At 72.6% G+C, this 108,284-nt stretch carries 110 protein-coding genes and 1 pseudogene (1 of these 111 running past the window's edge); 69 read left to right on the top strand and 42 right to left on the bottom strand.

All coding sequences use genetic code 11. From position 1 onward, the window contains the following. Together GWK15_RS12495 and GWK15_RS12490 are read right to left on the bottom strand one after the other, a co-directional pair. A protein-coding gene (locus tag GWK15_RS12495) for an AzlD domain-containing protein (RefSeq protein ID WP_168041663.1) crosses the window boundary here: on the bottom strand, positions 1-136 show its beginning. The gene continues 185 nt to the left of window position 1, outside the view; the window shows 136 of its 321 coding nt (coding positions 1-136); the start codon lies at positions 134-136; its stop codon lies off the left edge, out of view. Continuing rightward, positions 123-815 (bottom strand): AzlC family ABC transporter permease, encoded by a 693-nt coding sequence (locus tag GWK15_RS12490; RefSeq protein WP_168041662.1) that lies wholly within the window; start codon positions 813-815, stop codon positions 123-125. Before GWK15_RS12490 ends, GWK15_RS12495 begins: the two co-directional genes overlap by 14 nt. 177 nt (positions 816-992) lie before the next feature. Between GWK15_RS12490 and hisA the strand changes: the two genes are divergently transcribed. Both hisA and GWK15_RS12480 read left to right on the top strand, forming a co-directional pair. Further along, entirely contained in the window at positions 993-1,721 is a 729-nt protein-coding gene (gene hisA, locus GWK15_RS12485; protein WP_168041661.1) for a 1-(5-phosphoribosyl)-5-[(5-phosphoribosylamino)methylideneamino]imidazole-4-carboxamide isomerase, read from the top strand. Positions 1,722-1,847: 126 nt separating this feature from the next. Beyond that, a complete protein-coding gene (locus GWK15_RS12480; RefSeq protein WP_168041660.1) occupies positions 1,848-2,267 on the top strand; it encodes a DoxX family protein in 420 nt (139 codons plus the stop codon). 10 nt (positions 2,268-2,277) lie between these two features. On the opposite strand, the gene GWK15_RS12475 is transcribed toward GWK15_RS12480, so the two are convergent. Further along, entirely contained in the window at positions 2,278-2,682 is a 405-nt protein-coding gene (locus tag GWK15_RS12475) for a hypothetical protein (RefSeq protein ID WP_168041487.1), read from the bottom strand. A 127-nt stretch (positions 2,683-2,809) separates the two neighbouring features. On the opposite strand from GWK15_RS12475, the gene hisF reads away from it, so the two are divergent. Both hisF and GWK15_RS12465 read left to right on the top strand, forming a co-directional pair. Beyond that, positions 2,810-3,586, top strand: a complete 777-nt coding sequence (hisF, locus tag GWK15_RS12470) for an imidazole glycerol phosphate synthase subunit HisF (RefSeq protein ID WP_168041659.1) — start codon at positions 2,810-2,812, stop codon at positions 3,584-3,586. A gap of 5 nt (positions 3,587-3,591) precedes the next feature. Further along, positions 3,592-4,161 carry a phosphoribosyl-ATP diphosphatase gene (locus GWK15_RS12465; RefSeq protein WP_168041658.1) on the top strand — a complete coding sequence of 190 codons (570 nt, stop codon included), beginning with the start codon at positions 3,592-3,594 and terminating at the stop codon, positions 4,159-4,161. 43 nt (positions 4,162-4,204) lie between these two features. Here the strand turns inward: GWK15_RS12465 and GWK15_RS12460 are convergent, their stop codons facing one another. Next, complete coding sequence (locus GWK15_RS12460) at positions 4,205-5,488, bottom strand: glycosyltransferase (RefSeq protein ID WP_168041657.1); 1,284 nt, start codon at positions 5,486-5,488, stop codon at positions 4,205-4,207. Further along, positions 5,481-6,095 carry a TetR/AcrR family transcriptional regulator gene (locus GWK15_RS12455; RefSeq protein WP_168041656.1) on the bottom strand — a complete coding sequence of 205 codons (615 nt, stop codon included), beginning with the start codon at positions 6,093-6,095 and terminating at the stop codon, positions 5,481-5,483. The genes GWK15_RS12460 and GWK15_RS12455 overlap by 8 nt, the downstream gene beginning before the upstream one ends. 134 nt (positions 6,096-6,229) lie before the next feature. Here GWK15_RS12455 and GWK15_RS12450 point away from each other — a divergent pair, with 134 nt between their 5' ends. Beyond that, entirely contained in the window at positions 6,230-6,616 is a 387-nt protein-coding gene (locus tag GWK15_RS12450; RefSeq protein ID WP_168042103.1) for a histidine triad nucleotide-binding protein, read from the top strand. A 140-nt stretch (positions 6,617-6,756) separates the two neighbouring features. On the opposite strand, the gene GWK15_RS12445 is transcribed toward GWK15_RS12450, so the two are convergent. From GWK15_RS12445 to GWK15_RS12420, 6 genes are all read right to left on the bottom strand, one after another. Continuing rightward, positions 6,757-7,614 (bottom strand): ParB/RepB/Spo0J family partition protein, encoded by an 858-nt coding sequence (locus GWK15_RS12445; protein ID WP_245211622.1) that lies wholly within the window; start codon positions 7,612-7,614, stop codon positions 6,757-6,759. Beyond that, entirely contained in the window at positions 7,611-8,417 is an 807-nt protein-coding gene (locus GWK15_RS12440; RefSeq protein ID WP_168041655.1) for an AAA family ATPase, read from the bottom strand. The genes GWK15_RS12445 and GWK15_RS12440 overlap by 4 nt, the downstream gene beginning before the upstream one ends. Continuing rightward, positions 8,410-9,018, bottom strand: a complete 609-nt coding sequence (gene rsmG / locus GWK15_RS12435; RefSeq protein ID WP_168041654.1) for a 16S rRNA (guanine(527)-N(7))-methyltransferase RsmG — start codon at positions 9,016-9,018, stop codon at positions 8,410-8,412. Before rsmG ends, GWK15_RS12440 begins: the two co-directional genes overlap by 8 nt. Beyond that, on the bottom strand, positions 9,015-10,883 hold the full coding sequence (gene mnmG / locus GWK15_RS12430; RefSeq protein WP_168041653.1) for a tRNA uridine-5-carboxymethylaminomethyl(34) synthesis enzyme MnmG: 1,869 nt from the start codon (positions 10,881-10,883) through the stop codon (positions 9,015-9,017). Before mnmG ends, rsmG begins: the two co-directional genes overlap by 4 nt. Before the next feature lie 71 nt (positions 10,884-10,954). Continuing rightward, positions 10,955-12,274 (bottom strand): tRNA uridine-5-carboxymethylaminomethyl(34) synthesis GTPase MnmE, encoded by a 1,320-nt coding sequence (gene mnmE / locus GWK15_RS12425; protein WP_168041652.1) that lies wholly within the window; start codon positions 12,272-12,274, stop codon positions 10,955-10,957. Between the two features lie 28 nt (positions 12,275-12,302). Next, positions 12,303-12,656, bottom strand: a complete 354-nt coding sequence (locus GWK15_RS12420) for a (2Fe-2S) ferredoxin domain-containing protein (RefSeq protein WP_168041651.1) — start codon at positions 12,654-12,656, stop codon at positions 12,303-12,305. Positions 12,657-12,774: 118 nt separating this feature from the next. Here GWK15_RS12420 and GWK15_RS12415 point away from each other — a divergent pair, with 118 nt between their 5' ends. Both GWK15_RS12415 and GWK15_RS12410 read left to right on the top strand, forming a co-directional pair. Continuing rightward, positions 12,775-13,287: a methylated-DNA--[protein]-cysteine S-methyltransferase gene (locus tag GWK15_RS12415; RefSeq protein ID WP_168041650.1), complete on the top strand. Its 513-nt coding sequence runs from the start codon at positions 12,775-12,777 to the stop codon at positions 13,285-13,287. After that, positions 13,284-14,258 (top strand): quinone oxidoreductase family protein, encoded by a 975-nt coding sequence (locus GWK15_RS12410; RefSeq protein ID WP_168041649.1) that lies wholly within the window; start codon positions 13,284-13,286, stop codon positions 14,256-14,258. Before GWK15_RS12415 ends, GWK15_RS12410 begins: the two co-directional genes overlap by 4 nt. 99 nt (positions 14,259-14,357) lie before the next feature. On the opposite strand, the gene GWK15_RS12405 is transcribed toward GWK15_RS12410, so the two are convergent. Beyond that, the gene (locus GWK15_RS12405; protein ID WP_168041648.1) at positions 14,358-14,774 is read right to left on the bottom strand and encodes a zinc-ribbon domain-containing protein; all 417 of its coding nucleotides are present in this window, start codon (positions 14,772-14,774) and stop codon (positions 14,358-14,360) included. A 69-nt stretch (positions 14,775-14,843) separates the two neighbouring features. Here GWK15_RS12405 and GWK15_RS12400 point away from each other — a divergent pair, with 69 nt between their 5' ends. From GWK15_RS12400 to GWK15_RS12385, 4 genes are read left to right on the top strand one after another with little or no spacing between them, the layout of a single operon-like run. After that, a complete protein-coding gene (locus tag GWK15_RS12400; RefSeq protein ID WP_168041647.1) occupies positions 14,844-15,518 on the top strand; it encodes a cell division ATP-binding protein FtsE in 675 nt (224 codons plus the stop codon). Further along, positions 15,511-16,368: a cell division protein FtsX gene (locus GWK15_RS12395; RefSeq protein WP_168041646.1), complete on the top strand. Its 858-nt coding sequence runs from the start codon at positions 15,511-15,513 to the stop codon at positions 16,366-16,368. The genes GWK15_RS12400 and GWK15_RS12395 overlap by 8 nt, the downstream gene beginning before the upstream one ends. Further along, positions 16,365-16,994: a YdcF family protein gene (locus tag GWK15_RS12390; protein ID WP_245211621.1), complete on the top strand. Its 630-nt coding sequence runs from the start codon at positions 16,365-16,367 to the stop codon at positions 16,992-16,994. The genes GWK15_RS12395 and GWK15_RS12390 overlap by 4 nt, the downstream gene beginning before the upstream one ends. Then, complete coding sequence (locus tag GWK15_RS12385; RefSeq protein WP_168041645.1) at positions 16,991-17,713, top strand: lysophospholipid acyltransferase family protein; 723 nt, start codon at positions 16,991-16,993, stop codon at positions 17,711-17,713. The genes GWK15_RS12390 and GWK15_RS12385 overlap by 4 nt, the downstream gene beginning before the upstream one ends. A gap of 140 nt (positions 17,714-17,853) precedes the next feature. Here GWK15_RS12385 and GWK15_RS12380 read toward each other — a convergent pair whose 3' ends face one another. Next, a complete protein-coding gene (locus tag GWK15_RS12380) occupies positions 17,854-18,429 on the bottom strand; it encodes a gamma-glutamylcyclotransferase (RefSeq protein WP_168041644.1) in 576 nt (191 codons plus the stop codon). A 71-nt stretch (positions 18,430-18,500) separates the two neighbouring features. Between GWK15_RS12380 and GWK15_RS12375 the strand changes: the two genes are divergently transcribed. After that, entirely contained in the window at positions 18,501-19,565 is a 1,065-nt protein-coding gene (locus GWK15_RS12375) for a DUF2125 domain-containing protein (protein WP_168041643.1), read from the top strand. A 257-nt stretch (positions 19,566-19,822) separates the two neighbouring features. Then, on the top strand, positions 19,823-20,038 hold the full coding sequence (locus tag GWK15_RS12370) for a hypothetical protein (RefSeq protein ID WP_168041642.1): 216 nt from the start codon (positions 19,823-19,825) through the stop codon (positions 20,036-20,038). Between the two features lie 10 nt (positions 20,039-20,048). Here the strand turns inward: GWK15_RS12370 and metW are convergent, their stop codons facing one another. Further along, the gene (gene metW / locus GWK15_RS12365) at positions 20,049-20,651 is read right to left on the bottom strand and encodes a methionine biosynthesis protein MetW (RefSeq protein ID WP_168042100.1); all 603 of its coding nucleotides are present in this window, start codon (positions 20,649-20,651) and stop codon (positions 20,049-20,051) included. Between the two features lie 44 nt (positions 20,652-20,695). Continuing rightward, positions 20,696-21,850, bottom strand: coding sequence for a homoserine O-acetyltransferase MetX (metX, locus tag GWK15_RS12360; RefSeq protein ID WP_168041641.1), 1,155 nt, complete (start codon positions 21,848-21,850; stop codon positions 20,696-20,698). 89 nt (positions 21,851-21,939) lie between these two features. Between metX and GWK15_RS12355 the strand changes: the two genes are divergently transcribed. Genes GWK15_RS12355 through GWK15_RS12345 form a run of 3 tightly spaced genes read left to right on the top strand, consistent with a single transcriptional unit; the run spans position 21,940 to position 24,744 of the window. After that, complete coding sequence (locus GWK15_RS12355; protein WP_168041640.1) at positions 21,940-22,785, top strand: chorismate mutase; 846 nt, start codon at positions 21,940-21,942, stop codon at positions 22,783-22,785. After that, positions 22,782-23,864, top strand: coding sequence for a histidinol-phosphate transaminase (hisC, locus tag GWK15_RS12350; protein ID WP_168041639.1), 1,083 nt, complete (start codon positions 22,782-22,784; stop codon positions 23,862-23,864). Before GWK15_RS12355 ends, hisC begins: the two co-directional genes overlap by 4 nt. Beyond that, on the top strand, positions 23,857-24,744 hold the full coding sequence (locus GWK15_RS12345) for a prephenate/arogenate dehydrogenase family protein (protein WP_168041638.1): 888 nt from the start codon (positions 23,857-23,859) through the stop codon (positions 24,742-24,744). The genes hisC and GWK15_RS12345 overlap by 8 nt, the downstream gene beginning before the upstream one ends. A 12-nt stretch (positions 24,745-24,756) precedes the next feature. Here the strand turns inward: GWK15_RS12345 and GWK15_RS12340 are convergent, their stop codons facing one another. After that, a complete protein-coding gene (locus GWK15_RS12340) occupies positions 24,757-25,794 on the bottom strand; it encodes a lipid A deacylase LpxR family protein (RefSeq protein ID WP_168041637.1) in 1,038 nt (345 codons plus the stop codon). 74 nt (positions 25,795-25,868) lie between these two features. Next, a complete protein-coding gene (locus GWK15_RS12335) occupies positions 25,869-26,324 on the bottom strand; it encodes a MarR family winged helix-turn-helix transcriptional regulator (RefSeq protein ID WP_168041636.1) in 456 nt (151 codons plus the stop codon). A gap of 70 nt (positions 26,325-26,394) precedes the next feature. Between GWK15_RS12335 and GWK15_RS12330 the strand changes: the two genes are divergently transcribed. Then, positions 26,395-26,793, top strand: coding sequence for a nuclear transport factor 2 family protein (locus GWK15_RS12330; protein ID WP_209442177.1), 399 nt, complete (start codon positions 26,395-26,397; stop codon positions 26,791-26,793). On the opposite strand, the gene GWK15_RS12325 is transcribed toward GWK15_RS12330, so the two are convergent. Further along, positions 26,790-28,154, bottom strand: a complete 1,365-nt coding sequence (locus tag GWK15_RS12325) for an MmgE/PrpD family protein (protein ID WP_168041634.1) — start codon at positions 28,152-28,154, stop codon at positions 26,790-26,792. The two genes, GWK15_RS12330 and GWK15_RS12325, sit on opposite strands and share 4 nt — an antisense overlap. A gap of 118 nt (positions 28,155-28,272) precedes the next feature. Between GWK15_RS12325 and GWK15_RS12320 the strand changes: the two genes are divergently transcribed. Next, on the top strand, positions 28,273-29,328 hold the full coding sequence (locus tag GWK15_RS12320) for an SDR family oxidoreductase (RefSeq protein WP_168041633.1): 1,056 nt from the start codon (positions 28,273-28,275) through the stop codon (positions 29,326-29,328). On the opposite strand, the gene GWK15_RS12315 is transcribed toward GWK15_RS12320, so the two are convergent. Further along, on the bottom strand, positions 29,325-30,182 hold the full coding sequence (locus GWK15_RS12315; protein WP_168041632.1) for an amidohydrolase family protein: 858 nt from the start codon (positions 30,180-30,182) through the stop codon (positions 29,325-29,327). The two genes, GWK15_RS12320 and GWK15_RS12315, sit on opposite strands and share 4 nt — an antisense overlap. Further along, positions 30,182-31,222 carry a 5-methyltetrahydropteroyltriglutamate--homocysteine methyltransferase gene (locus GWK15_RS12310; protein WP_168041631.1) on the bottom strand — a complete coding sequence of 347 codons (1,041 nt, stop codon included), beginning with the start codon at positions 31,220-31,222 and terminating at the stop codon, positions 30,182-30,184. The genes GWK15_RS12315 and GWK15_RS12310 overlap by 1 nt, the downstream gene beginning before the upstream one ends. A 200-nt stretch (positions 31,223-31,422) precedes the next feature. Between GWK15_RS12310 and GWK15_RS12305 the strand changes: the two genes are divergently transcribed. From GWK15_RS12305 to GWK15_RS12270, 8 genes are all read left to right on the top strand, one after another. Next, the gene (locus GWK15_RS12305) at positions 31,423-32,898 is read left to right on the top strand and encodes an NADH-ubiquinone oxidoreductase-F iron-sulfur binding region domain-containing protein (RefSeq protein WP_338147241.1); all 1,476 of its coding nucleotides are present in this window, start codon (positions 31,423-31,425) and stop codon (positions 32,896-32,898) included. Continuing rightward, positions 32,895-35,642 carry a formate dehydrogenase subunit alpha gene (gene fdhF, locus GWK15_RS12300; RefSeq protein WP_168041629.1) on the top strand — a complete coding sequence of 916 codons (2,748 nt, stop codon included), beginning with the start codon at positions 32,895-32,897 and terminating at the stop codon, positions 35,640-35,642. The genes GWK15_RS12305 and fdhF overlap by 4 nt, the downstream gene beginning before the upstream one ends. 36 nt (positions 35,643-35,678) lie before the next feature. Next, positions 35,679-37,343, top strand: coding sequence for a DEAD/DEAH box helicase (locus GWK15_RS12295; RefSeq protein ID WP_168041628.1), 1,665 nt, complete (start codon positions 35,679-35,681; stop codon positions 37,341-37,343). Between the two features lie 136 nt (positions 37,344-37,479). Further along, positions 37,480-38,112: a glutathione S-transferase family protein gene (locus tag GWK15_RS12290; RefSeq protein ID WP_168041627.1), complete on the top strand. Its 633-nt coding sequence runs from the start codon at positions 37,480-37,482 to the stop codon at positions 38,110-38,112. Continuing rightward, positions 38,109-38,552 carry a hypothetical protein gene (locus GWK15_RS12285; protein WP_168041626.1) on the top strand — a complete coding sequence of 148 codons (444 nt, stop codon included), beginning with the start codon at positions 38,109-38,111 and terminating at the stop codon, positions 38,550-38,552. The genes GWK15_RS12290 and GWK15_RS12285 overlap by 4 nt, the downstream gene beginning before the upstream one ends. A gap of 63 nt (positions 38,553-38,615) precedes the next feature. Further along, positions 38,616-40,040, top strand: coding sequence for a hypothetical protein (locus GWK15_RS12280; protein ID WP_168041625.1), 1,425 nt, complete (start codon positions 38,616-38,618; stop codon positions 40,038-40,040). After that, positions 40,021-41,400 carry a hypothetical protein gene (locus GWK15_RS12275; RefSeq protein WP_168041624.1) on the top strand — a complete coding sequence of 460 codons (1,380 nt, stop codon included), beginning with the start codon at positions 40,021-40,023 and terminating at the stop codon, positions 41,398-41,400. Before GWK15_RS12280 ends, GWK15_RS12275 begins: the two co-directional genes overlap by 20 nt. Before the next feature lies 1 nt (position 41,401). Further along, the gene (locus GWK15_RS12270) at positions 41,402-42,664 is read left to right on the top strand and encodes a hypothetical protein (protein WP_168041623.1); all 1,263 of its coding nucleotides are present in this window, start codon (positions 41,402-41,404) and stop codon (positions 42,662-42,664) included. A 146-nt stretch (positions 42,665-42,810) separates the two neighbouring features. Here the strand turns inward: GWK15_RS12270 and GWK15_RS12265 are convergent, their stop codons facing one another. The 3 genes from GWK15_RS12265 to GWK15_RS12255 are packed head-to-tail and all read right to left on the bottom strand — an operon-like array spanning position 42,811 to position 46,358. Further along, a complete protein-coding gene (locus GWK15_RS12265; protein ID WP_245211620.1) occupies positions 42,811-43,722 on the bottom strand; it encodes an ABC transporter permease in 912 nt (303 codons plus the stop codon). 13 nt (positions 43,723-43,735) lie between these two features. Beyond that, positions 43,736-44,689 carry an ABC transporter permease gene (locus tag GWK15_RS12260; RefSeq protein WP_168041622.1) on the bottom strand — a complete coding sequence of 318 codons (954 nt, stop codon included), beginning with the start codon at positions 44,687-44,689 and terminating at the stop codon, positions 43,736-43,738. Between the two features lie 49 nt (positions 44,690-44,738). Next, a complete protein-coding gene (locus tag GWK15_RS12255) occupies positions 44,739-46,358 on the bottom strand; it encodes an ABC transporter substrate-binding protein (protein WP_168041621.1) in 1,620 nt (539 codons plus the stop codon). Between the two features lie 238 nt (positions 46,359-46,596). On the opposite strand from GWK15_RS12255, the gene GWK15_RS12250 reads away from it, so the two are divergent. Beyond that, positions 46,597-47,343, top strand: a complete 747-nt coding sequence (locus tag GWK15_RS12250; RefSeq protein ID WP_168041620.1) for an aspartate/glutamate racemase family protein — start codon at positions 46,597-46,599, stop codon at positions 47,341-47,343. A 92-nt stretch (positions 47,344-47,435) separates the two neighbouring features. After that, on the top strand, positions 47,436-47,975 hold the full coding sequence (locus GWK15_RS12245; RefSeq protein WP_168041619.1) for a nucleotide exchange factor GrpE: 540 nt from the start codon (positions 47,436-47,438) through the stop codon (positions 47,973-47,975). An 877-nt stretch (positions 47,976-48,852) separates the two neighbouring features. Here the strand turns inward: GWK15_RS12245 and GWK15_RS12240 are convergent. Beyond that, positions 48,853-49,233 carry a hypothetical protein gene (locus tag GWK15_RS12240; protein ID WP_168041618.1) on the bottom strand — a complete coding sequence of 127 codons (381 nt, stop codon included), beginning with the start codon at positions 49,231-49,233 and terminating at the stop codon, positions 48,853-48,855. Positions 49,234-49,554: 321 nt separating this feature from the next. Here GWK15_RS12240 and GWK15_RS12235 point away from each other — a divergent pair, with 321 nt between their 5' ends. From GWK15_RS12235 to GWK15_RS12220, 4 genes are all read left to right on the top strand, one after another. Further along, positions 49,555-50,472: a bifunctional riboflavin kinase/FAD synthetase gene (locus GWK15_RS12235; RefSeq protein WP_209442176.1), complete on the top strand. Its 918-nt coding sequence runs from the start codon at positions 49,555-49,557 to the stop codon at positions 50,470-50,472. Positions 50,473-50,669: 197 nt separating this feature from the next. Then, positions 50,670-51,395 carry a hypothetical protein gene (locus GWK15_RS12230; protein ID WP_168041617.1) on the top strand — a complete coding sequence of 242 codons (726 nt, stop codon included), beginning with the start codon at positions 50,670-50,672 and terminating at the stop codon, positions 51,393-51,395. 31 nt (positions 51,396-51,426) lie between these two features. Next, a complete protein-coding gene (locus tag GWK15_RS12225; protein WP_168041616.1) occupies positions 51,427-51,615 on the top strand; it encodes a hypothetical protein in 189 nt (62 codons plus the stop codon). 32 nt (positions 51,616-51,647) lie between these two features. Next, positions 51,648-52,343: a hypothetical protein gene (locus tag GWK15_RS12220; RefSeq protein ID WP_168041615.1), complete on the top strand. Its 696-nt coding sequence runs from the start codon at positions 51,648-51,650 to the stop codon at positions 52,341-52,343. A 4-nt stretch (positions 52,344-52,347) separates the two neighbouring features. Here the strand turns inward: GWK15_RS12220 and GWK15_RS12215 are convergent, their stop codons facing one another. Beyond that, positions 52,348-53,367, bottom strand: coding sequence for a zinc-binding alcohol dehydrogenase family protein (locus GWK15_RS12215; RefSeq protein WP_168041614.1), 1,020 nt, complete (start codon positions 53,365-53,367; stop codon positions 52,348-52,350). Between the two features lie 120 nt (positions 53,368-53,487). Between GWK15_RS12215 and GWK15_RS12210 the strand changes: the two genes are divergently transcribed. The 6 genes from GWK15_RS12210 (at position 53,488) to GWK15_RS12185 (ending at position 60,808) form a co-directional block, all read left to right on the top strand. Next, entirely contained in the window at positions 53,488-53,865 is a 378-nt protein-coding gene (locus tag GWK15_RS12210) for a winged helix-turn-helix transcriptional regulator (protein WP_168041613.1), read from the top strand. A 168-nt stretch (positions 53,866-54,033) separates the two neighbouring features. Next, positions 54,034-56,841, top strand: a complete 2,808-nt coding sequence (gene ileS / locus GWK15_RS12205) for an isoleucine--tRNA ligase (RefSeq protein ID WP_168041612.1) — start codon at positions 54,034-54,036, stop codon at positions 56,839-56,841. A 204-nt stretch (positions 56,842-57,045) separates the two neighbouring features. Then, on the top strand, positions 57,046-57,543 hold the full coding sequence (lspA, locus tag GWK15_RS12200) for a signal peptidase II (protein WP_168041611.1): 498 nt from the start codon (positions 57,046-57,048) through the stop codon (positions 57,541-57,543). Further along, complete coding sequence (locus tag GWK15_RS12195) at positions 57,540-58,109, top strand: DUF3035 domain-containing protein (RefSeq protein ID WP_168041610.1); 570 nt, start codon at positions 57,540-57,542, stop codon at positions 58,107-58,109. The genes lspA and GWK15_RS12195 overlap by 4 nt, the downstream gene beginning before the upstream one ends. 64 nt (positions 58,110-58,173) lie before the next feature. Beyond that, positions 58,174-59,550 carry a M16 family metallopeptidase gene (locus GWK15_RS12190; protein WP_168041609.1) on the top strand — a complete coding sequence of 459 codons (1,377 nt, stop codon included), beginning with the start codon at positions 58,174-58,176 and terminating at the stop codon, positions 59,548-59,550. A 4-nt stretch (positions 59,551-59,554) separates the two neighbouring features. Continuing rightward, positions 59,555-60,808 carry a M16 family metallopeptidase gene (locus GWK15_RS12185; RefSeq protein ID WP_168041608.1) on the top strand — a complete coding sequence of 418 codons (1,254 nt, stop codon included), beginning with the start codon at positions 59,555-59,557 and terminating at the stop codon, positions 60,806-60,808. 108 nt (positions 60,809-60,916) lie between these two features. Here the strand turns inward: GWK15_RS12185 and GWK15_RS12180 are convergent, their stop codons facing one another. Further along, positions 60,917-62,149: a type VI secretion system contractile sheath domain-containing protein gene (locus GWK15_RS12180; protein WP_168041607.1), complete on the bottom strand. Its 1,233-nt coding sequence runs from the start codon at positions 62,147-62,149 to the stop codon at positions 60,917-60,919. A gap of 100 nt (positions 62,150-62,249) precedes the next feature. On the opposite strand from GWK15_RS12180, the gene GWK15_RS12175 reads away from it, so the two are divergent. Further along, complete coding sequence (locus GWK15_RS12175) at positions 62,250-63,401, top strand: MFS transporter (RefSeq protein WP_168041606.1); 1,152 nt, start codon at positions 62,250-62,252, stop codon at positions 63,399-63,401. Here the strand turns inward: GWK15_RS12175 and GWK15_RS12170 are convergent. Next, a complete protein-coding gene (locus tag GWK15_RS12170) occupies positions 63,323-64,096 on the bottom strand; it encodes a hypothetical protein (RefSeq protein ID WP_168041605.1) in 774 nt (257 codons plus the stop codon). The two genes, GWK15_RS12175 and GWK15_RS12170, sit on opposite strands and share 79 nt — an antisense overlap. A gap of 80 nt (positions 64,097-64,176) precedes the next feature. On the opposite strand from GWK15_RS12170, the gene GWK15_RS12165 reads away from it, so the two are divergent. Next, on the top strand, positions 64,177-65,526 hold the full coding sequence (locus tag GWK15_RS12165; protein WP_168041604.1) for a glycosyltransferase family 4 protein: 1,350 nt from the start codon (positions 64,177-64,179) through the stop codon (positions 65,524-65,526). Positions 65,527-65,664: 138 nt separating this feature from the next. Here the strand turns inward: GWK15_RS12165 and GWK15_RS12160 are convergent, their stop codons facing one another. Continuing rightward, positions 65,665-66,966, bottom strand: a complete 1,302-nt coding sequence (locus tag GWK15_RS12160) for a glycosyltransferase (RefSeq protein ID WP_168041603.1) — start codon at positions 66,964-66,966, stop codon at positions 65,665-65,667. 168 nt (positions 66,967-67,134) lie between these two features. Further along, the gene (locus GWK15_RS12155) at positions 67,135-67,353 is read right to left on the bottom strand and encodes a hypothetical protein (protein WP_168041602.1); all 219 of its coding nucleotides are present in this window, start codon (positions 67,351-67,353) and stop codon (positions 67,135-67,137) included. 163 nt (positions 67,354-67,516) lie between these two features. On the opposite strand from GWK15_RS12155, the gene GWK15_RS12150 reads away from it, so the two are divergent. From GWK15_RS12150 to GWK15_RS12135, 4 genes are all read left to right on the top strand, one after another. Continuing rightward, positions 67,517-68,626: a glycosyltransferase family 4 protein gene (locus GWK15_RS12150; RefSeq protein WP_168041601.1), complete on the top strand. Its 1,110-nt coding sequence runs from the start codon at positions 67,517-67,519 to the stop codon at positions 68,624-68,626. Beyond that, complete coding sequence (locus tag GWK15_RS12145) at positions 68,626-69,882, top strand: glycosyltransferase family 4 protein (protein ID WP_168041600.1); 1,257 nt, start codon at positions 68,626-68,628, stop codon at positions 69,880-69,882. Before GWK15_RS12150 ends, GWK15_RS12145 begins: the two co-directional genes overlap by 1 nt. A gap of 236 nt (positions 69,883-70,118) precedes the next feature. After that, positions 70,119-70,832: an FkbM family methyltransferase gene (locus GWK15_RS12140; protein WP_168041599.1), complete on the top strand. Its 714-nt coding sequence runs from the start codon at positions 70,119-70,121 to the stop codon at positions 70,830-70,832. 61 nt (positions 70,833-70,893) lie between these two features. Further along, positions 70,894-71,643, top strand: coding sequence for an SDR family NAD(P)-dependent oxidoreductase (locus GWK15_RS12135; protein WP_168041598.1), 750 nt, complete (start codon positions 70,894-70,896; stop codon positions 71,641-71,643). Positions 71,644-71,772: 129 nt separating this feature from the next. Here GWK15_RS12135 and GWK15_RS12130 read toward each other — a convergent pair whose 3' ends face one another. Then, positions 71,773-72,312: a YIP1 family protein gene (locus tag GWK15_RS12130; RefSeq protein WP_168041597.1), complete on the bottom strand. Its 540-nt coding sequence runs from the start codon at positions 72,310-72,312 to the stop codon at positions 71,773-71,775. A gap of 107 nt (positions 72,313-72,419) precedes the next feature. Between GWK15_RS12130 and GWK15_RS12125 the strand changes: the two genes are divergently transcribed. Beyond that, positions 72,420-73,685, top strand: a complete 1,266-nt coding sequence (locus GWK15_RS12125) for an AmpG family muropeptide MFS transporter (protein WP_168041596.1) — start codon at positions 72,420-72,422, stop codon at positions 73,683-73,685. Continuing rightward, complete coding sequence (locus GWK15_RS26570; RefSeq protein ID WP_168041595.1) at positions 73,682-75,706, top strand: FUSC family protein; 2,025 nt, start codon at positions 73,682-73,684, stop codon at positions 75,704-75,706. Before GWK15_RS12125 ends, GWK15_RS26570 begins: the two co-directional genes overlap by 4 nt. 5 nt (positions 75,707-75,711) lie before the next feature. Here the strand turns inward: GWK15_RS26570 and arsC are convergent, their stop codons facing one another. Continuing rightward, positions 75,712-76,062 (bottom strand): arsenate reductase (glutaredoxin), encoded by a 351-nt coding sequence (gene arsC / locus GWK15_RS12115; RefSeq protein WP_168041594.1) that lies wholly within the window; start codon positions 76,060-76,062, stop codon positions 75,712-75,714. 84 nt (positions 76,063-76,146) lie between these two features. Here arsC and GWK15_RS12110 point away from each other — a divergent pair, with 84 nt between their 5' ends. Further along, positions 76,147-76,491, top strand: a complete 345-nt coding sequence (locus tag GWK15_RS12110) for a DMT family protein (protein ID WP_211844005.1) — start codon at positions 76,147-76,149, stop codon at positions 76,489-76,491. 111 nt (positions 76,492-76,602) lie between these two features. Here GWK15_RS12110 and GWK15_RS12105 read toward each other — a convergent pair whose 3' ends face one another. Continuing rightward, complete coding sequence (locus GWK15_RS12105) at positions 76,603-77,694, bottom strand: acyltransferase family protein (RefSeq protein WP_168041593.1); 1,092 nt, start codon at positions 77,692-77,694, stop codon at positions 76,603-76,605. A 241-nt stretch (positions 77,695-77,935) separates the two neighbouring features. On the opposite strand from GWK15_RS12105, the gene GWK15_RS12100 reads away from it, so the two are divergent. Both GWK15_RS12100 and ald read left to right on the top strand, forming a co-directional pair. Then, positions 77,936-78,400 (top strand): hypothetical protein, encoded by a 465-nt coding sequence (locus GWK15_RS12100; RefSeq protein WP_168041592.1) that lies wholly within the window; start codon positions 77,936-77,938, stop codon positions 78,398-78,400. Positions 78,401-78,488: 88 nt separating this feature from the next. Further along, a complete protein-coding gene (gene ald / locus GWK15_RS12095; RefSeq protein WP_168041591.1) occupies positions 78,489-79,595 on the top strand; it encodes an alanine dehydrogenase in 1,107 nt (368 codons plus the stop codon). A 36-nt stretch (positions 79,596-79,631) separates the two neighbouring features. Here ald and GWK15_RS12090 read toward each other — a convergent pair whose 3' ends face one another. The 4 genes from GWK15_RS12090 to GWK15_RS12075 form a co-directional block, all read right to left on the bottom strand. Then, complete coding sequence (locus GWK15_RS12090; protein WP_168041590.1) at positions 79,632-80,186, bottom strand: DUF502 domain-containing protein; 555 nt, start codon at positions 80,184-80,186, stop codon at positions 79,632-79,634. 21 nt (positions 80,187-80,207) lie between these two features. Then, the gene (locus GWK15_RS12085; RefSeq protein ID WP_168041589.1) at positions 80,208-81,215 is read right to left on the bottom strand and encodes an HAD family hydrolase; all 1,008 of its coding nucleotides are present in this window, start codon (positions 81,213-81,215) and stop codon (positions 80,208-80,210) included. A gap of 147 nt (positions 81,216-81,362) precedes the next feature. Next, on the bottom strand, positions 81,363-83,111 hold the full coding sequence (locus GWK15_RS12080) for an arylsulfatase (protein WP_168041588.1): 1,749 nt from the start codon (positions 83,109-83,111) through the stop codon (positions 81,363-81,365). Beyond that, a complete protein-coding gene (locus GWK15_RS12075; protein ID WP_168041587.1) occupies positions 83,108-84,100 on the bottom strand; it encodes a formylglycine-generating enzyme family protein in 993 nt (330 codons plus the stop codon). The genes GWK15_RS12080 and GWK15_RS12075 overlap by 4 nt, the downstream gene beginning before the upstream one ends. A 100-nt stretch (positions 84,101-84,200) precedes the next feature. Between GWK15_RS12075 and GWK15_RS12070 the strand changes: the two genes are divergently transcribed. Further along, entirely contained in the window at positions 84,201-85,178 is a 978-nt protein-coding gene (locus GWK15_RS12070; RefSeq protein ID WP_168041586.1) for a LysR family transcriptional regulator, read from the top strand. Positions 85,179-85,456: 278 nt separating this feature from the next. On the opposite strand, the pseudogene rsmD reads toward GWK15_RS12070, so the two are convergent. The 3 genes and pseudogenes from rsmD to GWK15_RS12055 all read right to left on the bottom strand — a co-directional run. Next, positions 85,457-86,029, bottom strand: a pseudogene (gene rsmD / locus GWK15_RS12065) (16S rRNA (guanine(966)-N(2))-methyltransferase RsmD); the annotation flags it as partial. Between the two features lie 201 nt (positions 86,030-86,230). Beyond that, positions 86,231-87,115, bottom strand: coding sequence for a pseudouridine synthase (locus GWK15_RS12060; RefSeq protein ID WP_168041584.1), 885 nt, complete (start codon positions 87,113-87,115; stop codon positions 86,231-86,233). Beyond that, complete coding sequence (locus GWK15_RS12055; protein WP_168041583.1) at positions 87,112-87,822, bottom strand: gamma-glutamyl-gamma-aminobutyrate hydrolase family protein; 711 nt, start codon at positions 87,820-87,822, stop codon at positions 87,112-87,114. The genes GWK15_RS12060 and GWK15_RS12055 overlap by 4 nt, the downstream gene beginning before the upstream one ends. Positions 87,823-88,024: 202 nt before the next feature. On the opposite strand from GWK15_RS12055, the gene GWK15_RS12050 reads away from it, so the two are divergent. From GWK15_RS12050 to GWK15_RS12005, 10 genes are all read left to right on the top strand, one after another. Next, positions 88,025-88,657, top strand: a complete 633-nt coding sequence (locus GWK15_RS12050) for a TetR/AcrR family transcriptional regulator (RefSeq protein ID WP_168041582.1) — start codon at positions 88,025-88,027, stop codon at positions 88,655-88,657. Positions 88,658-88,764: 107 nt separating this feature from the next. Then, on the top strand, positions 88,765-89,256 hold the full coding sequence (locus GWK15_RS12045) for a DUF2852 domain-containing protein (RefSeq protein WP_168041581.1): 492 nt from the start codon (positions 88,765-88,767) through the stop codon (positions 89,254-89,256). A 142-nt stretch (positions 89,257-89,398) separates the two neighbouring features. Beyond that, the gene (locus GWK15_RS12040) at positions 89,399-90,514 is read left to right on the top strand and encodes a THUMP domain-containing class I SAM-dependent RNA methyltransferase (RefSeq protein WP_168041580.1); all 1,116 of its coding nucleotides are present in this window, start codon (positions 89,399-89,401) and stop codon (positions 90,512-90,514) included. 179 nt (positions 90,515-90,693) lie between these two features. Then, on the top strand, positions 90,694-90,963 hold the full coding sequence (locus tag GWK15_RS12035) for a BrnT family toxin (RefSeq protein WP_168041579.1): 270 nt from the start codon (positions 90,694-90,696) through the stop codon (positions 90,961-90,963). Further along, on the top strand, positions 90,926-91,267 hold the full coding sequence (locus GWK15_RS12030) for a BrnA antitoxin family protein (protein ID WP_168041578.1): 342 nt from the start codon (positions 90,926-90,928) through the stop codon (positions 91,265-91,267). Before GWK15_RS12035 ends, GWK15_RS12030 begins: the two co-directional genes overlap by 38 nt. Positions 91,268-91,342: 75 nt before the next feature. Then, complete coding sequence (locus GWK15_RS25660) at positions 91,343-91,534, top strand: hypothetical protein (protein WP_209442175.1); 192 nt, start codon at positions 91,343-91,345, stop codon at positions 91,532-91,534. Between the two features lie 880 nt (positions 91,535-92,414). Then, positions 92,415-92,969, top strand: a complete 555-nt coding sequence (locus GWK15_RS12020; RefSeq protein WP_209442174.1) for a hypothetical protein — start codon at positions 92,415-92,417, stop codon at positions 92,967-92,969. 95 nt (positions 92,970-93,064) lie between these two features. Further along, positions 93,065-93,646: a transposase gene (locus GWK15_RS26320; protein WP_168041577.1), complete on the top strand. Its 582-nt coding sequence runs from the start codon at positions 93,065-93,067 to the stop codon at positions 93,644-93,646. A gap of 107 nt (positions 93,647-93,753) precedes the next feature. Then, entirely contained in the window at positions 93,754-94,194 is a 441-nt protein-coding gene (locus GWK15_RS12010) for a nucleoside deaminase (RefSeq protein ID WP_209442173.1), read from the top strand. Between the two features lie 51 nt (positions 94,195-94,245). Continuing rightward, a complete protein-coding gene (locus GWK15_RS12005; RefSeq protein ID WP_168041576.1) occupies positions 94,246-94,731 on the top strand; it encodes a DUF4214 domain-containing protein in 486 nt (161 codons plus the stop codon). A 204-nt stretch (positions 94,732-94,935) separates the two neighbouring features. Here GWK15_RS12005 and GWK15_RS12000 read toward each other — a convergent pair whose 3' ends face one another. Beyond that, positions 94,936-96,519: a bifunctional metallophosphatase/5'-nucleotidase gene (locus tag GWK15_RS12000; protein ID WP_168041575.1), complete on the bottom strand. Its 1,584-nt coding sequence runs from the start codon at positions 96,517-96,519 to the stop codon at positions 94,936-94,938. Between the two features lie 157 nt (positions 96,520-96,676). On the opposite strand from GWK15_RS12000, the gene GWK15_RS11995 reads away from it, so the two are divergent. From GWK15_RS11995 to GWK15_RS11985, 3 genes are read left to right on the top strand one after another with little or no spacing between them, the layout of a single operon-like run. After that, a complete protein-coding gene (locus GWK15_RS11995) occupies positions 96,677-97,564 on the top strand; it encodes a sulfite exporter TauE/SafE family protein (protein WP_456306849.1) in 888 nt (295 codons plus the stop codon). Then, positions 97,561-98,313 (top strand): TIGR02186 family protein, encoded by a 753-nt coding sequence (locus GWK15_RS11990; protein ID WP_168041573.1) that lies wholly within the window; start codon positions 97,561-97,563, stop codon positions 98,311-98,313. The genes GWK15_RS11995 and GWK15_RS11990 overlap by 4 nt, the downstream gene beginning before the upstream one ends. A gap of 7 nt (positions 98,314-98,320) precedes the next feature. Further along, the gene (locus tag GWK15_RS11985) at positions 98,321-98,827 is read left to right on the top strand and encodes a universal stress protein (RefSeq protein WP_168041572.1); all 507 of its coding nucleotides are present in this window, start codon (positions 98,321-98,323) and stop codon (positions 98,825-98,827) included. Positions 98,828-98,947: 120 nt separating this feature from the next. Here the strand turns inward: GWK15_RS11985 and gshB are convergent, their stop codons facing one another. Continuing rightward, positions 98,948-99,904: a glutathione synthase gene (gene gshB / locus GWK15_RS11980; protein WP_168041571.1), complete on the bottom strand. Its 957-nt coding sequence runs from the start codon at positions 99,902-99,904 to the stop codon at positions 98,948-98,950. Positions 99,905-100,133: 229 nt separating this feature from the next. On the opposite strand from gshB, the gene GWK15_RS11975 reads away from it, so the two are divergent. Next, complete coding sequence (locus GWK15_RS11975) at positions 100,134-100,544, top strand: hypothetical protein (protein ID WP_168041570.1); 411 nt, start codon at positions 100,134-100,136, stop codon at positions 100,542-100,544. On the opposite strand, the gene GWK15_RS11970 is transcribed toward GWK15_RS11975, so the two are convergent. After that, positions 100,459-101,943, bottom strand: coding sequence for a helix-turn-helix domain-containing protein (locus tag GWK15_RS11970; protein ID WP_168041569.1), 1,485 nt, complete (start codon positions 101,941-101,943; stop codon positions 100,459-100,461). The two genes, GWK15_RS11975 and GWK15_RS11970, sit on opposite strands and share 86 nt — an antisense overlap. Before the next feature lie 150 nt (positions 101,944-102,093). Between GWK15_RS11970 and aceA the strand changes: the two genes are divergently transcribed. The 5 genes from aceA to GWK15_RS11945 all read left to right on the top strand — a co-directional run bounded on the left by aceA (position 102,094) and on the right by GWK15_RS11945 (position 108,192). Continuing rightward, positions 102,094-103,437 (top strand): isocitrate lyase, encoded by a 1,344-nt coding sequence (gene aceA, locus GWK15_RS11965; RefSeq protein WP_168041568.1) that lies wholly within the window; start codon positions 102,094-102,096, stop codon positions 103,435-103,437. 22 nt (positions 103,438-103,459) lie between these two features. Beyond that, a complete protein-coding gene (locus tag GWK15_RS11960; protein ID WP_168041567.1) occupies positions 103,460-103,636 on the top strand; it encodes a hypothetical protein in 177 nt (58 codons plus the stop codon). 164 nt (positions 103,637-103,800) lie between these two features. After that, positions 103,801-104,028: a hypothetical protein gene (locus GWK15_RS11955; protein ID WP_168041566.1), complete on the top strand. Its 228-nt coding sequence runs from the start codon at positions 103,801-103,803 to the stop codon at positions 104,026-104,028. A 126-nt stretch (positions 104,029-104,154) separates the two neighbouring features. Further along, positions 104,155-104,727 (top strand): cytochrome b, encoded by a 573-nt coding sequence (locus GWK15_RS11950; protein ID WP_168041565.1) that lies wholly within the window; start codon positions 104,155-104,157, stop codon positions 104,725-104,727. A 342-nt stretch (positions 104,728-105,069) separates the two neighbouring features. Continuing rightward, complete coding sequence (locus GWK15_RS11945; protein WP_168041564.1) at positions 105,070-108,192, top strand: autotransporter family protein; 3,123 nt, start codon at positions 105,070-105,072, stop codon at positions 108,190-108,192. Positions 108,193-108,284: the final 92 nt, after the last annotated feature.

Raw genomic sequence — 108,284 nt, 5'->3', positions numbered from 1 at the left:
TCGCCTGGGCCACCGCCGTCGCCCAGGCGATCAGCGGGTGATCCGCCGCGAGCCCGCCCGCCAGCCACACCCCCGCGAGCCGCAGCCCGAGGCAGGCGGCCGCCGTCAGCAGAAGCGCGAGGTCAGCCTCGGCCACGGCGCCGCCCCAGCAGGAAGGCCGCCGTCCCGCCGACCAGCCCAGCGGCGAGCAGCGCCATCGACGCCGGCAGCACCGCGGCGAGCGAGGCCGCAGCCGCGCCGCACAGCACCGCCCGGCGCGGCGCCGGCTTGTCGAGGTCTGCGGCCAGCAGCAGCGCGTAGTAGAGCGGGTTGACGAAGATCAGCGCGGCCCGCGCCTCGGGCCCCAGCGCCCCGGCGACATAGTAGCCGGACAGCGCCGCGAAGCCCGCCACGACCCAGGACGTCAGCCCAAAGCCGAGGAACCAGGCGACGCGGCCGGGCCGCTCGATGGCTGGCAGGGCGCGCATGGCCGCCGCCCAGGGGGTGATGGCGATGAAGGGCACGGCCGGCAGCAGCCGCAGCCGCGACCCGGGCGAGAGCACCGGCGCGATGGAGATCGCCATGGGCAGGAAGCGCGCATTCACCGCGACGGCACCCATCACTGCCGTCCCGACGCCCCCGGCCCAGCCGAGGGTGGCCGCCTGCACCAGGACCAGCTGCCCCGGCATGCCGTAGATCCCCCAGCAGGCGAGCACCGCCCAGCCCGGGGACAGGCCGGCTTCCCGCACCGCCGCGCCGAAGGCGAGGAAGGTCGCCGCCATGGCGACGCCAGCCGCGCCGAGCGCATCGCGCAGGCCGGGCAGGAAGGCCCTCATCGGCGTTGCACGACGGCACGGCCTTGATTGGCTGCACGACCCGCGGCACTCGGGCCGATCGAAGTTCGGGGAAGGCGACTCACGCGGCCATGCTGCCACGCCCGTCCCGGCGCGCCAGCCTTGACGCCGCCCCGTCCGGCGCGTTTCTGCCCCGCGCGCATCGAGGGACCACCGGCCGTGACACTGACGCTCTATCCCGCCATCGACCTCAAGGGCGGCCAGGTCGTGCGCCTCAAGCGGGGCGAGATGGATCAGGCGACCGTCTATGCCGACGATCCCGGCGCGCAGGCGCGGTCCTTCGTCGAGGCCGGCTTCGCCTGGGTGCATGTCGTCGACCTGGACGGCGCCTTCGCCGGCAAGCCCGCGAATGCGGAGGCGGTGCGCGGCATCCTCGCCGCCGTGCCCGGCGCGCGGGTGCAGCTCGGCGGCGGCATCCGCACCATGGCGGTGGCCGAGGCCTGGCTCGCCGCGGGCGTAAGCCGGATCATCCTCGGCAGCGCGGCAGTGAAGGACCCGGATTTCGCGCGCGCCGCCTGCAAGGCCTTTCCCGGCCGCGTGGCGCTCGGCATCGACGCGCGGGACGGCATGGTCGCGACCGAAGGCTGGGCCGAGACCAGCGACGTCAGCGCGACCGAGCTCGCGCAGCGCTTCGAGGGCGCCGGCGCCGCGGCGGTGATCTACACCGACATCGCGCGCGACGGGATGCTGGGGGGCGTGAACGTGGCCGCGACGGCCGCGCTCGCCCGCGCGGTGTCGTTGCCCATCATCGCCTCGGGCGGCGTCGCCGGCGTCGAGGACCTGGTGGCCCTGCGGGAAGCGAAGGCCGGCATCGAGGGCGCGATCATCGGGCGCGCGCTCTATGACGGGCGGATCGACCCGAAGGCGGCGTTGGCGGCGGCGGCCTGACCCCCCACTGGCGGAACGACCCGCCACATGGTTTGATTCGGCCCGCTCGCGCCGGGGTTCGCGGGCGGGCGGACAGTCTTCGGGCCCCCGCCCCGGGGAGGCGCCAGCGCCCAGCAAGGAGCGTCCATGTCCCGCCTCGCAGGCTTTTTCGGCTTCTTCCAGCCCATCATGCTCAGCCTGTTCCGCATCATGGTAGGGCTGGTCTTCCTGCAGTTCGGCCTCGGCAAGCTGACCGGCTTCCCCATGGCGGCGCCGAACCCCGTCTTCCCCGGCCAGATCCTGTTCTCCGGCATCGTCGAGACGGCGGGCGGCGTGCTGCTCGTCCTCGGCCTCTTCACCCGGCCGGCGGCCTTCATCCTCGCGGGCTACATGGCCGTCGCGGTCCTCTGGATCCACGTCCCGCGCGACATCCTGCCCGCGCGCAACGGCGGCAACCTCGCGGTGCTGTTCTGCTTCTGCTTCCTCTACCTCATGACCGCCGGCGCGGGGCCGCTCAGCATCGACCGCATCCTTGGCCTGGAGAAGCCCGACGCCGCCAAGGCCTGACTCGCGGCGGCTACTCCGAACTGCCCCCGCCGCTGTCGGAGGAACCGCCCCCGCTGTCCGAGGATCCGCTGCTGCTGCCGCTGTCGGACGATCCGCTCCCGCCGTCCGACCCGCCGCTGAACCAGGACGACCAGGAGGAGCCGCTTTCGGTCCGCTTCTCCTCCTGCGTCATGACGACATAGGCGGCCCCGGCCGCGGCCCCCGCGGACCCGCTGCTGCCCGAGGACGTGTCGCTCGACCCGCTGCTGTCCTCGCGGTCGTCGTCGCGCTCGTCCCGCCGGGACTGGCCGCGCCGGGCGAGCACCCGGTCATAGGCCGCGCGCTTGCGGGGGCCCCACCAGAAGCGGGGGCTGCCGCGAGCGATCTCCTCCTCGGTGAAGGTGAAGCCGTCCTCGACCACGCCATATCCGCGCATCTGACCTGCCCTCCGGGCACAAGGCTTTACTTGACCGGCGCATCATTCCGCCTCACTCGCTCCTGTTTCCAGTGTTGCGGCGCACATCGCGCCGAAGCGCGCACAAGCAGAAAGGTCATCCGGTCCGGTGCTCGCCCTCCGTGTCATCCCCTGCCTCGACGTGAAGGACGGCCGCGTCGTGAAGGGCGTGAACTTCGTCGAACTGCGCGACGCCGGGGACCCGGTGGAGCAGGCGCGCGCCTATGACGCCGAGGGCGCGGACGAGGTCACCTTCCTCGACATCACCGCCAGCCACGAGAACCGGGACACCATCCTCGACGTCGTCTCCCGCACGGCGGCCGAGGTCTTCATTCCGCTGACCGTCGGCGGCGGCGTGCGGAGCGTGGAGGATGCGCGGCGGCTGCTGCTGGCCGGCGCGGACAAGGTCTCGATCAATTCGGCCGCGGTCGCCGATCCCGACCTGGTGCGCCGCTGCGCCGAGGCCTTCGGCAGCCAGGCGATCGTCGTCGCCATCGACGCGCGGAGGAAGGCGAGCGGCGAGGGCTGGGAGGTCTTCACCCATGGCGGGCGCCGCGGCACCGGCATCGACGCGGTGGAATGGGCGAAGCAGGTGCAGGCGCTCGGCGCCGGTGAGATCCTGCTGACCTCGATGGACCGCGACGGCACCAAGCAGGGCTTCGACCTGCCGCTGACGCGCGCGGTCCGCGCCGCGATCCGCCTGCCCATCGTCGCCTCTGGCGGCGTGGGCGCACCGGAGCATTTCGTCGAAGGCGCGAAGGCCGGGGCGACCGGCCTGCTCGCCGCCAGCGTGTTCCACTACGGGGAATTCAGCATCGCCGACGCCAAGGCCGCGCTCGCCGCGGCGGGGCTGCCGGTGCGCCGCGCCCCGAAGGCCGGGGAGTAGGCTGCATGGCCAAGGCTACGAAGAAGAAGGTCACGAAGAAGGTCGCGCCCAAGAAGGCGGCGCCGAAGAAGAAGGTCGCGGCCAAGAAGAAGGTGAAGGTGCCGGTGCCCGCGGTGGTGCGCGCAACCAAGGCCGCGGCCAAGGCCAAGCTGCCCAAGCCGGTGAAGAAGGCCGACAAGCGCCTGCTCGCCCCGCTGATGCCCTCGATCGAAGGTGCGGACGCCGCGATCCTCGATCGCCTGTGGCAGGTGGTGGAGGACCGTCGGAACGCGGGCGACACCATGGCCTCGCATTCCGCCCGCCTGATCGCCCGCGGCACCGCCAAGGTCGCCCAGAAGCTCGGCGAGGAAGCGGTGGAATGCGTGATCGAGGCCGCGACCGGCAACCGCCCGGCCACGGTGCTCGAGAGCGCGGACCTGCTCTACCACCTGGTCGTCGTCTGGGTGGATGCGGGCATCCGCCCGCAGGAGGTCTGGGCCGAGCTCGCGCGGCGGCAGGGCATCTCGGGCATCGCCGAGAAGGCCGCGCGCCCGCAGGGCATCATCCGCGCGGCGGGCACCACCAAGCTGCCGTGACCGCCGCGCCGGGCGGCGCACCTTCGATACCCCTTCGGCCGCGTCACGCCGCGTGGCGGCAGGCCGGCCCGGCGACGAGTTCCTCCAGCGCCTCGACCAGCGCTTCCTCGCGCGTCGTCGCGGCAATGGCGGTGCCGAGGGCGGCGGCGGCGGCCGCATAGCAAGGGTCGGCCAGCAGCGTCGCGATCGCATCGCGCAGCGCCGCGGCATCCGCATCGGGCGCGAGGCGGATCCCCGCGCCGCGTGCGGCAACGCGCGCCGCATTGTCGTTCTGGTCGCGGCCCATCGGCAGGCACAGCATCGGCCGCCGATGCGCCAGCGCGCGCATCACCGTGCCATGCCCGCAATGCGTCACCACCAGCGCCGCCTCGCGCATCAGCGCGTCGTGGGAGGCGCTGGCGACGACATGCGCATTGCCCGGCACGCGCAGCGCAACGCCGTCCAGCGCCGGGCCGAGCGTGACGACCGCGCGCACGGCGAGGCTTTCCATCGCATCCAGCAGGCGCTGGATCGTCCCGACCTGGTCCTGGAAGGTCGTGCTCAGCGCGACCAGCACCAGCGGCCGCGCGTCCTGCGCATCCCAGGGCGACTCCCATGCCGCCGCCCAGTCCGGCGCGTCGAGCAGCGGCCCGACATAGCGCAGCCCGGGCGGGAGCGAGGTCGCGGGAAAGTCGAAGGCGGTGCTGGTGGCGAGGAGCGTCATCGCCGCGCGTCGCGGCTGCTCGATCGTCTCGGCGAGCGGGGCGAGCCCGACCGTTGCGCGCGCGGCGTTCAGCACCGGCAGGCGCTCGTCGAGCATCGTGTGGAACCACGCGGCGACGCCGGCGGCAAGCTCCCGTTCCGCCTCCGTCGCGGGCGGCGCCAGGCCCGGCCCGCGCGGAGGGATACCTTCGATCGGCACGACGGCGATATTGCTGGCGAAGGTCGCGAAGGGCACGCCGGCCGCCTCGGCGCCGATGGTCGGTCCGAACATCAGGTCGCTGCACACCAACGCATCGGCCGGCGCGCGGCGCAGCTCCGCCAGCGTGTCGGCGGCATGCGCGGCGGCCGGCCCGATGGTCATCCGGTCGAGCAGGCGCAGCAGGCCGCCGCCTGGCTCCGTCGCTGCCCAGTCCTCGAGCGGATCGCTCTCCGGCCGGCGGTCCGGCCGGCTCGGCGCCGTGGTCCAGGCGCGGAAGGATGCGCCGGCGGCCTCCGCCTCCTCGCGCAGCACCGCGTCGGAGAGGAGGCGCACGCGATGCCCGCGCGCGACCAGCCGGCGGATCATGCCGAGCACCGGCGGCACGTTGCCGCCGCCCTCGAAGGTCGTGACCAGGAATTCAGCCATGATGGGCACTCCATTCGGCCAGGATGGCCGCGATGAGGTCGGCGACGGCCGCTTCGGTGGCGGACCGGCTGCGGCCCATGTCGCGGCGGAGCAGCTTCCAGCTGTAGACGTCGGTGGCGAGGACGAGCCGGTCGACCAGCGCCTCCCGCGCCGCCTGCGGCGCGGCGGCGAGCGGTGCGGCGAAAACCTCCGTGACCCAGGCCCGGTGCCCGCGGCGGCCGCGCGCAAGGACGGTGCCGAGTGCCGGATGCCGGCCTTCCTGCGCCAGCAGCCGGGCGACCATGTCGCCGCTCGCTTCGTAGTCCTCGACGATCGCGCGCGCGATCGCCGGCGGCGTCGCAGCGCGCGGCAGGGCGCGGCGACGCGCTACCTCCTCGCTCATCCGTTCGGCCACGGCGGCGAGCAACCCGTCCTTGCCGCCGAACAGGCGGATCACGGTCTGGCGCGTGGTCCCGGCGGCGGCTGCGACGTCGTCCAGCGTGATCTCGTCCAGCCAGAGCCGTTCGAGCGCCGCCGCGAAGGCGGCGACGATGCGCCGGCGCGTCTCCTCGGTGGCGGCGGCGCGGGCGACCTGGCGATAGGGGCGGACCTGGGTGTCGGCGGACATTGGAGATACACGCTGTTATTCGAATAACGAAGAGTTATTCGAAAAGGCATCGCAGGCGCAAGCGGAATCGTCCTGGCCTTGCGCGACGGCCGCGGAGGCGGAGGATGCGGGCCTCGATGCCCAAGGAGACCGCCATGCCCGTGTCCGGCCTGCCCCCCTATGACGACGGCAACATCTTCGCCCGCATCCTTCGCGGGGAGATCCCGGCCAAGAAGGTGCATGAGGACGATCACGCGCTCGCCTTCCACGACATCGCGCCGCAGGCGCCGGTGCATGTGCTGGTGATCCCGAAGGGGCGCTACGTCTCGGTCGCCGACTTCGCGGCGCAGGCGAGCCCCGAGGAGATCGCCGGTTTCTGGCGCGCAGTGGCGAAGGTGGCGAAGGATCTCGGGCTCGAGGAGCCGGGCTACCGCGTACTGATGAACATGGGCGCGCATGGCGGGCAGGAAGTGCCCCACTACCACGTGCACCTGTTCGGCGGGCGGCCGCTGGGCCGGATGGTGCCGCGCGCGGGCGAATGAGGCGGGACCGAGAGGGGCGCCGCCCCTCTCGGGCTCACCCCGCCAAAGGCCCGGAGGCCTTTGGAAACCGATACCTGGTCGAAGGTCCAGGAAACTGAGTTTCCTGGCGGGGGAGTTCGAGGGGGCGGCGCCCCCTCGGCCTACGCCATGTCCGGATCGAGCAGCCTGAGCAACCCGTCGAGCTGATCGAGGTCGCGATAGGAAATCGTGAGGCTGCCGCCCTTCCCCGCCGCCTTGATCCCGACCTTGAGCCCAAGCCGTTCCGTCAGCCGCCGTTCCAGCGCGGCCGTGTCCGCATCCGGCTTCGCGCCGCGGCGGGCGGCGGGGTCGCGCGGGGCGGCGGCGGCGAGCGCCTCCGTTTGGCGGACCGAGAGGCCCTTCACCGCGACCAGGGCGGCGAGGCGCTCGGGGTCCTGCGCGCCGAGCAGCGCGCGGGCATGACCGGCCGAGAGCGTGCCGCCGCGCAGCATGTCGCGCACCTTGGGCGGCAGGTTCAGAAGGCGCAGCGTGTTCGCGACATGGCTGCGCGACTTGCCGACCGCCTGGCCGAGGCTCTCCTGCTTGAGGCCGAACTCGCCCATCAGGCGCTGGTAGCCCTCGGCTTCCTCGAGCGCGTTGAGGTCCTCGCGCTGGAGGTTCTCGACCAGGCCCGCGGCCATGGCCGCGCGGTCGTCGAGGTCGCGGATGACGACCGGGACGTCATGCAGCTTCGCCTGCTGTGCGGCGCGCCAGCGGCGTTCGCCGCCGAGGATCTGGAACTTGCCCGCGGTGCCGGGCTTGGGCCGCACCAGGATCGGCTGGAGGATGCCGTGTTCCTTGATCGAGGCGGCGAGCTCGGCAAGCGCGGAGGGATCGGGCGTCGAGCGGGCCTGGAAGGGGCTCGGTTCGAGGGATTCGACCGGCAGGGTGCGCGGCGCGCCGGAGGGTGCGGCGGGCGGGGCGGCGGCATCGCCCATCAGGGCGGAGAGCCCCATGCCGAGGCGCGCGGGCTTCTTCATGCGGCGGACTTCCTCGCCTTGCGTTCGCGCTTCAGGAGCTCGGCGGCGAGGCTGACATAGGCCTGCGCGCCGGCCGAGCGGTGATCGTAGAGGATGACCGGCAGACCGTGGGACGGCGCCTCGCTGATGCGGACATTGCGGGGGATGATGGTCGAATAGACCTTGTCCCCGAAGAAGGCGCGAACGTCGGCGGCGACGAGCTCGGACAGGTTGTTGCGCTTGTCGAACATCGTCAGGACGATGCCTTCGAGCTCGAGCGCCGGGTTGAGGCCGCGGCGGACGCGTTCGACCGTGCGGGTGATCTGGGAGACGCCTTCGAGGGCGAAGAATTCCGTCTGCAGTGGGACGAGCACCGAATGCGACGCGACGAGGGCGTTGAGCGTCAGCAGGCCGAGCGAGGGCGGGCAGTCGATCAGGATGATCTCGGTGCCGGCCAGCGCCTCGGCCTGGGCCTCGAGCGCATCCCGCAGCCGCCGTTCGCGGTTCTCGAGGCCGACGAGCTCGATCTCGGCGCCGGCGAGCTCGGGGTCGGCGGGCAGCAGGGTGAGATTCGGGATCTTGGTCGGGCGCAGCAGGTCGTGCAGGGGCTTCTCGCCGGTCAGCAGCGCGTAGGAGCCGGCGCCGCGGTCCTGGCGGGGCACGCCGAGGCCGGTCGAGGCGTTGCCCTGCGGGTCCATGTCGATCAGCAGCACCTTGCGCTTCGTTGCGAGGGCCGTGGCGAGGTTGATGGCGGTGGTGGTCTTGCCGACGCCGCCCTTCTGGTTGGCCAGGGCGATGATGCGGAGATGGGGACGGTCAGTCACCGGCACGGCGGATCTCGCTCAGGCGAAGGATGGTGGCCTCGGGGTCCGTGCGGCTCGTGAACCGCTCCGTCGTGAAGTGCCAGTGTGCGGACGCGCTCGTCAACTCCTGCTCGGCGGCGCGGCCCTTGGGGAAGACCGCGATGCCGCCGGGTGCGAGGAATCGCGCCGCATGGGCCAGCAGCGCATCGAGCGGGGCAAGCGCGCGGGCGGTGATGGCAGCGAGCGGCGGGAGGGTCGCGGCCTCGATTCGCGTGGCGTGGATCTTCACCTGCTTCAGGCCGAGCGTGCCGGCGGCCTCGATCAGGAAGGCGGCCTTGCGACGGTCGGATTCGACCAGGTGGATCTCGCGGTCCGGCAGGGCGGCGGCGATGACGATGCCGGGCAGTCCGCCGCCGGAACCAAGGTCGGCGATCGGGCCTTCCGTCGGCAGCAGCGGCACCAGTTGCAGGCTGTCGGCGATGTGGCGGCTGTCGACCTCGGTGGCGGTGCGGGCGCTGACCAGGTTGATGGTCGCGTTCCAGCGCAGCAGCAGGTCTCGATAGGCGGCGAGGCGGGCGTCCCGGTCGGGGTCGGCTGCGAGGGGCGGAACTGGATGTTTCACGTGGAACGTACCGCCTCGCGCCGGAGGGCGACGGCCAGCGCTGCGATGGCCGCCGGGGTGACGCCGGGCAGACGGCCAGCGGAACCGAGGGTGGCGGGGCGCGCGGCGGTCAGGCGCTGGCGCATCTCGGAGGACAGGCCCGGGACGGCGCCGAAGTCGAGGTCGTCGGGGATGCGAGTGCGCTCCTCGCGCTCCAGCAGGCGCATCTCGGCTTCCTGGCGGCGGAGATAAGGGGCGTAAAGGGCTTCGGCCTCGAGCTGCGCGCGGAGCGCGGGGGCAAGGTCGCGCAGCCAGGGAAAGGCGGCATCGATGCGGGCCGGGTCGGCGCCGGGCAGGGCCAGGACCTCCAGCACGTTGCGGCGGCGACCGTCCTGGTTCACGGCGACACCGGCGGCGGCCAGCGCCGACGGTGTCGCACCGTCATCGCGGGCACGGGCGAGGGCGTCCGCGAGGGAAGCCGCGAACGCGCGGTGGCGGGCGGCGCGCTCGGGGCCGACGCACCCCCAGGCGATGCCCTTCTCCGTCAGGCGCAGCCCGGCATTGTCGGCGCGCAGCACCAGGCGGTGCTCGGCGCGGGCGGTCAGCATGCGGTAGGGCTCGGACACGCCGTGCAGGACCAGGTCGTCCACCAGGACGCCGACATAAGCCTCGGAGCGCGTCAGCACGCGGTCCGGGGTCGCCCCGCCGGCCCGCGCGGCCGCATTGAGGCCGGCCATCAGCCCCTGGGCGGCGGCTTCCTCGTAGCCCGTGGTCCCGTTGATCTGGCCGGCGAGGAAGAGCCGCGGCACGGCCCGGACCTCGAGCGCCGGGGTCAACGCCCGCGGGTCGACATGGTCGTATTCGATGGCGTAGCCGGGGCGCAGGATCCGCGCCCGGCCCAGGCCCGGGATGGAGGCGATCATCACCGCCTGCACGTCCTCGGGCAGGCTGGTCGAGATGCCGTTCGGATAGACGGTGTCGTCATCCAGCCCCTCGGGCTCCAGGAAGATCTGGTGGCGCTCCCGCTCCGCGAACCGGACGACCTTGTCCTCGATGGACGGGCAGTAGCGCGGTCCGACCCCCTGGATGCGCCCGCCATACACGGCGCTCTGGTGCAGGTTCGCCCGGATCAGGGCGTGGGTCTCGGGCGTGGTGGCGGTGATGCCGCAGGCGACCTGGCGGTTGGTGATCCGCTCGGTCATCCAGGACATCGGCTCGGGGTCGTCGTCGCCGGGCTGGGCTTCGAGCGCGTCCCAGTCGATGGTCCGGCCGTCGAGGCGCGGCGGGGTCCCGGTCTTGAGCCGCGCGAGTGGCAGCCCCAGCCGTTCGAAGGCCAGCGCGAGGCCGATCGCGGGCGCGTCGCCGACCCGGCCGGCGGGGATGCGCTTCTCCCCGATATGGATCTCGCCGCGCAGGAAGGTGCCGGTCGTGACCACGACGGCGCCGCAGGCGAAGCGGCGGCCGTCGCCGGTCAGCACGGCGGCGATGCCGCCATCCGGGGCGGTCTCGAGGCCCTCGGCGGCGGCGGCGAGGATGGTCAGGCCGGGCTGGGCCTCCAGCAGGCCGCGGACGGCTTGGCGGTAGAGCGCGCGGTCGGCCTGGACCCGCGGACCACGCACGGCCGGGCCCTTCGACCGGTTCAGCATCTTCACATGGATGGCCGCCGCATCCGCCGCGCGGGCCATGATCCCGTCCAGGGCATCGACCTCCCGCACCAGATGGCCCTTGCCCACGCCGCCGATGGCTGGGTTGCAGGACATCTCGCCCAGCGTCTCGACCTTGTGCGTCAGCAGCAGGGTGCGCGCGCCGCAACGCGCGGCGGCAGCCGCGGCCTCGGCGCCGGCATGGCCGCCGCCGATGACGATGACGTCGAAAATCCCATCCATGGGCGGCGATATAGGGCAAGCCGGCAGCGCGGGGGAGGAGAACCTCCCCCGAACCCCCCTCCCTTCCCTGGTCACTTGCCGATGCAGAAGTCGCGGAAGACGACGTCGAGGATGTCCTCGACGCCGATGCGGCCGGTGAGGCGACCCAGGGAGCGCAGCGCGGCGCGCAACGCCTCGGAGACGAGCTCGGGGAGCGGAGCCGCCTCGGCCTCGGCCAGCCAGGCGACGGCGTCGTTCAATGCGGCGCGGTGGCGCGGGCGGGTCAGCAGGGCTGCATCGCCGGCACCTGCCAGGCGCGTCGCGGCCTCGGCCAGGCAGGCGCGCAGGGCCTCCAGCCCCTCCCCCGTCCGGGCCGAGACCGGCAGCGGCGCGACCCCGCCGATCACGTCCGGCGCCGCCGCCAGGTCCACCTTGTTGGCCAGCACCAGCACGCCCGGCCTCACCCAGGCGAGCGTCTCGGGATCCGGGGCGACATCGGTGGCGAAGACGGCGAGGACCAGGTCCGCTTCCTCCGCCCGCCGCCGGGCGCGGCGGATGCCCTCCTGCTCGATCTCGTCCGCCGCCTCCCGCAGCCCCGCGGTGTCGGCGAGGGTGACAGGGACGCCGGCGAGCGCGAGCCGCACCTCCACCACGTCCCGCGTCGTGCCGGCACGGGCCGAGACGATCGCCGCCTCCCTCCCCGCCAGCGCATTCAGGAGGGAGGACTTCCCGGCATTCGGGGCGCCGAGGATCGCGACCAGCAAGCCTTCGCGCAGCCGCTCCCCGCGCCCGCCATCGGCAAGGTGGGCGGCGATCTCGGCCCGCAACGCCTCGGCACCCGCCCGGGCCTGGTCGCCTAGGTCGGTGGGGAGGTCGTCCTCGGCGAATTCGATTGCCGCTTCCTGGTGGGCGAGCAACCGGGTCAGGCGCTCGACCCAGCCGCCATAGAGCCGCGCCAGCGCGCCGTCGGCCTGGCGCAGGGCCTGGCGGCGCTGGGCCTCGGTCTCGGCGTCGATCAGGTCGGCGATGCCCTCCGCGGCGGTCAGGTCCATCCGGCCGTTGAGGAAGGCGCGGCGGGTGAATTCACCGGGCTCCGCGGGGCGGGCTCCGAGCGAAGCCAATGCGGCACCCACTGCCGCGATGACGGCCGGACCGCCATGGAGGTGGAGCTCGGCGCTGTCCTCCCCGGTGTAGGAGCCGGGGCCGGGGAACCAGAGCACCAAAGCCTCGTCCAGGACCTCGCCGTCTGTGGGGCCGTGCAGGCGACGCAGGCTGGCGTGCCGCGGCCGGGGCAGCCCGCCGGCCAGCCGGGCGACGATCGCCCCGGTCCCCACCCCCGACAGCCGCAGCACCGCAATGGCGCCCCGCCCCGCACCGCTCGCCAGCGCGAAGATGGTATCGGTCGCCGTCACCGCCGATGTTCCACGTGAAACACCCGCCCTACGCCTTCGGCGGGGGCACGTCCTTCTCGGTCAGCATCAGCCGCCGGACGCGCCCGCCGCCGATGACGTGCACCTGCAGGATCTCCTCCACGTCCTCGACCGTGGTCGGGCGGTACCAGACGCCCTCGGGGTAGATCACCATGGCCGGGCCGAACTCGCAGCGCTCGAGGCAGCCGGCGGTGTTCACCCTGATGTCGGGGATCTTCAGCTCCTTCGCGCGCGCCTTCATGTAGTCGCGCAGCTTCTCGGATCCGCGGGCCGCGCAGCAGCCGCGCGGGTGGCCCTCGGGCCGGCGGTTGGTGCAGACGAAGATATGCGCCTGGTAGAAGGGCGGCGGGTCGGCGTCGGTCACGCGGGGGTGCTCCGGAGGAAGGGCGTGCGGGGGATGTAGAGCCGCCCGAGCGGACCTCCAACCCGTCCGGCGGGACGCTTGACGCCCCCTGCCCTGAGGGTGTCTGTCGGTGCCGGCCATGCCGCAACTCTCGCTCCATACCCCACTCGGGGAACTGACCGTGTCCGAGGAGGACGGCGCCATCGTCGCCCTCGACTGGGGGCGCGGGCGCGACCAGGCGGAGACCCCGCTGCTGAAGCGCGCGCGCGACCAGCTGCAGGACTATTTCGACGGCAAGCGGACCGACTTCGACCTGCCGCTCGCCCCGCACGGGACGGCCTTCCAGCGCAAGGTGTGGGACGCGCTCTGCACCATCCCCGCCGGGGAGACCCGGACCTATGCCGACATCGCCCGCCAGGTCGGCTGCCGCGCGGCGCGGGCCATCGGCCAGGCCAACGGGTCGAACCCGATTCCGATCCTCATTCCCTGCCATCGGGTGGTCGCGGCGGACGGGTCGCTGGGCGGCTATTCGGGGGGCGAGGGACCGGCTACCAAGCGCTATCTCCTGGACCTCGAGCGCGCCGCGCCGGGGCCCGCAACCCTGTTCACGGCCGGGACCCTGCCGGCCCAGCGACGGACACGTCCTTCATGACCCATGCCATCCGCATCCATGAGACCGGCGGCCCCGAGAAACTGGTCTGGGAGGCCGTGTCCCTCCCCGCGCCCAAGGCCGGCGAGGCGCTGGTCCGCCACAAGGCGGTCGGGCTCAACTTCATCGACGTCTATTTCCGCACGGGGCTCTACAAGGCCCCCTCCCTGCCCGCGATCATCGGCATGGAGGGCGCGGGCGTGGTCGAGGCGGTCGGCGAGGGCGTGACCGAGGTCGCGGTCGGCGACCGCGTCGCCTATGCCACCGCGCCGATCGGCGCCTATGCCGAGGCACGCTGCATCAAGGCCGATCGCCTGGTGAAGATGCCGGACGGGATCTCCTTCGAGCAGGCGGCCGGCATGATGCTGCAGGGCATGACCGCGGCCTTCCTGATCAAGAAGTGCTACCCGGTGCAGGCCGGCCAGACCGTGCTGGTCCATGCCGCGGCGGGCGGCGTCGGGCTGATCATGTGCCAGTGGCTGAAGCACCTGGGTGCGACGGTGATCGGCGTGGTCAGCACCGAGGAGAAGGCGGCGCTGGCGCGGGCCCATGGCGCGGCGCATGCGCTGCTGACGAAGGACGACGTGCCCGCGCGGGTGAAGGAGATCACCGGCGGGGCGATGCTGCCGGTGGTGTTCGACAGCGTGGGCCGGGACAGCTTCAACGTCTCGCTCGACTGCCTCGCACCCTTCGGGATGATGGTGTCCTACGGCAATGCGTCCGGCCCGGTGGCGATCCCGGATCTCGGCATCCTGGCGGCAAAGGGCTCGCTCTTCGTCACGCGCCCGACGCTCGCGACCTATACGGCGAAGCGCGAGGACCTGATCGGCCGCGCCCATGACCTGTTCGAGGTTGTGGGTTCGGGTGCCGTGAAGATCCGCGTCAACCAGACTTTCGCGCTCAAAGACGCCGCCGACGCGCATCGCGCGCTCGAGGCGCGCCAGACCACGGGAAGCACGGTCCTTCTCCCGTAATCGCGGGGTCCGGGGAACACGCCTGTTCCCCGGCGGGGGTCCGGGGGCGGCGCCCCCGGGGCACCCCAGCCACCTCTTCGTTGCTAATCAGAAATTAAATCAGGCGAGCCCCAGCGCGGTGAACAGCCGCGCCGCCGGCGGCCAGGCCGCGACGACCTCCGCGCGGAATACCACCAGCGCGAGCCCCGCCACCACCACTGCCGCCACCGACAGCACCCAGGCGCGCACCAGCCGCTCCGAGGGGTCGGCGAGGTCGTCCTCGGTGATGGGGGTGCGTTCGGGGACCGGCGGGGCCGGGGGCGGTTCGAACGCCGCGACGGGCGGCGGGGCCGCGGCGACGACCGCCGGAGGCGGTTCCTCGGCCGGTGGCGGTGGGTCCGGCGCGGCCGGGGCCGGCAGCGCGAACTCCGCCGCGCACCGGGAACAGCGCAGTTTCCGTGCCCCTCCGGCCAGCAGGCGTTCCGGCACCTCGTATTCCGCCGCGCAGGACGGACAGGCGATACGCATGCGTTCCATATCCCACCTCCGTCGCGCATACGGCAAGGAGCGGTTGAGGCGCAGCCCCGGCCCAGGCAAAACATGTCCATGGTCCGATTCAGCCGCGTGGCCCTGGCCTACCCGGATTCGCGCGGGCGCCCCGGAGCGGAGGTGTTGCGCGACATCTCGTTCACGCTCGGTGAAGGCTCCTTCACCTGGATCATCGGGCCGTCGGGCGCGGGGAAGACCTCGTTGCTGCGGCTGATGCACGCGGCGCTGCGGCCGACGGCGGGCGAGGTCGAGCTGCTGGGCATCCCGATCTCCCGCGCGCGGCGGTCGGACCTGCCGCCGCTGCGCCGGCGCGTCGGCGTGGTGCACCAGGAATTCCGGCTGCTGAACCACCTGTCCGCCTGGGACAACGTCGCCCTGCCGCTGCGCCTCGCCGGCATCGCGGAATCGACCATCCGGAGCGATGTCGCCGAACTGCTCGACTGGATCGGGTTGGACGACAAGGCGGAGCGGCGGCCGGAGGAACTGTCGGGCGGCGAACAGCAGCGGCTGACGCTGGCCCGCGCCATCGTCACCCGCCCTGCCCTGCTGGTGGCGGACGAGCCGACCTCGGAGCTCGACGCCCGCCAGGCCCGGCGCACCCTGGCGCTGCTGCTCGAGATGAACCGCCAGGGCACGACGGTGGTGGTGGCGACGCATTCCGAGGACCTGCCGGAGCGGCATCCGTCGCGGACGCTGGTGCTCGAGGGCGGGCGGATCATCTCCGATGGCTGAACCGCGCCGCCGCCTCGCCCGCGATCCGCTCGGGCTGCGCAAGGCGCTGGCCGACCGGCTGCTGCTGGGCCTGGTGGCGGCGATGGCGCTGCTCGCGGCGCTGGCGCTGGCAGGACGCGACGGCGCGGACCGGCTGGCGCAGCGCTGGCGGGAAGGCGCGCAGGCGGCGGTGACGGTGCAGGTGCCGCAGCCCGACCCGGCGCGGATGGCCAAGGCGCTGGCCGTCCTGCGCGACCTGCCGGAGGTCGCGGCGGCTGAGGCGGTCGATCCGGCGCGCATGGCGGAATTGCTGCGCCCCTGGCTCGGTGGGGCGCACAACGTGCCGCTGCCGGGGGTGATCGAGATCCACCTCGCCAACCTCTCGGCCGATCCGGTGCTGATCGGGGACCGCGTGGCGGCCGAGGTGCCCGGCGCGGTGACCGAGGCGCACGGCGTCTGGGTCGCGCATCTGGTAGCGCTGGCCGGCGCCGTGCAGGGCGTCGCCCTGGCGGTGGTGGCGCTGGTGGCCGGCGTCGCGGCGGCGGTGGTCGGCGTCGCCGTCCGCGCGGGGCTCTCGGCGCGGCGGGATGCGGTGCTGGTGCTGCACGGGCTGGGGGCGACGGATTCCGAGGTCGCCGGGCGCTTCGCCGCCCGGGTCGCCTGGCTGGCGGGGCTCGGCGCCGCGATCGGGACGGTCGCGGCGGTGCCGGCGCTGGCGGGGCTGGTGCGGATGGCCGGGCCGCTCGCCGGCGAGACCTCCTGGACCTCCCTGCCCTGGTTCGACCTGGCGGTGCTGCCGGTCGCGGCCGCCGCGGTCGGATGGCTCACCACCCAGGGCACCGTGCGCCGCTGGCTGAGGCGCCTGCCATGACCGAGGGAACCGCGCTGGCGCGCAAGCGGCGCATCGCCGCGCTGGTGCTGCTGCTGCCCGCGCTCGCCTTCATGGCGGGCTTCGTCGTCTATGTCGCCGGCGTGCTGGACGCGGCCGATCCGCCGGCCGGCGAGACCGACGGCATCGTGGTGCTGACCGGCGGCGGCGAGCGCGTGGCGACCGGCTTCCGCCTGCTGGGCGAAGGGCGGGCGCAGCGGATGCTGATCTCGGGCGCGCACCAGGCGGCGGGGCTGCAGGAGATCGCGACCGCCGCCGGCGTCGACGCGGCGACCGTGCAGGGGCGCGTGACGGTGGGCCATGCGGCGGCGTCCACCCGCGGCAACGCGGCCGAGACGGCGGCCTGGGCGCGGGCCCAGGACGTGAAGTCGATCCGCGTCGTCACCGCCGCCTACCACATGCCGCGCGCCATGCTGGAACTGCGCCGCGCCATGCCGGACCGCACCCTGGTGGCTCATCCGGTGGCGACGGGAACGCTGCGGGCGCCCGGTGCGCTGTGGCGGCCGGGATCCTGGGCGCTCCTCATCGGCGAGTATGCGCGCTACGTGGCGGCGCAGGCCGGGCTGTCCGGCCTCTTCGCCAATGGTCGGGAGCCCCGCGAGAGTTGATCCTGCTGCGTTCGGCGCTGTTCAACGCGCTCTTCCTCGGCGGGAGCGCGATGGCCGCGATCCTCGCCCTGCCGCTGCTCCTCGCGCCGCCGGCCGCGATGATCGCCTATGTCCGCACCTGGGCGCGCGCCGTGGTGGCGGCGCTGCGCATCCTCTGCGGCATCCGGCTCGAGGTCACGGGCCTCGAGAACCTGCCACCGGGCGGGGCGCTGATCGCGGCCAAGCACCAGTCGGCCTTCGACACGGTGGTCTGGCTGATGCTGCTGCGGGCGCCGGTCTACGTGCTGAAGAAGGAATTGCTGTCGATCCCGGTCTGGGGGCTGCTGGCCAGCAAGTGCGGGCATGTCCCGGTGGACCGGAAGGGCGGCGGCGCGGCGCTGAAGGCGATGGTGCGGGCGGCGCAGGCGGTGCTGGCGGCGGGCCGCCCGGTGGTGATCTTCCCCGAGGGCACGCGCACCGCGCCGGGCGAACGGGTGCCCTACCAGCCCGGGATCGTGGCACTCGCCGCGGCCACGGGCGCGCCGGTGGTACCGGTGGCGACCGACAGCGGCCTGGTCTGGGGGCGGCGGGCCTTCCACAAGCGCCCCGGGACGATCCATGTCGCCATCCTGCCGCCGCTGCCCAAGGGGCTGCCGCGACCCGCGCTGATGGCCGCGCTGGAACAGGCGATCGAGGGCGAGAGCGACCGCCTGGCGGGCCTGCCGAGGACATGTGGATAAGTCTGGGGAAGAGGAGTCCGGGGCAGTTCAGGCACCCCCTCAGATCAGGCATTCAAGTCATTGAAAAATCCTGATTCCGACCGTGCGGCCCGCACGTGTGGATAAGGGGATGAAAATCGGTCCCTGCGGGGGGTTCGCCCTCAGGTTGCGGGCAGCAGCTCCGCGATGCGGGCGAGCCCGGCGTCGCGCACCCCCATCTCCCGCAGGTGGCGCAGCGTGTTGAGCAGGTAGTCGCGGTTGGCGCCCATCTGGCCGTGGCCGCCCGCGATGGCCGCGGCAGCACGCTCGGGCGAGAGGCGCCCGACATAGAGCCGGCAGCCGCGGTTCGCGACATAGGCGACCGCGCGGACCATCCGCCCGGAATCCAGCAGCCGCAGCGGCAGCATGCGGCGGTGGTAGACGACCTCGGCCCCGTCGGGCAGCTCGCGGTCGTCGAGATAGGCGAGCACCTCCGCCGCCTCGGTCGCCGCGACACGGAAGGCGAGGCCGCGGCAGGCCCCGCCGCGATCCAGCCCGAGCACCAGGCCCGGCCGTTCCGGCGTGCCGCGGTAGCGGTGCGACCACAGGCAGAAGCGGCGGTGGAAGCCGCGCAGCAGCGCCGGATGCGCCGCCGCATGGGTGAAGCCCGGCCGCCAGATCAGCGATCCGTAGCCGAAGACATAGAGGTGGCCGTCGGCGTCGAGGACGTCGCGCAGCGCGGCCTGATCGTGATGCATGTCGAAGCCCGCGCCCGGCCAGCGGACCGGCGGCATCGCGGCGCGGCGGGCGCGGCGCTATACCTCCCCCCGTGACCCCCGCCAAGCCGACGCCCGCCCCGCCCCGCCGCCGGCGGCGCATCCTGTCCACGCTCATTGTCCTGCTGCTGTTGCTGGCCGGGGCCCATGGCCTCGCCTGGTGGCGCATCACCGGGATGATGGCGGCGGGCTTCGCCGACTGGACCGCGCTGCGCCGGGCCGAGGGCTGGACGGTGGAGCACGACCCGCCGCGCCCGGCGGGCTGGCCGCTGGCCGCCGAGCTGGTGGTGCCGAACCTGCGGGTGGAAGCGCGCGGGCGCGGCTTCGCCGAGGCTGTGGGGCATGAGTCCGGGCGGCTGGTGCTGCGCATCGCCCCGCCGCGGCTCGACCGGCTGGCGCTGCGCTGGGAGGGCCAGCAGGTGCTGCGCCTGGGCGCCGTCGCGGTGCCCTTCACGGCGGCGCGGCTCGAGGCCGATCTGCCGCTCGAGCCCATGCCGCCGCCGCGGGCGATGGAGGTGCTGGCCGAGGGCGTAGCGGCGGCGACGCCGGCCGGCCCGCTCGAGGCACGCCGGGTGCGGTTGCTGTTGAGCCCCGGTTCGGTGGGGGCGGAGCCGGCCCTCATGCTGGACCTGCGGGCCGAGGCGCTGCGCCTGCCGCCCGGGGCGATAGGACCCGGGGTCGCCGCCTTCGGGCGGGAGGTGGAATCCGCGAGCGTGGCCGCCACGCTGACCGGGCCGCCGCCCATGCCGCCCTCGGCGCAGCGGGCGCGGGCGTGGCGGGAGGCGGGCGGGGTGCTGGACCTGCAGAACCTGGCGCTGCGCTGGGGGCCGATCGCCGGGGAGGCGAGCCTGCGGGTCACGCTCGACCCGGCGCTGCAGCCGCAGGGGTCGGGCGGGGTGCGCCTCGCCGGGGCGCCGGCGGCGATCCAGGCGCTGGAGGGGGCGGGGCTGGTGCCGCGCGCCACGGCCCGGACGGCGCAGGGGGTGGTGGCGCTGCTGTCGCGGGTGCCGCCGGAGGGCGGGCCGCCGCGGGTCGAGGTTCCGGTCGCCCTCGAGCGGGGTCGCATAACCCTGGCGCGCATTCCGCTGGTGGAATTTCCACCGATGGTTTGGCCGTAATTCTGGACAACCTCCCGAGTCATCCGCATACGACTGCGTGAAAATGGAAGCGGTAGAACCACGACCGTTTAACGGTGCGTGATGAAGTCGGCCTGATTCCGGCCTTTCCCGCGAAGGCGCCGTGAATTCCACGTCAATGCCGGTGGGTGCCCCGTCATGGCTCTGTCGGCGCCCGCAAACGCAGCGTTAGATAGTCGTGCGTTCACCCCGGCGTGAAGGTCTGGTCTCACCGGGCGGGACGCAACGAGAGTACGGTCATGGATCACCCAGTTCTGTATCCGGAGCAGGATCACGAAGGCACCGATCGCAGTGCCATCCTGATGATGCTGGCCTATGTCGAGGCGGAATGCATGCGCATCGGCTCGCTCGACGCGGCGCGACATGCGGCGCAGGCGGCGACGCTGGTGCAGATGACCAAGGCCTCGGAGTGTTCGACCCAGGCCGGCGTGGTGCGCTGCCAGCCGCTCCACTGAGCGGCCGGCCCTACCCCGCGCGCCGGAGCAGGAACAGCGCCTGCTCCCCGAACAGGTTCGCCAGGCGCAGCGAACGCTTCCAGGGCGCCTTCAGACCGCGCTCATCCACCGCCAGCCAGCGTTCCACCCCATAGCCCTCCATGGCGCAGAGCGCCGTGAAGTCGAGGATGGTGCAGGGGTGGATGTTGGGCGTCTCGTACCAGGGACGGTTCCAGGTTTCGGTGTCCGGCATCCGCCCGTTCACCAGCAGCCGCCAGCGCAGCTGCCAATGGCCGAAATTCGGGAAGGAGACGATGGCGTGCCGCCCGATGCGCAGCATCTGGCGCAGCACCTCCCGCGGGCGTTCCACCGCCTGGAGGGTGCGGGAAAGCACGACGTAGTCGAAGCCCCCATCCGGATAGAAGGCGAGGTCGTTGTCGGCATCACCGTGGATGACCGCGAGGCCGGAGGAGACCGCCTTGGTCACCTCGGCCATGTCGATCTCGATCCCCCGCGCATCGGCCTGCTTCTCGCGCGTCAGGTGCTCGATCAGCGCGCCGTCGCCGCAGCCGATGTCGAGGACCTTGGCGCCATGCGGGATCATCTCCGCGATCAGGCGGAGGTCGAGGCGCATGTTCTTGGCGACGTAGCGGATGTCAGCGGGGGCTTCGGGCATGGTCACACCCCTGCCTTCTCGGCGGCGCCACGCAGGAACCCCCCCAGCGCCGCATGGAACTCCGGTTCCTCCAGCAGGAAGGCGTCGTGCCCCTTGTCGGACGCGATCTCGACGAAGGACACGCTCGCGCCCGCCATGTTCAGCGCCCGCACCACGTTGCGGCTCTCGGAGGTCGGGAACAGCCAGTCGCTGCTGAAACTCGCCAGGAAGAAGCGCGTCGCCGTGCCGCGGAAGGCGGCCGACAGGTCGCCCTCGTGCTCGGAGGCGAGGTCGAAGAAATCCATCGCCCGCGTGATGGTCAGGTAGGAATTCGCATCGAACCGGCGGACGAAGGTGCTGCCCTGGTGGCGCAGGTAGCTCTCCACCTCGAACACGTCCTCGAGGAAGGTCAGCGCCGAGGCGCCGCGCAGCCGCCGGCCGAACTTCCGGGTCAGCGCCTGTTCGGACAGGTAGGTGATGTGCGCGACCATGCGCGCCACCGCGAGCCCGCGCGCCGGGATGCGCCCGTCCTCCCAGTAGCGCCCGCCCTTCCAGTCGGGGTCGCCATGGATCGCCTGGCGGCCGACCTCGTGGAAGGCGATGTTCTGCGCCGAATGATGCGCTGCGCAGGCGATCGGCGCGGCGGCGAGGACGGCGTCCGGGTAGGTCGCCGCCCATTCCAGCACCTGCATCCCGCCCATCGACCCGCCGATGACGGCCAGCCATCGCGCGATGCCCATGTGGTCCATCAGCCGCTTCTGGGCGCGGACCATGTCGCGGATCGTCACCTGCGGGAAATCGGTGCCCCAGGGGCGGCCAAGACCCCGGCCCTCGGCGTCCGTCATCTCCGACCGCGGGCCGGAGGAGCCCATGCACCCGCCCAGCACGTTCACGCAGACCAGGAAGTAGCGGTCGGTGTCGAGCGGCTTGCCCGGGCCGACGATGCTCTCCCACCAGCCGGGCTTGCCGGTGACGGGGTGGGGTTCGGCCAGATACTGGTCGCCGGTCAGCGCATGGCAGACCAGCACCGCGTTCGTCTTCGCCGCGTTCAGCGTGCCGTAGGTGCGGTAGGCGACGGTCAGCGGCACGATCACGGCGCCGCAATCCAGCGGCAGGCCGTCGGCGAAGACGGCGTGCTGGTGCTCGACCTCCGGCAGGGGGGCGATCGCCTGGGACATGGGGGGCGATCCTTAGGGCCGCCGGGCCGCCGCCGCAACGGGCGGGACGCTTGGCGCGCCGGGCCGCGCCGTCTATTGCATCCATCCCCATGCCCGACAGTTCCCCGTCCGCCCCCGCCGAGGCCGAGATCGCCGCGCTGCGCGCCGAGATCGACGCGATCGACGACGCCATGCACGACCTGCTGATGCGGCGCGCGGCGGTGGTCGCGCGGATGGCCGGCAGCCGGGCCAAGGGCAACACCACGCCGTTGCGCGCGGGGCGGGAGGCGGCGGTGCTGCGCCGGCTGCTCGCCCGCCATGCCGGGCCGCTCGCACGGGCACGCATCGTGCGGATCTGGCGCGAGATCTTCATGGCGAGCACGGCGATCCAGGGCGGGTTTTCCGCCGCCGTCTTCGCGCCCGACCCGCAATCGGGCCACGCCCGCCTGGCGCGGCAGCATTTCGGCCCGCTGACGCCGACGCGCGTGCACCCCACGCCGGCGCGCGCGCTGGCCGCGGTGACCGGCGGGGAGGCCTCGGCCGCCGTGCTGCCGGCGCCGATCGATGGCGAACCCGCGGCGGATGCCTGGTGGGCGCGGCTCGACGTGCCGCGGCTGCAGGTGGTCGCGCGGCTGCCCTTCCTGGCCGGGCCGGCATCCGATCCCGGCGCCCTGGTCGTCGCCCCGGTCGCCCCCGACCCCTGCGGGGAGGACCGCAGCCTGCTGATGGTCGAGGCCGAGGCCGGCGCGCAGCGCGGGCGCATCGCCCAGGCGCTGTCCGGGGCAGGCTTCGCCGTGACCTCGCTGATCCTGTCGCGCGCGCCGGCGGCAACGCTCGCGCTCGCCGAGGTCGAAGGTTTCCTGCGCGCGGAGGACCCGCGCCTCGCGTCGCTGCCCTGGGCGCGGCGCATCATCCTCGGCGCCTATGCCGCGCCGGTTCCCGGAGACGCACCATGACCGTGATGCCCCGCCCCTCGATCCTGTCGGTCGAGCCCTATGTCGGCGGCGAGTCCAAGATCCCGGGCGTGAACCGGATCATCAAGCTGTCGTCGAACGAGGGCGCCTTCGGCCCCCCGCCCGGCGCGGTGGAGGCGATCCGCGCCACGGCCGCGGAGGCGCACCGCTATCCGGACGGCAATGCGAAGGCGATCCGCGAGGCGATCGGCGCGCGCTTCGGGCTCGACCCCGCGCGGATCGTGGTCGGCAACGGGTCCGACGAGCTGCTCGCGCTGCTGATCCTCGCCTATGGCGGCGAGGGCACCGAGTTGGTGATGAGCGCGCACGGCTTCATGATGTACGACATCACCGGGCGCTGGGCCGGCTGCCGCATCATCAAGGTGCCGGAGAAGAACCTGACCACCGACGTGGACGGGATGCTCGCGGCGGTGGGGCCGCGCACGCGGCTGATGTTCCTCGCCAACCCGAACAACCCGACCGGGTCGATCCTGCCGCAATCCGAGGTGGAGCGGCTGCGCGCAGGGCTGCGCGACGACGTGCTGCTGGTGCTCGACAGCGCCTATGCCGAATACGTCACGCGGCCGGACTACGACGCGGGCGCGAAGCTGGTGGATGCGTCCGGCACCACCGTGATGACCCGCACCTTCTCCAAGATCTTCGGCATGGGCGGGATGCGGCTCGGCTGGGCCTATGCGCCGGCGCCGATCGTCGACGTGCTGGGGCGCGTGCGCGGGCCGTTCAACGTGAATGCCTCGGCGATGGCCGCGGGCGTGGCGGCGCTGGCCGAGAAGGGCTGGGTCGAGCAGTCGGTCGCGCACAACACCGAATGGCGCGCGAAGGTCGCCGCCGCGCTGACCGCCGCGGGCATCAAGGTGTGGCCGAGCGAGGGCAACTTCGTGCTCGCCGATTTCGGCACCGCGGCGAAGGCCAAGGCGGCGGACGAGGCGATGAAGCAGCGTGGCCTCATCGTGCGGGCCATGGGCGGCTACGGCCTGCCGCAATGCCTGCGCATCACCATCGGCACCGCCGAGGAATGCACCATGGTGATCGACGCGCTGACGGCCTTCATGCATGGCTGAGCCCGTCTTCAACCGGCTCTGCCTGGTCGGCATCGGGCTGATCGGGTCGTCCATCGCGCGGGTGGCGAAGAAGCGCGGGGACATCGCGCGCACCGTGGTCGCGACGACGCGGCGGGCCGAGACGCTGGCGCGCGTGCGCGAGCTCGGCATCGTCGACGTGGTCGAGGACGACCTGGGCAAGGCGGTCGAGGGCTGCGATTGCGTCGTGCTCTGCGTGCCCGTCGGCGCCTATGCCGGGGTGATGGCGCAGATCGCGCCGCATCTCGCGCCGGGCTGCGTGCTGACGGATGTGGGGTCGACCAAGGGCAGCGTGGTGCGCGACCTGGGGCCGCTGGTCCCCGCCGGCGTCCAGCTGGTGCCGGCGCACCCCATGGCGGGGACCGAGTATTCCGGTCCCGATGCCGGCTTCGCCGAGTTGTTCGAAGGCCGCTACTGCATCCTGACCCCGCTGCCGGACAGCGACCCGGCGGCGGTGGAGAAGGTGCGGGAGATGTGGCGCCGCTGCGGCTCGATGATCGAGACGCTGGATCCCGCGACGCATGACAAGATCGTCGCGGTCGTCTCCCACCTGCCGCACCTGATCGCCTTCACCATCTGCGGCACGGCCGACGACCTCGCGGAGGAGACGAAGGAGGCGGTGCTGAAGTTCGCCGCCTCCGGCTTCCGCGACTTCACGCGCATCGCGGCGTCGGACATCGACATGTGGCGCGACATCTTCCTCAACAACCGCGAGGCGCTGCTCGAGATGCTGGCGCGGTTCAGCGAGGACGCGCACGCCCTGGGCCGCGCGGTGCGCTACGGCCAGGCGGAATTCATCGAGGACCGCATCAGGCGCGGCCGGAAGATCCGGCACGAGCTGATCGAGCGGAAGCAGGCCTAGCCCGCGCGCCGGTCAGAACCGGAAGGACACGCTCAGCGAGCCGAACTGCTGCATGCCGCCCCGCTGGCCGTAGAATTCCTCGGTGCGCCAGACCTGGGTGTAGGCGATGCGCACGCCGCGCCAGATGACGGCCACGCCCGCCTGCAGGTCGGCCACCAGCGGGCGGGAATCGACGCTGCGGCTGTCCGCCCAGGTGTTGCCGTCGAGGAAGATGTCGCGCGCGACCGCGCGACCTTCCACGCCGCCGAAGACGTACCAGCCGAAATCGTCGCCCCGCGGCTGGAAGAAGGCGCTGCCGGCGAGCGCCGGACGGATGCGCGGCGGCCCGAAATCCGCGGCGAGATTGCGGCCCACGCGCAGCACCGCGCCCGCCGCCGCATAGGTCTGCAGGTTGCCGATGCTGCCGCCGAGCGAGGGCAGCAGCTCGACGCCCAGCTGCTCGTCCCCCGCCAGCGGGACGCGCCACTTGCGTTCGAGGATCAGGGCCGCGACCGGTTCGTCCGAGAGCTGGTAGGCCCAGCCGCGCGCGGGCGCATCGCCGATCAGCGAATGGAAGCCGTTCTGCACGAACTTCCCGCCCGCGGAGGGCCCGACGATGCCGGCCTGGATCTCGAGCACGGATAGGCTCGTCGCCGTGACGCGCGACAGCGACAGCGCGCCGTACAGGTAGCCCGCATAAGGCCGGTCCGTCGGGTCCGGGTCGGTGAGCTGCGTGTTCTCGGGCGTGAAGATGGACTGGCCGATGGCGAGGCCCCAGCGCAGCTCGCCCGGCCCCTGGAGGAAGTCGAGCTGCCGGTTGAGCCAGTCGAGCGGCGCGGGAAGATCGGCCGAGGGCGAGCGCCAGGCGATCTGCAGCCCGTTCGTGTAGTAGCGGTCGGTGCCGCCGAGCACGTCGTTCTCGATGCCGAGGCTGAGCGTGCCGGCCGGGTCGGGCGGCGGCGGCGTGGCAACGCCGGGCGCCTGGGCGGAGGCGTGGCCCGCCGTCAGCGTCGCGCAGGCGAGCAGCGCGGACCCCAGGGCAAGCCATCGGTTCGGTGCGCGTGTGGTCATGGCGGACGGCGTCTCCGTGGCGCTGTTGCCACGGGAAACGCGCAGCGGCCGCCCGGGTTGCCCGGGCGGCGGGTTCAGCCGGTCCCGGCGCCGATCGCCTCCACCCATTCCTCGAGCGCGCGGCGCAGCTTCGCCGCGCGGCGCTTGCCGATCCGGTCGGCGACGCGGGCCTCGGCCTCGGCGCTGAGGTCGAGCAGCGCCTCGAGCACGCGGTCCCCCTTCGCCGTCAGCTGCACGATGCGCGCGCGCCCGTCATTGGGGTCGGGCGCGCTGCGCAGGTGCCCGGCTTCCTCCAGCCCATCCACCAGGTAGGCCATGGACTGCTTCGTCATGCCCGCCCGTTCGGCGAGCGCGGTCAGCCGCGCGCCGTCCGGGCCGATATGGCGGAAGACGGCCGAATGGGCGGGGCGGATCTCGGGGAAGCCGCGGGCGGCGAGGCCGCCATAGACCTCCCGCTGCAGGGCCTCGTAGGGCAGGCGGAGCAGGGCACCGAGGGTGCGGCGGCGCTCGGTCACGGGGCGGTTGTCCATGGGCCTAGTTGACAGGTCGTCAGATAGACTGTCTAGTGATCGTCAGATAGACTGACGAATGGAGAAAGCCATGGACGCCATTGCCCGGAACCTCGCCGTGGTCGATGCCCATATCCGCGACGAGGCGCGCGACCCCGCGGCCGTGATGGACCTCTATACCGACGACATCGTGCTCGAGATGCCGACGCGGAACCTCACGCTGACGGGCAAGGCGGCGATCGAGGCGAACTACCGCGCCATGTTCGGATCCATGGCCGAGGTCGAGATCATCCCCGGTACCCGCTTCGCGACGCCGGACCACGTGGTCGACGACTGCACCGCCCGCTTCCGCCTGACCGGGGACGGGGTGGTCAACGCGCCGCTGCCGGTCGGCAGCTGGGTCGAATTGCGGCTGATGCACCTCTTTGCGATGCGCGAGGGGCGCATCGCGAAGGAGACGGTCTACGAAGGCTGGCGCCGGATCGGCTAGCCGCCCGGCACCATGGCGGCCGAAAGCGCGCCGACCGGCCCGCCATCGGCCAGGCGCAGGATGGCGTCGCGCAGGCGGGTGGCCTGGGCGGCACCGAAGACAGGTTCGACATTGGTACGGAACTTGTCCTCGAGCTCCGCGTCGGAGAGCGGATTGCCGGGGTCGCCCTTGGGCAGCATCACGGTTTCCTGGAAGGACTGGCCGTCCTCCATGGTGATCGTCACCCGGGCGGGGAAGTTCGCCGGGTAGAGCGTGTTGAGCTGCGGATCGGCGATGACCTCGGTGCGGTCGAGCACGCGGCGGATCAGCGGATCATGGATGCGCGCCGCGGCGAACTGCGCCTGGGTGAGCACGCCGTCCACCGCCGCGGCCGCGATGCAGTAGGGCACCGAGACGCGCGCCGCCATGACCGTCGCCGCCTCCTTCGCCGAGAAATGCGACAGCACGGTGTTGTAGGTTTCGTTGGTGATGCGCGCGATGCGCGCGGGGTCGGGGCGATGCTTCGCCACGATGGCCAGCGTCGCCTGGATCGGCGAGTGGCTCGCAAGGATCGAGGGGAAGAACTTGAAACCGTTGTTCAGGATCTCCCATGTCGACCCCAGCCCCGCCGTCAGCGCGGCCGCCTTCGGTTCCAGCGAAAAGGCCGCGAGATAGCCCTTCGGGTGCTCGAGGATGCCGGGCGGCGAGGTCATGCCGAGGGCCGCGAGCTGCGCCGAGAGCACGCCGTTCATCGCCGCCTTGCCGGGATGCAGGCTCTTCGTCATGTCGCCGGATTCGAAGAAGGTGTTGAGCCCTGCCGCCTGCGTGCCGGCAAGGCCGAGCGCGCGTTGCGCACCATCCGCGTCGAGGCCCATGGCGTTCGCTGCGCTCGCCGCGCCGCCGAAGGTCCCATTGGTCGCGGTGGAATGCCAGAAGCGGTAATGCGTCGGCATCACCGCCATGCCCACGCGCACCGCGACCTCATAGCCCGCGACGACGGCGGCGAGCAGGCGGGGCCCGCTGAGGCCGCGCGCCTCGGCCAGTGCGAGGGCGGCCGGCACCACGCAGGACCCGACATGCAGCAGCGCGACCTTGTGCGTGTCGTCGTTGTCGGCGGCGTTCACGAGGATACCGTTGGCGAGCGCGGCGAAGGCCGGCTGGGCGGCGATGCCGCGCGCCCCGATCACGCCGGCGCCGGGGGAAGCCGGGTACATCGCCGCGATCTCCCGCGCGATGCGGGACTTCTCGGCGTCCTCGGTCCAGGCGGCGACGGCGCAGCCCACGGCGTCGAGCACCACGCGCGCGGCCTGCGCCGTCACCTCCTTCGGCAGGGTCTCGGGCTGCAGTCCGGCGACGAATTCCGCGAGCGCGCGCGTGGTCATGGGCATTCCTCCGGTGTCGTTGGCGCGGAGCGTGATCCGGCCCCGCGCGGCGTGCAACCCCGCCTCGGTTGACGAGCCCGCACGCGCGCGGCGAGCATCCGCCGAACGGAGGAACACCATGACCGCAATCAGCACCGTCCTCATCGCCGGCGCCAGCGGCGCCGCCGCGACGCGCGTGCTGGAACGCGCCTTGGCGACGCCGGACCTTGCCGTGGTCGGCCTGTCGCGCAACCGGCCCGAGGGTGCGGCGGATTGGATCACCGCGGACCTCAACGACACGCCCGGCCTGGCCGCGGCCCTGGCGACGCGGCCTGATGTCACGCACATCGTCTATGCCTCGCGCGCCCCGCATGGGGAAAGCGGCGTGGAGGACGTGCCGGCGAACGTCGCGATGCTGCGCAACCTGCTCGACGCGGCGGAGGCAGCGCTGCCGCGCTTCGCGCATATCCACATGATCCATGGCGGCAAGTGGTACGGGCTGCATATCGGGCCCTTCCGCACCCCGGCGCGGGAGGACGATCCGCGCCACATGCCGCCGAACTTCTACTACGACCAGCAGGACCTGGTCGCGGCGCGGCAGAAGGGCAAGGCGTGGTCGTGGTCCGCGAGCCGGCCGAACTTCGTGCTCGACGTCGCGCCCGGCCGCGCGCGGAACATGGTCTCGACGCTCGGCGCCTATGCGGCGATCTGCCGGGAACTGGGCGTGCCCTTCGACTTCCCGGGCAAGGCGGGCGTGTGGGAGAAGCTGCACGAGGTGACGGATGCCACGCTGCTGGCGGACGGCATCCTGTGGATGCTGCGGGAGCCGCGCTGCGCCAATCGCGCCTTCAACGTCACGAACGGCGACGCCTTCCGCTGGTGCGACCTGTGGCCCTACCTCGCGGATCTGTTCGGCCTGCCCTGCGGCCGGCCGCGGCCGATGCGCATGGCGCATTGGATGGCGGACAAGGGGCCGGTGTGGGAAGCGATCCGGGCGCGCCATTGCCTGGCGCTGCCCATCGCGCAGGTCGCGTCCTGGGAATTCGCGGACTTCTTCCTCAACATGGACTACGACGTGATTGCGTCCATGACGGCGGCGCGCGCGGCGGGCTTCACCGGCTTCGTCGATTCCTGGGCGATGTTCGCCGCCCAGGTGGAAGGCTACCGCGCGGCTCGGATCCTGCCGCCGCGCTAGAAGCCGTAGAGCGCGGCGGGATTGTCCACCAGCACCCGCTGCCGCTCCTTCGCCCCCGGCGCCCATTCGCCAAACCGGTCGAGCAGCATTCCGTCCTCCGGCATCCAGTCCGTGAGCGAGGGATGCGGCCAGTCGGTGCCCCACAGGCACCGGTCCGGCGCCGCATCCAGCAGCGCACGCGCGAACGGCGCGACATCGTGGAAAGGCGGGCCGGAGGAGGAGATGCGGTAGCCACACAGCTTCACCCAGGCGCGCCCGCTGTCCATCAGCCGCAGCAGCGCCTGGAATCCTGCGCCGTTCAGGCCATCCGCCGTGCGAACGCCGCCCATGTGGTCGATCACCACCTCGACCGGCAGGGCGGCGAGGCGCGGGCCGAGTTCGGCCAGCGATTCCCCCGTCGCGTAGATCTGGATGTGCCAGCCCAGCGGCGCAACGCGGCGGGCCAGCCCGTCGAGTTGCTCGATCGGCGCCCCGTTGCCCGAGACGGTGTTGAAGCGCACCCCGCGCGTCCCCTTGGCGTGCATCTCCCGCAGCGCGGCGTCGTCCACGCTGTCGTCCACCACCGCGACGACGCGCGCGCGGTCGAGGCCGAAGCGCGCCGCGGCATCCAGCGTGCAGGCATTGTCGGTGCCATAGACGGATGGCTGCACCACCACCATGCGCCCGATGCCGAGCGCCTCCGCCACGCGCAGATAGGCCGGGATCAGCGCCGCCGCGGGGTCGTAGTGCCGCCCGGGGTCGAGCGGGAAGCGGTCATAGGGGCCGAAGATGTGGAAATGGCAGTCGCAGGACAGCGGCGGCGCGCGCCAGGACGGCGCCGGCGTCACGTCCAGCGGCGGCAGGCAGGGCGTCATCACGCCGCCCCCGTCAGCTCGCGCCGCACGATCGCGGCCCCTTCGACCATCGCGCGCATCTTGCCGTCCGCGACCTCCCGCGAGAGGTACTTCATGCCGCAATCGGGGGCGACGATGACGCGTTCCGGGTTCACATGCGGCAGCGCGCGGCGGATGCGCGCGGCGACCGTCTCGGGCGATTCAACACGCTGGTCGTTGAGGTCGATGACGCCGAGGATGATGGTCTGGTCCGGCAGGTCCTTCAGCACGGAGGTGTCGAGGTTCGCCTGCGCCGTCTCGATCGAGATCTGGCGCACCTTGCAGCGGCAGAGCTCGGGCAGGAAGGAATAGCCGTTCGGCCGGTTGTGCTGGTGGGCGGCATAGCCGAAGCAGATGTGCAGCGCCGTCGTGCCGGTGATGCCCTCCAGCGCGCGGTTCACCGCCTCGAGCCCATACTCGCGCGCCTTCTCGGGGCGCGCCTGCATGTAGGGCTCGTCGACCTGGACGAAGTCGGCGCCGGCGGCAAACAGGTCCCGGATCTCCTCGTTCACCGCCGCCGCGTAGTCGAGCGCCATCTCGGCCTCGTCCTTGTAGAAGTCGTTCTGCGCCTGCTGGGCCATGGTGAAGGGGCCGGGCACGGTGATCTTGATCATCCGGTCGGTATTGGCGCGCAGGAAGGCGACGTCGCGCGCCTCCACCGCATGACGACGCCGGATGCGGCCGGTCACGCGCGGCACCGGGTTCGGCTTGCCGGTGCGGTCCATCGCGCTGCCGGGATTGTCGAGATCCACGCCCTCGAGCGCGGTGGCGAAGCGGTTGGAATAGGATTCGCGGCGCATCTCGCCATCGGTGATGATGTCGAGCCCCGCGCGTTCCTGCGCGCGGATGGCGAGCAGCGTCGCATCGTCCTGCGCCGCCTCCAGCCGCTCGGGCGCGATGCGCCACAATTCCGTCGCACGCACCCGCGGCGGCAGCCGGCTGTCGAGGCGCGACCGGTCGATCAGCCAGTCCGGTTGCGGATAGGAGCCGACCAGCGAGGTCGGCAGCAGCGTGTTCACCATGGCGTCCTTCTCCCCGGGGCGAGCCTATCGTCGCACCCTGCGCGCGGCCAGTGGCCCTCGCGTCGCATTCGCGGTCTAATGGCGATCGGGGAAACGGAGATCGCCACGGCATGGCAACGGGACAGCCGTCGGGCGCAAGGCAGCGGACACCGCGCGCCTTTCCGCGCGGGCGCAGCGCGGATGATGAAGCCCGCGCCGCGGTGCGCGCGGCGCTGGGCGCGATGCCGCTGCGGCGCGACATGCTCGTCGAACACCTTCATGCCTTGCAGGGACGCCACGGCGCGCTGTATCCCGCGCATCTCGTCGCACTGGCGGAGGCGTTGCGCCTCGCACCCGTCGAGGTGTTCGAGGTCGCGACCTTCTACGCGCATTTCGAGATGCTGGCCGATGGTGGGGCGCCGCCGCCGCCCGTGATCAATGTCTGCAGCGGACTTCCCTGCGCGATGCGGCCGCGGCCGGCATTGCCGCACGGTGCGCGCATCGTCGAGGCCCCCTGCATGGGTGCCTGCGACGAGGCGCCGGCCTGCTCCGCCCGGCCGCGCGACGTCGCCACGCCCGCGCCGCGGCCGATGCCGGTGCTCGATGCGCTGCGCGCGGGGCGGCTGACGCGCGACGCGATCCTCGACGCCCTGGACGTAGCGGGCTTGCGCGGCATGGGCGGCGCGGGCTTCCCGGTCGCGCGCAAGTGGCGCGCCGTGCTGGCGCAGCCTGGCCCGCGCCACCTGGTGGTGAATGCCGATGAGGGCGAGCCCGGCACCTTCAAGGATCGCTGGTGCCTGGAACGCGAACCGCATCGCGTGCTGGAAGGCGCACTGGTTGCCGCCGAAGCGATCGAGGCCGAGGCGATCTGGCTGTATGTCCGCGACGAGTATCCCGAGGCGCGGCGCATCCTCGCGGAGATGGCCCCCGCCCTGCCCGCCCGACGCCCGGTGCATCTGCGGCGCGGCGCAGGCGCCTATGTCTGCGGCGACGAGACGGCGCTGCTCGAAAGCCTCGAGGGCAAGCGCGGCTATCCGCGCCACAAGCCGCCCTTCCCCGGTGAGCGCGGCCTGTTTGGCCACCCGACGCTGATCCACAATGTCGAGACGCTATGGTGGCTGCCGGAACTGCTCGCGACGCCGGACGCGCCGGCGCGCTTCGCCGCTTCGGGCCGCAACGGGCACAAGGGCGAAAGGCTGTTCAGCCTGTCCGGCCGCGTGAAGCGCCCTGGCGTCTATCGCGCGCCGATCGGCATCACCGCGCGCGACCTCATCGAGACCCACGGCGGCGGGATGGAGGAGGGGCACGGCTTCGCCGCCTACCTGCCCGGCGGCGCCTCGGGCGGCATCCTGCCGGCGGCGATGGCGGATTTGCCGCTCGCCTTCGGCGTGCTGGAACCGCTGGGCTGCTTCGTCGGATCCGGCGCCGTCGTCGTGCTGTCGGACCGGGACGACCTGGCCGAGGCGGCGCGCAACCTGCTGCGCTTCTTCCGCGATGAATCCTGCGGGCAATGCACCCCCTGCCGGGTCGGCACGCAGAAGGCGGTGCATTTGCTGGAGGCGCCTCGCTGGGACCGCGCGCTGCTGGAGGACCTCGCCCAGGCCATGGCGGACGGGTCGATCTGCGGCCTCGGCCAGGCGGCGATGAACCCGGTGCGCGCGCTGCTGCGGCATTTCCCGAAGGAGGCCGTGCCATGACGCGCTTCCTGCTGGATGGGCGCGAGGTCGCGGCGGCGCCGGGCGAGACGATCTGGACCGTGGCGCAGCGCGAGGGCGTGGCCATCCCGCATCTCTGCCATCGCCCCGCGCCGGGCTACCGGCCGGACGGGAACTGCCGCGCCTGCCTGGTGGAGATCGACGGCGAGCGGACCCTCGCGGCGTCCTGCATCCGCACGCCGCGCGAGGGCATGGTGGTGAAGACCGCGACGCCGCGCGCCGATCACGCGCGGCGGATGGTCTTCGAACTGCTGATGACCGACATGCCCGGGCCGGAAGGGCGCGACGCGCACGGCACCTTCGCGCGCTGGGCGGCGACGCTCGGCGTGACGCGATCGCGCTTCGCGCCCGATGCGCGGCCGGCGCCGGACGTGTCGCATCCGGCGATGGCGGTCGCACTCGACGCCTGTATCGCCTGCGGATTGTGCGAGCGCGCCTGCCGCGAGGTGCAGCACAACGACGTCATCGGCCTCGCGCATCGCGGCGCCGGCGTGACGGTCGCCTTCGACCTGCTCGATCCGATGGGCGCGTCGTCCTGCGTCGGCTGCGGGGAATGCGTGCAGGCCTGCCCGACCGGGGCGCTGCTGCCGAAATCGGTGCTCGACGACCACGGCCATCGCGCGGCGGCGCCGGTGCGGGAGGTCGCGAGCGTCTGCCCCTATTGCGGCGTCGGCTGCCAGGTCGGCTTCCGCGTCCGGGACGGCCGCATCGAGGAAGTGGTCGGCCGCGACGGCCCGGCCAACCAGGGGCGGCTTTGCGTGAAGGGCCGCTTCGGCTTCGACTACCTCGCGCATCCCGACCGTCTGACGACCCCGCTGATCCGCATCGAGGGCGCGGCCAAGGATCCGGCGGATTGCCTCGACCCGGCGCGGGCGCGGGCGAAGTTCCGCGAGGCGACGTGGGAGGAAGCGATGGACCGCGCCGCCTCCGGCCTGCTGCGCATCCGCGATGGCGCCGGGCCCGGCGCCCTGGCCGGCTTCGGCAGTGCGAAGGGCTCGAACGAGGAGGCGTATCTGTTCCAGAAGCTCGTGCGCACGGGGTTCGGGACGAACAACGTCGATCACTGCACGCGGCTCTGCCACGCCTCCTCGGTCGCCGCGCTGCTGGAAGGCATCGGCAGCGGGGCGGTGACGGCGCCCTTCACCGCGGTGAAGGATGCCGACCTGATCTTCCTGATCGGCGCGCGGCCGACCGAGAACCACCCCGTCGCCGCGACCTTCCTGAAGGAGGCTGTGGCGCGCGGGGCGATGCTCGTCACCGCCGATCCGCGCGGCAGTGCGCTCGATCGCTTCGCGACCGAGGTGCTGCGCTTCGCGCCCGGGCAGGACGTCGCGCTGCTCAACGCCATGCTGCACGTCATCCTGGCCGAGAACCTGCACGACGCGGCGTTCGTCGCCGGGCGCGTGGACGGCATCGAGCGGCTGCGCGCCCATGTCGCGGCCTATGCGCCGGAGGCGATGGAAGCGCGCTGCGGCGTGCCGGCCGACCAGATCCGCCGCGTCGCGCGGCGCTACGCGGCCTCGCCCGCCGCGCTGACGCTGTGGGGCATGGGCATCTCCCAATCCGTGCACGGGACGGACAATGCGCGGGCGCTGATCGCCCTCGCGCTGGTGTGCGGGCATGTCGGCAAGCCGGGCGCGGGGCTGCATCCCCTGCGCGGGCAGAACAACGTGCAGGGTGCGTCGGATGCCGGGCTGATCCCGATGATGCTGCCCGACTACCACCACACCGACGACCCCGCCGCGCGCGCCGCGATGGAGGCGCTGTGGGGTGCGGCCCTCGATCCGCGCCCCGGGCTGACGGTGGTCGAGATCCTCGAGGCCGCGGGCCGCGGGGAGATCCGGGGCATGTTCATCATGGGCGAGAACCCCGCGATGTCGGACCCGGACCTCGCCCATGCCCGCGCGGCGCTGGCGCGGCTCGACCACCTGGTGGTGCAGGACCTCTTCCTGACCGAGACGGCGGCGCTGGCCGACGTGGTGCTGCCGGCCTCGGCCTGGCCGGAGAAGGACGGCACCGTCACCAACAGCAACCGCACGGTGCAGATGGGCCGTGCCGCCGTGCCGCTGCCGGGCGGTGCGCGGCAGGACCTCGCCATCATCGTGGACCTGGCGCGGCGGCTCGGCCTGCCCTGGACCTACGCCCATCCGCGCGAGGTCTTCGCCGAGATGGCGCAGGCCATGCCGAGCCTCGCGAACATCACCTGGGAGCGGCTGGCGCGGGAGAACGCCGTCACCTACCCGACCCCCGCGCCGGACGCGCCGGGGCACGAGATCGTCTTCGACGACCATTTCCCCACCCCCGACGGCCGGGCGCGGCTGGTGCCGGCCGGCGTCTCGGACCCCGCCGAGGCGCCGGATGCGGACTACCCCTTCATGCTCACCACCGGCCGCGCGCTGGAGCATTGGCACACCGGCGCCATGACCCGCCGGGCAGGCGTGCTGGATGCGCTGGAGCCGGCGGCGACCGTCTCCCTCGCCCCTGCCGAACTGCGGCGACTGGGCATCGCGCCGGGGGACCGGGTGCGGGTGACGACCCGGCGGGGGATGGTGGAATGCGCCTCCCGCGCCGATCCGGCGCTGCCGGACGGCATGATCTTCCTGCCCTTCGCCTTCCGCGAGGCGGCGGCGAACCTGCTGACGGACCCGCGGCTGGACCCGATCGGGCACATCCCGGGCTTCAAGCTCTGCGCCGCGCGCGTGGAAGCCGCCCGAACGCGCGCTTGACCGGGCCGGGCGCGAGGATCAAGGGAGGCCCACACCATGTCCTTCCAAGACCTTCCCGCGCCGCTGCAGGCCGCGCTCACCGGGCGCGGCTATGCCGAGCCGACCCCTGTCCAGTCCGCTGTCCTCCAGCCGGAGACCGCCGGGCGCGACCTTCTCGTCTCCGCCCAGACCGGGTCGGGCAAGACCGTGGCCTATGGCCTGGCCCTCGCACCGGAACTGATGGGCGATGCGCCGCGCCTGCCGCCGGCCGCCGCGCCGCTCGCGCTGATCGTCGCCCCGACGCGCGAACTCGCGCTGCAGGTGAAGGCGGAACTCGCCTGGCTGTATGCGCCGGCGGGCGGGCGCATCGTCTCCTGCGTCGGCGGCATGGACCCGGTGGCGGAGCGGCGGATGCTCTCCCACGGGGCGCATATCGTCGTCGGCACGCCGGGGCGGCTGCGCGACCACCTGGAACGCGGCAACCTCGACCCGTCGGCGCTGCGCGCGGTGGTGCTGGACGAGGCGGACGAGATGCTCGACCTCGGCTTCCAGGAGGAGCTCGAGGCGATCCTCGAGGAAGTGCCGGAAGGCCGCCGGACGCTGATGTTCTCGGCCACCGTGCCGCGGGGCATCGCCGCGCTGGCCAAGGGCTACCAGCGCGACGCGCTGCGCATCGAGGCCACATCGGCCGATGTCTCGCATGGCGATATCGAGCATCGCGCCCTGCTGGTCGCGCCGCATGAACTCGAACGCGCGGTGGTGAACCTGCTGCGGCTCGAGGATCCGCGCATCGCGATGGTGTTCTGCGCCACGCGCGCGGCGGTGGCGCGGCTGCAGGGCAACCTGTCGGAACGCGGTTTCTCGACCGTCGCGCTGTCGGGCGAACTCTCCCAGGCCGAGCGGAACCGCGCGCTGCAGAACCTGCGCGACGGGCGGGCGCGCGTGTGCGTCGCGACCGACGTCGCGGCGCGCGGCATCGACCTGCCGGACCTCGGCCTCGTGATCCATGCCGAGATGCCGCGCGACCCGGAGACGCTGCTCCATCGCAGCGGCCGCACGGGCCGGGCGGGGCGCAAGGGCATCTCGGTGCTGCTGGTGCCGCATACGCGCCGGCGGGTGGGCGAGCGGCTCGTCGCCGCCGCCAAGATCAAGGCGACCTGGGGACCGGCGCCATCGGCCGAGGCGGTGCGCGCACGCGATGCCGAACGGCTGGTGGAACAGGCGCTCGCCCTGGCCGCCGAGGAACCGGCGGACGACGATGTCGCGGTCGCCCGCCGCCTGCTGGCCGACCCGGCGATCGCCGGGCGCGGGGTGGAGGGCCTCGCGGCCGCGCTGGTGCGCGTGCTGCGCGCGCCGCTGCCCGCGCCGGAGGAGATCGCGGAGATCGCCGATCGTGCGCCTCCCCGCGCGCCGCGCGAGGCACCGTCCGCGGCCGCGCCGGGCGGCGCCGACGAAGGCGGCGTCTGGTTCCGCATGGATGTCGGCCGCGACGGCCGCGCCGATCCGAAGTGGCTGCTGCCCTTCCTGTGCCGGCGCGGGCACGTCACGCGGCAGGAGATCGGGCGCATCCGCGTCCTCGCGCGGGAGACGCAGTTCGAGGTCGCGCCCTACGCCGCCCAGCGCTTCGCCGCCGCGGCGCGGCGGGGGGAAGGGGAGGACGCGCATATCCGCATCATCCCGATGCAGCCGGTGAAGGGGCCGGCGCGGCGGCCGCGACGGTGATGCAAGGTCGGGGGAGGGTGAACCTCCCCCGAACCCCCTCCCTTTTCTGGTCACTGGGCGCCACCCTCCGCGGTCAGTCCCCAGGTCCCAAGGAAGGTTGAGGGGGGCACTGCACTATTCTGCGTGGGAGGAACGGATGCTGAAGCTCTGGGGCCGGGTGAACTCGGTCAACGTCAAGAAGGTGCTGTGGATGCTCGACGAGCTCGGGCTTCGCTATGACCGCGTCGATGCGGGCATGGAGCACGGCGTCGTCAACACGCCGGCCTATCGCGCGATGAATCCCAACAGCCGCGTCCCGACCATCGAGGATGAGGGCTTCGTGCTGTGGGAATCGAATTCGATCCTGCGCTACCTCGCGATGAAGCACGGCAGCGCGCTCTACCCCGCCGATCCGGCGGCGCGCGCGAGTGCCGACCGCTGGATGGACTGGCAGCTCTCGACGCTCTCGCCCGCCGAGCGCAACCTGTTTTGGGGCCTGGTGCGCACGCCGGCCGACAAGCGCGACATGGCCGCGGTGATGGCCGCGGCGAAGGCGGCGGGCGACTGCTGGGCGATGCTCGACGCGCATATCGCGAAGCATGGCGGGCCCTATATCGACGGCGCGGCGATGACGATCGCGGACATCGTGCTCGGCTGCTACGCGCGCCGCTGGTTCGGCGAGGAAGTGCGCGTCGAGGGCATGCCGCACTTCCCCGCCCTCGCGGCCTGGTACGCCAAGGTCGGCGAGCGTCCCGGCTTCCAGCGCTGGGTCGCCGTGCCGATGACATGACCGAACCGCCGGACGACCACGACGCCTATCTGCGGGCCTACTACGAGTCCAACCGCGCCGAACGCGAACGCCTCGCCGCGAAACTCGACCGCAGCCCCTTCGGGGCGAGGCTGGCGTCGCGGCTCTGGCGCGAACTCGCCTGGTGCCGGGAAGGCGAGGGGCTGATCCACGCCCATCACCGCGACTATTGCGGCCATGGCCTGATCCGCACGGCGACCGGCGTCATGCTGTGCGAGATCCAGGACGGCCACCTTCCTGGCCCGCCGCTCGCCGAATGGACGGACCGCGACGCCTTCGTCGCCTTCTTCGCCCGCCAGTCGGACTGGACCTGCTCGGGCTGGGAACCGGCCGAGCCGGTCTTCTACACGGACGACCCGTGGGCGCGGTCGAACCAGCGCCTGACGCGCGCGACCATCAAGGGCTTCCTGCCCTTCTGGTAGGCCGCGCACGCGGATTGCTGCAGATCAAGCACCCCAGCGCTTCATGCGCTCAGTCTTTCATTTATGGGAAACGTCCAGAAGCTTGCAGGGCTTCGCCGGTGGCGTCCGCGCCGGCTCGCCTTCGCCGCCACCGCCCTGCTCGCGGGCTGTGCGACCGCCACGCGGGATGCCGCCGTCATCCAGGCCATGCATGCCGCCGAGGCCGACGGCCGCCGCAGCAACGTCCTGTTCCGCCTCACCGCCGGCGACAGCGCGACGACGAGCGCGCTGTCCGACCGCGCCGGCCTGTGGAACATGGACACCGGGCAGCGGCTCGGTCCGCCCGGCGGCCTGAGCCTTTCCCGCACGGCCCGCGCCGAGGGCTGGCGTCACGACGCGCTGCTGCCCTCCGGCCGCTACTTCCTGCGCCTCCTCACGCCCGACCCGCGCGACGCCGCGCCCGCCGACCTGACCTTCACCGTGCCCGATCCGGCGCCGCCGGTGCTCTACATCGGCAGCTTCCGCCTCGACTGCCCCGCCCAGGCGGCCTGCCGCGTCAGCCCCGTCGCGGCCGACCAGTCCGACGCCGCCCGCGCCCTGCTCGCCGCCGAGGCGCCATCCGTCCCGCCGCCCGCGACGCGCCTCGCGCAGCCCTACCCGGCGCCCCTGGCGGCGACCGGCCTGCCGCGGCCGGCGGCGCCCGAGATCCGCGTCGATCCGCGCCTCTGGGTCGCGGCGGTCGACTGGAATTCCGCGACTTCGCAAGGCGCGCTGCCGCCTCCGCCGTCGGAGGGGGCGGCGCCTGCGCCGGAGAGTGCGCCGCGCAGCGAAGGTGCGTGGCCGGCGGGGGCCGAGTTCGCCTCGGTCGCCGACATGAGTGCCGCCTTCGAAGGCATGGGCTACTTGGCCGTGCTCGGTGTGGGCCTCGCGATCATCGTGGTGGCGGTCCCGATCGCGCTGATCGCCCGCGCCATCGCCGAGGACCAGCGTAACCGCCGCAGTGCCAACCAAGCCCGTATCCAGGCTGAGGCGCTGCGCGCCGCCGCCCTGGCGCAGGAACAATGGGGCCCCTGCGCCGCCGGCATCGCGATGACCCTCGCCCCCGACAACGTGGAACGCCGCCTGCGCGCCGCCTTCGCCCCGCAGCGCGCCGAAGGCCGCCGCGCCGCGCTGCCCGACCCGTGGGACGTCACGGTCTCCCGCGTCATCTTCCGGCAATGCGGGACGAAGCCCGACCACCACGGCGTCGAGGTCGCGACCCGCTGGACCGCCCGCCGCCCCGGCGAGGCCGACCCGGCCTTCGACATCGCCTTCGCCCGTCGCGTCGCCGGCGCGACGCCCGACCGCCGGCTGGTCTTCTCCGAGCCCCCGCCCTGGGAACTGCGGACCGCGAGCGAAGCCGCCTGCCGCCCGCTGGCGGACTACTGCAACGCCGCCGGCTCGGCCCGGCTGCTCGAGGAAGTGACGCGCGGCGTCGCTGAGGCGCGCGATGCGGTCGCGGCGCGCTGAACGCCGCCGCCGCGCCGCCTGCGCCGCGATGGCGCTGATGCTCGGCGGCTGCGATGCCCTCGCGCGCCGGCACCTCGCCGAGCTGCCCCTCGCGCCCGGCACCACCGACTCGGTCGTCCTGCTGCGGGTGACCGATCCGCCCGGCGGCCCGGCACGCGCCGCGTCGCTGGCCGAGGTGGCGTTCGCGCCCTACGGCGAACCCGCCCGGCGCTATGCGCCGCCGCAACTCGGCACAGACCTGGCCGGCGCGCCGAGCCACGCCGCCGGGAACGACGGCTGGGTCAACCTCGCGATGGGGCCCAGACGCTACGTGTTCCGCCTGCGACCCGCCGGGGCCCGGGGACCGGAGGGCGACGCGCGCTTCGCGTTCAGCGTGCCGCAGACGCCCGCCACCATCTACATCGGCTCCTTCCGCCGCGACTGCGGGCCGAGCCGGAGCGAAGGCTGCCGCATCCTCCCCGATGCGGTGGACGAGACGGACGCCGCCGTAGGCATGCTCGCGCGCACGAACCCAGCGGCCGGAACGCCGCGGCGCGCGCTGGCGCAACCCTATCCGCCGCGCTTGGCCCCGCTCGGCCTGGCGGCGCCGGCGACGGCCGAGCTGCGCGTGAACCCGGAAGGCTGGCGCCAGGCGCTGAACTGGAACGCGCTGATCGACTCCGAACGCCGGCGCGCGCCGGACGGGCAGGGCGAGCCGAGGAGCGAGGCCTGGCCCGAGCAGGCGGGAGAGCTCCGCTCCGTCAACCTCGACTTCAGCGGCAGCGGCGGCATCGCGGCCATTGTCATCCTTCCCGCGGCGGTCGTCGTGGCCCTGCCGATCGCGCTCGTGGTGCACGGCATCATCACCGATGTGCGGCGCCGCCGTGCCGAGGACGCGCTGCGCGACGCGACCGAGCAGGCCGCCGCCCTGGAGCGCGCCCGCGAACGCTGGGGCGCCTGCCTGTCAGGCATGGCCACGACCCTGAACCCTGCGGGAGTCGAGCGGCATCTCCGTGCCTCGCCGCTGCACGCCGCCCGCGGCACGCCCTGGCGGGCCGAGGTCGCACGCCTCGTCCTGCGCCCCTGCGCCCCGGAGGGCGAGAACCGCTACGGCCTCGAGGTGATGACACGCTGGACCGCGCTGCGCGCCGGCGAGGCCCCGCCGATCTACGACGCCGCCTACACGCGCGGCGTCGCCGGCGCGATCCTGGACGCGAGGCTGCGCCACGCGCAGCGGGCGCCCTGGGACCTGCCGACCGCGACGGAGGCCGCCTGCCGGCCGCTCGCGGAGTGGTGCGGAGAAGACGGCTCGGCGCGGCTGCTCGAGGAAGTCCTGCGCGGCGTCGCTGAGGCGCGCGATGCGATCGCGGCGGGAAGGTGAGATGCGCGTCCTGAGATCCGCCGCCGCGGCGCTCGCGCTCGCCGCCTGCGCGCCCGCCCGGGCGCCGGAACCGCTGACGACGGCGGACCTCCGCCGCGCGGGATCGGTCGGCGAGGTCCTCGTCCTCGCGCGATTCCACCGTACCGATACCGGCGAAGGCATCTTCGTCGGCGGGCCGACGGCCTCGGTGCCGGCCTTCCTAACTCGGCTGGAGGACGGCCGCGAGGAACGCTTCGGCGGATCCGCGCCTTCCGTGCCTGCGGCCGCCGCAGGCTGGGTGATCCAGCCCCTGCGGCCCGGCGCTTACCACCTGACGCTCGGCGGCTACGGCGCGCCGGAGGATGGCCGTGCCTTCCTCGTCACCGTCCCGTCCGGTGGCGGCGTCACCTACATCGGCAGCATCGGCTTCGACTGCCCCTACACGGTCGATCGGCCGTGCCGGCGCCTCGCCGCGCCGGTCGAGGAACCACTCGCAGCCCGCCCGGCCCTGCCGGGAACGTCCGGCGCGCAGCAGGTGAGCCTCGCCCGCCGCCATGAGGCACGCGAGGCCACGCGCGGCTGGCCGCCGCCATCGCGCATCGAAGTCGCGGTCGACCGCGCATCCGTGCGGTCGGCCATCGACTGGGAGGATCTCGTCGGACGGGAAGGCAGCCGCGAGGTCATCCGCGCGGCGGGCGGCATCGGCGGGCTGGGCGTTGCCGGCGCCCAGGGCGGATCGGCCGGCGCGATTCTCATGGCACCGGTCTTCGCCGTGGCGCTCGTCACCGTTGCCGTGGGCGGCATCGCGGCCGGCGCGGAGGCTGCGCATCGCTCGGCTGTCGAACATCAATGGCGCCCCTGCCTCGATGCGCTCGGCGAAGGCGTTCCCGCCAGCGCGATCGAGGCGCGGATCCCGCCGGCCACCTGGGACGAGGCGGGCTCCGGTGGCCGTCAGCGTTCACGGCCGACAGTCGCGTGGCAAGTGGAGGTGACGCGCGTCGTGCTGCGCCGGTGCCCCGGCGAGGGCCTGGCCTATGGCGCCGAGGTCGGCATGCGCTGGACCACTCCCGGCCGCGAGGCGCACATTACCCGGGCGATGAGATACCCGCCCTCGGCACCCGGCCTCCGTTTCCAGGTGCCGCCCGTCTGGGAGCTGCCTGTCACCGAGGGCGTGACCTGCCGTCCTCTTGCCGACTACTGCCGGCCGGAGGGCGCCGGACTGCTGGCGGCCGACGTCGCCGATGCGGTTGCGGCCGCGCGCGACGTGTTGCTGCAACCCAGGTAGCGCCGGACATCGCGGGCCGCCCCCGCACAGGCGAGAGAGATCCCTTCGCGCTCACCGACGCTGATCGCGTTACGCGCGATCAGTCTTTCACGCGCGGCACGCCGCAAGGCGCGACCGGCGCATGACAGCGATGGACGTGAACAGCCTCAGCCCTTCACATCCATCGCCTGCCTGAGCCCGTCGCTCAGCAGGTTGAAGCAGATGCTCGTCACGAAGATGCACGCCCCCGGCAGCACCGCGACCCAGGGCTGCACGTAGATCGCCGTGCGCAGCGTGTTCAGCATCAGCCCCCATTCCGGCTCCGGCGGCTTGGTGCCGAGACCGAGGAAGGACAGCCCCGACGCCAGGATCATGCACACGCTGATCAACGAGGTCGCATAGACGAAGATCGGCCCCAGCACGTTGCCCAGCACATGCACCCGCACGATGGTGAAGGCGGAAGCACCGCTCGCCCGCGCCGCATCCACGAAGTCGAGGTTCCGCACCCCGGTCGTGACACTCTCCGCCACGCGGATGATCGGCGGGATGAACACCAGCGTCAGCGCCAGGATCGCGTTCACGATGCCGGCCCCGAGCGCGCCCGAGATCGCCACCGCCAGCAGCACGGATGGGAAGGCGTAGAAGATGTCGGTGGTCCGCATGATCGCCATGTTGACCTTCCCGCCCGCGAAACCCGCGAGCACGCCGAGGAAGGTCCCGATCACGAAGGCGAGCAACACCGGCGTGATCCCCATGAACCAGGACAGCCGCCCGCCGTAGAGCAGCCGCGTCAGCATGTCGCGGCCGAGCTCGTCGGTGCCGAGCGGATAGTTCGTCGTCCCGATCGCCCGCAGCCGCCGGATCATCGATCCCTGGTAGGGATCGTGCGGCGCGATCAGCGGCGCGAGGACGATGGCGAGGAACATCACCAGCAGCACCGCCGCGCAGGCGATGGTCAGTGGATCGCGCCGCAGCCGCTTCCACACGCCGGCCCAGTAGCCCTGGCTCCTCGCGACCGCCTGCTTCGCCTGGACCGCCAGCTCGGCCTCGGCGGCGGAGGGTGTCGTGGACATGCTCATCGACCGTCTCTCCTCACGCCCGCTTGATTCTGGGATCGAGCGCCGTCTGCACCAGGTCCACCGCCAGGTTCAGCGCCACGAAGAACATCGCCAGCACCAGGATCGTCCCCTGCAGCACCGGCAGGTCGCGCTGGAAGATCGCGTTGTTCAGCAGCAGCCCCGTGCCGGGCCAGGAGAACACCGTCTCCACCAGGATCGACCCGCCCATCAGGTAGCCGAGCTGCAGCCCCATCACCGCGAGCGCGTTCGGCGCCGCGTTCTTCACCACATGCAGGAAGATACCGCCGCGCGTGAGGCCCTTGCCACGCAGCGCGGTGACGAATTCCTGGTTCATGATCTCGGCGATGATGCCGCGCACCGTGCGCGTCACGATGCCCATCGGGATGACGGCGAGTGTCACCGCCGGCAGCACCAGGTGCTTCACATGCTCCCAGTCCCAGGCCCAGTCGCCGGATCCGCCGGGCCCAGCGCCCATCGCCGGCAGCCAGTTCAGCTGTACCGAGAAGATCACCACCAGCACCATGCCGAGCCAGTAATGCGGCACCGACACGCCCGCGACCGCGACCGACACCGCCGCGCGGTCGATGAAGGACCCGCGGAAAGTCCCCGCCAGCCCGCCCAGCACGCAGCCCAGCGTGAAGCCGATCAGGGACGCCGCGACCGCCAGCATCAGCGTGTTCTGGATCGCCCCCGACAGGTCCGACCACACGCTGCGCCCCGTCGCCAGCGACCGCCCCAGATCCCCCTGCACCACCTTCGACAGCCAGATGCCGAACTGCACCGGCAGCGGCTTGTCGAGCCCGTAGTCGCGCCGCACCTGTTCCACCACGTCGCCCGGCGCATCCGCCGGCACGATGGCGTTGATCGGATCGCCTGGCGCGATCTGCACCAGCATGAAGCAGACGAACCCGACCGCGAGGGCGATCGGGATCGCGTAGATGATCCGGCGGATCAGGTAGAACAGCATGCGCTCTCCTCATGCGCCGGGCGGGGGCAATCCCCGCCCGGCGCGGGCGTCACTGGATGTAGGGAAGGCGAAGGTCGACGAACCAGGATTGCGGCTGGACGTAGCCGCGGATGCGGGGGGACATCGCGCGCGGCGCGACGTCGTGCGCGATCCAGATGAACAGCGCCTCGTCCACGCCCGCCGCGTGCAGCCGTGCGAGTGCGGCGTCACGCTCCGCCGGCTCGAAGGCGTTGCGCGCCTCGGCGATCATCGCGTCGAAGCGCGGGTCGTTGAAATGGCCCCAGTTGTTCGACACCGGCGGCGCCATCTTGGAATCCCAGAAGCGCACCATGGCGAAGAAGGGGTCCATCGCGGCGAAGGACACGTTGGTCGCATGCGCCCCGCGCGCCGAGGCGTGCTGGCAGCCGTTGCGCCAGTTGGTGAACAGCGCGTTCCACTCGATCACGTCGAACTCGACGTTGACGCCCACTTCCTTGAGGTCCTGCTGCAGGAACTCGTTCATCGACAGCGGCTGCATCTGCCCCGACCCCGAGGCCGAGATCTGCACCCGCAGCGTCAGCGGCCGGTTCGGCCCGTAGCCTGCCTCGGCGAGCAGCCGCCGCGCTTCCGCCTTGTCGGTGCGGATGTTGAAGGACGGGTTGCCGAACCACGGATGCCCGCGCGGCACCGTGCCCACCGGGATCGCCATCATGCCGCCCAGCAGCGTGCGCATCGCCTCGCGGTCGATCGCGAGGTTGAGCGCGCGGCGCACCCGCACGTCGCGCAGCGGCGAATCCCCCACGAAGCAGGGCTGCCACGGCCAGACATGCGGCTGCGCGTTGGACGTGATGACCATCCCGCGCTGGCGCAGCTGGGGCATCGCATCCGGGGACGGCGCCTCGATCCAGTCCACCTGGTTCGACAGCAGCGCGGCGGTGCGCGCATTGGCCTCGGGGATCGGCAGCAGCACGATGCGCTCGGCCCGCGCCTTCTCGCCCCAATACCCGTCGAAGCGCGCCATCTCGAGCCGCTCGCGCGGGACGAAACGCGTCACGCGGAACGGCCCGGTGCCCGAAGGCTCGCGCGCGAAGGCGCCCCAGGCGGCCTCGGCATTCGGGCTGGCGGCGCGGTGGCGGTCCCACTGCGCCGGCGATGCCATGAACAGGTTGGTCAGGTTGATCGGCAGCAGGCTGTCCGGCTCGCTGGTGATCAGCGCGACGGTATAGTCGTCGATCTTCTCGGCGCGGCGCAGCGTGGGCATGCGCGTCGCGGTCACGCCGACCTGGCGCGGATCGAAATGCGGCGCCTCGCGGTCCAGCACCTTGCGCACGTTCCACACCACGGCGTCGGCGTTGAACTCGGACCCGTCGTGGAAGCGCACGCCGCGGCGCAGCGTGAAGATCCAGCGCGTGCGGTCGTTCGGATCGACGCGCCATTCGGTCGCCAGCCCCGGGATCACGGTGGACGGCCTGTCGGCCGAGGACAGGTCCCACATCGTCAGGCTGTCGAACAGCGGGATGCCGGTGAAGCGGTTGCCCTCGAAGCCCTGGTCCGGCTGGCCGTTGGTCAGCGGGATGTCGGCGGCCGTCATGCCGATGCGGATCGTCCCCTGCGCCTGGGCGGCGGGGGCGGCGGCGACCAGCGGCAGGGCCGCCAGGCACGCGGTCATCAGGAAGCGTCGCAGTCGCATCGGGCCATGTCCTCCGGTGGCGTTTCCCCAGTCGCGCCGACGCATCGCGCCCCGCATCCGCGGCGGTGATGCCGCGGGGGATGAACGCCCCGGCTTGGCCTGCATGCAGCAAGGCCCATGCCATGCCCCATGGCGGCCAGCGGGCCGCCTGGAGCCGCGCCCTTGCCCAGAACCGCGCCATCCTGCCCGCCGTGCGTGCGGGGTTGCGCCCCGCCTGCCCGCGTGCTGATCGATCCGGATGCGCCTGCTGCTGCTGAACGGGAACACCGATCCCGCCATCACCGACCTGGTCGCCGCCCGCGCGGCGGAGGCCCTGCCCCGCCTCGGCCTGCCGCCCGCCGAACTGGTCCCGGCCACGGCGCCCTTCGGCGCCCGCTACATCGCGACGCGCGCCGCCGTCGCCATCGCCGGCCACGCCGTCATCGCCGCGCTGGCCGAGCAGATCGGCCCCGACAATCCCCGCGGCTTCGACGCCGCCATCATCGCCTGCTTCGGCGAACCGGGCATCGAGGCCGCGCGCGAACTCCTCCCGATCCCTGTCCACGGCATGGCCGAGGCCTCGCTGGCCGCCGCCCTCGCCATCGCCCCGCGCATCGCGCTGCTGACCGGCGGCGCCGCCTGGATCCCGATGCTCGAGGAATTCGCCCTCATTCGCGGCCACGGCCCCGACCGCGTCCTGGTGCGCGGCGTCGCCCCCACCGGGGACATGATCGCCCGCGACCCCGAAGGTGCGGTCGCCCTCCTCGCCGAGGCCGCGACGGAGGCCGCCGCCGACGGCGCCGGCGCGGTGGTCCTGGGCGGCGCCGGCCTCGCCGGCCTCGCGCAGCGCGTCGCCCCGCGCGTCCCGGTCCCGGTGCTGGACAGCCTCGACTGCGCGCTCGCCGCCGCCCTCGCCCCCCGCCCCGCCCTGCCACCCCGCGCCCCCCAGGCGCCCCAGCACGCGCTTTCCCCGGCGCTCGCGCGCCTCATGGCCGGCGCGCCCTGACGCCGCGCTTGCCCCTGGCCCCCGGGCCGCCTAGGTGATGGGCAACCCGGCGGCCGTCCGGCCGCCCCCCGCAGTACGAGACGCCATCCAGAATGACCGACAAGCCGGAACCGCAGCCCGAAGAGGCCGCCGCCACCCCCGACACCGCCCCCGAACCCACCCCTGAGGACCGCATCGCCGCCCTCGAGGCCGAGGTCGCCACCCTCAAGGACAAGTGGCTCCGCGCCGAGGCCGAGATGCAGAACCTGCGCACCCGCACGGCGCGCGAGGTGCAGGAAGCCCGCGCCTACGCCACTCAGAAATTCGCCCGCGACGTGGTCGAGGCCGCCGAGAATCTCCGCCGCGGCATCGAGGCCCTGCCCGGCAAGCAGGCCAACGAGCCCGAGGTGCTGACCAAGATCCGCGACGGCATCGAAGGGGTGGAACGCTCCTTCCTCGGCATCCTCGAGCGCAACGGCGTGAAGTCGGAGAACCCGACCGGCAAGCCCTTCGACCCCGAGATGCACCAGGCCATGGCCGAACAGCCGGCCCCGGAAGGCACCCTGCCGGGCACCGTGACCGCCTGCTGGACGCCGGCCTGGACGCTGAACGGCCGGCTGCTGAAGCCGGCGATGGTCGTCGTCGGGAAGTGACGGAAGGCCGGGGAGGAGCGAACTTCTCCCCCCGGCCCATCTGCTTCCGAGGCCGGAGGGCGCGCCGCCATCCGTCGCGATGACGATGGAAGCCTCCGTCCGATCGCCCTCGTCGCAGCGCGGATCCGGTCCGCCCCGGTGACCCGCGCGCCGAACCGCCCCGGGTACCCGCGACACCATCCCTGACCGTCGACGGCCCGGCGACATCGCGTCCTGGGCGGGTCTGCCGGGCGCAGGTCGCGATGCGGGGCCGCCTGGGCCGGCCCCTTGGGGGGTCCCGGCGCCGAGGCGAGCAGCGCCTGAACCTGTCCCGCCGAGGAACCTCCGCTCACCGCTGCCGACGCAGCGGGCCCAGGCTCGACGGGCGCTCGGTCGCCGGGGCGCGAGGGTGCATGCGCACCGCGCCCGGCATCCTGGTGCGGCTCCGCGACATCGTCACGGAGCGGAATCCGTAGCTTCTCCGCCGCCCGGCCCAGCGGGGAAGCCTGCGCGAGGCCGCGTTGGGGAGCAGCCTCACGCGACGCGGCCGGAGGAGCGCGCCACTTGTCGGGTCCGGCCGGATCGGCGTTATAGGTCTGCACGTCATGGTGGTGCATCCCTGGTCGAGTAAAACTTTCGCGTGCATCCGTTCCGGCATCCCAAGGAGCCGGATCGCCTCCGCCCGCCCGCGACGAAGGCGGCGCCGGGACATCCGAGCCTCGTCCAGGCCGTCGGGCGCGGCACCGTGCACCGCCCGTCCGATCGTGATCGTTCACCAGCGCCGCCATGCCGCGGGAGCCAGGCTCCGTCACCTCGGGGCCGGGCCTGCCGCGCCGTCCGCGATCGCCGGCACCGCCGCGCGCAGCCTTGCGCGCGTGCCGGGCGGCCGCGACCGAGCTCAAACGCTGTGGTGTCCTTCAAGGCCATCGATGATCTCCTCGGTCAGCCGCCGCCGCCGCACGCTGGCCGCCGCGATCTCGGACAGCACCAGGACATTCAATGACAGGGTGAGGAGGAGCAGGCTGCTCGTGCGCATGTCCCTGTCCCAGTCGAAGCGGGGAGGGGGTGGGCACCGCGCCAGCTGCTGCTGCTGGCGCTGCATCCAGTCGAAGGCGTGGTAGCTCCTGGTCAGCGCCCGCAGCCGGCATTCGCTGCTGGCGCGCAGCGCGGACCGGAACTCGACGACCCCGGGCGGGGCGGCCTCCCAGAGGGCTGCTCCGCCCAACACGGCAAATACCACCGCCGAAGTTCGCAAGAGCCAGGTCAGCAACGAGAGCACGGCGCGCAATCCTCCCTTCGCAGAACATCAGTCCTGCGATGTCGCCGCGTCGGCCGGCACCAATGATCATGGCGCGCGAGGATGTACGTTGCCATTCAATTGGAGGTGACCAAGGCGGTTGTTCGATCGCGTCCCGCGCGATCATGGAAGCGCAACAGCCATCTCCTCACGCGATGTCTGCGTGGACGCCCCGGCGGCCTCGAGGGTGCGCGTCCCGGGCTTCACCCCGTCGTCGCCGGCATCGCCGCGCATCGAAGGAAGGGAAAGCGGCGTCGCGGGTGGGAGGTTCATCCGCCCCCGCCCTTCGGCTACATCCGCGCCATGATCATCACCTCCTGGCGCGACGTCCCGCGCGAGGCCCGCGGCGCCACGATCGCGCTGGGCAATTTCGACGGCGTCCACCTGGGCCATGTCGCCGTGCTGCGCGCCGCCCACGCCGCGCGCCCCGACCTGCCGCTCGCCGCCCTGACCTTCGAGCCGCACCCGCGCGAGCATTTCCGCCCCGACGACCCGCCCTTCCGCCTCACCCTGCTGCCCGCCAAGGCCGCCGCGCTGACCGCCGCCGGCGCGGCCCATGTCGTCGCCCTGCCCTTCGACGACACCTTCGCCGCCATGTCGGCCGAGGACTTCGTCGAGCAGGTGCTGCATCGCGGCCTCGGCGCGAAGCACCTGGCCTGCGGCCCGGACTTCGCCTTCGGCCACCGCCGCGGCGGCGACGTCGCCTTCCTCGCCCGCGAAGCCGAGGCGCGCGGCATGGGCCTGTCCATCGTCCCGCCGGTGCAATTCGGCGGGGAGGCGATCTCCTCCACCCGCATCCGCCGGCTGCTGCAGGACGGCTATCCCGACCGCGCGGCGGAACGGCTCGGCCGGCCATGGGAGATCCGCGGCACGGTGGTGCACGGCGACAAGCTCGGCCGGGTGCTGGGCTGGCCGACCGCGAACATGTGGATCGGCCGCCACCTCGAACCCGCGCGCGGCGTCTATGCCGTGACCGTCGCGCTGCCCGACGGCAGCGTGGCCAAGGGGGTCGCGAATGTCGGCCGCCGCCCGACTCTGGGCGGCGATCCCAAGACGCGGCTCGAGACCTTCATCTTCGACTATGCCGGCGACCTCTACGGCCAGGAGATCGGCGTCCGCCTCGTCCATTTCCTCCGCCCCGACGCGAAGTTCGCGGGGCTCGAGGAGCTCAAGGCCGCGATCGCGCAGGACGTCGAGGACGCGAAGGCGGCGCTGGGCTGACCTCCGCGCCGGCGGGCTGACCCGCCGCGCGCGCCGTCGCGGCTGACGCGCGACGGACTTCAGGCGCCTTCAGGGAAATTTCGGCCCGCCTTCGGGACTTGGCGGCGGCTGCGCGCGTTCCATCCCGCCTGCGGGGAAGACCCCTGCCCGGGACCCGGGTCCGCGCCGCCCACCGACCAGCCCGAAAGGAGGTTCCCATGTCGCGTCTGATCCGCGCCGCCCTCGCCGCCGGCTGTCTGGCCGCCATGCCCGCCGCGGCCACCGAGTACACGCGCTTCGTGCCGCTGCCGTACGTCGCGACGCCGATGAGCGCCGATGCGACTGGCTGCGCCGGCGTTGCGCTGATGAACATCCCGTCGACCTGGCAGCCCGGGGATGCTGCCGTGCTGTTGCTCACCGACTGGTCGCTGCGGGACCCGCGGCGCGACGCGCTGGTCGCGGTGTTGCTCGAGGAACGCGCCGCCGTGGTGGAAGTCGCCGCCGGGGCGCCGACGCATTGCGACGGCGACACCGAGGCGACCTCGCGCCTCGCGCCGCCGGAAGATCCGATCGCCCTGATGTTCACGCTGCTCGACGCGACGCGGCGGGCCGGCGCCGGCCTGGTCGTCGCACTGGGCTACGGACCGGGGAGCGGCATCGCCACGCAGGTGGTGCGCGAAGAGATCGCCGCACGCCACCTGCCGCCCGGCGCGCCGCGCTTTGCCGCCGCGGCGATGATGGCCGATGGCGAGCCGGCCTTCCTCCTCGGCCCCCCGTCGGAACGGCGAGAGGCGGCGCCGGAACGCCTCCGTCGCTTCTGCGGCGCGCTCGGCCAGGCGGCCGGCGATGCCGCCGAGACCCAGCGCCCCGAAGGCCTGCGCACCGCCGCGCTCTGCGTCGCCGCGCTCGGCCGCGCGCCCGAGGTCGCCGAGGCGCCCCGCTGACCCCCCCCGCACCGCGAAAGGAGTGAAGGACATGCCCAGCCGCCGCGCGCTCCTGCGCACCGCCGACATCGCCGCCGTCGCGGTCCTGTCGGCCTTCGTCTCGGTCGCCCTGCAGGCGACGACGCCCGAGGACCCGCCCAGCCGGGCGGCGCCGCGCCCGCCCTGCATCGCCGACCCGATCTCCGACACCGCCCCGGTGCTGTGCGGCGCCCCGCGCTGACCATGCCGGGCCAGCAGAAGGAGACCCCTGCCATGCCGAGGTCCCTGGCATCCGCCGCCCTTGCCCTCGCGCTCGGCGCCGCCGGCGGCGCGGCGGCGCAGGGCTTCGGCAGCATCGACTCGCTCTGGGTGCAGCCCGCCGAACGGGCGGGCGGCGCGCCAGGCTGCGCCAGGCTGCTGCTGGCCGACCTGCCGACCGATTGGCAGACCGGCGACGCCGCGGCGGTGGTCCTGACGCCCCGCGGCGGGACCGTCCCCGAAAGCCTGCAGGCCCGGCTGGTCGAGGCGCTGCTGCGGGAGGAGACGGCGGTGCTCGACTATCCCGCCGGCCGCCCCGGAGCCGATTGCCCCGGCCGCGTCGCCCCGCCGCTGGCCGAGGTGTTCGGCGCGCTCGACGCACTGACGGGACAGGCCGGCGCGGGGCTGGTCGTGGCGATCGGCTTCGGCCCCTACGGCGACGCGGTGCTGGCCGCGACCGGCGAAGGCCTGGCATCCGAGGTCCTCGGCCCCGGCGGCCCGCGCCTCGCAGCGGCAATCGCGATCGACGCGCCCGGCCGGGCGCGCTTCGCCATGGGCGCGGCGCCCCATCCCTTCGAGGAATGGCCGGCCCGCGCGCCGCTGCTCTGCGCCGCCATCGCCGGCGTCGCCGGGCTGGACGGCCCGCAGGACTGCATCGCAGCCCTGGCGCGCCCCCAGGCGGAGGCGAGCCTGGTGCGCCCGAGGCGCTGACCCGTCAGGCGCCGAAGCCCTCCAGCACGATCTTGCCCTTGGCCGTGCCGCTTTCGATCAGCGCATGGGCGCGGCGCAGGTTCGCGGCGGAGATCGGCCCGAATTCCTCGGCCAGCGTGCTGCGCAGCGTGCCGGCGTCGATCAGGCGCGCCACCTCGTCGAGCAGCGCGCCCTGCTCGGCGATGTCCGCGGTGCCGAAGACGGGCCGGGTGAACATGAATTCCCAATGCGTCGACACGCTCTTGCGCTTGAGCGGCAGGATGTCGAGCGCGGCCGGGTCGTCGATCAGGGCGAAGCGGCCCTGCGGGGCGATCAGCGCTGCGATCTCGGCGAAGTGCTGGTCCGTGTTCGTGGTGCAGAAGACGAAGCCCGGCGCGCCGAGGGCGAGAGCCGCGACCTCGGCGGCGAGCGGCTTGCGGTGGTCCACCACATGGTGCGCGCCGAGGTCGAGCGCCCATTGCCGCGTCTCGGGCCGCGAGGCGGTGGCGATGACCGTGAGGTCCGTCAGCCGCCGCGCGAGTTGGATCGCGATGGACCCGACCCCGCCGGCGCCGCCGATCACAAGGATCGCGCGCGGTGCGCCGGGGACCGGGCGGCGGACGTCGAGCCGGTCGAACAGCGTCTCCCACGCCGTGATCGCCGTCAGCGGGATGGCGGCTGCGGCGGCGTGGTTGAGCGTCCTCGGCTTGTGGCCGACGATACGTTCGTCGACCAGGTGGAACTCGGCATTGGTGCCGGGGCGGTTCAGGGCGCCGGCATAGAAGACCTCGTCGCCGGGGCGGAAGCGGGTCGCCTCGGGCCCGACCTCGACCACCACGCCGGAGGCATCCCAGCCGAGCACGGCCCAGGCATCGCCCTCCGGCTGGGCCCGCTTGCGGACCTTGGTGTCGACCGGGTTCACCGAGACGGCCCTGACCTGCACCAGCAGGTCGCGGCCGGCCGGGACCGGGCGCGGGAGGTCAATATCCTGCAGGGCGGCATCATCGGTGATGGGCAGGGACTGGCGGTAGCCGACGGCACGCATGGGGAATTCTCCTGGTCGCGCGGGGCGCGGGGGCGGTTGCTTGCCGCGAAACTGAGGGCTACTTGCCAGGGCCGCAAGAATGCACAATTCCAGCCCATAGTGTCGAAAAGGATACCGATCATGCCGCGGATGCGTCACAGCCGGCTGGACTGCAGCCCGGGCTGCGCGGTCGAGGCGACGCTCGGCCTCATCGACGGGAAGTGGAAGGGCGTGGTGCTCTACCACCTGCTGGACGGCACGCTGCGCTTCAACGAGATCCGGCGGAAGCTGCCCTCGGTCACCCAGCGCATGCTGACCAACCAGTTGCGGGAGCTCGAGGCCGACGGGCTTCTCGCCCGCAAGGTGTTCGCCGAGGTGCCGCCGCGGGTGGAATACAGCCTGACCGACCGCGGGCGCAGCCTCAGGCCGGTGATCATGGCGCTGAAGGCATGGGGCGACGCGAACGCCGCGCTGTTCGCCGCCCCGGCGGCCCTGGACGCCGCCCCCGCGGCGGCTTGACGCTGGGCACCCCCCCTCCCCATAAGCCTGCCATGGTCCGGGTTGCGCATCGGCGAATTACCGTCCCGGCCCTCGGGTGAGGGCCGGGTAACCCCGTCCGCGCGCGCAACCGATGAACCGCCGCCCTGACCGCCACGACCCGCGGCCGGCGGCCCGAGACAGGCACCGATGACCGACAGCCCCGCCGAGGCCCGCGACTACCGCGGCACCGTCTTCCTGCCCAAGACGCCCTTCCCGATGCGCGGCGACCTGCCGAAGCGCGAGCCCGCCATGCTCGAGCGCTGGGCGCGGCTGAAGATCTGGGACCGGCTGCGCGAACAGTCGAAGGGCCGCGAGACCTTCGTCCTGCATGACGGCCCGCCCTATGCGAACGGCAACCTCCATATCGGGCACGCGCTCAACAAGATCCTGAAGGACGTCATCAACCGCGCGGGGCAGATGGCGGGCTACGACGCCAACTACGTCCCGGGCTGGGACTGCCACGGCCTGCCGATCGAATGGAAGGTCGAGGAGGAATACCGCGCCAAGGGCAAGGACAAGGACGCCGTCCCGGTCCTCGACTTCCGCGCGGAATGCCGCGCCTACGCGACGCATTGGCTCGGCGTGCAGTCGGATGAATTCCAGCGCCTCGGCGTCGCCGGCGACTGGCCCGACCGCTACGCGACGATGGACTTCGCGTCGGAAGCCGCGATCGCCGGCGAGATCGGCAAGTTCCTGCTGAACGGCTCGCTCTATCGCGGCCTGCGCCCGGTCATGTGGTCCCCGGTCGAAAAGACCGCGCTGGCCGAGGCCGAGATCGAATACCACGACCATGTCAGCCCGACGCTGCACGCGAAGTTCCGCCTGCTGTCGGCGGGTGCCGAGGACCTGGTCGGCGCCGATGTGGTGATCTGGACCACCACGCCCTGGACCATGCCGGGCAACCGCGCCGTCGCCTACGGCGAGGAGATCGACTACGCGCTCGTGCATGTCGAGGGCGTGAGCGAGACCTCGCTGCTCAAGGTCGGCGACCGGCTGCTCGTCGCCCTGCCGCTGCTGCCGGGCTTCGAGAAGGACGCGGGCATCGGCGCGCATACCGTCAAGCGCGTGCTGAAGGGTGCGGAGCTCGCCGGCGCGATCGCGGTGCATCCGCTGCACGGCCATGGCTACGATTTCGAGGTGCCGCTGCTGCCCGGCGCCTTCGTCACCACCGAAGCCGGCACCGGCTTCGTGCACATCGCGCCCGGCCATGGCGAGGACGACTTCAACCTCGGCCGCCAGTTCGGCCTGCCGATCCCCGAGACGGTGAACGACGACGGCACCTTCACCCACCACGCGCCGGGCTTCGAGGGGCTGCACGTCTTCAAGGCGCACACCGCCGTCTACGACGCGATGCGCGCGGTCGGCACCTTGGCGGCGACGGGCAAGCTCACCCACTCCTACCCGCATTCCTGGCGGTCCAAGAAGCCGGTGATCTTCCGCGCCACGCCGCAGTGGTTCATCGCCATGGACGACGGCAACCAGATCCGCACCAAGGCGCTGGCGGCGATCGACGCGACCTATTTCGTCCCCGATGCCGGGCGCAACCGCATCGGGTCGATGGTCGCCGCGCGCCCGGACTGGTGCATCTCCCGCCAGCGCGCCTGGGGCGTGCCGATCCCGGTCTTCGTCTCGAAGCAGTCGGGCGAGCCACTGCGCGATCCCGCCATCATCGAGCGCGTCATCGCGGCCTTCACAGCCGAAGGTGCCGACGCCTGGTACAAGCCGGGTGCCGCCGCGCGCTTCCTCGGTCCCGACCGCGACCCTGCGCTGTACGAGCAGGTGATGGACATCGTCGACGTGTGGTTCGAGAGCGGGAGCACCCACGCCTTCGTCCTCCCGCCGCGCGGGCTGCCCTTCCCGGCGGACCTGTACCTGGAAGGCTCCGACCAGCATCGCGGCTGGTTCCATTCCTCGCTGCTGGAATCCGTCGGCACCAATGGCGTCGCACCCTTCAAGGCGGTGCTGACGCATGGCTTCGTGCTCGACGAGCAGGGGCGCAAGATGTCGAAGTCCCTGGGCAACGTCACCGCGCCCCAGGACGTGATGAAGCAGTACGGCGCGGACATCCTGCGCCTGTGGGTGATGAACTCCGACACCGCGCTCGACTTGCGCATCGGGCCGGAAATCCTGAAGCAGCAGGCGGAGCTCTACCGCCGCATCCGCAACACGCTGCGCTGGCTGCTCGGCAGCCTCGAGGGCTTCACCGACGCCGAGATGGTGCCCTACGCGGAACTGCCCGAGCTCGAGCGCTGGGTGCTGCACCGCGTGACCGAGCTCGACGCGAAGATCCGCGCCGCGGCCGATCCGCATTCGGATGCGCGCTTCGCCTGGAACGGCGTCTACCCCGAGATCCACAATTTCTGCGCCGCCGACCTCTCGGCCTTCTACTTCGACATCCGCAAGGACGCGCTCTACTGCGACCGGCCGGACAGCCTGCGCCGGCGCGCCGCGCGCACGGTGCTCGACATCCTGCATCGCTGCCTCTGCGCCTGGCTCGCGCCGGTGCTGGTCTTCACCGCCGAGGAAGCCTGGCTTGCCCGCTTCCCGGACGAGGAGGGCAGCATCCACCTGCTCGACTTCCCCTTCGTGCCGGAGGGCTGGAAGGACGCGGCGCTGGCCGCGAAGTGGGCGCGGGTGCGCGAACTGCGCGGCCTCGTGACCGCGGAACTCGAGAAGGCGCGCGTCGCGGGCACCATCGGGTCGAGCCTGCAGGCCGCGCCCTCGCTCGCCGCGCCGGCGGCCGATGCCGGGCTGCTGCCCGCCGAGGGCTGGGCCGAGGTGTGCATCACCTCGGGCTTCGCGCTGGGCCATGCGGAGGAGCCGGTGGCGATCTTCCACGCCGCGCCGGGCACCAAATGCGCCCGCTGCTGGCGCGTCCTGCCCGAGGTCGGCACCTCGGCCCGGCATCCGACGCTGTGCCTGCGCTGCGATGATGCGGTGGAGGCGATGTCGTGACAGCGCGCGCAGGGAGCCGCATCGCAGCATGATGGCCACCCGGCGGCCCGCAGGGCCGAGCGCGCGAACGCGCGCCGCTGCTGGTGCGGCGAAGCCAAGGACCGCGGATGCGGTCCGCCCGGCCGGGTCCCCATCGACGTTGCATCGCAACGCCGATGGGCGCCCGTCTGAGGGCCACGAAGGCACCGCCTTCGTGCACGCACCATGAGCCTCCGCCTCGGACTGCCCATCGCGGCCGGCGTTCTGATCGCCGACCAGAACACCAAGTGGTGGATCCTGAACGGCCTTCGCCTGCCCGAAATCGGCCAGATCCCGCTGTTCGAGGCCGGGCCCTTCGGCCTCGACCTCACCATGGTGTGGAACCGCGGCGTGACCTTCGGCCTGCTGTCGGGGGAAGGGACCTGGAACCACGTCCTGCTCGCCCTGATGGCGGTGGCCATCGCCGCCTTCCTGATCCGCTGGATGGCGCGGGCGGAAAACCGGCTGACCGCCATCGCCCTCGGCGCCGTGGTCGGCGGGGCCATCGGAAACGTGATCGACCGCATCCGTTTCGGGGCCGTGGTGGACTTCGTCGACGCCCATGCCTGGGGCTGGCACTGGTACGTGTTCAACGTCGCGGACGCCGCGATCGTCTGCGGCGTGGTCGCCCTGGTCGCGGATGCCTTGTTCCGGCCGAAAGCCGGGCCTAAGGAGGGGTCATGACGACGCGCCTTGCCCTGTTCCCCGCCCTCGCGGCCGGGATCCTGCTCTCGGCCTGCGGGGACAACACCACCCGCTCGCTCGGCCTGGTGCGCGACGCGCCGGACGAGTTCCAGGTGACCACCCGCGCGCCGCTGTCCATGCCGCCGGACATGACGTCGCTGCCGACGCCGCGCCCAGGCGCGACCCGTCCGCAGGAACGCAGTTCCCGCGCCGCGGCCGAACAGGTGCTGGTGCCCAACCTCTCGCTCGAGGATCCGCGCCGGGCGCCCGGCGCCCGCACCACGGTGGGCGAGGCCGCGCTGCTGCAGCGCGCCGGCCCCGAGGCGCCGGACGACATCCGCCGCCGGGTGGACGAGGAAAGCCTGCGCCTCGACCAGCCGAACCGGACGCTGACCGACCGGCTGATCTTCTGGCGCGACCCGCCGCCGCCCGGCGTCGCCGTCGACCCCCAGCGCGAGGCCCAGCGCCTGCGCGAGAACGCCGCCCTCGGCCGCGACACCGAGGTCGGGCAGACCCCGGTGGTCCAGCCGCGCCAGCGGACCTTCTGGGAGTGGCTCGGACTCTGACGCGGCGCGTTACGCCTTCGTCAGAGTTCTTCCCCCCGGCGGGGGGCTGCCCCATCTTCGGGTCATGCCCGTCATGACCCGCCGCCACAGCCTCGGCGCCCTCGCGGCGCTCGCCGCCGCGACCCCCGCCGCCCGCGTCCTCGCCCAGGGCGCCCCGCCGCCCCCGCAGGACCGTCCCCTCTTCGGGGCCAAGGAATGGCGCCTGCCCAACGGCCTGCGCGTCGTCTTCAGCGAGAACCGGCGCGCCCCCGTCGTCGCGCAATACGTCTACTACTCGGCCGGCGGCGCCGAGGATCCGGCCGGCCGCTCGGGCGTCGCCCATTTCCTCGAGCACATGATGTTCAAGGGCAGCCCCAACGTACCCTCGGGCGAGCTGTCCCGCCGCGTCGCGCGCGAAGGCGGCAACGACAACGCCTTCACCTCCCGCGACGTCACCGCCTACTACCAGCAGGTCGAGGCGTCCCGCCTGCCGATGATCATGGCGATGGAAGCCGACCGCTTCGCCGCCGCCCTGATCCCGGCCGGCGAGTTCGAAAGCGAGCGCAGCGTCGTCCTCGAGGAACGCCGCCAGCGCACCGATTCCAGCCCGCGCGCCCGCTTCCAGGAAGCCTTCCGCGCCGCGCTCTGGGGCCCGCAATCCTGGGCCGGCCGGCCGATCATCGGCTGGGAGGACGAGATCCGCGCCATCACGCGCGACGACCTCGCCGGCTTCTACGGCCGCTTCTACGCGCCCCACAACGCGACGCTGCTGGTCTCGGGCGCCGTCGGGGAAGCCGAGGTCCGCGACCTGGTCGAACGGCATTACGGCCCCGTGCCCGCCCGCCCCGGCGCCGGCCGCGACCGGCTGGTCGCCCCCTCCGCCCCGCACGAGGCTCGGCTCATCCGGCGCGAGGCCGCGGTCCGCGACGCGGTGATGATGCGCGCCTGGATGGCGCCGAGCCTGACCGCCGGGGAGACCCGCCACGCCCTGCCGCTCGAGGTCGTGGCCCATCTGCTCGGCAGCGGGCAGGGCAGCCGGCTGCATGTGGCGCTGGTCGAGACCGGCCTCGCCGTCTCCGCCGGCGCCTCCTACGACAGCGAGGCGGCGGGCGAGACCGAATTCACCGTCTGGGCCATGCCCCGCCGCGGCGTGACGCCGGAACGGCTCGAGGCCGAGGCCGTCGCCGTGGTCGATCGCCTGGTCCAGGAAGGCCCCACCGAGGCCGAGGTGGCGCGCTCGACGCGCCAGCTCTCGGCCGGCGCCCTGCTGGCGCTGGACAGCTTCGGCGCGGCGCCGCGGATGCTGGGCGGGACGCTCGCCATCGGCCTGCCCGCCGAGGTGGTGGAGTTCTGGCCCGCGCGCCTGCGCGCCGTGACCCAGGCCCAGGCGGCCGAGGCCGCGCGCGCGGTACTGCCGCGCCCGCTGCACACCACCGGCTGGCTCCTGCCGGAGGCGGCGTGATCCCATGACCACCTCCTTCACCCTGCCGATCCAGGTCGTCGAGGCCGGCGGCTTCACCGCCTGGCTGGTCGAGGACCATTCCGTCCCGGTCGTCTCGCTCTCCTGGTCCTGGCCCGGGGGCGCGGCGCGCGACCCCGCGGGCGCCGAAGGCACCGCCGCCATGGCGGCCGCCATGCTGACCGAAGGGGCGGGCGAGATGCGCTCCGTCGCCTTCCAGGACGCGCTGCGCGACGCCGCGATCGGCCTGTCCTTCTCGGCCGGGCGCGATGCGATGGAAGGCGGCTTCCGCGCCCTGACCGATGCGCTGCCCGAGGCGGTGCGCCTCGCCCGCCTGGCCATGACCGCGCCGCGCTTCGACACCGATGCGGTGGAACGCGTGCGCGCGCGGGCGATCGCCGGGGCGCGGCAGTCGCTGGAAACCCCGCGCGGCCAGGCGGGCCGCGCCTTCTGGGCCGCCGCCTTCCCGAACCACCCGGCGGGCCGGCCGTCCAGCGGCACGGCGGAAAGCCTCGCGACCGTCACGGTGGACGGGATGCGGGCGATGCTGGGCGCGCAGATGCGGCGCGACGGCGTGCTCGTCGCGGCCTCGGGCGCCATCAAGCCGGCCGAACTCGCCGCGCTGATGCAGGAACTCTTTGCGCCCCTGCCGGCCGGGGCGCCGGCGGCGCCGCCCGCCCTGCCGGCCTTCACCTCCTTCGGCCGCCAGGTGCTGCCGGTGGCGAGCCCGCAGTCGCAGATCATCCTCGGCCAGCCCGGCATCGGCGCGGCGGACCCCGACTGGGAAACCGCGCAGGTCGTGCTGCGGGTGCTGGGCGGCGGCGGCTTCTCCTCGCGCCTGATGGAGGCGGTCCGGGTCCAACGCGGCCTGACCTACGGGATCGGGGCGGGGCTCGACAGCCTGTTCGGCGGCGGGATCGTCACCTGCTCCTTCGCCACCGAGAACGCCCGAGTCGCCGAGGCGATCGGCGTGACGCGCGAGGTCTGGACCGACATGGCCCGCAGCGGCCCGACGGCGCAGGAGCTCGAGGAAGCGATCGCCTTCCTCACCGGCTCCCTGCCGCTGCAGTTCACCGACAGCCGGCGGATCGCGGGCACGCTGCTCGCGATGCGGCGGAACAACCGGGCGGTGGACTGGCTGGACGGGCGGAACGAGCGGCTGCGCGCGATCACCCAGGCCGAGGCGACGCGCGTCGCCGGCACGCTGCTGAAGCCCGACGCCATCGCGGTGACGGTGGCGGGGCAGCCGACGGGGATGTGATGCGGGACCGAGAGGGGCGCCGCCCCTCTCGAGCTCACCCCGCCAAAGGCCGAAAGGCCTTTGGGAACCGCTACCGGGGAGGATTGGAGGGGTAGCGCCCCTCCAACGTCACGGCAGGTTCAGCATCACCCTGTGCGCCGCCCCCGGCGTCCCCTGCGGCAGCCGCGGCCGCAGCTTCGCCGACAGCACATGCACGCCCGGATGCCCCTTCACCTCGGGCAGTTCCGCGCTCGCCTCCGCCAGCGGCCCGTCCTCCCCGCAGAACTGCGCGAGCCATTCGTTCAGCGCCCGCGCCGCCGCCTGCGGCCCGTGGCCGCGCAGCAATTCCCAATGCCCGCGCAGCGCCAGCGCATGCAGGAAGCGCCCCACCCCCAGCACCCAGGGCAGCCGCGCCGCGAGCGCCGCATCCGACGTCGCGGCCGAGGCATGGAACCGCGGCGGCTTGTGCAGCGTCGGCGCCAGCAGCACCGCCGCGCGCTCCGCCCCGCGCGGCACCAGCAGCGTCAGGCCGAGCAGCCCGAAGGCCACCTCCTGCCCATCCGCCGGGTCGCATTCCGTCGGCACGCTGCCCATCGCCGGCAGTCCGGATTCCGTCCCGTCCTCGCGGCCCTCGATCGCGGCCGCCCAGCCCTCCCGCCGGAAGGCGTCGGCGATGCGGGACGCCAGCACCCAGCCCCCGCCCACCCAGCGCGGCGCGCCATCGCCCCCGCGTGCGAGCACGCGCGGCCCGACCAGCGTGAGGAACCGCGCATCCTCGCTCTCCCGCAACGCGCGCCAGGCGATGTGCCTCGGCCCCTCATGCGCCCGCGCGATGTCCTTCTTCGCCGGCAGGGCGGACCATTCCGGCAGGTCGAGCAGCCCCGGCGCCGCATGCGCCACCACCGGCACGAAGGCCCCGGCCCCGCCGGCCGCGAGGCCGCGCATCGCCTGCACCTCCTCCGGCTCCGCGCCGAACTCGTAGTCGGCCAGCAGCAGGGAGAACGGCTCCTCGCTCCCCATCCCCTCGTGCCACAGCAGGGCGCACAGGTCGCTGTCCTCGGGGTCCTGCACCGCGCGCTGGTCGCGGATGATCTCGCGCTTGGTCGCCGGCAGGACCTTCACCACCACCGGCCCCTCGCCCGGCGCGAAGACCAGGCGCTGCACCGACCGCCACGCGGCCTCCAGCGCCACGAAGCGCGGGTGGTTCAGGATCGCCGCCTGCATCAGCGCGATCATCGCCTCCACCTTCGCGAGCGCCTTCGCCTCCGACCCGCCGCCCACGGTGATTGCCGGGCGCTGGGCCTCGGTCGCGGCCAGCACGGCGGCGAGTGGATCCTCCGCGCTGTCGTCGGGATCGGCCATGCGCACCTCCATCGTTCCGGCATGGCACGGTAGCGCCGGGCGCGGGACCTGTCGCCCGCCGGGTTGACGCGCCGCGCCGTGCGTCGACCTATGCGCGTGCTTGCGCCCCGACCTCGCCCTCCTGCCGCTCCTTGCCCTCGCCGGCTTCGCCGCGGGCGGGGGGATGCGCCTGATGGACCCGCTGCTGCCGCTGCTCGCGCAGGATTTCGGCGTGGGCGTGCCCTCCGTCGCTCCCATCGTCGCGGGCTTCACCCTGGCCTATGGCGCCGGGCAACTCATCACCGGCCCGCTCGGCGACCGCTACGGGAAACTCCAGGTCGCCGCCATCGCGCTGGTCCTCTACGGCCTCGGCCTCGCCGTCTCGACGCTGGCCTGGGACCTTTCGTCCATGATCGTGCTGCGCACCGGCACGGGTCTCGTGGCGGGCGCGGTGATCCCGCTCGCCATGGCCTGGATCGGCGACGCCGTGCCCTATGAGGACCGCCAGGCGACGATCGGCCGCTTCCTCACCGGCATGGTGATGGCCCAGCTCCTGGTCGGCCCGGCCTCGGGCATCGTCGCGCAGTTCGCCGGCTGGCGCGCGTCCTTCCTGCTGCTCGCCGCGCTCGCACTCGTGGTGGGCGTGCTGCTGGTCCGCCGCACCGGCCGCGCGCCGCCGCCGGGGGCGGGCAGGGGCCTCGGCCTGATGCAGTACATCGTGCTGCTGCGCGCCCCGGCCGGCCGGCGGCTGATGGGCGCGGCAGCCCTCGACGGCGCGGCCCTGTTCGGCGGCGCCTTCCCCTTCGTCGGCTCCTTCCTGATCGAGCGCTTCGGCCTCTCGCCCGGCGCGGCGGGCCTCTGCGTCGCGGGCTTCGGCCTCGGCGCCTTCGTCTACACGCGCCTTGCCCGGCGCCTCGTCTCGCGGCTCGGCGAAAAGGGCCTGCTCGCCGCCGGCGGGGCGATGCTCGCCGCGGCCCTCCTCGGCACCTCGATGGCCTCTGCCTGGTGGGCCGTCGCGCTCCTGCAGGCCCCGCTGGGGATGGGCTTCTACATGTTCCACGGCGTGCTGCAGGCCCGCGCGACGGAAGCCCTGCCGGAATCCCGCGCCACCGCCGTCTCCGCCTTCGCCATGGCGCTCTTCCTCGGCCAGAGCGTCGGCGCCCTGGCCTTCGGCGCCGTGCTGCACGCGGCCGGCTACGGCGCGGTCTTCGCCGGCGCCGCGGCGGTCACCGCCGGCCTCGCCGCCTGGGTGGCGCGCGTCCCGGCGCGCTGATTCCGCAGCGCCAGCGCGACCGGCCGGACATGGTCGGCATAGCGGATGACCCGCCCATAGACGCCGGCCTGCGCCCGCTCGGCCCCGAAGCGCTCATAGGCGGGCAGGGGGTCCATCACGGCCGGCCAGCCATGCGCAGCCGGCAGGATGCGTTCCTCCGCCAGCGCCTCCGGATCGGCCTTCAGCAACGCCGCCGCCTCCACCGCCAGCGGCGTATAGGCCGCGACCGCCGCCCGCTTGCGCGCCAGCGGCGCGGCATCGAGCCGCCAGGCCCGCCCGCCCGCCTGCGCGGCCGTCAGCGGATAGGTCAGCCGCGGCCCGCCCGTCGCGGCGGCGACCGCATCCGCCAGCGCCGCCGCCAGGTCGTGCATCGGGTTGTAGCCCTCGACCGGGTCGGCCACGACCGGCGCCCCGGCCTCCGCGACCTCCGCGATCGCCTCCGCCGCCGCGCGGAACGGCCCGAGGTCGCCCGCCAGGATCGCCGCATACCAGTCCCGGTCCGCCATCGTCCCGAACACCGGCCCGCGCTGCGCCCCGCAGCCCTCGGCCAGCGCCGCGGAATACCGGGTGCGCGCCGGCGCCACGCTGCCCGACCCGTCGGTCAGGATGCACAGCAGCGGCCGTTCCCGCTCCATCCAGCCGAACAGGCGGAGCTCGTGGCCCGGATGCGCGACGATGAGGAGGGGACGTGCCATGCTCCTTCGCCAATGGCACAAGCGTCCCGCGCCGCCCAGGGAGCCCGCGCCTGCCCCGCACGATCCTGCTGACGAACATCATGCTGTCCGGCCGCAGCGGCACGGAGGTGGTGACCGAGCAACTCGCCGACGGCCTGCGCCGCCGCGGCCACACGGTGCTGGTCTTCACCCCGCAGATCGGCCCGCTCGGGGAAGGGATGCGCGCCCGCGGCCACCGCGTGGCCGACCGGCCCGGCGCGCTGCCGCGCCCCGACATCATCCACGCCCACCACACCGGCCCGGCGATGGCGGCCCTCGCGGCCCATCCCGGCGTGCCGGGCGTCTTCGTCAGCCACGACGCCGCCGCGCCCTTCGACGCCGCCCCGCCGCACCCGGGCATCCGCCGCGTCCTCGCGGTGGACGAGCGCTGCCGCGCCCGGCTTGTGGATGACGGCCTGGCGCCCGCGGCGGTCGGCCTGCTGCCCAATGCGGTGGACCTCTCGCGCATCCCGCCCCGGCCGCGCCCCCTGCCGCCGCGCCCCGCCCGCGCCGTGGTGCTGACCAAGCACGACGCGCACCTGCCTGCCATCGAAGCCGCCTGCGCCGCCGCCGGCATCGCGCTCGACGCCTATGGCAGCGGCCCCGGCCGCATGACAGAGACGCCCGAGGCCCTCTTCGCCGAGGCCGACCTGGTCTTCGCCACCGCCCGCTCCGCGCTCGAGGCTGCGGCAGCCGGCGCCGGCGTCGTGGTCTGCGACGCGCGCGGCTGCGCCGGCTTCCTCACCCGCGCGGCGGCCGAGGCCTGGCTGCCCTGGAACCTCGGCGCCGGCATCCTCGCCCAGCCGGCCGACCAGGCCGCGATCGCCGCCGCCATCGCCGCCTGGTCCGCGCCCGAAGCCGAGGCCGCGAGCGCCCTGGTCCGCGCCGAGCGCAGCCTCGACACCCTGCTGGACCGCATCGAGGCGCTGCACGAGGAGGTCCTGGCCGAACCCGTCATGCCCGACCCGGCCGCCGAGGCCGCCGCCACCGGCGCCTTCATCGCCGGCTGGGTGCCAAGCTTCGACCGGAACGCGCCCTGGCGCCGCCTCGCCCGCGCCATGGGCGAAGGCTCTGCCGGCGGATCGCTCGACGCCCTGCCCGGCCAGTTGGCCGGGATCGCGGAGGCGCAGGCCGCCCTGGCGGCGGCGCTTGCCCGTGGCCTCGCCGCCCAGGTCGCGGACGCCGAATGCCTGCGTGCCGACCTTGCGGCGCTGCAGGCCGCAACGGCGCTCCAGGCCGCCAGAACCGACGCGCTGCTCCGGCGCGGCCCGATCCGCCGCCTGCGCGACGCCGCCGCCGGCCTCTGGCGCGCCGCCGTGCCGCAGGCGATCCGGGCGCCGCTCTGGCGGTGGCGCACCGGGCGAACCGAGCAGCCGGGCCGGAGCGGATCCGGTTCAGGTGGTCGCCCCTGACCAGGTGACGATGGCGGCCCCACCGGGGGGCTGGCTGGCGCCGGCACCCATGCCTGCCCCCGCCCATCCGGGATGCCGGCGATCCGCGCCGGGTGCTGCGTCGCGTTCGTCAGGCCCCGCGTAGCGCCGCCCCCGGCCTCAGCCCCGCCCCAGCCACGCCGCCACGCTGCGCAGCGGCGTCGTCACCCGCCAGGAGGTCGACGCATAGGTCGCCGCCTGCAGCGTCTCGAGGCTCGCGATGCGATCCCGGAGCCGCTCCATCTCGTCCTGCAAGGCCGCGCGCTCCTCGACATCGCGCACGCGCGCGGCCTCCTCCTCCTCGACCTGCCGCCGCGCCTCCGCCAGGGCCAGCAGCGACGGCGGCACGGCGTCCGGGGCGAAGTGGCGCGCCAGCACGCGCCAGCGGTCCCAGGCGAAGCTCGGCACATGGCTCTCAAGGAAGCCCGCGATCGCCTGGTGATGCGCCGCGTTGGGCGCCACCGCCGAGCGGATGCCCGCATAGATGCCGAGCAGCCGCTCCCCCTGGCTGTCCAGGCCGCAGCGGCGCCGCACGCGCCGCGCGACCTCGCTCGCCTCGGCCGGGTCGTAGGCGGCGATCGCCTCGGCCAGGGCGCGGACCGAGGGCGGGCGCGCCAGCAGGTGGATGCCCCAGTTGAACGCGATCACCCGGTCGACCGCCTCGGGCCGGATCATGCCATGCAGGCCGGGCCCCTCGGTCAGCACCACCGCGCAGCCGGTCGCCGCGGCCTCCAGCGCGCTGCGGCCCGAGGCGAAGACGATGTCGGCCCCGCGATAGAGCCCCGGCAGGTCGTCCGTGACGCGCCCCACCCCCGCGCCCACTTCCTCGAGCTCCAGCCCCGCCGCGGCGCAGGCCTCGCGCACCATCGCCGCCTGCGACCCGTACTTGGTGACCAGCGCCGCGCGCCGCGGCCGCGGCGGCAGCGCCGGCCGCGGCGCGAAGCGGTCGAGGTCCACCGCGTTGGACATGATCTCGATGCGCGATGCCGGCAGCGATGGCGATGCCCAGCGCTGCGCGACCAGCGAGGAGACGGCGAAGTGGCGGCGGATGCCCGGATGCTCGGGCGGTCGGTCGAACTCGGCCTCGACGCTGTGGCTGACGAAGATCGCCGGCGCCGCCGGGAAGGCGGCCAGCGCCGTCATGGTCGGCCCGGCATGGTGGCCGTGGATCACGTCCGGCGGATCCTCGATCGCACCGATCCGGTCGTGGACATGGTGGCCGCGCGAACGCATCGCCTCGCCCAGCGGGCCCACCAGCGGCGCATAGACGATCGGCGTATGACCGGCCCGCCGGAACCAGTCGGCGAGTTGCTCGATGAATATTTCGGTGCCGCTGCGGGTGGCGACCATGATGTTGGTCAGGAGAATGCGCAATCCGCCTGACCGGCGCGTCGTCACGGTGCCGGGGACACTGTCGGGCATCTGGCGAGTATTACCGGATATTTATGCGAAGACAACCATTGCGCGATAATCAGCGCATGACCCCGCACACAGGTAGTATCCGCGTCCCGGGCGGGCCGCGTCAGCCGGCGCTGCCCAGGCGCACCGCGCAGCCCGCGACCCCGCCGCGCGCCGGAACGCCCCCCGGCTTCAGCCCGCCTCGTCCTCCTCGACCATCGCGTCCTTCAGCTGCTCCGTGCTGATCAGCAGGATCTTGCGGTGGTCGAGGATCTGCGGCGCCTGGTGCTGCAGCACCTCCCACCGTTCCTCCACCGCGTCGAGCGCGGCGTCGAGATCCGGGAAGGTCTCGGTCTCGGGCGCGGCGCCGGAGGCGCGCCAGCGCAGGTGGACGGGGCCTTGGGTGCTCATGACGGTCCTGCCGGAATATTGATCGGATCGGGCAGGGATATTCGCTTCGGCAGGCGCCGACAACTTGCGCCCGACCCGGGCTCGCAGGCTATGAAGGTGCAATGCGGAATGTTCATGCGGCATTGCGTCACTTGGTGCAAATGCGTCGGGGCCGCGTCGTCGCATGATGGGCGCCCTACGAATCGCACATCTGACGCCGACCTTCTTCTCGGACGCTTCGGTCATCGGCGGTGGTGAGCGATACGTCGACTACCTGGTCCGGGCGCTCGCCACGACAGGCGGGTTCATCCAGGACGTGGTATCGATCGGTACGGCCGCATCGACGCGCAGCATTGCGCACGCCACGCTGCGCGTCTTCGTTAATGATGCGCCGCGAGCCGGGGCGATGGGCGGCGTCTCGGCATCCCTGCGCGAGGCAATCGGCGATTACGACCTCGTTCACATCCATCAATCGCTCACCACCTCCGGCGCCTATTGCACGGCGCTCGCCCGCTCGGCCGGCGTGCCGGCGGTCGGCACCGACCTCGGCGGCGGCGCCGACGAGCTGATGCTCCGCCGGGGCGGCATCGAACTCCTCGACGGCGTGATCTCCATTTCCGACTTCGCCCACCGCCTGCTCGGCGGCGCCTTCACGGGCCGCGCCGAGGTGATGATCGGCCCCGTGGACACCGATGCCTTCGCGCCCGACCCAGCCGTCGCGCGCGATCCGCGCATGGTGCTCTGCGTCGGCCGCATCCTGCCCCACAAGGGCGTCGACCGGATCATCGACGCCCTGCCGCCGGACCTGACCCTCGTCGTCCTCGGCCGCGTCTACGACGAGGCCTATCACGCGCTGCTGCTTGACCGCGCGCAGGGGCGCGACGTGCGCTTCGTCCACGACGCCGACGATGCGGCGCTGCTCGGCTTCTATCGTCGCGCCGCGATCCTCGTGCAGGCGTCGACCGCGCGCGACGTCTACGGCCGCGCGATCGAGAAGCCCGAGCTGATGGGCCTGACGACGCTCGAGGCCATGGCCTGCGGCCTGCCCGCCATCGTCTCCGACGCCGGCTCGCTGCCCGAGCTCGTCCCCGATCCCCGCTTCGGCCGCGTCTTCTCGACGCGGGACGACCTCGCCGCCCTGCTCGGCGCGGTGGCCGAAGGCCGTTGGCCCGACCCTGGCGCCGCCAGTCTCGCCCGGGACCACGTCGTCGCCACGCACGGCATGGTGGCGATCGGCGAACGGCTCGCCGCCTTCTACCGGGCGGTGCACGCGGCGCCGCGCTGGGGGCGCTGATGCGGATCCTCGTCGTCAGCAACCTGTTCCCCCCGGTCGTCATCGGCGGCTACGAACTCGGCTGCGCTAAGGCCGCCGCGGGGCTGCGCGGCCGCGGCCACGACGTCCGCGTGCTGACAACATGGTCGCACCTGCCCCGCCACGCTGAGGCGCTACCCGGCGAAGTGCGTCGCCTGGACTTGCCCTGGCTCATCCCAGAGCGACCGGCCGATCGAGGCGCGCAGGCATGGCTCGATTACGCGGCAATGTGTTCGTCACTGCCCAACACCATGGCGCTGCTCGATGAACTCCGCGCCTTTCGTCCGGACGTCGTCTACGCGTGGAACCTTGTTGGCATCGGCGGCGCTGCCTTGGTCGACCTGCTCGACATCAGCGGTCTGCCTTGGGTGTGGCACCTGATGGACCGTGCGCCGGCGGACATCATGGCCTCCGTCACCGATGGTATCGGCGGCCTGTTCGGACAGGGGCTGCGTGCCTTGCGCCGAGGCAAGGTGATCGCGATGAGCCGTCACCTCGTCGACGAGATCGAGTACGTGGCCGATGACGCTTTCCCCATCCCGGTCGAGATCATCCCTGGGTGGGCGGACGCGGCGGATACGCTGCCGCACCTTCCCTACCTTCGCGGCGGAGTCGCCCGCTTCGTGACCGCAGGCGCCATGCACGCCCACAAGGGCATCGACCTGATCCTCGAGGCGAGCCGGATGCTCAAGTCCGAAGGCCTGCGCTTCGAGGTAGATTTATTTGGGGCTGGTGAGGTTTCCCACTACATCGGGCTCGCCCAGTCGCTTCAGGTGCAGGACGTGGTGCGCTTCCATGGTCCTCGAACGCAGCAGGAATTGATGAGGCTCTATCGCAGTTACGACGCTTTTCTTTTCCCGACCCACGAGCGCGAACCCTTCGGATTCGCCCCGATTGAGGCCGCTGCCGCAGCAACGCCGCCGATCATGACCGCGAATTGTGGTGCGGCCGAGCGACTTGTCGGAGGCGTCCATTGCCTCAAGATCCCCCGCTCAGCGGAAGCCCTCGCAGGCGCGATGCGTCAGGTTGCCGCCCGGGCGGTCGACATCGCGCGAGTTGGCCGTGCCGCGCGTCGCCTGGTGGAGGAAGACCTCTCTTTTCGCCGCTGCCTGGATCGCATCGAGGCCGTCCTGCGCGAAACCAGCAGCAAGCCGTCGGTCCGGCGGGTCGACGATCCTTCATTGACCGCCCTGGCCTTCCTGAAACACAACCTTTCTGTGCGCCTCAGGTTCGGTTGAGGTTGGTGGAAACGGCCATGGACTTGAACAACCTTCGGGCGCGGGGCATCTCGCCGACCCCGCGCGGCAGAGTTGCGAACCCGATCCGCCGACTGCTCTGGCCATTCAACGCTCCATATTACGGCGCCCTGCTCGCGGAGATCGACGCCTTGCGCTTGCAGATCAGGGCGCAGCAGCCGCGTCCGACGCAGCGAGAACGCGCCGATCCAGACATCGACGCCATTCGCAAGGACCTCATGGCCATCGCCCACCGCCTCGCCTCGCTCGAGGAGCGCGGCGAGCCCGCCGGACCGGGCGAAGCCGCGCGCCCCTCCTACGCTCAGTGCGGGGAGGACCGCATCGTCGCCTACCTGCTGCGCATCGCGGGCGCGCCGCAGGCGATCCGCTACCTCGACATCGGCGCCGCCATCCCCGATGGCGACAACAACACCTTCCTCTTCTACCGCGACGGCGGCAGCGGCGTGCTGGTCGAGGCCGAGCCCGCCTACCTCCCCGCCTATGCCGCGCTACGCCCGCGCGACGCGGTCGAAGCGGTGGCCGTGGTGCCCGCGGCCCGCCGCCCCCCCGGCGGCACGGTCGAGGTGCTCCTCGCCGAGAACCCCGGCTGGACCTCGGTGCTGCCCGAGCGGATCGAGGAAGCGGCCCGCCTCGGCAAGGGCGGCCTGCGCGAACGCATCACCGTGCCGGCGGCGACCATCGGGGAAATCCTCGACCGCCACTTCGCCGGGCAGGAGCTCCATCTCCTCTCCCTCGACGTCGAGGGCATCGACGAGGAGGTCGTGCGCGAGATCGACTTCGCCCGCTACCGCCCCTGGGTCATCGTCATCGAGACCATGGGCGCACCGGGTCCCGAAGCCTTCCTCGCCGGCCACGGCTACGCGCTCTACGCGGACACGCACGTCAACCGCATCTTCGTCCGCCGCGACGTGCTCGAACGCGCGGCGCACTGACGCCCACCCTCGACGTCCGCCCTCCATCCGCCATGATGGCGGCAACACCCGGAGGAACCCCATGGCCCAGCCACGCAGGACCGCGCTGATCACCGGCGCCGGTCGCAACATCGGCCGCGCCGTCGCGCTCGGCCTCGCCGAGGACGGCTTCGACATCGTCCTCAACGGCTCCGCCGACCGCGCCGCCTGCGAGGCCGTCGCCGCCGAGGCCGCCGCGCGCGGCGCCGCGACCCTGGTCGCCATGGGCGATGTCGGCACGCCGGACGGCTGCGCCCGCATCGCGGCGGAGGCCATCGCCCGCTTCGGCGCCGTCGACGTGCTGGTGAACAACGCCGCGCTGCGCCCCGCCAGGCCCTTCCTCGAGACCACCGAGGAGGAATGGCAGCGCGTCATCGCCGTCGACCTCGACGCCGCGGTCCGGCTCTCCCGCGCCTGCCTGCCGGGCATGCTCGCCGCCGGCTGGGGCCGCATCATCAACTTCACCGGCATGAACGCGATCCACGGCTATGGCGGCCGCGCGCCGGTCAGCGTCGCCAAGCACGGCGTCTGGGGCCTGACCAAGGCGCTCGCGAAGGAATTCGGGCCGCAGGGCATCACGGTGAACGCGATCTCGCCCGGGCCGATCGCCGCCGACGAAGCCCCGTCCGATCCCGCGGCCGTGGCCTACCGCGCCAAGGCCGTCGCGCGCGTGCCGGTGGGGCGCGAGGGCACGCCGGCCGAGGTCGCCGCCGTCGCGCGCCTGCTCGCCTCGGCGGCCGGCGCCTACGTCAACGGCCAGATGCTGCAGGTGAACGGCGGGGCCGAGACCTGAGGTCGTCGTCGCGGGCCCGCGCCCCCATCCGGCCACCCACGTCGGTATCCTGGAATGGGTGGCCAGGTGGGCGCGTGGGCCGGCGCCGCACACCGGACTGCGCCCTGCGGCGCAGTCCGAACGCCGCCTTCAGATGAAGACGCCCGTGAGAATCCGCACCGCGATGTTCACCACGATCGCGACGCCGATCACCGCCAGGGTGAAGGTCAGCGCCTTCTCCTGCGGCACGCGCATCACCGTCGGCACGCCGAGGTAGAGCGTGTAGAGCGAGTAGAGCCCGCCCACGAGCGCGACGATGCTGCCCAGGATCGGGATGATGATCGCAGCCCCCGACACCCAGGCCACGGTCGGCGAGAACACCGCGAGCTTCAGCGCCGCATCCGGGTCCTGCGGCCCGCCGAACTTCGGCGCCAGGATCTCGATGATCTTCGCGATCACGAAGACCCCGACCACCGACAGGATGTAGCCCACGATCATGCTCGTCAGGCCGGTGAAGAAGAATCCGACCATGGCGAGCAGCAGGAACCCCGCGATCGCCGGGATCGCCGCGAGCGGCATGACGTAGCGGGTGAAGACCGGGGCCAGCTCGATCGGCTCGCGCGCGATCGTCTGCCATTCCTGCGCGGGCGACAGCGCCATGCCCTTGATGCGCGCGATCAGCTGCTCCACGTGGCTCCCCTTTGCCCTCGTTCCTGCGCCGATACTGCCCAGGCGCGGCGCGCCGGGGCAAGGCCCGCATGCTGGCCGCGCGCCGGGGCTTCTGCCAGCCTGCGCCCATGTCCGATTCGGCCCTTCCGCGCTGGCGCGACCGGCGGCACCTGGTGATGCTCGCGCTCGGCTTCTCCGCCGGCGTCCCGCTGCCCCTCGTCGCCGGCCAGGTGCTGCGCCAGTGGTTCACCGAAAGCGAGCTCTCGCTCGGCGCCATCGGCATGACGGCGCTGATCGGCCTCGCCTACGCGAACAAGTTCCTGTGGTCCCCCGCGCTCGACGGGCTGCGCCCGCCGCTGCTGCGCGGCCTCGGCCAGCGGCGGGGCTGGCTGGTCTGCATCCAGGTGGCCCTCGTCGCGACCATCGCCGCCATCGCGCTCACCGACCCGCAGGCCGACCCGCTGCCCACCGTGGCGCTCGCGGTCCTCGTCGCCTTCCTCTCGGCCAGCCAGGACATCGTCATCGACGCCTACCGCATCGAGATGCTGGGCGATGACGACGGCGCGCAGGCTTACGGCCTTGCCGCCTATGTCTGGGGCTACCGCCTCGCGCTGCTCGCCTCGGGCGCGGGCACGCTGCTGCTGGTCCAGCACATCGGCTGGCAGGGCGCCTACCTCTATGGCGCGGCGCTGCTGGTGGTGGGCCTCGCCGCCACCCTCGCCGCGCCCGACGCGCCGCACGCCATCCCCAAGGTCTCGGGCTGGAAGGCGCGGCTGCGCGTCTCCGTGGTCGAACCCTTCCGCGAATTCACCACCCGCCCCCTTTGGTTCGCGATCCTGCTCTTCATCTCGCTCTACAAGCTGGGCGAGGCGCTGGCCGGCGTGATGACCACGCCCTTCTACCGCTCGCTCGGCTTCACGCGGGAGGACCTCGCCTTCGTCGCGACCGGCTTCGGCATGTTCGCGACCCTCGCCGGTGCGCTCGCCGGCGGCTGGCTGGTCGGGCGCATCGGCATGGGCCGCGCCCTGGTCTGGACCGGCATCGGGCAGATGACCTCGAACCTGATGTACGTCGCGCTCGCCCATGCGGGGCATTCCATGCCGATGCTCTGGGCGCAGGTCGGCGTCGAATCCTTCACCGACGGTCTGGCGGACGCCGCCTTCCTCACCTGGCTGTCGTCGCTGACCAGCCGCGCCTTCACCGCGACGCAATACGCGCTGCTCTCCTCGCTGGCCGCGCTGCCGCTGCGCACCCTCGCCGCCACCGCCGGCCGCCTGGCCGAGGCCATGGGCTGGCCCGCCTTCTTCCTGCTGACCACCGCGGCGGCGCTGCCGGCGATGGCGATCATGCTCTTCCTCCTCGCCCGCCTGCCGCCGTCCAAGCCGGAGCCGTGACCGGCGCCCGCCGCGACGAGGGCCTGCCGGCCACCTTCGCGGTCGACCTGCGCGCGGCGAACCCCATGGAGGGCCTGCGCAGCGGCATCGCCATCGCGAGCCTCGTCGCGCTCGCCGAATGGATCCACGCCCCCTGGCTGATGGCGATCGCGCTCGCCGCCTGGCTCACCTGCCTCGCCGACCCCGGCGGGCCGCTGCCGGGCCGGCTGCGCGCCATGGCCGCCTTCGGCCTGGCGGGGGCGGCGATCGACGCGGGCTACGGCATCCTGCTCGGCAACGCCCCCGGTGCCGTCACCGCGGCGCTCGCCGGGCTGGGCATCTTCGCGCTGTCGATGCTGCGCGCCGTCGGCGCGACCGGCCTGCAACTCGGCACCGTGTCCTGCCTCGTCGTCGTGCTCGGCCTGCGGCGCATGCTCACGGCCGGCGATGCGGTGGCCGAGGTCGCACTCCTCTTCCTCGCCGGCGCCGCCTGGGCGCTGCTGCTGACGGTGCTGCTGTGGCGGCTGCGGCCCTTCCAGACCGCCCGCGCCGCGGTGGGCCAGGCCTGGCGCGACCTCGAGGGCCTTTCGGCCGATCTCCTCGCCTTGCTGCGCCACCCCGGCGAGGAGTCCGGGGAATGGCTCCGCCACGCCCGCGCCCATCGCCGCCAGGTGCGCGCCTCGCTCGAGGTCGCGCGCGCCCGCGCCGTCGCGCATGCCGAGGCGCTGCGCGACGCCGCCGGCCGGCTCGATCCCGTCTGGGCCCGGCTCGACGCCGCCGAGCAGGCCTTCGACGCCCTCGTCGCCCTGCCCGACAGCCTCGGCCGCGATCCCGCCCCGCCGGTGCGCGAGGCCGCCGCGCGGCTGCTCGATCGCCTCGGCGCCATGCTGGCGGCGCTCGCCACGGCAACGACGCGCGGCATGCCCGCCGGGCCCGGCGCCGATCCGGCCAGCCTCGACGGCCTCGCGGATGCCCCCGGCGCCGAGCCTCTGCGCCCCATCATCGCCCGCCTGCAGCGCGCCTTCGCCCAGGCCGCCGCCCCCGCGATCGGGGAAGGCGCCGCCCGTCCCGCACCGCCCGCCCCGCCATCCCCCTGGACGACGCTGCGCGCCCAGCTCACGCCGCGTTCGGCCGTGGCGCGCCACGCCGCGCGGATCGGCCTCGCCGCCGGGCTCGCCACCGCCGCGACGCTCCCCTGGCCCGCGGGCCACGCCTACTGGATGACGATCTCCCTGATCCTCACCCTGCAGCCCGACGTGGCCCAGACCATGGCGCGTGCCGCCGAGCGCACCGGCGGCACCTTCGCCGGCGCGCTGCTCGGCGCGGGCATCGCGCTGCTGCTGCCCTCGCCCATGACGATGGCGGGCGTGCTCCTGCCGCTCGCCGCGACCACCGCGGCGCTGCGGCGCGTCTCCTACGGCGCCTATGTCGGCGGCGCGACGGCGGTGATCGTCGTCCTGCTCGAGGTCGACCATCCCGGCCAGGCCGAGGCCCTGCGCATCGGCCTCGAACGCGCCGGCTACACGCTGGCCGGCGGCGGCCTCGCGCTGCTTGCCGCCGTCGCGCTCTGGCCCGACTGGGCCGGCGAGCGGCTCGACCCCGTGCTGCGCGCCGCCGTCGCGGCGCATCTGCGCTATGCCGCCCTCGGCATCGCCGAACGCCTGGGCGAGGCCGATGCCGCCACCTCGCTGTCCGTGCGCCGCGAGGTCGGCGCCACCAGCGCCGAGGCCGAGGCGCTGCTCCAGCGCGTGCTGCTCGAACATGTCCGCGCGCGGACCGAGGCCTTCCGCGGCGCGCTCGCCATCGATGCCGCGCTGCGCCGCGCCGGCGGGCAGATCGCCGCACTCCGCCTCGCCGAGCCCGCCGGCGATCCGGCCGGCGCCGCCGCCTGGCGCGCCTGGTTCGACGCGGCGGCCGCTGCCGTCGCCGCCGGCGGCGCATTGCCGCCAGCCCCGCCCGGCTGCGACGACCCCGTCCTCGCCGACATCGCCGCGCAACTCATGGCGGCGGCCGAGGCCCTCGCCGGGCTCGGCGTCCCCTGACGCGGCTACAGGACCTCGAACACCGCCTCGGCCGGCCGGCACAGCCGCACGCCGCGCGGGCCGAAGACCACCGGACGCTCGATCAGCACCGGATGGGCCGCGATGGCGTCGAGCAACTGCTCATCCGTCAGCCCCGGATCGCCGAGTCCCAGCTCCGCGAAGGGCGTGCCGCGCTGGCGCAGCAGCCCGCGCAGCGGCAGGCCCGCCCGTCGCGCCGCCTCGACCACCTCGGCGCGCGAGGGCGGCGTCTTGAGGTATTCGACGATGCGCGGCGCGAAGCCCCGCTCGCGGATCATGCCGAGCACCTTGCGCGAGGTGCTGCAGCCCGGGTTGTGCCAGATGGTCACGTCGCTCATGCCGGTTTCTCCCGCGCCCGCCGCCCCGCGACAAGCGGCGCCGAGGCGCCTAGACCGGCCTGACGGAACCCGCGAGGACCCCCTGTGAGCCCCTGGATCGCCACGCCCCTGCTGCTCGTCGCCTCCAACGTGCTGATGACCTTCGCCTGGTACGGCCACCTCAAGCAGCCTTCCTGGCCGATGTGGCTGGCCATCCTGATCTCCTGGGGCATCGCCTTCTTCGAATACTGCCTCGCCGTCCCGGCCAACCGGATCGGCTACGGCACCTTCACCGGCCAGCAGCTGAAGGTGATGCAGGAGGTGATCACGCTCGCCGTCTTCGCGGTCTTCTCCGTTGCCTTCCTGGGCGAGACGATCCGCTGGAACTTCATCGCCGCCGGCCTCTGCCTCGTCGCCGCGGTCGTCTTCATCTTCCTGCCGGTCGAGTAGGGGTTTTCTCCGATCGGACGGCACCGGCCCGCACCTGGCTGCCCGTCCAGGATGCCGTCGCTGGATAGCCGGGTGGGGGTGCGGGCCGGCGTTGCTTCCGGCAGGCCCGGGCTACGAGCGAAGCGGCCGCAGCCGGCGCAGCGCCCCCACGATCGCGGCCGTCGCGCCCTCCCGCCCGCCCAGCGCCGGGCGCTCCACCCACCGCCAGGACAGCGCCGCCAGCACCAGCACGACCGGCAGGCTCGCCAGGGTCAGCCCCCAGCCGCCCCAGCCCTCGGGGTCGAGGCTCACCAGCCCCTGCTGCACCGGGAAGGCATAGAGGTAGGTCCCGTAGGACAGGTCCCCCCGCCGCGCCGGATCGACCCAGCCCGGCAGCCGCGCCTGGCCCGCCCAGTGCACCGCGTAGACCATCGCTGCCGCCGCCGCGACCGCATGCACCGGCCCGCGCGCGAACAGCGACGCCGCCGCCGCCAGCCCCGCGAGCACCAGCAGCACGTCGCCCCGCAGCGGGATGCGGTCCCGGTTCGCCGCCAGCGCCGCCCCGCCCGCGAAATGCAGCCACAGACGCCAGAAGGTCTCCCCGAAGGGCAGAAGCCCCGCCCCGGGCACCAGGAAGTCGAGCAGCATGACCCCCAGCAGCAGGTTGAACGCCAGCCGCCGTGACAGGATCCCCGCCACGCCCAGCAGCCCGACATAGGCGTAGCAGCGCAATTCGTAGGGCAGGCTCCACAGCGACCCGTTCACCACCCGCGGATAGGGATTCGCCTCGAAGACGCCGGGCAGCTCGAAGGCGATCTTCCGCAGCAGGGAATTGCGCAGCAGGAAGGCCCAGGTGCCCTCGGCCGTCGCGTATTCCGCCAGCGGCAGCGTGGTCAGCGCCGCGCCCGCCAGCACCGTGACCACGCAGGCCGCGACCGCCCCCGGCCAGATCCGCAGCCCCCGCGCCACCGCGAAGGACACCAGGCTGCCCCGCCGCAACCAGGACAGGGTGACGAGGTAGCCGCTCAGCGCGAAGAAGACATTGACCGCGAGGTCATGGACCTGCTCGCCCCAGCCCGCGAACGCAGCGAGCAGCGGGCTCAGCGGATCGGTCCCGCGCGTCAGCACGAAGGAATGTCCGAACAGCACGGCGACGGCCGCGCCGATGCGGATCGCCGCATAGCCGTCCGCGCGGCGCGCCCGCCCTGCTGCCTCTCCCGTCACGACGCCCCCGCTCGCGATCGCGTGAGCATAAGCGGCCGCGCAGGTCCCGGCCAGGGCCCCTGTCAACACCCTGCCGCCGCCTTAGGCTCACGACCCATCACCGCATGGGCCGTGACGGGTGCTAACCAGGCACTGTCATCGTTGAGCAAGCGCTCGGATCGCCGATACGCTCACGGTCATCTGGTCAGATGGCTGGCGATCCGGGTGATGTCGGGGCGAGCCATACGCGAAGGCAAGCAGCATGTGGAAACCGCCGACGGCACTGCTCGCCGTGCCGCTGCTCGCAAGCTGCACAACTGTATTCGAAGGTACCCGACAAATACTGCAAATCCGCACTGAGCCGGCTGGTGCCGCCTGCGAACTAACACGGCGCGGATCATTGCAAGCGACGATCTCAGCGACGCCGGCCAATGTCGAGATCGGGCGCGCCCGCGAACCGATCGCGATCTCCTGTCATCTTGCCGGTTTCCGGACATCGGAAAGAACGATCCCATCCTATCCGACAAGGCGCCGCTACGGGTTCCCCATCCCGGGAGGCGGCACCGCCGGCGAGGTGTTGTTCGCTGGGTCTGGCTTCTGGCTTCTTTTCGCGCCCGCCGCCTTGGTGGATGAATCAACCGGAGCGCCCTACAATTATTACCCAGACGAGATCACGCTGGTTCTGGAACCGTTAGCGACCGATACGGTGCGCCAGGACGATCATTGATGGTGGCAGGGGGTCCTGACACGTCGCCACAAGCAATTGGTTGGTCCTGGGTCTAGGCTCCCCCCAACCAAGACCCAGGAGGACCGCGATGCGCGTCGGCGTGCCCAAGGAAGTGAAGGTCCACGAATACCGCGTCGGCCTGGTGCCCGGCTCCGTCCGCGAGCTCGTCCTGCATGGCCACGAGGTCCTGGTCGAGACCAATGCCGGCGCCGCCATCGGCTTCCCTGACGCCGCCTATGCCGCCGCCGGCGCCCGCATCGTCCCCGACGCCGCGACCGTCTTCGCCGAGGCGGACCTGATCGTGAAGGTGAAGGAACCCCAGCCCTTCGAATGGGCGCGGCTGCGCCCCGGCCAGGTGCTGTTCACCTACCTCCACCTCGCCCCCGACCCGGCCCAGACGCAGGGGCTGATGGCATCCGGCTGCACCGCCATCGCCTATGAGACGGTGACCGACGCCGCCGGCGGCCTCCCGCTGCTCGCGCCGATGAGCGAGGTCGCCGGCCGCATGGCCGTGCAGGTCGGCGCCCATTGCCTGGAAAAGGAGGCCGGCGGCGCGGGCATCCTGCTCGCCGGCGTGCCGGGCGTGCCCTCGGGGCGCGTCGCGATCATCGGCGGCGGCGTGGTCGGATCCAACGCCGCGCGCATCGCCAACGGCATGCGCGCCCATGTCACCGTGCTCGACCGCAACCCGCGCGTGCTCAATGCGCTCGACGTCGAGTTCAACGGCATGGTCGACACGCTCTTCGCCACGCGCGACGCCATCGAGCACGCCGTGCTCGACGCCGACCTCGTGATCGGCGCCGTCCTCGTCCCCGGCGCCGCCGCCCCGCGCCTCGTGACGCGGGAGACGGTGGCGCGCATGCGCCCCGGCAGCGTCATGGTCGACGTCGCCATCGACCAGGGCGGCTGCTTCGAGACCTCGCGCCCGACGACCCATGCCGAACCGACCTACGTGGTCGACGGCGTGGTGCATTACTGCGTGACGAACATGCCCGGCGCGGTCGCGCGCACATCCGCCGTCGCGCTGAACAACGCGACGTTGCCCTTCACCCTGCAGATCGCCGACAAGGGCTGGCAGCGCGCCGCGGCCGAGAACCCGCACCTCGCCGCCGGGGTGAACGTGCATGCGGGCGCGGTGACCCATGCGGCGGTGGCGCAGGCGCTCGGGCTGCCGATGGCGGCGCTGCCCGCGTAGCCGGGATCTGAGGGGGGGCGGCCCTTCCTGCCGTCCTCAACGCCGCTCCACGATCTCCCTGAGGCCCAGCCCCCACGACGAGATCGCCTTCAGGAAGGGCAGCAGCGGCACGTCCAGCAGGACCACCTTGTCGGGCGCGAAGATATAGACCGCACCCGACATCGGTGCCGGCGAACCGGGGACGAAGACCAGCAACCGGCCATCCGCGAATTCGTCCATGACGAGGGCAGGGCACTGCCCTTCCTCGATCGCGGCGAGCGCAGGCCGCATCGCGCGGCCACCCCGCTCGAGCAGCGGCCCGTCGCCGGTGAACGCCTTGGCGAGCCGGTATCCGGGGATGCGCTCGAGCAGCAGGGCTTCGAGGACCTCCCGCGTGCGCCGCCCCGCGGCCGATCGGATCGCCAGGCCGATCGCCGCGCAGAGGACGGTGAGCACGACGGCCGCCACGATCGCGGGGTGGCCGAACGGGCCCGAAAGCGGGTCCGCCGCGCGCTCGAGGCGGTTGAAGATGCCCAGCACCAGAAGCACCACGGCACCGATCGGCAGCACGACCATCGCACCATCGAGCAGGGCGCGCGTCAGGGCCTTCATGGGACGTCCTCCGGCAGCAGGTCAGGGAAAGACGCGCGACCAGTCCTCACGCATGGAGATCACCTGCCAGCCGCGCGCCGGCGCCTCGTCCAGCGCGCGCGCCAGACGGCCGACATGGCTTTCGCGGTCATAGGCGAATTCGCGTTCGGCATCGTCATGGCGCACGATCATGGCGAGGCGGCGACCGCTGCCTTCCGTCGTGTAGCGCAGCATCTCGTAGTCGCCGTCGGAATTGCCGAAAGCGATGATCGGGCGCGCGCCGATCTGGCGGGCGATGCCGACCGGCTTGCCAGGACCGTCGTCGATGAAGTCCACATGCGGCTCGCGCATCAGAACGATTCGGCCGCCCTGGTCCTCCGCCTTGAGCGCGAAGGTCGAGCCGACAACCTGATGCGGCGGCACGCCGTAGGTGGCAGCGGAGATGGCACGCACGAACTCCACGCCGCCGCCGGTGACGATGAAGGTCGTGAAACCTCTGGCACGCAGGAAGGCCAGCACTTCCAGCATCGGCTGGTAGGTCAGTTCCGTGAACGGCCTGCGCCAGCGATGGTCGCGCGCCGCGCCGAACCACGACGCGGCGATGCGCTGGAACTCCTCGGGGCTGTTGCCCGCCTGGGCCGCGCCGGCGAGCTTCAGCAATCCCGGCACGCCGGCGGCGGCCACGCCCGCCATGTCGCCCGCGACGGCGGCGCGGAAGACCGGATCCTGCTGCCATTCCGGATGACGAGGCGCGAGTTCGCGAACGCGGTCGAGGACGAAGAATACCTGAGTATAGGCCGGCTGCTCCACCCAGAGCGTGCCGTCATTGTCGAAGACGGCGATGCGATCGGCAGGCCGCACGAAGTCCGCCGCCCCCTCACGCGTGACGGCGCCGACGAAGTCGAGCAGCGCCTGCTTCCGAGGTCCGCTGCGCCAGGACGGCAGCGGATCGGTTTGCGCGTCGGCGAGACGTGGAGCGAGCAGAGCGGCGCCGCCCAGCGCCAGGAGGGCGCGGCGGTGCGCGCCGGCGACACCTTCGGCTGTCGTCATTCTCATCGCTCCCCTTGCTCATCGCTCTCCGGCACGGCTGGGTGCCCAGTGGCAACCGGGCACCGGGACGTCGCGCGGCCGGCGACGCGGCGCCGAGCGATCCCGCCCGGCGCCGTCGTCGCACGCTCCGCGTCCGAACCGGGTGCGCTACTGCCCCCGCTGGTTCCGGATCATCTGCTCGACCTGGCGCTTGACCGCGTCGAGGTTGAACGAGGCCGGGTCCTGCATCGGCGGGAACTCGACGGCGGTCTGCGCGAGTTCGGCGACCAGGCGCTGGACCTCGACGAAGCGCCAGAACTCGCGGGCGTAGAAGTCGTTGAGGTAGCCGGCGCCCGAATTGTTGAGACTCTCGCCACGGACCGAGGGCGTTCGCTCGAACGGATCCTGCCGGAGGTTGATCATGATCGGCATGTCGGTCGTCAGCCGCTCGCCCGGCCATCCGTTGGGCTGCTGGTAGAAGATGAACTTGAAGTCGTCCACGCGCAGCGCGCCGAGCGTGGGTCCGCCGAAGTAGAAGATCTCGTGGCGCGCGGATGGCCCGCGCCCGCGCAACAGGTCGATCTGGTTGTAGCCGTCGAGATGGTTCTTGTACTGGCGCCCGTTCAGCGTCGTGCCGGCGCGCAACTGGTCCTTGATGTTCGGGTTGCCGGCAGCGGCGAGGAGCGTCGGGAACCAATCAAGGCCGGAGAAGATCCCGTTCTCGACCCTGCCCGGCTGGATCTGGCCGGGCCAGCGGATGATCGCCGGCACGCGGAAGCCGCCTTCGTAGATCGTGCCCTTCGTGGCGCGGAAGGGCGTCATCCCGCCATCGGGCCAGGTGAAGACCTCGGCGCCGTTGTCGGTGGTGAAGATGACGATGGTGTTGTCCTTCTCGCCGATCGCCTCGAGATGCTCGAGCAGCGCGCCGATGTTGTCGTCCATCTGCTTCATGCCGGCCTCATAGAGGCCGAAGCGCGTCTCGGCGTTCATCTCCTGCTGGTAGCGCGGCGAGAGGAACGTCCAGATGTGCATGCGCGTGGTGTTGTGCCAGATGAAGAACGGCTTTCCCTCGCGCTTGGACTCGTCCATGAAGCGCTTGCTGTTGTCCACCAGGACTTCGTCGAAGGTCTCCATGTTGTACTTGCCCGGCCGGCCGGCGACCCAGTTCTGCCGGCCTTCCATGTTCGGGAAGGGCGGCAGCGGACCCTCGTCCACGATGCGCTGCTTGCCGATGCGGCCCCAGCGCGGCATCTCCGTCGCGTCGTCGGCGTCGGTCGCCCAGGAATGCACGAGGTTGCGCGGGCCGATCTGGTCCCAGCGGTCGCGCGGGAAGGAATACCAGTAGGGATCCGACATGGCGTCGAGGTGGTAGAGGTAGCCGAAGAACTCGTCGAAGCCGTGCAGGGTCGGCAGGTATTTGTTGAGGTCGCCGAGGTGGTTCTTGCCGAACTGCCCCGTCTTGTAGCCCAGCGCCTTCAGCGCGGTCGCGATGGTGCAGGCCTGGGCAGGGATGCCGACATCGGCGCCGGCCTGGCCGACCGTCGTCAGGCCGGTCCGCAGCGGGATCTCGCCCGTGATGAAATTGGCGCGGCCCGCGGTGCAGGAGGCCTCGGCATAGTAGTCGGTGAAGCGCATGCCCTCGGCGGCCAGGCGGTCGAGGTTCGGCGTGCGGCCCGCCATGATGCCCTGGTGGTAAGCGCCGATGTTGTTCCACCCGACATCGTCGCCCATGATCACCAGGATGTTGGGCGGGCGGCTCTGGCCGCCGGCGGCAGGTTGCGCCGGGCGTTGCGCCGGCGCGGACGTGGCCGGGCGCTGCTGCGCCTGTGCCGTATGGATCGTTGCGCCGATCGCGGCAACGCCGCCTAGCAGCATGTTGCGCCGGCTCAGCCGGCTCGTCGTGTCGTGGTTGCTCATGCCGTATCTCCTGGGCTGGCACTGTGGCGACGAATGCAGCGGAACCCGATGTGGCTCATGCCCGTGTCGACCATCTGCGCGTGGCGGGCCGCAGGGCGGTAGCGACGGCAATAGGATGGCGCACAAAGGAAGGAGCCCCCCTTCACAACCTTGCGCGGGATGCGGATGGCGGGCTGGGCCGGGTCGAAGGACCCCTCGATCGCCGGCCCGCGCGGGTTGACCGGCGCGCAGCACGGCTTCTTCGGATCGGCGGCGTGCTGGGCGGCCCACCAATCCGTCGTCCATTCCCAGACATTCCCGCAGACCTCGTGCAGGCCGTAGGGATTGGCGGGGAAGGACTGCACCGGGCAGGTCCGCTCGAAGCCGTCGGTGGCGAAGTTCCGCCAGGGGAAGGGGCCCTGCCAGGTGTTCGCGACGTGCACCCCACCAGGCGCGAGCTCGTCGCCCCAGGCGAATTCCGCGCCCTCGATCCCGCCGCGGGCGGCGAATTCCCACTCCGCCTCGCTCGGCAGTTCCTTGCCGGCCCAGCGCGCATAGGCCGCGGCATCCTCGAAGGCGACCTGGACGACGGGGTGGTCCTCCCGCCCATCGATGCTGCTGCCCGGGCCTTCGGGCGCGCGCCAATGGGCGCCTGGCGTCCAGTGCCACCAGTTCGAGATGTCGCGCGTGTCGACCGGGCCTTCCGTCATGCGGAACACCAGCGCGCCCGGCACCAGCATGGCGGCATCCGCGCCGGGATAAAGGGCGGGGTCGAGCGGCCGCTCGGCGACCGTCACATAGCCCGTCGCGGCGACGAAGGCGGCGAACTGGGCGTTGGTGACGGTCGTGACGTCCATGTCGAAGGCGCCGACGCGCACGGGATGCGCGGGGCCTTCCTCGGGGTAATGAAGGTCCGAGCCCATCAGGAAGGTCCCGCCGGGGATGCGCGCCATGGCGCCCGTCGCGCCCTGGTCCGGCAGGGCCGGCGCGGCGGCTGCGGCGTTCCGCATGGCCCTGTTCCTCCCTCGGTTCCGCGGCACGGACGTTGCCATCGTTGCGGCGGCGGTGCCCAATGCCGGTTCGGCAATCTTCGATTGCTCGGGGAGGCATATGTTCGAGGTCCGCGACCTCCGCATGGTCCGCGCGATCCATGAGCACGGCAGCCTGGTCAGGGCGGCCCGCGTGCTCGGCATCGCGCAGCCGGCGCTGACGCGGCAACTGGCCGCGCTCGAAGCGCGCCTGCGCGGCCCGCTCTTCGAACGCAGCCCGCGCGGGGTGACGACGACGGACCTCGGCCGGGCGGTGCTGACCGACGCTGGGGAGATCCTCGACCGGCTCGACCGCCTCGGCCGCCACGCCGCCGAGGCGCGCGGCGACCAGGTGCGCGACCTCAACATCGCCGCCGGCGCCTACATCGCCGAGACGCTCGGCCTCGTCGCCGCGTCGCGCATGCTGTCGTTGTATCCGCGCGTGCGCGTGCGCCTGGTCTCGGCCAACTGGGCCGAGGTGCCCCGCGCGGTGCATGAGCGGGAGGCGACGCTCGGCCTGCTCGACCTGCGGGGCTTCGAGCCGGAGATGGGCGACGGCCTCGAAGTCGAACGGCTGCGGCCGCAGCCGGGCGTCTTCGTCGTCCGGCCCGGCCACCCGCTTCTCGGCCGCGCCGGCATCGGCCTTGCTGACATCGTCGCCTATCCGGTGGTGCTGATCGGGCGCATCCCGACGGCGGTCCAGGCGCCGATCGCCGCCGCGCGCGCGGAGGCGAAGGCGGCGGGCCGCACGCATGCGGCCTTCCCGGCCCTGATCCATGAAAGCCCGACCGTCGCGCTGCGCGCGCTCCCGCACTCGGATGCCGTCGTGGCGGTGACGATCGCCATCGCCGCACCGGCGCTGCGGGCCGGCCAGGTCGTCGCATTGCCGTGGCGCGACCCCTGGGTGTCCGTGCATCCAGGGATCATCAGGCTGCGCAACCGCGCGCTGGGGGAGGCTGAGGAGGCCTTCCTCGACCTGCTCCGGACGGCGGACCGCGAGGGCGAAATGGCCGCGTCGGCGTGGTGCGACGAACTCGGGCTGCCGGGCGACTGCACGTAAGGGCGGGACGCAGTTAGGCCGAGGTGACGGGTCGGCGCGCCGCGCCGGCCGCGGATGCGGCTCTTGCGCCACGACGGCGCGGTCCGGCGCACGTTACCTGGGGGCGCGTCAGATACGTCCGACGGCTCACCGCCGAAGACGAAACGGCCCTCGGCACCCGATACCGTTTCCGCCAAGGCCTGTCGGAGGAGCGGGCCCCATGGACGTTGCCTTGCGGGTCAATGGGAACCCTGGCGGGGAGGGCCCGAAAGGGTCAGAACCCCTCCCGGTCAGCCACCTCAATTCCCCCCGCCCCCCGGCGCCCGCAGCACATGCACCGTCGCCGCCCCGTGGCTGCGCGTCGCCAGCATCTCGTAGCCCGGCAGGTCGAGCGTCTCGCCCTCCCCGGTCTCCGCCACCACCAGCGCCCCCGGCGCGATCCACCCCGCGGCGGCAAGCCCCGCGATCGCCAGCGGCACCAGCCCCTTGCCATAGGGCGGATCGAGAAACACCAGCCCGCACGGCACCCGCGCCGGCGGCGGGCGCGTCGCATCCGCGGCGAGCACTGCCGTCCGCGGCTCCTCCTTGCAGGCGCCTATATTCGCGCGCAGCACGTTCAGCGCCGCGCGGTCGCGCTCGATGAAGGTGCAGTGGTCCGCCCCGCGCGACAGCGCCTCGAGCCCCAGCGCCCCGGTCCCCGCGAAGGCGTCGAGCACGAGCTGGTCGTGCACCGCCGTCCGCCCGCCCCAGGCGGCGTGCCACAGCATGTCGAACAGTGCCTGGCGCACCCGGTCCGCGGTCGGCCGCGTCGCCTCGCCTTCCGGCGCGCGCAGCAGTCGTCCGCGGTGGCGCCCGGCGATGATCCTCACGGCGGCGGAATCGCGGCGGCGGCCGGTCTCGGGGTCAGGATGTGGCGCGCCGTCCGCTGCATGACGAACCTATGCAGTGCGCGCGCGCCCGGTGTCGAGCGTCGCGAACATCATACCGGATCGTCACGATCTTCATCTTGGGCCGCCGGGCAATCCGGGCTGGGTCGGCGGGACGACGAAGCTCGACGCCCCGTCTGCCCGGCCTCACTCCTCGCGCCCGCGCCGCCCCTCGCGGCCCCGCACCGCGCGCCGCGGCCCGGCATTGCGCGCCTTGGGTGGCCGCCGCGGCCCCTCGGGCGGCGCCTCCGGCAGCGGCGCCAGCGCCGTCTCCCGCAGCCGCTTCGGCGCATCGAGGCCGAGCTGGTCCCGCAGCACCTTCGCATTCACTTCCTCGACCGCGCCGCGCGGCAGCACGCCAAGCTGGAACGGCCCATAGGCGGTGCGGATCAGCCGCGTCACCTCGAGCCCAAGATGCGACATCACGCGCCGCACCTCGCGGTTCTTGCCCTCGCGGATGGACACGGTCAGCCAGGCGTTGGTCCCCTGCCGGGCATCGAGCCCGGCCTCGATCGGCCCGTACTGCACGCCCTCGATGGTCACGCCGCGCGTCAGCGCCGCGAGCGCCTTCTCATCCACCCGCCCATGCACCCGCACGCGATACCGCCGCAGCCACCCGTTCGACGGCAGTTCCAGCTTGCGCGCCAACTCCCCGTCATTGGTCAGCAGCAGCAGCCCCTCGGAGGTCAGGTCGAGCCGCCCGACGCTGACCAGCCGCGGCAGCCCGGGCGGCAGCTTCTCGAACACCGTCGGCCGGCCTTCCGGGTCGCGATGCGTCGTCACCAGCCCGTCGGGCTTGTGGTAGCGGAACAGCCGCGTCCGCTCCGGCGCGGCCACCACCTTCCCGTCCACCGTCACATGGTCGCCCGGCGTGATGAAGGTCGCCGGCGTCTCCACCACCTTGCCGCCGAGCTTCACCCGACCCTCGGCGATCATCTTCTCCGCATCGCGGCGCGACGCGACGCCGGCGCGGGCCAGCCACTTCGCGATGCGCTCGCCGCGCTTGGGGTCCTCGGCCTCGTCCTCGCTCACCGGCACGCCTCCACGAAGGCCGCGAAGATCGAAGGATCGCGCGGATCGACCGCATATTCCGGATGCCACTGCACACCCAGGGCAAACCGATGCCCCGGATGCTCGACACCCTCCACGACGCCGTCCGGCGCCACCGCGTTCACCACGCCGGCGCCAGCCGTCGCCACCGCCTGGTGATGCGCCGAATTCACCGCCATGCGCGGCGCGCCCACGATGCGCGACAGCAGCGTCCCCTCCGCGATCGCGACCTCATGCCCAGGCTCCGTGCGCGGGTTCGGCTGCTCATGCGGCAGCGCCCCCGCGACCTCGTCCGGGATGTGCTGGATCAGCGTCCCGCCGAAGGCGACCGCGAGCAATTGCTGCCCGCCGCAGATCCCCAGCACCGGCATGTCGCGATCGAGCGCGGCCCGCGTCGCCGCCAGCTCGAAATCCGTCCGCCCCGGCTTCAGCGTCACCTTCGGATGCGGCGCCCCGCCGCCCCACAGCGCCGGGTCCACGTCGAAGGCCCCGCCCGTCACCAGCAGCCCGTCCACCTCGTCCATGTAGGCCGCGGCGAGCTCGGGATGGTGCGGCAGCGCCACCGGCAACCCCCCCGCCGCGATCACGGCCGAGAAGTAGTTCTGCCGCAGCGCGTACCACGGCAGCTTCGACCAGCCGCCGGCCGGTTCGGAATCGAGGGTGACGCCAATCAGGGGTCGCGTGCGCATGCGTCTCTCGTAGCGACCCGCCCCGCGCCGCGTCCAGCGACAGGGCGTGATCTGCCGGTTCGCCGGCGCCGGCCCGCACCCCCACCCGGCCACCCACGTCAGTATCCTGGAATGGGTGGCCGGGCGGGGGAGCGGGCCGGTTGCCGCCAACGCCAGGACTCCCCCCTGGCGCGGCGCCGCCCGCAATGCAAATGATCCTCACATGTCGAGATTCGGCGAACGGCGCGGCTACCACCACGGCAACCTGCGCGAGGCGCTGGTCGAAGCCGCCGTCACGCTCATCGCCCAGCATGGCCCCGCCGGCTTCACCGTCGCCGAGGCCGCCCGCCTCGCCGGCGTCTCCCCCGGCGCCCCCTACCGCCACTTCCGCGACGCCCAGGCCCTCCTCGCCGAGGTCGCCATCCGCGGCTACGAACGCTTCGCCGACCACCTCTCCCGCGCCTGGACCGCCGCCGGCCCCAACCTGCCCGCCGCCTTCGAGGCCCTCGGCCGCGCCTATCTCGACTTCGCCCGGCGCGAACCCGCCTTCTACGCCGCCATGTTCGAAACCCACCTGGCCCCGGAGGACCACCCCGGCCTCGCCGCCGCCGCCGACCGCGCCTTCTCCGTCCTGCGCGAGGCCACCGAGAAGCTCGTCTCCCGCCTGCCCGAGACCGGCCCCCGCCCGCCCGTCCTCATGGTCGCGCTCCACATCTGGTCGCTCTCCCACGGCATCGCCTCGCTCTTCTGCCGCCCCGACGCCTCCCGCCGCAAACTCCCCATGTCGCCCGAGGACCTGCTCGAGGCCGGCATCCTCATCTACCTCCAGTCCCTCGGCCTCGCCGGCCCCCGGTAACGAATTGCAGCACCCGCGCGATTCCACTTGACCCCACCCGTTCCGATCCCCAATGTAAATGTCGCTTGCATTTACATCCCGCAGGCCGAACCCACACGAGGAGCCCCATGTCCGCCACCGCCACCCCCGACGCCGCCGCCTACCCGAGCCGCCGCGAGCGCCGCTGGCGGGACGACCGCAGCCACGGCCCCGCCGGATGGACCCCCTGGAACGCCCCCAAGCCCATCCTCATCGCCGCCATGGTCATCGGCTTCATCGCCTTCTGGCCCATCGGCCTCGCGATCCTGTTCTTCATGATCGGCTCCGGCCGCATCGGCCGCCGCTGGGCCCAGCGCTTCGCCATGGCCCCTAACGGCACCACCGCCGGCCCCTGCGCCTGGGCCCGCTGGGGCGAGGACTCCCAGCCCTCCTCCGGCAACGCCGCCTTCGACGAATACCGCCAGGACACGCTGCGCCGCCTGGAAGAGGAACAGAAGGACTTCGCCGCCTTCCTCGAACGCCTCCGCTTCGCCAAGGACCGCGCGGAATTCGAGCAGTTCATGACCGACCGCCGCACCCGCCCGCCCCAGCCCCCGGCGGACGACCAGCCCCGCACCTGACCGGACCGGGGGGGGCCCGCCCTCCCCGAACCCCCGCCCCACCCCCCATGCGCGACGCCCCCGGCGCTGCGCATGGGCCCCCCGCCGCCAACACCCGAAACCCCCTCGGAACCCACCCCCCGGCGCGCTACACCCCCGCCGGATGACCCACCACCCGGACTTCGAGATCTTCCTCGCCACCGCCCCGGGCCTCGAACCCACCCTGGCCGAGGAAGTCAGCCTCAAGGCCTTCAAGCGCCCGAAACCCGTCCCCGGCGGCGTCATCACCCGCGGCACCTGGCCCGACGTCTGGCGCGCCAACCTCTGGATCCGCGGCGCGACGCGCATCCTCGCCCGCCTCGACGCCTTCCACGTCACCCACCTCGCCCACCTCGACGCCCGCGCCCGCCGCACCCCCTGGGCCGACATCCTCCGCCCCGACACCCCCTTCCGCGTCGAAGCCACCTGCCACAAGTCGCGCATCTACCACTCGGGCGCGGCGGCCGAGCGCATCGCCACCGCCATCCACGCCACCACCGGCGCCCCCCACGACCCCGACGCCGAGGTCACGGTCATGGCCCGCATCGACCACGACCTCTGCACCCTCAGCATCGACACCTCGGGCGAGCCCCTCCACAAGCGCGGCTTCAAGGCCGAGGTGAACGCCGCCCCCCTGCGCGAGACACTCGCCGCCCTCTTCCTCCGCCAATGCGGCTTCGACGGCGCCGAACCCGTCCTCGACCCCATGTGCGGCTCCGGCACCTTCGTCATCGAGGCCGCCGAGATCGCCGCCCGCCTCAACCCCGGCCGCGCCCGCCACTTCGCCTTCGAACGCCTCGCCACCTTCAACGCCGAGGCCTGGGCCCGCCTGCGCGAACCGAAAGCCCGCCCCACCCCCGCGAACCGCTTCCACGGCACCGACCGCGACGCCGGCGCGGTCGCGATGTCCCGCGCCAACGCCGAACGCGCCGGCGTCGCCGCCATCACCGAATTCCACCAGGCCCCGATCAGCGAGGCCCGCCCCCCCGAAGGCCCGCCCGGCCTCGTCATCACCAACCCGCCCTACGGCACCCGCCTGGGCGAGGCGAAATACCTCACCCCCCTCTACCAGGCCCTCGGCCGGACACTGGCGACGCACTTCAAGGGCTGGCGCGTCGGCCTGGTCGCCGCCGACCCGAAACTGGCCCACGCCACCGGGCTGCCCTTCCTGCCGAGCGGGCCGCCGGTGCCGCACGGCGGGCTGCGGGTGACGCTGTTCCGGACTGCGGCGCTGGGGTGACGGCGGGAGGGCTCTGCCCTCCCGCGAACTGGGGTGTGACTGGGGAGCGGGGAGGGCGCCGCCCTCCCCGAAACCCCACCCGCCGAGGGCCGAAAGGCCCTCGGAACCCATCTTGTATGTCGCTGCAATTGTAGCTACATTTCGAAGTCCAGGGGACATGCCAATGCAGATGAAACCGCATGGAATTCGAATGGGACGAGGCCAAGCGTCTCGCCAACATCGACAAGCACGGCCTCGATTTTCTGGACGTGCTGTTTGTCTTTGAGGAAGCTCATCTGATCGCTCCGGCGCGACCCACGGGGGAAGAACAGCGCTGGTTGCTGACCGGCCGATTGGACGGGCGCTATGTGAGCATCGTCTTCACGCGGCGCGGCAACGCGATCCGGGTGATCTCGATGCGAAGAGCACGCAATGAAGAACGCAAGCGATACCAGGCGATATTCGGCTGAGGAACTGAAGGCGCTCCGCGCCCGCGAACGCTCGCGCACCGATTGGGCGCGCGTGGACGCCATGACCGAGGCCGACCTCGACGCTGCCATCGCCGCCGACCCCGACTGGAAGGACATCCCGCGCGACTGGCACAAGGACGCGGTGCCCGTCACGCCCGGCGCGAAACGCCTCGTCTCGCTCCGCCTCGACCCCGACGTGCTCGACTTCTTCCGCAGCCAGGGCAAGGGTTACCAGACGAGGATGAACGCCGTCCTGCGCGCCTACATGCGCGCGGCGCGTACGCGGGGCGGGAAGACATCCTGAGCATCGGGGGGGCTATTGGGGATGGAAGCCGAACCGTCGAGGCCCAAAAGGCCACCCGGAAGCAGGTCCCCCGCCATGGCAACCCGTCGCGTCAGGCTTGAAGCCGACGGCACCTTCCACACGACGGACGCTAGCCCGCAGCCCGTGAGGGGCCGCGTCGACTGGGCGCGCGTGGACGCCACCACAGAAGCCGAAATTGCCCGCCACGCCGCCGAGGACGACAAGGCCGCCGCCCAGGCCGCAGTATCCGCGGCCGCACCGGCCTAACCCAGGCCGCCTTCGCGGCGCGTATCGACGCGTCGGTGGACATGGTGCGGAGCTGGGATCAGGGCAGCCGCCTGTCCGCCGAAGGCTTTGTTGCGCGTCATGGACCGCGCACCGGGGGCGGCGCTAGCGGCGTTCGGGTGATGCAATGCAGGCGGGGAGGGCTCTGCCCTCCCCGAAACCCCACCCGCCGAGGGCCGAAATGCCCTCGGAACCCGTGCTCTGGTGCCCGCGCGATTTCGCCGCGCGCATCGCGGTTGGCGGAGTTCACACCGCGAAATGTTGGCCGGAGCATTCATCCAGCGACATATCGCTCAGTGCGCGTCTTGGAGGCTCGACCTGCGGCAGCTTGACCGGACGAGGCCGTGAAGCAGCAGGATCCCCCTTGGGGATCCCCGTACACCTCGACACCGTCGATACCACCATACGCTCATACGGTGAAACCGTGATACCGTGATGCCGAGCTCTTCGCGACTGTTTCCTTGCCATTTTCGGCCGCCTACCTGCCCATTTCCTCCATTTAGATTTCTTAGATGCTGAAAAAAAGCCATCTCGATATCTGAGTTTGGCATTTTCAAGGTTAACTCAGGCTCAGTTTCCGAAACTACGCATTGGACTTTGCCAGGGGCCGGCACTACATAGAGCGCATCGTCAAGTCCCGGAGATAGCCGTGGGTCCACACCCGGCCGCACTCCGAAGAGCTCTCGGTCTTCACGGTTCCTGGGGCAGAACATTGGCGAAGGGCCCGGCGTCCAAACCCGGGCCCGCCCCCTTTTTCGGTACGTAATCAATGGCCAAGAACACTGCGCGATCAATTCTTCGGCGGCAGCTCGATGCCCGTCGGAGGCTATGGCCTGACCTTACCGACGCCATGCTTTGGGGCATGGATAAGGAAGGTTGGGTGGCGCTGCCGCGTCTCATGCCGCTGATGCTCAGCATCATGGACGACCTCTCCGGGAAGGGCTTTCCGGTGGGTAGGACCTACCTCGAATTGTGGTCGCGAATTCGTGTCGAGGAGAGTTTCCTCACATTGAATCGGCCGGAGGAGATGGCATTTCATGCAGGATTCGAGGGGCAGCGCGCGCTTCGGACTTGGAAGGATAGAATACAGCGTCTTGCCAATCTTGGCTTCATAGCCGTCAAGCCTGGGCCGCTTGGAGAACTCTCCTATGCGCTCATTTACAACCCCTACCACGTCATCAAGCGCGCGTATCTTGAGGGCAGAGTCCACGAGAATAAGTGGCAGGCCCTAGTTATTCGGGCAAATGAAGTAAGCGCATTCGACGTTGACGATATTGATGCCGATGGGAAGTTGATCGTCCTCGAGGATGAAGACGATGACGACGAAAGCGATACGGAAGTCGCCAAGCCGCCATCACGTCGCAAGAGGTTGCGCAGCCAGGGCAAAGGGCGACCTGCGCGTCAGAATGCCACTTAGCCAAGGATTCACATTTTGACCCGGGAGCTTGGGGACGCTTGACTTTCCATCCACACAGAAATAGGAATTATTTCCGCCTCTGTGAGCTCCGTCCCATGCCCCTCCCCCGCCCCTACCGCCCCCGCCCCTGGACCCCTCTCACCGACGCCGAGTGGTCCATCCTCAAGCCCTACATCGAAAACACCGGCCCCGGCCGCCCGCTCCGCGACCCCCGCGGACGCCTCGACGCCATCTTCCGCATCTGCCTCACCAACATCCCCTGGTGCCATGTCGGCACGGACCATGGTCCTACGGCCACCATCGCTCGCTGCTTCCGCCGCTGGGCGCATGATGGCCTCTGGTCCACCCTGCTGAAGCAATCCGCCCGCCGCCGCGCGCCCCGCCCGCTCCGCGCCCTCAGGCCCTGGCTCGCCGCCATCTTCCGCCGCTGCCACCGCATCCTCGGCCTCCAGGCGGTCATCCTCGCCCGTCGCCTGCACGTCTCCCGCGCGCTCCCCGGCCCCTCCTGGTACTTCCCGGACCCGGATTTGTCCGAATCGATCGCGGACATCCAGCAGGATGCGCTCACCCGCCCCGACGACCCCGCCCTGCCCGAAATCCTCGCCCTCTGCCGCCGCCTGCTCGGCTGGCTGGGCCGCCGCCGGCCCGTCCCGCGCTACCTGGTCCCGGTCGGCTGATGCCCCGCGCGGCGTCCCCGGCCCCGCCACCCGCCCATCGCCGCCCCGGCGCCCGCCGGCGCGCCGGAACGCTTGCGCCCGCCCCGCGCCCCTGCGAATCCCTCCCCATGACGCCGATCGACCGCGCCCTCCGCGAAGCCCAGGCCGCCGCCGCGCGCGGGGAGGTCCCGGTCGGCGCCGTCGTCACCGACGAAGCCGGCACCCTCCTCGCCGCCGCGGGGAATGAGGTCGAGGCCCGCTGCGACCCCACCGCCCACGCCGAGATCCTCGCCCTGCGCGAAGCCGCCCGCCGCCTCGGCTCCCCCCGCCTGCCCGGCTGCACGCTCACGGTCACGCTCGAACCCTGCCCGATGTGCGCCCAGGCCGCGTCCTTCTTCCGCGTGAAGCGCATCGTCTTCGGCGCCTACGACCCGAAAGGCGGCGGCGTGGACCACGGCGCGCGGATCTTCGCCGCCCCCTCCTGCCACCACGTCCCCGAGGTCATCGGCGGCGTCCGCGAAACCGACTGCGCGGCCCTGCTGCGCGGCTTCTTCGAAGCCCGGCGTTGACCATGCCCCCCTTATGCCCATTGATCCCGGCAGCGACGAACGGAGAGTGCGATGCGTGAGGTGAACGGCAGTGAGCTGCTCGGCGGCAGCGACCACGAATTCGTCGTGAACCTCTACACGGTCATCCTGAACCGCTGGCCGGACGAGGACGGCTACCGCCACCACCTCCAGAAGATCGAGAACCACCCCGAACGCCGCCGCGAAACCCTGGTCGGCGTCGCCGGCAGCCAGGAAGCCCGCAACCTCGGCGTGGTCCTCCGCTTCGATTCCGACCCGCCGCCCCCGCCGCCGCCCGCCGCGAAGCCTGCCCCGAAGCCCGCCGCCAACAGCCTCGCCGCCGCCCTGGCCGAGCCCGCGCCCGCCACCGACCTGATCGGCGCCCTGGCCGACCTGCGCGACCGCCTCGGCACCATGTCCCCCGCCGAACTGGCTTCCGCCCAGCGCCTGCTGGCCGAAACGCTGGCCGCCGTCGCCGCCCACCAGGCCGACCGCGTCGAGGCCCGCCTCGCCCGCCTGGAATCCCGTGTCGGCGGCTGACCGCCCCCGCCGACCACCAACCCTGCACCAAGGCAGGCCCGCTACCGCGCACCCACCCCGCGCCAATTCGGCCGATTCCGGCCCGCACGAGCGCACCCCACAGGGCCGACCGCGCGACGGCGCGCCGCGCCAATCGCCGCGGATGCATCGCGCCCGTCGTCTGAAGGCGACGAAGCCGCAGCCTTTGTCCGCGCGCAAGAACGCTTACCGCGCGACGATCCGCCCATCCTCCCGCAGGCTGGCGAACCGCCCCTCCTCGATCGCCTCGGCCACCACCTCGTCCAGGATCGGCCCCGTGTCATACGGATCGAGCGCCCGGTCGCGGAACATCACGTACCCGTCGCCCCCGCGCCGCATGAAGTCGTTGGTCAGCACCCGGTACACCCGGTTCGGATCGAGCGGCACGAACTGCCGCCCCTGCGCCACTTCCGCCTGCCGCACCCGGCTCCCCGCCGGCGCATCCGGTGTCCAGACGAAGCGCACCCCCGCGACCTGCGGGAACCGCCCCGCATCCACCCCCTGCGCCACCCCGTTCTCCAACGCCGCGAGCACATCCGCCCCCCGCAGCCCCATCACCGCGACCGTGTTCCCGAAAGGCAACACGGTCAGCACATCCCCATAGGTGACCTGACCGCCCGGAAGCCCCGCCCGCAACCCGCCGCCATTGGTGATGGCGATCTCCGCCCCCGGTATCCGGGCGAGCATCGCCTCCGTCACCAGGTTCCCCAGCGCGCATTCCCCGCGCCGGCACTCGGTGTTGGACATCGCCGCCGGCAGCGCGCCCACCACCCGCCGCCGGGTCTCGGCCAGGGGCTTGGCGAACTCCTCGACGATCGCCGCGACCCGCGCATCCTCCGGCACCGCGAGCCCGAGCGGCACCGGCGCCCCCGCATGCGCCGCCACCCGCCCATCGGCCGCGAGGTCGAGGTCGAGCCGCCCGAGGAACCGCCCGAAGGCCCCCGTCTGCACGATCCGCACCGTGCGGTCCCGCCCTTCGACCAGCAGCGGCGCCGGCCCCTCCGCCTCCGGCTCGGGCGCGAGCAGCGTGTGCGAATGCCCGCCCACGATCACGTCGACGCCCGCGACCTCCGCCGCCATGCGCCGGTCCGCCCCGATGCCGAGATGCGACAGCAGGATGATCGTCGCCGGTCCGCGGCTGCGGATCTGCGCGACCGCGCGCGCCACCGCCTCGGCAGGGTCCCCGAAGCGCAGGTTGCGCCCCGGGGAGGAGAGCTGCGGCGTCTCGGGCGTCGTCACCCCGATCACCGCGATGCGCGCCCCGCCCTTCACCGTCTCCCACCAGGGCCGCAGCTTGCCGTCCAGTTCCGGTTCCGCCCGCGTGTCGATGTTCGCGGCGAGGATCGGGAAGTCCGCGCCCGTCACGAAGCGCGCGAGATTCGCCGCCCCGTTGTCGAACTCGTGGTTGCCGAGGGTCATCGCCTCGCAGCCCCAGGCCTTCATCACCGCCAGCTCGGCCGCGCCGCGATGCTGCGTGTAGAACAGGCTGCCCATGAACTCGTCGCCGGCGTCGATCGCGAGCACCGCGCGCCCGGCCGCCGCGGCCTCGGCCCGCGCCGCGCCGATCCCGCCCGCGAGCCGCGCCGACCCGCCGAGGCATTCGACGTTCGGGCGGCACGCCGCCCCCGTCGCGCGCGCCACCGGTTCGTGGCGGCTATGGAAATCGTTGACGTGCAGCAGGGTAACGGCATGCGCCGCCTGCGCCGCGGCAGGGCGCAGGAACGGGGCGGCGAGGGCGCTGCCGAGGAGAAGACGGCGGGAGACGAGCATCGGGTCGGCCTTGGTCGGTGGGCTGCCGCAATCCTGCCGCGCCGCGCGGCGATTGTCCCTTGCCGCATGCGGCGTGCGGGTCCAAACCGGGCCCGTTCGAGTTTCCCACCGCAACCGGGACCGGGGCGCGATGCAGGTCTACCTGCCCATCGCAGAGATGAGTGTCGATGCCCTGCTGCTGCTCGGCATCGGCTTCGGCGTGGGCTGGCTGTCGGGCCTGTTCGGGGTGGGCGGCGGCTTCCTGCTGACGCCGATCCTGATCCTTATCGGCATCCCGGCTCCCGTTGCGGTCGCCTCCGGCGCGAACCAGACGCTTGGGGCCTCGGTCTCGGGGCTCATCGCGCAGTGGCGGCGCGGCAATGTCGATGCGCGGATGGGCTCGGTGCTGCTGGTCGGCGGCCTGGTCGGCTCCGCACTCGGCGTGCAGTTGTTCGCGCTGCTGCGACGGCTGGGGCAGGTCGACCTCGCGGTCGCGATCTTCTACGTCGTCGTCCTCGGCACCGTGGGCATGCTGATGGTGCGCGAGAGCGTGCGCGCCATCTGGCGCCGGCGCCGCTCCGGCGGCACGGCGACCAAGGCGCACGAGCACACCTGGCTGCACGGCCTGCCGTTCAAGGTGCGCTTCCGCAAGTCGCGGCTCTACATCTCGGTCGTGCCGCCGCTGCTGGTGGGCTTCGGCATCGGCGTGCTCTCGGCGGTGATGGGCGTGGGCGGCGGCTTCATGCTGGTGCCGGCGATGATCTACCTGCTCGGCATGCCGACCTCGGTGGTCATCGGCACGTCCCTGTTCCAGGTGGTGTTCGTCTCGGCCAACGTGACACTGCTGCAGGCCTGGCAGGTGGGCAGCGTCGACATCGTGCTCACGCTGCTGCTGCTGGCCGGCGGCGTCGCCGGGGCGCAGTTCGGCGCGGCGATGGGCACCAAGTTGCGCGGGGAGGAAACCCGCGCGCTGCTCGGTCTGCTGGTGCTTGCCGTCGCGCTGAGCCTGGGATGGGACCTGGTGCGGGTGCCGGAAAGCCTGTTCACCATCGGCCCGGCGCGATGAGGCGCCTGCTCGCCGCGCTGCTGCTCCTCCTCCTCGCGCTGCCGGCCGCCGCGCAGCAGCCGACCACGCCGCAGCTCGCCGCCGACCTTTCGACCGACCGGGTCGAGATCTCGACCGGCTTCACCGGATCCTCGGTCATGGTGTTCGGCGCGACCGAGCGCCTGATCGGCCCCGAGACCGGCGACGACATCGTGGTCGTCGCCTGGGGCCCGCCGCAGCCCACGGTGGTGCGGCGGAAGGTCAACGTCATCGGCTTCTGGGTGAACGGGCCGGCGGCGACCTTCCCCGACATCCCCGGCTTCTACGCCATCGCCGCCACCCGCCCGGTCTGGCAGACCCTGCCCGAGGATGTGCGGCAGGCCGCGCGGCTCGGCCTCGCTTCCCTGCCGCTGCGCGCGACCGGCAGCCAGGGGCCGGCCTTCCGCGCCGCGCTGCTCGACCTCAAGCAGCAGGACGGGCGGTGGCAGGAATACGCGGCGCCGATCACGGTGGCCGGCGGGCGGCTGTTCAGCGCGCGCATCGCCTTCCCCGACACGGTGCAGACCGGCGACTACCGCATCGAGGTGCTGCTGGTGCGCGAACAGCGCATCGTCGCGCGGCAGGAACTGTTCCTGCGCGTCGACCGCGTCGGCACCGCCGCATCCATCGCCCAGGTCGCGCGCGTCCAGCCGCTCGTCTATGGTGTGGTCTGCATCCTGCTGGCCGCGCTCGCCGGCTGGCTGGGCAGCATCATCTTCCGCAGGAGCTGAGACCGCGATGCCCGGAAGCGAGGAAGCCGCCGCCGCGAAGTCGGCCGACAAGCGCGACCGCATCTTCCTGGTCGTCGTCGACGACAGCCCCGAGCGCGCCGTTGCGCTGCGCTACGCGTGCCTGCGCGCCCGCAAGGGCGGCGGCCGCGTCGCCCTGCTGCGCGTGGTCGAGCCGGTGGGCCTGGTCGAATGGGCCGGCGTCGGCGTGATGATGCAGGAGGAACGGCGGGAGGAGGCGGAGAAGATGCTCGCCGGCCTCGCCGCCGAGGTGAACGAGATCACCGGCGGCTATCCCATCCTGCTGATCCGCGAAGGCGAGGGGCGCGACGAGCTGCTGAAGCTGCTCGAGGAGGATCCGCGCATCTCGATCCTGGTGCTGGCGATGGCGCCGGGGGGCGGCGGGCCGGGGCCGCTGATCACGGCGCTGACGGGCCGCTACGCGAGCCGGCTGACGGTGCCGATGACGCTGGTGCCGGGGTCGCTGGACGACAGGGAACTGGATCGCATTACGTGACGGCGGGGGGAGACGGGAACTTCTCCCCCCGGAACCCCCCTCAACCTTCTTTGGGACCTGGGGACTGACCGCGGCGGGCGGCACCAGGTGACCAAAAAAGGGAGGGGGTTCGGGGGAGGTTCACCCTCCCCCGACCTTCCCCTCGATCGCATCCCAGATCGCCTTCTCGAGATGCACGCCGTCGAAGCGCGCGATCTCCTGCAGCCCGGTCGGCGAGGTCACGTTGATCTCGGTGAGGAAGCCGCCGATCACGTCGATGCCCACGAAGATCATGCCGCGTTTCTTCAGCTCGGGGCCGATCGCGGCGCAGATCTCCTTCTCGCGATCCGTCAGCTTCGTCGGCTCGGGGCGGCCGCCGACATGCATGTTCGACCGCGCCTCGCCCGCGGCGGGGACGCGGTTGATCGCGCCCATGGCGACGCCGTCCACCAGGATGATGCGCTTGTCGCCCAGCCGCACAGCGGGGACGTATTTCTGGATCACCAGCGGTTCGCGCGAGCGTTCGGTGAACATCTCGACCAGCGAGTTCATGTTCGGATCGTCGGGGCGCAGGTGGAACACGCCGGCGCCGCCATTGCCGAACAGCGGCTTGATGATGATGTCGCCGTGCTCCTCGCGGAACGCCGCGATGCGGCGGCGATCGGCGGTGACCATGGTGACTGGCATCAGGTCGGGGAAATGCGTGACGAACAGCTTCTCCGGCGCGTTGCGCACCTCGGCCGGGTCGTTCACCACCAGCGTCTTGGGGTGGATGTGCTCGAGGATGTGGGTGGCCGTGATGTAGGCCATGTCGAAGGGCGGGTCCTGGCGCATCAGCACCACGTCGGCGCCGGAGCCGAGGTCGAGCTCCTCCTCCGCGCCGAAGCTGAAGTGGTTGCCGTATTCGCGGCGGACCGTGATCGGCTTGGCCCAGGCGGTGACGCGGCCGCCGCGGAGCGCCAGGTCGCGCACGTGGTAGTGCCACAGCGCGTGGCCGCGCGCCTGGGCCTCGAGCATCAGGGCGAAGGTGGAATCGGCGTCGATGTTGATGGACTCGATCGGGTCCATCTGGACCGCGACGCGGAGGCTGCGGGTCATGAGCGCACTTCCTGATCCTGGTCCGGGACGGACCGCTTGGGATGAGGTCGTGCCATTGCCGGGCGGATTGCGCCAGTGGGCGCGCGCGGGTCGGGTGCCTCAACCCAGGATTGTTTATCGTTAACGCCGCACGATTTCCGGTTAAGCCCTGCCCGTTCCGTGGCATAGGTGAAGGCGTCGTTAATCGGCGGCAGGACGCCGCGCCATCCCTCGCTGCCGAGGCGCGCGCATGTTTCCCTGGCTGTCGCTGTCCGACGTCCCGCTCATCCTGGCCGACGACCCGGTGCCGCCCACCGAGGTCTGGGTGCCGTCGGCCGATCCGGCGCCCGAGGCCGTCGTGCCCGCGCTGCAGGTGGTGCCGGAGGACGCCTTCCCCACTGCGGCTGAACTCGACGCGATCTTCGCCGAGGCCTCGGCCCGGCCGCCCGGGCCGGACCTGGCGCTGCGGCAGGAGGTCGTGGCGCTGCTCGGCCTCGATGCCGCGGTCGCCGAGGATCCGGCGGCCTATGACGCGGCGCTGGCCGCGCTGGCGCCGGAACCGGCCCCCGATCCGGTCAGCGACGTCCCCGCCCCAGCGTTGGACTGGGAGGCGATGAGCCGGGACTGGGGCGATCTGTCGCGGGGCTGGATCCTGGGCTGACGCGCGGCGCCGCGGTCTCGAAGGCGTAGGGGGAGGCACCCTCGACGGACGGGTCGAGCACCAGGCGGTGCTCGAGCGGGGGGAAGGCGCGGCTGCGGCAATCGGCGCGGTCGCAGAGCCGGCAGGAGAGGCCGATGCCGACCGCGGCGGTGTCGAGGTCGAGGCCGTCCGCATAGACCAGGTCCGGCGCGCGGGAGATGTCGCAGCCCATGGCGACGACGTGCACGGGCGGCGGTTCGCCCCAATGCGCCGCCGGTCCCTGCACGGTGCGCGCGACGGTGAGGAAGGTCGCGCCGTCGGGCAGGCGCGCGACCTGCACGCGGATGCGGCCTGGCGTCGCGAAGGCCTCGTGCACCACCCAGCGCGGGCAGGACCCGCCGAAGCGCGCGAAGGGGAAGCCGGCGGCGGAGAAGCGCTTGCCCACGTTGCCCGCGGGATCGACGCGGAGGAAGAAGAAGGGCACGCCGCGCGCGCCGTCGCGCTGCAGGGTCGACAGCCGCTGCGCCGCCTGTTCGAAGGACACGCCGAAGCGCGCGGCCAGGGCCTCGATGTCGTGGCGCAATTCGCGCGCGGCGGCGAGGTAGGGCGCATAGGGCATCAGCAGCGCGCCGGCGGCGTAGTTCAGCAGGCCGATGCGGATCATCTGTCCCGCCTCGGGCGTCGAGGGCTCGGCGCCGGCGAGGGTCTGGTCCACCGCCTCGCGCGCCTCGATCAGCATCAGCGTGAAGGCCATCTGGAAGCCGCGGGATTCGCGCGGCAGGGATTCCGACAGGTGCAGCACGCGCGCCGCCGCATCGTGCCGGCGCAGCGCGCCGTCCATCGGGCCGACCAGCACGGTCAGGCCATGCACACGCCGCAGGCGCTCGGCGATCGCGTGGTTCATCTCGGCGGGGCGCGCGCCGAGCTCGCGGCCGATCGCCTCGGCGGCGGCTTCCAGCGCGGGAAAGTGGTTGGCGCGGTCGTGGAAGAAGTCCCGCGTCTCCTCGTTCGGCAGCAGGATGCGTCGGCCGGTGGGCAGGGCGAGGCCGGAGGAATCCTCCCGCGCGACGCGCCAGGCGCGATAGAGCGCGAGCACGGCGCGCGCGGCGTTGGGGGCGGAGGCGGCGAGCGTCGCGACCTCGGGCTCGGGCACTTCCTCGAGGCCGAGCATGGGGTCGGACAGCACCTCGCGCAGGCCCGCTTCGAGCTGCCGTTCCGCGCTGCCCGACAGCGCGGCGAGCTCGACGCCGAGCGTCTCCGTCAACTTGATGAGCAGCGAGGCGGTGACCGCGCGCTGGTCGTGCTCGATCAGGTTCAGGTAGCTCGCGGAAATGCCGAGGCGCGTGGCGAGCGCCTGCTGCGTGAGGCCGCGTTCGGCGCGCAGGCGCCGCACGGTCCGGCCGATGAGGGGGCGCGCCATCGATTTACACCCTTCACAATCCCGGGACGCTGAATGTGAAAACATCCACATTCTTGCGGCGTCGGAGCCAAGATCGCTGGTGATCTTCGGCAATGCAATGTGAATTATTCACGGGCGCCGGACAGTCCGGCTGGAGTCGAGATCACCACCATGCGCCCGAACACCTCGCCCTGCTTCGCCCCCGATGGTTCCGGCGGCGGCCTGCCGCCCCAGGATCCGAACCGCTTCGCCGGCATTCGCCGCGACTACACGGAAGCCGATGTCGCGCGCATCGCGGGGTCCTTCCGCGTCAGGCACACGCTGGCCGAGAACGGCGCGCGCCGGCTGTGGGAGCTGCTGCGCAACGAGCCCTTCGTGAACACGCTCGGCGCGCTGACCGGCATGCAGGCGCTGCAGCAGGTGAAGGCCGGGCTGAAGGCGATCTACCTGTCGGGCTGGCAGGTGGCCGCGGATGCGAACAGCGCCGGGCAGATGTACCCGGACCAGTCGCTCTATCCCGTCGACTCCGTGCCGAAGGTGATCAGCCGCATCAACGCGTCGCTGCGCCGCGCGGACCAGATCGCGACGATGGAGCGGCTCGACGGCAAGGCCGATGATCGGACGCACTACATGGCGCCGATCATCGCCGACGCCGAGGCCGGCTTTGGCGGCGCGCTCAACGCCTATGAGCTGATGCGCGCGATGATCGAGGCGGGTGCGGCCGGCGTGCACTTCGAGGACCAGCTGGCGTCGGAGAAGAAGTGCGGGCACCTGGGCGGCAAGGTGCTGGTGCCGATCAGCCAGCACATCCGCACGCTCAACGCCGCGCGGCTCGCCGCCGACGTGGAAGGCGTGCCGACGGTGCTGCTCTGCCGCACCGATGCGGAATCGGCGCAGCTGCTGACCGCCGATGTCGACGAGCGCGACCGGCCCTTCATCAGCGGCGAGCGCACGCCGGAAGGCTTCTTCCGCATCAAGCCCGGCGTCGGCAAGCAGTACGCCATCGCGCGCAGCCTGGCCTATGCGCCCTATGCCGACCTGCTGTGGTGGGAGACGTCCGACCCCGACCTCGACGATGCGCGCGAATTCGCGGAAGCGATCCACCGCGAGTTCCCGGGCAAGATGCTCGCCTACAACTGCAGCCCGTCCTTCAACTGGCAGCGGAAGATGGGCGTCGAGGCCGCGGCGCGCTTCCAGCGCGAGATCGGCGCGATGGGCTACAAGTTCCAGTTCGTCACGCTGGCCGGCTTCCACTCGCTGAACCTGTCGATGTTCAAGCTGGCGCGTGGCTACGCCGAGCGCGGCATGGGCGCCTACAGCGAGCTGCAGCAGGCCGAGTTCGCCGAGGAGCAGAACGGCTTCACCGCCGTGCGCCATCAGCGCGAGGTCGGCGTCGGCTACTTCGACGCGGTGGCCATGGCGGCCTCGGGCGGCCAGTCCTCCACCACGGCGATGGCGCATTCCACCGAGACCGCGCAGTTCCACGACAGCAAGCAGCCGCAACCGGCGCACTGACCCCAGAACGAGGAGACGATCCATGAGCAACGACCGCCACGACGACGGCCTGGTGCATTCCCACCGCTGGGCGACCGAGCCCCCCCGCCCGGCCCAGCAGCGCCCCCGCGTGATCCCCGCACCCACCGAGGATCGCGACGACGGTCTGGTCCACAGCCATGGCTGGGCCTGCGGGGAGCGCGGCCGCCCGTCGCATTGAGCGCAGCGGGCGGGAAGGTCCCGTCTTCCCCGCACCGTCCGCAGCAGCATGCCGCCGTCCGGTCCGCCGGGCGGCGGCATCGCGTTTCATGGGCTTCGTGCTCCCGGCCAAGCTGGCCGGAGCGTAGTATTGCGGGCTTGCCGGCGCGCCTCGGGGAGGATGCCGTGGCCGATGATCCCGACGATCTGGGCGATGCGCGCAGTCGCCTCGAGAACCAGCGCTTCCGCGCGGTGATGGAACGCAGCAAGGGCTCGAACCCGGAATACGCCTACGCCCCGCGCTGGGTCCCGACGGGCAACTGGCGGATGGATATCGGCGACGTGATCCTGCACGTGGTTGGCTACGGCATCATCGGCGCGGTCGTGGCGATGCACCTGCTCGGCTACTACTAGCGCGGTCTCCGATCGGGCAGCGCGGGCGCTCTGCGCTACATCAACGACGCGCGGCAGCAACAGAGTGACAAACGCCCGTCACATCAGCGTGCCATATGCGCGCGCGACAGAGGGAAGGACCACCACATGCCGGGCCAGCGATATTCCATTCCTTCCATCGTGCTGCACTGGACCATGGCGCTCGCCATCGCGTTCGCCTGGATCGGGGCGCAGGTGGCGGACGTCTTCGGGCGCGGGCCGACCAAGACCTTTGTCGTGGGGAGCCACGCGCTGCTGGGGCTGGCGGTGCTCGCGCTGCTGCTGCCGCGGCTGCTGGCGCGCTGGACGGGCGGGGTGCCGGGGCCGGCGCCGGGCGCGCCGGCGTGGGAGGTGCGCCTCGCGCATGCGGCGCACCTGCTGCTCTATGCGCTGATGCTGGCGCTGCCGCTGAGCGGACTCCTCACCGCGATGACCGGGCGTACGCCCTTCGACCTGGCGGGGCTCGCGACGCTGCCGAACAGCCTGGCCGGCACCGGGCTGCGCCGGACGGTGAAGGAGGTGCATGAGCTGCTGGCGAACGGGATGCTCGCCGCCATCGCGCTGCATGTCGCGGCGGTGCTGTGGCACGCCTTCGTGCGGCGCGACGACGTCGCCTGGCGGATGGGGCTCGGCCCGCGGCCCGTGGCCGGGGAGGGGCCCGCCACGGGGGAAGCCGCGTGACCTGACGCGGCTGCCGCCGGGGGCGCCCTGCCCCGCGGGGCGCGGCGATGCCGATGCCGAGGGCGTGGCTGCCTCGCCGCATGTGTGGCGGGCCGGATCCGCGATCGCCGGGCCGCGCGCGGTGGCGTGAGCCGCGGGCCGCAACGCCGCGTGCCCGGCCCGGCGGCGGGCGATCGCGCCAAGAGTTTTAACGATTCGTGACTGCCACGACGTCCAGACCCGTGAGACGGATCGCCTGCGACGTCTCATTTACGATCACGCTTGCGTGTTTTTCTGAGATCGAGGCGCCGCATCAGCGGCCGCCCACGCCCCGGCCGCCACGAATGAGGAGCCGCCGCGGCCATGCTGCTTCACCCCGACCGCCCCCTGCCCTGCCGCCGGCGCTTCTGGCTGCGCCTGTCGATCCTGTCCCTGCCACTGGCGCTGGCCTTCGGGTCGGAGCCGGGATCGGCGGCCTGCGTCGCGGCGGGCAGCACGACGACCTGCACCGCCGCTTCGCCCAATCCCTTTGCCGCGACCATCGGCGCCGGGGACACCGCCGGCGGCGACGGGCAGGCGGTCCGCGTCCAGGCCGGGGCCAGCGTCGCGCTCGGCGATGCCCCGGCGATCAGCCTGCGGGACGGGGCGAACATCACGGTCGGCGGCACCGTCAGCAGCACCGCGACGGGCGCCGAGGGCGGCTATTTCACCGGCGGCAACACCATCGAGTTCCGCGACAACGGCGTGCTGACGGTGAACCAGGGCGGCCAGGTGCTCGCGCTCGGCACGCAGGACCGCGGGGAGGCAGTGAACCTCCAGGGCAATGGCAGCACCATCATCAACAACGGGCTGATCCAGGCGCCGAACACCACCGCGATCTGGCTGCAGCCCGAATACAGCCGCAACACCATCATCAACGGCCCGACGGGGGTGATCCAGGCGCCGGGCGGCTTCATGGCGCCGGGCAGCGTGCTCGGCGGGTCGAGCTTCGCGAGCGTCGACTTCACCAACCAGGGCACGATCCTGGGCGGGCTGCACCTGCTGCGATACGACGATGTGCTGCGCCTCTACACCGGCTCGGTGATCACCGGGACCTTCTCGGGCGGCGAGGGCCACGACCTGATCTACCTGAGCGGCGCCGGCACCGACAGCATGGCCGGCACCTTCACCGGCTTCGAGGAGCTGTACAAGAACGGCACCGGCACCTGGACGCTGACCAGCCCCGTCACCGATGTCGGGCTGATCCGCGTGCAGGACGGCACGCTGGTCCTCGCGGCGAACAATGCGGGCTTCGCGGGGACGGTGACGGTCGATGCGCCCGGCATCCTGCAGGGGCGCGGGCAGGACCTGCCGCTCGCGATCCTCGACAACGGGCTGGTGCGCTTCGCGCAGCCGGATGCCGGGGTCTATGCCGGGCTGATCAGCGGCGCGGGCTGGATCGAGAAGACCGGCGCGGGCGTGCTGCAGCTCTTGCCGGCGGATCCGGCCGGCAACGGCTTCACCGGCGGCACGCGGCTGACCGGCGGCGTGCTCGCCGTCGCGGCGGACCGCGCGCTCGGCGCGCCCTCCGCGGCGATCGTGTTCAACGGCGGCACGCTGCGCTTCGACGGGGCCTTCGACCCGGCGGCGACGCGCCCGATCAGCCTGCTCGCGCCGGGCGGCACCATCGACACCAACGGCTTCACGCCCACTATCGCGCAGGGCATCACCGGCGCGGGCGGGCTGACCGTGACCGGTGCCGGGATGCTGACGCTGACGGGTGCGAACGCCTATGCCGGTGGGACCACCATCGCGCCGGGCGCGCGGCTGCGCATCGGCGCGGGCGGGACGAGCGGCAGCATCCTCGGCGCGGTGCGCAATGACGGGACGCTGGTGTTCGACCGCGCGGGCACGCTCGGTTTCGACGGCGCCATTGCCGGCCGGGGCAGCGTCGAGCAGAACGGGCCGGGCACCACGGTGCTGAACGGGCAGGCGTCCTATACGGGCGAGACGCGGGTGAATGCCGGCACGCTGCGCGCCGGCGCGCCCGGCGTTTTCAGCGCTGCCTCGGTGCACATCGTCGGCGCGGGCGGGGTGCTCGACCTCGACGACCGCGACCAGGCGATCGGCGGGCTGGTCAATGCGGGGTTCACGACGCTCGGCCACGTGCCCGGCACGGTGCTGACGGTCAACGGCAACATCGTCGGCCAGGGCGGCGTCATCGGGCTGACCACCTACCTCGGCGGCGACAACAGCCCGACGGACCGCATCCGCCTGGTGGGCGGGACGGCGAGCGGTACCTCGTTCCTGCGCATCACCAACGCCGGGGGGCCGGGCGCGCTGACGCTCGGCGACGGCATCCGCGTGCTCGAGGCGACGTCCGGCGCGACCACCGCGCCGGGCGCCTTCCGCCTCGAAAGCCGGGTCGTCGCGGGCGCCTACGAATACCAGCTGTTCCGTGGCGGCAGCACCTCCGGCGAGGACTGGTTCCTGCGTTCATCGCTGCCGGCGGGGCCGGGGCAGGAGGCGGTGCCGCTCTACCGGCCGGAGGTCGCGCTCTATGCGCCGATCCCGGCGATGATGCGGCAGATGGGGATGGCGACGCTCGGCACGCTGCATGCGCGCGTCGGCGAGGAGGAGAACATCCGCGGCCTCGAGATCAGCAGGCCCTACGTCAACGGCGCCTGGGGGCGCAGCTTCGGCGAGCGCAGCGAGAACAGCTGGACCGGCGGCGCGGCGCCCTCGACCGAGGGCGACCTGGTGGGCTTCCAGGCCGGCCTCGACATCTTCCGGCGCACCGGGGCCGACGGGCATCGCGACCATGCCGGCATCTATGTCGCCTATGCGCGCTACACCGCCGATGTCACGGGCATCGCGCTCGGCGTGCCGGGCGCATCGGTGGGCAAGCTCGCCCTCGATGGCCCGGCGATCGGCGCCTACTGGACGCATTTCGGGCCGACGGGCTGGTACGTCGACGCGGTGCTGCAGGCGAACTTCATCGATGCGCGCGCCACGGGGCGCGACGGCACGCGGCTCGACACCGACGGACAGGGTTATGCCGCCTCGCTGGAGGCCGGGTATCCGGTCGCACTCGGCGATGGCTGGCAGCTCGAACCCCAGGCGCAGATCGTCTGGCAGACGGTCGATGTGGCGAGCACGAGCGACGTCTACTCGTCGGTGCGCTGGTCGCCGGGGACCGCGGTGCTGGGACGCATCGGCGCGCGGGTGCAGTACACCGCGCAGTCGGGCAACACGCTGTGGCAGCCCTTCGCCCGGCTGAACCTGTGGCACGGCAATGCGGACAGCGACCTCGTCGCGCTCGGGCCGTCGGCGCCGATCGGCATGCGCATCGGGGATACGGCGGCGCAGGCGGGGGTCGGCATCACGGCGCGGGTCGGGCGCAATGTGAGCCTCTACGCGCTCGCGGATTACCGCTGGACGCTCGATGACAGCCGGAGCAGCCAGGACTCGCTGCAGGGCGTGGCGGGGCTGCGCGTGAACTGGTGATGGCGTTCCGGGTGTCCGGCACCCGCCCCTCACACCCCCCCCGCCCCCCCCCCCCCGTTCCTGCGGACGGGGGGCGGGGGGGCGGGCGGGGG

The organism is Neoroseomonas oryzicola (assembly GCF_012163135.1).
Lineage (GTDB): Bacteria > Pseudomonadota > Alphaproteobacteria > Acetobacterales > Acetobacteraceae > Neoroseomonas > Neoroseomonas oryzicola.
This window is presented reverse-complemented; position numbering and strand designations above follow the sequence as displayed.

Excerpts from the sequence above, each read along its gene's own strand:
- GWK15_RS12490 (WP_168041662.1), bottom strand. The coding sequence starts at position 815 with ATGAGGGCCTTCCTGCCCGGCCTGCGCGATGCGCTCGGCGCGGCTGGC.
- GWK15_RS12085 (WP_168041589.1), bottom strand. The coding sequence starts at position 81,215 with ATGACGACAGCCGAAGGTGTCGCCGGCGCGCACCGCCGCGCCCTCCTG.
- GWK15_RS12045 (WP_168041581.1), top strand. The coding sequence starts at position 88,765 with ATGTCCGCCACCGCCACCCCCGACGCCGCCGCCTACCCGAGCCGCCGC.
- GWK15_RS12355 (WP_168041640.1), top strand. The coding sequence starts at position 21,940 with ATGCCCGACAGTTCCCCGTCCGCCCCCGCCGAGGCCGAGATCGCCGCG.
- GWK15_RS12370 (WP_168041642.1), top strand. The coding sequence starts at position 19,823 with ATGGATCACCCAGTTCTGTATCCGGAGCAGGATCACGAAGGCACCGAT.
- GWK15_RS12335 (WP_168041636.1), bottom strand. The coding sequence starts at position 26,324 with ATGGACAACCGCCCCGTGACCGAGCGCCGCCGCACCCTCGGTGCCCTG.
- GWK15_RS12140 (WP_168041599.1), top strand. The coding sequence starts at position 70,119 with ATGGCCATCGCCCACCGCCTCGCCTCGCTCGAGGAGCGCGGCGAGCCC.
- GWK15_RS12165 (WP_168041604.1), top strand. The coding sequence starts at position 64,177 with ATGCTGTCCGGCCGCAGCGGCACGGAGGTGGTGACCGAGCAACTCGCC.
- GWK15_RS12465 (WP_168041658.1), top strand. The coding sequence starts at position 3,592 with ATGGCCAAGGCTACGAAGAAGAAGGTCACGAAGAAGGTCGCGCCCAAG.
- GWK15_RS12285 (WP_168041626.1), top strand. The coding sequence starts at position 38,109 with ATGACCGAACCGCCGGACGACCACGACGCCTATCTGCGGGCCTACTAC.
- GWK15_RS12390 (WP_245211621.1), top strand. The coding sequence starts at position 16,365 with ATGACCGAGGGAACCGCGCTGGCGCGCAAGCGGCGCATCGCCGCGCTG.
- GWK15_RS12010 (WP_209442173.1), top strand. The coding sequence starts at position 93,754 with ATGACGCCGATCGACCGCGCCCTCCGCGAAGCCCAGGCCGCCGCCGCG.
- GWK15_RS12340 (WP_168041637.1), bottom strand. The coding sequence starts at position 25,794 with ATGACCACACGCGCACCGAACCGATGGCTTGCCCTGGGGTCCGCGCTG.
- metW (WP_168042100.1), bottom strand. The coding sequence starts at position 20,651 with ATGCGCCTCGACCTCCGCCTGATCGCGGAGATGATCCCGCATGGCGCC.
- GWK15_RS12220 (WP_168041615.1), top strand. The coding sequence starts at position 51,648 with ATGCCGAGGTCCCTGGCATCCGCCGCCCTTGCCCTCGCGCTCGGCGCC.
- GWK15_RS12125 (WP_168041596.1), top strand. The coding sequence starts at position 72,420 with ATGTCCGATTCGGCCCTTCCGCGCTGGCGCGACCGGCGGCACCTGGTG.
- GWK15_RS12005 (WP_168041576.1), top strand. The coding sequence starts at position 94,246 with ATGCGTGAGGTGAACGGCAGTGAGCTGCTCGGCGGCAGCGACCACGAA.
- hisC (WP_168041639.1), top strand. The coding sequence starts at position 22,782 with ATGACCGTGATGCCCCGCCCCTCGATCCTGTCGGTCGAGCCCTATGTC.
- GWK15_RS12475 (WP_168041487.1), bottom strand. The coding sequence starts at position 2,682 with ATGCGCGGATATGGCGTGGTCGAGGACGGCTTCACCTTCACCGAGGAG.
- GWK15_RS12070 (WP_168041586.1), top strand. The coding sequence starts at position 84,201 with ATGTTCGAGGTCCGCGACCTCCGCATGGTCCGCGCGATCCATGAGCAC.
- GWK15_RS12245 (WP_168041619.1), top strand. The coding sequence starts at position 47,436 with ATGACCGACAAGCCGGAACCGCAGCCCGAAGAGGCCGCCGCCACCCCC.
- mnmG (WP_168041653.1), bottom strand. The coding sequence starts at position 10,883 with ATGGATGGGATTTTCGACGTCATCGTCATCGGCGGCGGCCATGCCGGC.
- GWK15_RS12415 (WP_168041650.1), top strand. The coding sequence starts at position 12,775 with ATGCCGCAACTCTCGCTCCATACCCCACTCGGGGAACTGACCGTGTCC.
- GWK15_RS12325 (WP_168041634.1), bottom strand. The coding sequence starts at position 28,154 with ATGACCACGCGCGCGCTCGCGGAATTCGTCGCCGGACTGCAGCCCGAG.
- ald (WP_168041591.1), top strand. The coding sequence starts at position 78,489 with ATGCGCGTCGGCGTGCCCAAGGAAGTGAAGGTCCACGAATACCGCGTC.
- GWK15_RS26320 (WP_168041577.1), top strand. The coding sequence starts at position 93,065 with ATGCCCCTCCCCCGCCCCTACCGCCCCCGCCCCTGGACCCCTCTCACC.
- GWK15_RS12280 (WP_168041625.1), top strand. The coding sequence starts at position 38,616 with ATGGGAAACGTCCAGAAGCTTGCAGGGCTTCGCCGGTGGCGTCCGCGC.
- GWK15_RS12315 (WP_168041632.1), bottom strand. The coding sequence starts at position 30,182 with ATGACGCCCTGCCTGCCGCCGCTGGACGTGACGCCGGCGCCGTCCTGG.
- GWK15_RS12100 (WP_168041592.1), top strand. The coding sequence starts at position 77,936 with ATGTGGAAACCGCCGACGGCACTGCTCGCCGTGCCGCTGCTCGCAAGC.
- GWK15_RS11950 (WP_168041565.1), top strand. The coding sequence starts at position 104,155 with ATGCCGGGCCAGCGATATTCCATTCCTTCCATCGTGCTGCACTGGACC.
- GWK15_RS12040 (WP_168041580.1), top strand. The coding sequence starts at position 89,399 with ATGACCCACCACCCGGACTTCGAGATCTTCCTCGCCACCGCCCCGGGC.
- GWK15_RS12270 (WP_168041623.1), top strand. The coding sequence starts at position 41,402 with ATGCGCGTCCTGAGATCCGCCGCCGCGGCGCTCGCGCTCGCCGCCTGC.
- GWK15_RS12020 (WP_209442174.1), top strand. The coding sequence starts at position 92,415 with ATGGATAAGGAAGGTTGGGTGGCGCTGCCGCGTCTCATGCCGCTGATG.
- GWK15_RS12345 (WP_168041638.1), top strand. The coding sequence starts at position 23,857 with ATGGCTGAGCCCGTCTTCAACCGGCTCTGCCTGGTCGGCATCGGGCTG.
- GWK15_RS12480 (WP_168041660.1), top strand. The coding sequence starts at position 1,848 with ATGTCCCGCCTCGCAGGCTTTTTCGGCTTCTTCCAGCCCATCATGCTC.
- GWK15_RS12320 (WP_168041633.1), top strand. The coding sequence starts at position 28,273 with ATGACCGCAATCAGCACCGTCCTCATCGCCGGCGCCAGCGGCGCCGCC.
- GWK15_RS12410 (WP_168041649.1), top strand. The coding sequence starts at position 13,284 with ATGACCCATGCCATCCGCATCCATGAGACCGGCGGCCCCGAGAAACTG.
- GWK15_RS25660 (WP_209442175.1), top strand. The coding sequence starts at position 91,343 with ATGGCAACCCGTCGCGTCAGGCTTGAAGCCGACGGCACCTTCCACACG.
- GWK15_RS12235 (WP_209442176.1), top strand. The coding sequence starts at position 49,555 with ATGATCATCACCTCCTGGCGCGACGTCCCGCGCGAGGCCCGCGGCGCC.
- fdhF (WP_168041629.1), top strand. The coding sequence starts at position 32,895 with ATGACGCGCTTCCTGCTGGATGGGCGCGAGGTCGCGGCGGCGCCGGGC.
- GWK15_RS12275 (WP_168041624.1), top strand. The coding sequence starts at position 40,021 with ATGCGGTCGCGGCGCGCTGAACGCCGCCGCCGCGCCGCCTGCGCCGCG.
- GWK15_RS11995 (WP_456306849.1), top strand. The coding sequence starts at position 96,677 with ATGAGTGTCGATGCCCTGCTGCTGCTCGGCATCGGCTTCGGCGTGGGC.
- GWK15_RS12170 (WP_168041605.1), bottom strand. The coding sequence starts at position 64,096 with ATGGCACGTCCCCTCCTCATCGTCGCGCATCCGGGCCACGAGCTCCGC.
- aceA (WP_168041568.1), top strand. The coding sequence starts at position 102,094 with ATGCGCCCGAACACCTCGCCCTGCTTCGCCCCCGATGGTTCCGGCGGC.
- GWK15_RS12190 (WP_168041609.1), top strand. The coding sequence starts at position 58,174 with ATGCCCGTCATGACCCGCCGCCACAGCCTCGGCGCCCTCGCGGCGCTC.
- GWK15_RS12400 (WP_168041647.1), top strand. The coding sequence starts at position 14,844 with ATGGTCCGATTCAGCCGCGTGGCCCTGGCCTACCCGGATTCGCGCGGG.
- GWK15_RS12150 (WP_168041601.1), top strand. The coding sequence starts at position 67,517 with ATGATGGGCGCCCTACGAATCGCACATCTGACGCCGACCTTCTTCTCG.
- GWK15_RS11990 (WP_168041573.1), top strand. The coding sequence starts at position 97,561 with ATGAGGCGCCTGCTCGCCGCGCTGCTGCTCCTCCTCCTCGCGCTGCCG.
- metX (WP_168041641.1), bottom strand. The coding sequence starts at position 21,850 with ATGTCCCAGGCGATCGCCCCCCTGCCGGAGGTCGAGCACCAGCACGCC.
- gshB (WP_168041571.1), bottom strand. The coding sequence starts at position 99,904 with ATGACCCGCAGCCTCCGCGTCGCGGTCCAGATGGACCCGATCGAGTCC.
- GWK15_RS12210 (WP_168041613.1), top strand. The coding sequence starts at position 53,488 with ATGCCGCGGATGCGTCACAGCCGGCTGGACTGCAGCCCGGGCTGCGCG.
- GWK15_RS12075 (WP_168041587.1), bottom strand. The coding sequence starts at position 84,100 with ATGCGGAACGCCGCAGCCGCCGCGCCGGCCCTGCCGGACCAGGGCGCG.
- GWK15_RS11975 (WP_168041570.1), top strand. The coding sequence starts at position 100,134 with ATGTTTCCCTGGCTGTCGCTGTCCGACGTCCCGCTCATCCTGGCCGAC.
- GWK15_RS12460 (WP_168041657.1), bottom strand. The coding sequence starts at position 5,488 with ATGGCTGAATTCCTGGTCACGACCTTCGAGGGCGGCGGCAACGTGCCG.
- GWK15_RS12035 (WP_168041579.1), top strand. The coding sequence starts at position 90,694 with ATGGAATTCGAATGGGACGAGGCCAAGCGTCTCGCCAACATCGACAAG.
- ileS (WP_168041612.1), top strand. The coding sequence starts at position 54,034 with ATGACCGACAGCCCCGCCGAGGCCCGCGACTACCGCGGCACCGTCTTC.
- GWK15_RS12030 (WP_168041578.1), top strand. The coding sequence starts at position 90,926 with ATGAAGAACGCAAGCGATACCAGGCGATATTCGGCTGAGGAACTGAAG.
- GWK15_RS12395 (WP_168041646.1), top strand. The coding sequence starts at position 15,511 with ATGGCTGAACCGCGCCGCCGCCTCGCCCGCGATCCGCTCGGGCTGCGC.
- lspA (WP_168041611.1), top strand. The coding sequence starts at position 57,046 with ATGAGCCTCCGCCTCGGACTGCCCATCGCGGCCGGCGTTCTGATCGCC.
- GWK15_RS12180 (WP_168041607.1), bottom strand. The coding sequence starts at position 62,149 with ATGGCCGATCCCGACGACAGCGCGGAGGATCCACTCGCCGCCGTGCTG.
- GWK15_RS12195 (WP_168041610.1), top strand. The coding sequence starts at position 57,540 with ATGACGACGCGCCTTGCCCTGTTCCCCGCCCTCGCGGCCGGGATCCTG.
- GWK15_RS12145 (WP_168041600.1), top strand. The coding sequence starts at position 68,626 with ATGCGGATCCTCGTCGTCAGCAACCTGTTCCCCCCGGTCGTCATCGGC.
- GWK15_RS12455 (WP_168041656.1), bottom strand. The coding sequence starts at position 6,095 with ATGTCCGCCGACACCCAGGTCCGCCCCTATCGCCAGGTCGCCCGCGCC.
- GWK15_RS12090 (WP_168041590.1), bottom strand. The coding sequence starts at position 80,186 with ATGAAGGCCCTGACGCGCGCCCTGCTCGATGGTGCGATGGTCGTGCTG.
- GWK15_RS11970 (WP_168041569.1), bottom strand. The coding sequence starts at position 101,943 with ATGGCGCGCCCCCTCATCGGCCGGACCGTGCGGCGCCTGCGCGCCGAA.
- GWK15_RS12380 (WP_168041644.1), bottom strand. The coding sequence starts at position 18,429 with ATGCATCACGATCAGGCCGCGCTGCGCGACGTCCTCGACGCCGACGGC.
- GWK15_RS12450 (WP_168042103.1), top strand. The coding sequence starts at position 6,230 with ATGCCCGTGTCCGGCCTGCCCCCCTATGACGACGGCAACATCTTCGCC.
- GWK15_RS11945 (WP_168041564.1), top strand. The coding sequence starts at position 105,070 with ATGCTGCTTCACCCCGACCGCCCCCTGCCCTGCCGCCGGCGCTTCTGG.
- GWK15_RS12445 (WP_245211622.1), bottom strand. The coding sequence starts at position 7,614 with ATGAAGAAGCCCGCGCGCCTCGGCATGGGGCTCTCCGCCCTGATGGGC.
- GWK15_RS11960 (WP_168041567.1), top strand. The coding sequence starts at position 103,460 with ATGAGCAACGACCGCCACGACGACGGCCTGGTGCATTCCCACCGCTGG.
- GWK15_RS12000 (WP_168041575.1), bottom strand. The coding sequence starts at position 96,519 with ATGCTCGTCTCCCGCCGTCTTCTCCTCGGCAGCGCCCTCGCCGCCCCG.
- GWK15_RS12265 (WP_245211620.1), bottom strand. The coding sequence starts at position 43,722 with ATGAGCATGTCCACGACACCCTCCGCCGCCGAGGCCGAGCTGGCGGTC.
- GWK15_RS12310 (WP_168041631.1), bottom strand. The coding sequence starts at position 31,222 with ATGGTGAACACGCTGCTGCCGACCTCGCTGGTCGGCTCCTATCCGCAA.
- GWK15_RS12215 (WP_168041614.1), bottom strand. The coding sequence starts at position 53,367 with ATGCGTGCCGTCGGCTACCGCCAGTCCCTGCCCATCACCGATGATGCC.
- GWK15_RS12295 (WP_168041628.1), top strand. The coding sequence starts at position 35,679 with ATGTCCTTCCAAGACCTTCCCGCGCCGCTGCAGGCCGCGCTCACCGGG.
- GWK15_RS12405 (WP_168041648.1), bottom strand. The coding sequence starts at position 14,774 with ATGGAACGCATGCGTATCGCCTGTCCGTCCTGCGCGGCGGAATACGAG.
- GWK15_RS11985 (WP_168041572.1), top strand. The coding sequence starts at position 98,321 with ATGCCCGGAAGCGAGGAAGCCGCCGCCGCGAAGTCGGCCGACAAGCGC.
- GWK15_RS12185 (WP_168041608.1), top strand. The coding sequence starts at position 59,555 with ATGACCACCTCCTTCACCCTGCCGATCCAGGTCGTCGAGGCCGGCGGC.
- GWK15_RS12135 (WP_168041598.1), top strand. The coding sequence starts at position 70,894 with ATGGCCCAGCCACGCAGGACCGCGCTGATCACCGGCGCCGGTCGCAAC.
- GWK15_RS12260 (WP_168041622.1), bottom strand. The coding sequence starts at position 44,689 with ATGCTGTTCTACCTGATCCGCCGGATCATCTACGCGATCCCGATCGCC.
- GWK15_RS12330 (WP_209442177.1), top strand. The coding sequence starts at position 26,395 with ATGGACGCCATTGCCCGGAACCTCGCCGTGGTCGATGCCCATATCCGC.
- GWK15_RS12225 (WP_168041616.1), top strand. The coding sequence starts at position 51,427 with ATGCCCAGCCGCCGCGCGCTCCTGCGCACCGCCGACATCGCCGCCGTC.
- arsC (WP_168041594.1), bottom strand. The coding sequence starts at position 76,062 with ATGAGCGACGTGACCATCTGGCACAACCCGGGCTGCAGCACCTCGCGC.
- GWK15_RS12255 (WP_168041621.1), bottom strand. The coding sequence starts at position 46,358 with ATGCGACTGCGACGCTTCCTGATGACCGCGTGCCTGGCGGCCCTGCCG.
- GWK15_RS12160 (WP_168041603.1), bottom strand. The coding sequence starts at position 66,966 with ATGCCCGACAGTGTCCCCGGCACCGTGACGACGCGCCGGTCAGGCGGA.
- GWK15_RS12050 (WP_168041582.1), top strand. The coding sequence starts at position 88,025 with ATGTCGAGATTCGGCGAACGGCGCGGCTACCACCACGGCAACCTGCGC.
- GWK15_RS12080 (WP_168041588.1), bottom strand. The coding sequence starts at position 83,111 with ATGAGCAACCACGACACGACGAGCCGGCTGAGCCGGCGCAACATGCTG.
- GWK15_RS12230 (WP_168041617.1), top strand. The coding sequence starts at position 50,670 with ATGTCGCGTCTGATCCGCGCCGCCCTCGCCGCCGGCTGTCTGGCCGCC.
- GWK15_RS12055 (WP_168041583.1), bottom strand. The coding sequence starts at position 87,822 with ATGCGCACGCGACCCCTGATTGGCGTCACCCTCGATTCCGAACCGGCC.
- GWK15_RS12250 (WP_168041620.1), top strand. The coding sequence starts at position 46,597 with ATGCGCCTGCTGCTGCTGAACGGGAACACCGATCCCGCCATCACCGAC.
- GWK15_RS12155 (WP_168041602.1), bottom strand. The coding sequence starts at position 67,353 with ATGAGCACCCAAGGCCCCGTCCACCTGCGCTGGCGCGCCTCCGGCGCC.
- GWK15_RS12290 (WP_168041627.1), top strand. The coding sequence starts at position 37,480 with ATGCTGAAGCTCTGGGGCCGGGTGAACTCGGTCAACGTCAAGAAGGTG.